General features: G+C 33.4%; 121 protein-coding genes, 2 tRNA genes and 3 pseudogenes (2 of these 126 running past the window's edge). 92 read left to right on the top strand and 34 right to left on the bottom strand.

Annotated features, from left to right (window positions below; all coding sequences use genetic code 11):
• From CIGN_RS01155 to CIGN_RS01195, 9 genes are all read left to right on the top strand, one after another.
• Nucleotides 1-8, top strand: partial view of a DJ-1 family glyoxalase III gene (locus tag CIGN_RS01155; protein WP_086282722.1) — the final stretch only. It extends 538 nt beyond the left edge of the window; only the last 8 of its 546 coding nucleotides appear in the window; its start codon lies beyond the left edge, outside the window; it ends in the stop codon at nt 6-8.
• A gap of 120 nt (nt 9-128) precedes the next feature.
• Complete coding sequence (gene ppk2, locus CIGN_RS01160) at nt 129-974, top strand: polyphosphate kinase 2 (protein WP_181892510.1); 846 nt, start codon at nt 129-131, stop codon at nt 972-974.
• A 45-nt stretch (nt 975-1,019) separates the two neighbouring features.
• Nucleotides 1,020-1,496 (top strand): 3-isopropylmalate dehydratase small subunit, encoded by a 477-nt coding sequence (locus CIGN_RS01165; protein ID WP_086302012.1) that lies wholly within the window; start codon nt 1,020-1,022, stop codon nt 1,494-1,496.
• 8 nt (nt 1,497-1,504) lie between these two features.
• Nucleotides 1,505-2,575, top strand: a complete 1,071-nt coding sequence (gene leuB / locus CIGN_RS01170; RefSeq protein ID WP_086224920.1) for a 3-isopropylmalate dehydrogenase — start codon at nt 1,505-1,507, stop codon at nt 2,573-2,575.
• Nucleotides 2,572-2,823, top strand: a complete 252-nt coding sequence (locus CIGN_RS01175) for a hypothetical protein (RefSeq protein ID WP_086224919.1) — start codon at nt 2,572-2,574, stop codon at nt 2,821-2,823. Before leuB ends, CIGN_RS01175 begins: the two co-directional genes overlap by 4 nt.
• On the top strand, nt 2,820-3,356 hold the full coding sequence (locus CIGN_RS01180) for a CiaD-like domain-containing protein (protein ID WP_086228332.1): 537 nt from the start codon (nt 2,820-2,822) through the stop codon (nt 3,354-3,356). The genes CIGN_RS01175 and CIGN_RS01180 overlap by 4 nt, the downstream gene beginning before the upstream one ends.
• Nucleotides 3,316-4,410, top strand: a complete 1,095-nt coding sequence (locus CIGN_RS01185) for a tRNA nucleotidyltransferase/poly(A) polymerase family protein (protein WP_086302013.1) — start codon at nt 3,316-3,318, stop codon at nt 4,408-4,410. The genes CIGN_RS01180 and CIGN_RS01185 overlap by 41 nt, the downstream gene beginning before the upstream one ends.
• A complete protein-coding gene (locus tag CIGN_RS01190) occupies nt 4,397-5,242 on the top strand; it encodes a Ppx/GppA phosphatase family protein (protein ID WP_086302014.1) in 846 nt (281 codons plus the stop codon). The genes CIGN_RS01185 and CIGN_RS01190 overlap by 14 nt, the downstream gene beginning before the upstream one ends.
• On the top strand, nt 5,239-5,682 hold the full coding sequence (locus tag CIGN_RS01195; protein WP_086302015.1) for a GatB/YqeY domain-containing protein: 444 nt from the start codon (nt 5,239-5,241) through the stop codon (nt 5,680-5,682). The genes CIGN_RS01190 and CIGN_RS01195 overlap by 4 nt, the downstream gene beginning before the upstream one ends.
• 28 nt (nt 5,683-5,710) lie before the next feature.
• On the opposite strand, the gene CIGN_RS01200 is transcribed toward CIGN_RS01195, so the two are convergent.
• The 10 genes from CIGN_RS01200 to glmM form a co-directional block, all read right to left on the bottom strand.
• The gene (locus CIGN_RS01200) at nt 5,711-6,451 is read right to left on the bottom strand and encodes an SIMPL domain-containing protein (protein ID WP_086226029.1); all 741 of its coding nucleotides are present in this window, start codon (nt 6,449-6,451) and stop codon (nt 5,711-5,713) included.
• A gap of 100 nt (nt 6,452-6,551) precedes the next feature.
• The gene (locus CIGN_RS01205; RefSeq protein ID WP_086302016.1) at nt 6,552-7,979 is read right to left on the bottom strand and encodes a type I restriction-modification system subunit M; all 1,428 of its coding nucleotides are present in this window, start codon (nt 7,977-7,979) and stop codon (nt 6,552-6,554) included.
• Entirely contained in the window at nt 7,976-9,163 is a 1,188-nt protein-coding gene (locus CIGN_RS01210) for a restriction endonuclease subunit S (RefSeq protein ID WP_236844769.1), read from the bottom strand. The genes CIGN_RS01205 and CIGN_RS01210 overlap by 4 nt, the downstream gene beginning before the upstream one ends.
• Nucleotides 9,164-9,279: 116 nt before the next feature.
• Nucleotides 9,280-11,988: a type I restriction endonuclease subunit R gene (locus tag CIGN_RS01215; protein WP_086302018.1), complete on the bottom strand. Its 2,709-nt coding sequence runs from the start codon at nt 11,986-11,988 to the stop codon at nt 9,280-9,282.
• Between the two features lie 440 nt (nt 11,989-12,428).
• A tRNA-Met gene (locus CIGN_RS01220) sits at nt 12,429-12,505 on the bottom strand.
• A gap of 11 nt (nt 12,506-12,516) precedes the next feature.
• Nucleotides 12,517-12,592: transfer RNA gene (locus CIGN_RS01225), tRNA-Val, on the bottom strand.
• Nucleotides 12,593-12,668: 76 nt separating this feature from the next.
• The gene (locus CIGN_RS01230; protein ID WP_086229387.1) at nt 12,669-13,115 is read right to left on the bottom strand and encodes a CopD family protein; all 447 of its coding nucleotides are present in this window, start codon (nt 13,113-13,115) and stop codon (nt 12,669-12,671) included.
• A 50-nt stretch (nt 13,116-13,165) separates the two neighbouring features.
• On the bottom strand, nt 13,166-13,534 hold the full coding sequence (locus CIGN_RS01235) for an NINE protein (protein WP_086228326.1): 369 nt from the start codon (nt 13,532-13,534) through the stop codon (nt 13,166-13,168).
• Complete coding sequence (gene lspA / locus CIGN_RS01240) at nt 13,534-13,980, bottom strand: signal peptidase II (protein WP_086302019.1); 447 nt, start codon at nt 13,978-13,980, stop codon at nt 13,534-13,536. The genes CIGN_RS01235 and lspA overlap by 1 nt, the downstream gene beginning before the upstream one ends.
• Entirely contained in the window at nt 13,973-15,313 is a 1,341-nt protein-coding gene (glmM, locus tag CIGN_RS01245) for a phosphoglucosamine mutase (RefSeq protein WP_086228324.1), read from the bottom strand. The genes lspA and glmM overlap by 8 nt, the downstream gene beginning before the upstream one ends.
• Nucleotides 15,314-15,481: 168 nt before the next feature.
• Between glmM and rpsT the strand changes: the two genes are divergently transcribed.
• Genes rpsT through CIGN_RS01260 form a run of 3 tightly spaced genes read left to right on the top strand, consistent with a single transcriptional unit; the run spans nt 15,482 to nt 17,381 of the window.
• A complete protein-coding gene (rpsT, locus tag CIGN_RS01250; protein WP_086225312.1) occupies nt 15,482-15,748 on the top strand; it encodes a 30S ribosomal protein S20 in 267 nt (88 codons plus the stop codon).
• Nucleotides 15,749-15,756: 8 nt separating this feature from the next.
• Nucleotides 15,757-16,824, top strand: coding sequence for a peptide chain release factor 1 (prfA, locus tag CIGN_RS01255; protein WP_086225313.1), 1,068 nt, complete (start codon nt 15,757-15,759; stop codon nt 16,822-16,824).
• Nucleotides 16,824-17,381, top strand: coding sequence for a manganese efflux pump MntP (locus CIGN_RS01260; RefSeq protein ID WP_086302020.1), 558 nt, complete (start codon nt 16,824-16,826; stop codon nt 17,379-17,381). Before prfA ends, CIGN_RS01260 begins: the two co-directional genes overlap by 1 nt.
• Here CIGN_RS01260 and CIGN_RS01265 read toward each other — a convergent pair.
• Nucleotides 17,370-17,609, bottom strand: coding sequence for a replication/maintenance protein RepL (locus CIGN_RS01265; protein ID WP_167368949.1), 240 nt, complete (start codon nt 17,607-17,609; stop codon nt 17,370-17,372). The two genes, CIGN_RS01260 and CIGN_RS01265, sit on opposite strands and share 12 nt — an antisense overlap.
• Before the next feature lie 11 nt (nt 17,610-17,620).
• Nucleotides 17,621-19,141 (bottom strand): phosphoethanolamine transferase, encoded by a 1,521-nt coding sequence (locus CIGN_RS01270; RefSeq protein WP_181892511.1) that lies wholly within the window; start codon nt 19,139-19,141, stop codon nt 17,621-17,623.
• Nucleotides 19,142-19,282: 141 nt separating this feature from the next.
• Between CIGN_RS01270 and CIGN_RS01275 the strand changes: the two genes are divergently transcribed.
• Together CIGN_RS01275 and CIGN_RS01280 are read left to right on the top strand one after the other, a co-directional pair.
• Entirely contained in the window at nt 19,283-20,041 is a 759-nt protein-coding gene (locus tag CIGN_RS01275; protein ID WP_086302022.1) for an exodeoxyribonuclease III, read from the top strand.
• 9 nt (nt 20,042-20,050) lie between these two features.
• Nucleotides 20,051-20,551, top strand: coding sequence for an isochorismatase family protein (locus CIGN_RS01280; RefSeq protein ID WP_086302023.1), 501 nt, complete (start codon nt 20,051-20,053; stop codon nt 20,549-20,551).
• Between the two features lie 106 nt (nt 20,552-20,657).
• Here CIGN_RS01280 and CIGN_RS08160 read toward each other — a convergent pair whose 3' ends face one another.
• From CIGN_RS08160 to CIGN_RS01300, 5 genes are read right to left on the bottom strand one after another with little or no spacing between them, the layout of a single operon-like run.
• Nucleotides 20,658-20,819: a hypothetical protein gene (locus tag CIGN_RS08160; RefSeq protein WP_179187760.1), complete on the bottom strand. Its 162-nt coding sequence runs from the start codon at nt 20,817-20,819 to the stop codon at nt 20,658-20,660.
• Nucleotides 20,812-22,641, bottom strand: a complete 1,830-nt coding sequence (locus CIGN_RS01285) for a mechanosensitive ion channel family protein (RefSeq protein ID WP_086302024.1) — start codon at nt 22,639-22,641, stop codon at nt 20,812-20,814. The genes CIGN_RS08160 and CIGN_RS01285 overlap by 8 nt, the downstream gene beginning before the upstream one ends.
• Entirely contained in the window at nt 22,604-23,239 is a 636-nt protein-coding gene (locus CIGN_RS01290; RefSeq protein WP_086251228.1) for a carbonic anhydrase, read from the bottom strand. Before CIGN_RS01290 ends, CIGN_RS01285 begins: the two co-directional genes overlap by 38 nt.
• Nucleotides 23,240-23,286: 47 nt before the next feature.
• Complete coding sequence (locus tag CIGN_RS01295) at nt 23,287-25,716, bottom strand: sensor domain-containing phosphodiesterase (protein ID WP_187692244.1); 2,430 nt, start codon at nt 25,714-25,716, stop codon at nt 23,287-23,289.
• Entirely contained in the window at nt 25,713-26,429 is a 717-nt protein-coding gene (locus CIGN_RS01300; RefSeq protein WP_086302025.1) for a class I SAM-dependent methyltransferase, read from the bottom strand. Before CIGN_RS01300 ends, CIGN_RS01295 begins: the two co-directional genes overlap by 4 nt.
• A 113-nt stretch (nt 26,430-26,542) precedes the next feature.
• On the opposite strand from CIGN_RS01300, the gene CIGN_RS01305 reads away from it, so the two are divergent.
• From CIGN_RS01305 to CIGN_RS01315, 3 genes are read left to right on the top strand one after another with little or no spacing between them, the layout of a single operon-like run.
• Nucleotides 26,543-27,403, top strand: coding sequence for a metal ABC transporter solute-binding protein, Zn/Mn family (locus CIGN_RS01305; RefSeq protein WP_086302026.1), 861 nt, complete (start codon nt 26,543-26,545; stop codon nt 27,401-27,403).
• Nucleotides 27,400-28,161 (top strand): metal ABC transporter ATP-binding protein, encoded by a 762-nt coding sequence (locus CIGN_RS01310; protein WP_086228315.1) that lies wholly within the window; start codon nt 27,400-27,402, stop codon nt 28,159-28,161. Before CIGN_RS01305 ends, CIGN_RS01310 begins: the two co-directional genes overlap by 4 nt.
• A gap of 26 nt (nt 28,162-28,187) precedes the next feature.
• The gene (locus tag CIGN_RS01315) at nt 28,188-28,958 is read left to right on the top strand and encodes a metal ABC transporter permease (protein WP_086303192.1); all 771 of its coding nucleotides are present in this window, start codon (nt 28,188-28,190) and stop codon (nt 28,956-28,958) included.
• Here the strand turns inward: CIGN_RS01315 and pseB are convergent, their stop codons facing one another.
• Nucleotides 28,959-29,954, bottom strand: a complete 996-nt coding sequence (pseB, locus tag CIGN_RS01320; protein ID WP_086302027.1) for a UDP-N-acetylglucosamine 4,6-dehydratase (inverting) — start codon at nt 29,952-29,954, stop codon at nt 28,959-28,961.
• Nucleotides 29,955-29,969: 15 nt separating this feature from the next.
• Entirely contained in the window at nt 29,970-30,401 is a 432-nt protein-coding gene (locus CIGN_RS01325; RefSeq protein ID WP_086225323.1) for a copper chaperone PCu(A)C, read from the bottom strand.
• A 120-nt stretch (nt 30,402-30,521) separates the two neighbouring features.
• On the opposite strand from CIGN_RS01325, the gene CIGN_RS01330 reads away from it, so the two are divergent.
• Genes CIGN_RS01330 through CIGN_RS01340 form a run of 3 tightly spaced genes read left to right on the top strand, consistent with a single transcriptional unit; the run spans nt 30,522 to nt 32,729 of the window.
• A complete protein-coding gene (locus CIGN_RS01330) occupies nt 30,522-31,487 on the top strand; it encodes a L,D-transpeptidase family protein (RefSeq protein ID WP_086234899.1) in 966 nt (321 codons plus the stop codon).
• Between the two features lie 2 nt (nt 31,488-31,489).
• A complete protein-coding gene (gene cmeU, locus CIGN_RS01335) occupies nt 31,490-31,732 on the top strand; it encodes a CmeU family protein (RefSeq protein WP_086225325.1) in 243 nt (80 codons plus the stop codon).
• Nucleotides 31,725-32,729: an alanine racemase gene (locus CIGN_RS01340; RefSeq protein ID WP_086302028.1), complete on the top strand. Its 1,005-nt coding sequence runs from the start codon at nt 31,725-31,727 to the stop codon at nt 32,727-32,729. Before cmeU ends, CIGN_RS01340 begins: the two co-directional genes overlap by 8 nt.
• 242 nt (nt 32,730-32,971) lie before the next feature.
• Here CIGN_RS01340 and gdhA read toward each other — a convergent pair whose 3' ends face one another.
• Both gdhA and CIGN_RS01350 read right to left on the bottom strand, forming a co-directional pair.
• Nucleotides 32,972-34,336 (bottom strand): NADP-specific glutamate dehydrogenase, encoded by a 1,365-nt coding sequence (gene gdhA, locus CIGN_RS01345; protein ID WP_086302029.1) that lies wholly within the window; start codon nt 34,334-34,336, stop codon nt 32,972-32,974.
• A 118-nt stretch (nt 34,337-34,454) separates the two neighbouring features.
• A complete protein-coding gene (locus tag CIGN_RS01350; RefSeq protein WP_086302030.1) occupies nt 34,455-35,129 on the bottom strand; it encodes an MqnA/MqnD/SBP family protein in 675 nt (224 codons plus the stop codon).
• A 388-nt stretch (nt 35,130-35,517) separates the two neighbouring features.
• On the opposite strand from CIGN_RS01350, the gene CIGN_RS01355 reads away from it, so the two are divergent.
• From CIGN_RS01355 to CIGN_RS01365, 3 genes are all read left to right on the top strand, one after another.
• On the top strand, nt 35,518-37,296 hold the full coding sequence (locus CIGN_RS01355; RefSeq protein WP_086302031.1) for a hypothetical protein: 1,779 nt from the start codon (nt 35,518-35,520) through the stop codon (nt 37,294-37,296).
• 294 nt (nt 37,297-37,590) lie between these two features.
• Nucleotides 37,591-39,465 carry a hypothetical protein gene (locus CIGN_RS01360; RefSeq protein ID WP_086302032.1) on the top strand — a complete coding sequence of 625 codons (1,875 nt, stop codon included), beginning with the start codon at nt 37,591-37,593 and terminating at the stop codon, nt 39,463-39,465.
• 62 nt (nt 39,466-39,527) lie between these two features.
• Nucleotides 39,528-39,968 carry a DUF411 domain-containing protein gene (locus tag CIGN_RS01365; RefSeq protein ID WP_434780848.1) on the top strand — a complete coding sequence of 147 codons (441 nt, stop codon included), beginning with the start codon at nt 39,528-39,530 and terminating at the stop codon, nt 39,966-39,968.
• A gap of 111 nt (nt 39,969-40,079) precedes the next feature.
• On the opposite strand, the gene CIGN_RS01370 is transcribed toward CIGN_RS01365, so the two are convergent.
• Nucleotides 40,080-41,327, bottom strand: coding sequence for a malic enzyme-like NAD(P)-binding protein (locus CIGN_RS01370; protein ID WP_086252239.1), 1,248 nt, complete (start codon nt 41,325-41,327; stop codon nt 40,080-40,082).
• Nucleotides 41,328-41,517: 190 nt separating this feature from the next.
• Complete coding sequence (gltX, locus tag CIGN_RS01375) at nt 41,518-42,897, bottom strand: glutamate--tRNA ligase (RefSeq protein WP_086252238.1); 1,380 nt, start codon at nt 42,895-42,897, stop codon at nt 41,518-41,520.
• Nucleotides 42,898-42,968: 71 nt separating this feature from the next.
• Between gltX and CIGN_RS01380 the strand changes: the two genes are divergently transcribed.
• Nucleotides 42,969-43,796 (top strand): peptidylprolyl isomerase, encoded by an 828-nt coding sequence (locus CIGN_RS01380; RefSeq protein ID WP_181892513.1) that lies wholly within the window; start codon nt 42,969-42,971, stop codon nt 43,794-43,796.
• A gap of 1 nt (nt 43,797) precedes the next feature.
• Here CIGN_RS01380 and CIGN_RS01385 read toward each other — a convergent pair whose 3' ends face one another.
• The 4 genes from CIGN_RS01385 to CIGN_RS01400 all read right to left on the bottom strand — a co-directional run bounded on the left by CIGN_RS01385 (nt 43,798) and on the right by CIGN_RS01400 (nt 47,291).
• Nucleotides 43,798-45,108, bottom strand: a complete 1,311-nt coding sequence (locus tag CIGN_RS01385) for a coproporphyrinogen III oxidase family protein (RefSeq protein ID WP_086302033.1) — start codon at nt 45,106-45,108, stop codon at nt 43,798-43,800.
• A gap of 74 nt (nt 45,109-45,182) precedes the next feature.
• Nucleotides 45,183-45,848, bottom strand: a complete 666-nt coding sequence (locus tag CIGN_RS01390) for a thioredoxin domain-containing protein (RefSeq protein WP_086302034.1) — start codon at nt 45,846-45,848, stop codon at nt 45,183-45,185.
• 10 nt (nt 45,849-45,858) lie between these two features.
• Nucleotides 45,859-46,356: a YajQ family cyclic di-GMP-binding protein gene (locus CIGN_RS01395; protein ID WP_086241487.1), complete on the bottom strand. Its 498-nt coding sequence runs from the start codon at nt 46,354-46,356 to the stop codon at nt 45,859-45,861.
• A gap of 2 nt (nt 46,357-46,358) precedes the next feature.
• On the bottom strand, nt 46,359-47,291 hold the full coding sequence (locus tag CIGN_RS01400; protein ID WP_086243152.1) for a D-2-hydroxyacid dehydrogenase: 933 nt from the start codon (nt 47,289-47,291) through the stop codon (nt 46,359-46,361).
• A 128-nt stretch (nt 47,292-47,419) separates the two neighbouring features.
• Here CIGN_RS01400 and CIGN_RS01405 point away from each other — a divergent pair, with 128 nt between their 5' ends.
• The 7 genes from CIGN_RS01405 to CIGN_RS01435 are packed head-to-tail and all read left to right on the top strand — an operon-like array spanning nt 47,420 to nt 54,711.
• Nucleotides 47,420-47,773: a hypothetical protein gene (locus CIGN_RS01405; RefSeq protein WP_086229411.1), complete on the top strand. Its 354-nt coding sequence runs from the start codon at nt 47,420-47,422 to the stop codon at nt 47,771-47,773.
• Between the two features lies 1 nt (nt 47,774).
• On the top strand, nt 47,775-48,086 hold the full coding sequence (locus tag CIGN_RS01410) for a hypothetical protein (RefSeq protein WP_086233410.1): 312 nt from the start codon (nt 47,775-47,777) through the stop codon (nt 48,084-48,086).
• A gap of 55 nt (nt 48,087-48,141) precedes the next feature.
• On the top strand, nt 48,142-48,885 hold the full coding sequence (locus tag CIGN_RS01415; RefSeq protein ID WP_086234908.1) for a phosphatidate cytidylyltransferase: 744 nt from the start codon (nt 48,142-48,144) through the stop codon (nt 48,883-48,885).
• Nucleotides 48,882-49,973: a 1-deoxy-D-xylulose-5-phosphate reductoisomerase gene (gene dxr / locus CIGN_RS01420; protein ID WP_086302035.1), complete on the top strand. Its 1,092-nt coding sequence runs from the start codon at nt 48,882-48,884 to the stop codon at nt 49,971-49,973. Before CIGN_RS01415 ends, dxr begins: the two co-directional genes overlap by 4 nt.
• A gap of 56 nt (nt 49,974-50,029) precedes the next feature.
• Nucleotides 50,030-51,322 carry a M99 family carboxypeptidase catalytic domain-containing protein gene (locus CIGN_RS01425; RefSeq protein ID WP_236844770.1) on the top strand — a complete coding sequence of 431 codons (1,293 nt, stop codon included), beginning with the start codon at nt 50,030-50,032 and terminating at the stop codon, nt 51,320-51,322.
• Nucleotides 51,319-52,323 (top strand): tRNA (adenosine(37)-N6)-threonylcarbamoyltransferase complex transferase subunit TsaD, encoded by a 1,005-nt coding sequence (tsaD, locus tag CIGN_RS01430; RefSeq protein ID WP_086225340.1) that lies wholly within the window; start codon nt 51,319-51,321, stop codon nt 52,321-52,323. Before CIGN_RS01425 ends, tsaD begins: the two co-directional genes overlap by 4 nt.
• A 12-nt stretch (nt 52,324-52,335) precedes the next feature.
• Nucleotides 52,336-54,711: a tetratricopeptide repeat protein gene (locus tag CIGN_RS01435; protein ID WP_143297680.1), complete on the top strand. Its 2,376-nt coding sequence runs from the start codon at nt 52,336-52,338 to the stop codon at nt 54,709-54,711.
• On the opposite strand, the gene miaA is transcribed toward CIGN_RS01435, so the two are convergent.
• Nucleotides 54,694-55,581 (bottom strand): tRNA (adenosine(37)-N6)-dimethylallyltransferase MiaA, encoded by an 888-nt coding sequence (gene miaA, locus CIGN_RS01440; RefSeq protein WP_086302037.1) that lies wholly within the window; start codon nt 55,579-55,581, stop codon nt 54,694-54,696. The two genes, CIGN_RS01435 and miaA, sit on opposite strands and share 18 nt — an antisense overlap.
• Nucleotides 55,582-55,699: 118 nt before the next feature.
• Between miaA and mqnP the strand changes: the two genes are divergently transcribed.
• From mqnP to CIGN_RS01560, 24 genes are all read left to right on the top strand, one after another.
• Entirely contained in the window at nt 55,700-56,569 is an 870-nt protein-coding gene (gene mqnP, locus CIGN_RS01445; protein WP_086302038.1) for a menaquinone biosynthesis prenyltransferase MqnP, read from the top strand.
• Nucleotides 56,563-57,069 carry a hypothetical protein gene (locus CIGN_RS01450; RefSeq protein ID WP_086302039.1) on the top strand — a complete coding sequence of 169 codons (507 nt, stop codon included), beginning with the start codon at nt 56,563-56,565 and terminating at the stop codon, nt 57,067-57,069. Before mqnP ends, CIGN_RS01450 begins: the two co-directional genes overlap by 7 nt.
• On the top strand, nt 57,059-57,586 hold the full coding sequence (locus CIGN_RS01455; RefSeq protein WP_086227240.1) for a DUF6115 domain-containing protein: 528 nt from the start codon (nt 57,059-57,061) through the stop codon (nt 57,584-57,586). Before CIGN_RS01450 ends, CIGN_RS01455 begins: the two co-directional genes overlap by 11 nt.
• Nucleotides 57,586-58,557 (top strand): GTP 3',8-cyclase MoaA, encoded by a 972-nt coding sequence (gene moaA, locus CIGN_RS01460; RefSeq protein WP_086268550.1) that lies wholly within the window; start codon nt 57,586-57,588, stop codon nt 58,555-58,557. Before CIGN_RS01455 ends, moaA begins: the two co-directional genes overlap by 1 nt.
• A 1-nt stretch (nt 58,558) precedes the next feature.
• Nucleotides 58,559-59,284, top strand: coding sequence for a 7-carboxy-7-deazaguanine synthase QueE (locus CIGN_RS01465; RefSeq protein WP_086227294.1), 726 nt, complete (start codon nt 58,559-58,561; stop codon nt 59,282-59,284).
• Between the two features lie 3 nt (nt 59,285-59,287).
• Entirely contained in the window at nt 59,288-59,869 is a 582-nt protein-coding gene (locus tag CIGN_RS01470) for a 6-pyruvoyl trahydropterin synthase family protein (protein ID WP_086302040.1), read from the top strand.
• Nucleotides 59,869-60,048 carry a flagellar basal body L-ring protein FlgH gene (locus CIGN_RS01475; RefSeq protein ID WP_086225348.1) on the top strand — a complete coding sequence of 60 codons (180 nt, stop codon included), beginning with the start codon at nt 59,869-59,871 and terminating at the stop codon, nt 60,046-60,048. Before CIGN_RS01470 ends, CIGN_RS01475 begins: the two co-directional genes overlap by 1 nt.
• Complete coding sequence (locus CIGN_RS01480) at nt 60,045-60,452, top strand: hypothetical protein (protein WP_086302041.1); 408 nt, start codon at nt 60,045-60,047, stop codon at nt 60,450-60,452. The genes CIGN_RS01475 and CIGN_RS01480 overlap by 4 nt, the downstream gene beginning before the upstream one ends.
• Entirely contained in the window at nt 60,449-61,105 is a 657-nt protein-coding gene (locus CIGN_RS01485) for a 16S rRNA (uracil(1498)-N(3))-methyltransferase (RefSeq protein WP_086228292.1), read from the top strand. Before CIGN_RS01480 ends, CIGN_RS01485 begins: the two co-directional genes overlap by 4 nt.
• Nucleotides 61,106-61,129: 24 nt before the next feature.
• Nucleotides 61,130-61,438 carry a hypothetical protein gene (locus CIGN_RS01490; protein ID WP_086234914.1) on the top strand — a complete coding sequence of 103 codons (309 nt, stop codon included), beginning with the start codon at nt 61,130-61,132 and terminating at the stop codon, nt 61,436-61,438.
• Nucleotides 61,416-64,040, top strand: a complete 2,625-nt coding sequence (gene polA, locus CIGN_RS01495; RefSeq protein WP_086302042.1) for a DNA polymerase I — start codon at nt 61,416-61,418, stop codon at nt 64,038-64,040. Before CIGN_RS01490 ends, polA begins: the two co-directional genes overlap by 23 nt.
• A gap of 69 nt (nt 64,041-64,109) precedes the next feature.
• Nucleotides 64,110-64,880 (top strand): flagellar motor stator protein MotA, encoded by a 771-nt coding sequence (motA, locus tag CIGN_RS01500; protein ID WP_086302043.1) that lies wholly within the window; start codon nt 64,110-64,112, stop codon nt 64,878-64,880.
• Between the two features lie 8 nt (nt 64,881-64,888).
• Nucleotides 64,889-65,605, top strand: a complete 717-nt coding sequence (gene motB / locus CIGN_RS01505) for a flagellar motor protein MotB (RefSeq protein ID WP_086228289.1) — start codon at nt 64,889-64,891, stop codon at nt 65,603-65,605.
• A gap of 82 nt (nt 65,606-65,687) precedes the next feature.
• Complete coding sequence (locus CIGN_RS01510) at nt 65,688-65,972, top strand: 4Fe-4S dicluster domain-containing protein (protein WP_086225355.1); 285 nt, start codon at nt 65,688-65,690, stop codon at nt 65,970-65,972.
• Nucleotides 65,973-66,061: 89 nt separating this feature from the next.
• Complete coding sequence (ndk, locus tag CIGN_RS01515) at nt 66,062-66,475, top strand: nucleoside-diphosphate kinase (RefSeq protein ID WP_086302044.1); 414 nt, start codon at nt 66,062-66,064, stop codon at nt 66,473-66,475.
• A gap of 10 nt (nt 66,476-66,485) precedes the next feature.
• A complete protein-coding gene (locus CIGN_RS01520) occupies nt 66,486-66,851 on the top strand; it encodes a hypothetical protein (protein WP_086225357.1) in 366 nt (121 codons plus the stop codon).
• 1 nt (nt 66,852) lies between these two features.
• Nucleotides 66,853-66,999, top strand: coding sequence for a 50S ribosomal protein L32 (gene rpmF / locus CIGN_RS01525; RefSeq protein ID WP_086225358.1), 147 nt, complete (start codon nt 66,853-66,855; stop codon nt 66,997-66,999).
• A gap of 8 nt (nt 67,000-67,007) precedes the next feature.
• Complete coding sequence (gene plsX / locus CIGN_RS01530) at nt 67,008-68,000, top strand: phosphate acyltransferase PlsX (protein WP_086229422.1); 993 nt, start codon at nt 67,008-67,010, stop codon at nt 67,998-68,000.
• Nucleotides 67,997-68,983, top strand: a complete 987-nt coding sequence (locus tag CIGN_RS01535; protein WP_086229423.1) for a beta-ketoacyl-ACP synthase III — start codon at nt 67,997-67,999, stop codon at nt 68,981-68,983. Before plsX ends, CIGN_RS01535 begins: the two co-directional genes overlap by 4 nt.
• A gap of 5 nt (nt 68,984-68,988) precedes the next feature.
• Entirely contained in the window at nt 68,989-69,606 is a 618-nt protein-coding gene (plsY, locus tag CIGN_RS01540; RefSeq protein ID WP_086225361.1) for a glycerol-3-phosphate 1-O-acyltransferase PlsY, read from the top strand.
• Nucleotides 69,603-69,920, top strand: coding sequence for a dihydroneopterin aldolase (locus CIGN_RS01545; RefSeq protein WP_086227228.1), 318 nt, complete (start codon nt 69,603-69,605; stop codon nt 69,918-69,920). The genes plsY and CIGN_RS01545 overlap by 4 nt, the downstream gene beginning before the upstream one ends.
• An 81-nt stretch (nt 69,921-70,001) precedes the next feature.
• Nucleotides 70,002-70,673 carry a homeostatic response regulator transcription factor HsrA gene (hsrA, locus tag CIGN_RS01550; RefSeq protein WP_086225363.1) on the top strand — a complete coding sequence of 224 codons (672 nt, stop codon included), beginning with the start codon at nt 70,002-70,004 and terminating at the stop codon, nt 70,671-70,673.
• 38 nt (nt 70,674-70,711) lie between these two features.
• A complete protein-coding gene (locus CIGN_RS01555) occupies nt 70,712-71,923 on the top strand; it encodes a sensor histidine kinase (protein WP_180380104.1) in 1,212 nt (403 codons plus the stop codon).
• Between the two features lie 16 nt (nt 71,924-71,939).
• Nucleotides 71,940-73,418: a Ppx/GppA phosphatase family protein gene (locus CIGN_RS01560; protein ID WP_086302045.1), complete on the top strand. Its 1,479-nt coding sequence runs from the start codon at nt 71,940-71,942 to the stop codon at nt 73,416-73,418.
• A gap of 36 nt (nt 73,419-73,454) precedes the next feature.
• Here the strand turns inward: CIGN_RS01560 and bamA are convergent, their stop codons facing one another.
• Nucleotides 73,455-75,725 (bottom strand): outer membrane protein assembly factor BamA, encoded by a 2,271-nt coding sequence (gene bamA / locus CIGN_RS01565; protein ID WP_086302046.1) that lies wholly within the window; start codon nt 75,723-75,725, stop codon nt 73,455-73,457.
• Between the two features lie 119 nt (nt 75,726-75,844).
• Between bamA and CIGN_RS01570 the strand changes: the two genes are divergently transcribed.
• The 20 genes and pseudogenes from CIGN_RS01570 (at nt 75,845) to CIGN_RS01660 (ending at nt 94,989) form a co-directional block, all read left to right on the top strand.
• Nucleotides 75,845-76,675, top strand: a complete 831-nt coding sequence (locus CIGN_RS01570) for a prephenate dehydrogenase (protein ID WP_086227225.1) — start codon at nt 75,845-75,847, stop codon at nt 76,673-76,675.
• A gap of 60 nt (nt 76,676-76,735) precedes the next feature.
• Entirely contained in the window at nt 76,736-78,085 is a 1,350-nt protein-coding gene (gene pgp6 / locus CIGN_RS01575; RefSeq protein ID WP_236844771.1) for a peptidoglycan metallopeptidase Pgp6, read from the top strand.
• Nucleotides 78,086-78,143: 58 nt separating this feature from the next.
• The gene (gene lpxC, locus CIGN_RS01580; RefSeq protein ID WP_086225367.1) at nt 78,144-79,028 is read left to right on the top strand and encodes a UDP-3-O-acyl-N-acetylglucosamine deacetylase; all 885 of its coding nucleotides are present in this window, start codon (nt 78,144-78,146) and stop codon (nt 79,026-79,028) included.
• Nucleotides 79,029-79,072: 44 nt separating this feature from the next.
• Nucleotides 79,073-79,471: a glycoprotease gene (locus CIGN_RS01585; protein WP_236844772.1), complete on the top strand. Its 399-nt coding sequence runs from the start codon at nt 79,073-79,075 to the stop codon at nt 79,469-79,471.
• A 9-nt stretch (nt 79,472-79,480) separates the two neighbouring features.
• On the top strand, nt 79,481-80,362 hold the full coding sequence (gene thrB / locus CIGN_RS01590) for a homoserine kinase (RefSeq protein WP_086240926.1): 882 nt from the start codon (nt 79,481-79,483) through the stop codon (nt 80,360-80,362).
• A gap of 25 nt (nt 80,363-80,387) precedes the next feature.
• Nucleotides 80,388-80,630, top strand: a complete 243-nt coding sequence (locus CIGN_RS01595) for a YlxR family protein (protein ID WP_201789857.1) — start codon at nt 80,388-80,390, stop codon at nt 80,628-80,630.
• Nucleotides 80,617-83,166 carry a translation initiation factor IF-2 gene (infB, locus tag CIGN_RS01600; RefSeq protein ID WP_086302047.1) on the top strand — a complete coding sequence of 850 codons (2,550 nt, stop codon included), beginning with the start codon at nt 80,617-80,619 and terminating at the stop codon, nt 83,164-83,166. The genes CIGN_RS01595 and infB overlap by 14 nt, the downstream gene beginning before the upstream one ends.
• On the top strand, nt 83,163-83,531 hold the full coding sequence (gene rbfA / locus CIGN_RS01605) for a 30S ribosome-binding factor RbfA (protein WP_086227221.1): 369 nt from the start codon (nt 83,163-83,165) through the stop codon (nt 83,529-83,531). The genes infB and rbfA overlap by 4 nt, the downstream gene beginning before the upstream one ends.
• Nucleotides 83,528-83,953, top strand: coding sequence for a ribosome maturation factor RimP (gene rimP, locus CIGN_RS01610; protein ID WP_086302048.1), 426 nt, complete (start codon nt 83,528-83,530; stop codon nt 83,951-83,953). The genes rbfA and rimP overlap by 4 nt, the downstream gene beginning before the upstream one ends.
• Before the next feature lie 2 nt (nt 83,954-83,955).
• A complete protein-coding gene (gene ribD / locus CIGN_RS01615) occupies nt 83,956-84,978 on the top strand; it encodes a bifunctional diaminohydroxyphosphoribosylaminopyrimidine deaminase/5-amino-6-(5-phosphoribosylamino)uracil reductase RibD (RefSeq protein WP_086302049.1) in 1,023 nt (340 codons plus the stop codon).
• The gene (locus tag CIGN_RS01620) at nt 84,975-85,493 is read left to right on the top strand and encodes an LOG family protein (RefSeq protein WP_086225373.1); all 519 of its coding nucleotides are present in this window, start codon (nt 84,975-84,977) and stop codon (nt 85,491-85,493) included. Before ribD ends, CIGN_RS01620 begins: the two co-directional genes overlap by 4 nt.
• A gap of 277 nt (nt 85,494-85,770) precedes the next feature.
• Nucleotides 85,771-86,787 (top strand): tRNA 2-thiouridine(34) synthase MnmA, encoded by a 1,017-nt coding sequence (gene mnmA, locus CIGN_RS01625; protein WP_086240929.1) that lies wholly within the window; start codon nt 85,771-85,773, stop codon nt 86,785-86,787.
• A gap of 207 nt (nt 86,788-86,994) precedes the next feature.
• Nucleotides 86,995-87,918, top strand: a complete 924-nt coding sequence (locus tag CIGN_RS01630) for a branched-chain amino acid transaminase (protein ID WP_086302050.1) — start codon at nt 86,995-86,997, stop codon at nt 87,916-87,918.
• 10 nt (nt 87,919-87,928) lie between these two features.
• Nucleotides 87,929-89,014, top strand: coding sequence for an SPFH domain-containing protein (locus CIGN_RS01635; protein ID WP_086302051.1), 1,086 nt, complete (start codon nt 87,929-87,931; stop codon nt 89,012-89,014).
• A 10-nt stretch (nt 89,015-89,024) separates the two neighbouring features.
• Entirely contained in the window at nt 89,025-89,762 is a 738-nt protein-coding gene (hisIE, locus tag CIGN_RS01640; RefSeq protein WP_086233388.1) for a bifunctional phosphoribosyl-AMP cyclohydrolase/phosphoribosyl-ATP diphosphatase HisIE, read from the top strand.
• Entirely contained in the window at nt 89,752-90,276 is a 525-nt protein-coding gene (locus CIGN_RS01645; protein ID WP_086239091.1) for a DUF2393 family protein, read from the top strand. Before hisIE ends, CIGN_RS01645 begins: the two co-directional genes overlap by 11 nt.
• Nucleotides 90,276-90,809, top strand: coding sequence for a DUF2393 family protein (locus CIGN_RS01650; protein WP_086228270.1), 534 nt, complete (start codon nt 90,276-90,278; stop codon nt 90,807-90,809). Before CIGN_RS01645 ends, CIGN_RS01650 begins: the two co-directional genes overlap by 1 nt.
• A 406-nt stretch (nt 90,810-91,215) precedes the next feature.
• Nucleotides 91,216-91,545, top strand: a pseudogene (locus CIGN_RS08490) (PDC sensor domain-containing protein); the annotation flags it as partial.
• A gap of 441 nt (nt 91,546-91,986) precedes the next feature.
• Nucleotides 91,987-93,000: pseudogene (locus CIGN_RS08495) on the top strand (methyl-accepting chemotaxis protein); the annotation flags it as partial.
• A 402-nt stretch (nt 93,001-93,402) separates the two neighbouring features.
• Nucleotides 93,403-94,989, top strand: coding sequence for a flagellin B (locus tag CIGN_RS01660; RefSeq protein WP_086302053.1), 1,587 nt, complete (start codon nt 93,403-93,405; stop codon nt 94,987-94,989).
• 97 nt (nt 94,990-95,086) lie between these two features.
• On the opposite strand, the gene CIGN_RS01665 is transcribed toward CIGN_RS01660, so the two are convergent.
• Genes CIGN_RS01665 through mqnF form a run of 3 tightly spaced genes read right to left on the bottom strand, consistent with a single transcriptional unit; the run spans nt 95,087 to nt 97,799 of the window.
• Nucleotides 95,087-95,734, bottom strand: a complete 648-nt coding sequence (locus CIGN_RS01665; protein WP_236844773.1) for an MOSC domain-containing protein — start codon at nt 95,732-95,734, stop codon at nt 95,087-95,089.
• Complete coding sequence (sppA, locus tag CIGN_RS01670; RefSeq protein ID WP_086239089.1) at nt 95,722-96,591, bottom strand: signal peptide peptidase SppA; 870 nt, start codon at nt 96,589-96,591, stop codon at nt 95,722-95,724. The genes CIGN_RS01665 and sppA overlap by 13 nt, the downstream gene beginning before the upstream one ends.
• On the bottom strand, nt 96,579-97,799 hold the full coding sequence (gene mqnF, locus CIGN_RS01675; protein ID WP_086302054.1) for an aminofutalosine deaminase family hydrolase: 1,221 nt from the start codon (nt 97,797-97,799) through the stop codon (nt 96,579-96,581). Before mqnF ends, sppA begins: the two co-directional genes overlap by 13 nt.
• A gap of 89 nt (nt 97,800-97,888) precedes the next feature.
• Between mqnF and aroQ the strand changes: the two genes are divergently transcribed.
• The 9 genes from aroQ to fliY are packed head-to-tail and all read left to right on the top strand — an operon-like array spanning nt 97,889 to nt 104,996.
• On the top strand, nt 97,889-98,356 hold the full coding sequence (aroQ, locus tag CIGN_RS01680; RefSeq protein WP_086225630.1) for a type II 3-dehydroquinate dehydratase: 468 nt from the start codon (nt 97,889-97,891) through the stop codon (nt 98,354-98,356).
• Nucleotides 98,349-99,362, top strand: coding sequence for a M24 family metallopeptidase (locus tag CIGN_RS01685; protein WP_086230033.1), 1,014 nt, complete (start codon nt 98,349-98,351; stop codon nt 99,360-99,362). Before aroQ ends, CIGN_RS01685 begins: the two co-directional genes overlap by 8 nt.
• On the top strand, nt 99,362-99,847 hold the full coding sequence (gene folK / locus CIGN_RS01690; RefSeq protein WP_086240759.1) for a 2-amino-4-hydroxy-6-hydroxymethyldihydropteridine diphosphokinase: 486 nt from the start codon (nt 99,362-99,364) through the stop codon (nt 99,845-99,847). Before CIGN_RS01685 ends, folK begins: the two co-directional genes overlap by 1 nt.
• Nucleotides 99,847-101,202, top strand: coding sequence for a flagellar biosynthesis GTPase FlhF (gene flhF / locus CIGN_RS01695; RefSeq protein WP_086302055.1), 1,356 nt, complete (start codon nt 99,847-99,849; stop codon nt 101,200-101,202). Before folK ends, flhF begins: the two co-directional genes overlap by 1 nt.
• Nucleotides 101,186-102,049, top strand: a complete 864-nt coding sequence (locus CIGN_RS01700) for a MinD/ParA family protein (protein WP_309543863.1) — start codon at nt 101,186-101,188, stop codon at nt 102,047-102,049. Before flhF ends, CIGN_RS01700 begins: the two co-directional genes overlap by 17 nt.
• A 12-nt stretch (nt 102,050-102,061) precedes the next feature.
• Complete coding sequence (locus CIGN_RS01705) at nt 102,062-102,406, top strand: hypothetical protein (protein WP_086225636.1); 345 nt, start codon at nt 102,062-102,064, stop codon at nt 102,404-102,406.
• The gene (locus CIGN_RS01710; protein WP_086225638.1) at nt 102,378-103,082 is read left to right on the top strand and encodes an RNA polymerase sigma factor FliA; all 705 of its coding nucleotides are present in this window, start codon (nt 102,378-102,380) and stop codon (nt 103,080-103,082) included. Before CIGN_RS01705 ends, CIGN_RS01710 begins: the two co-directional genes overlap by 29 nt.
• Nucleotides 103,082-104,188: a flagellar motor switch protein FliM gene (gene fliM, locus CIGN_RS01715; protein WP_086225640.1), complete on the top strand. Its 1,107-nt coding sequence runs from the start codon at nt 103,082-103,084 to the stop codon at nt 104,186-104,188. Before CIGN_RS01710 ends, fliM begins: the two co-directional genes overlap by 1 nt.
• Nucleotides 104,178-104,996: a flagellar motor switch protein FliY gene (fliY, locus tag CIGN_RS01720; RefSeq protein WP_181892514.1), complete on the top strand. Its 819-nt coding sequence runs from the start codon at nt 104,178-104,180 to the stop codon at nt 104,994-104,996. The genes fliM and fliY overlap by 11 nt, the downstream gene beginning before the upstream one ends.
• 205 nt (nt 104,997-105,201) lie before the next feature.
• On the opposite strand, the pseudogene CIGN_RS08500 reads toward fliY, so the two are convergent.
• Nucleotides 105,202-105,582 (bottom strand): annotated as a pseudogene (locus CIGN_RS08500) (methyl-accepting chemotaxis protein); the annotation flags it as partial.
• 1,984 nt (nt 105,583-107,566) lie between these two features.
• Nucleotides 107,567-108,628 (bottom strand): LptF/LptG family permease, encoded by a 1,062-nt coding sequence (locus tag CIGN_RS01730; RefSeq protein WP_086302057.1) that lies wholly within the window; start codon nt 108,626-108,628, stop codon nt 107,567-107,569.
• An 89-nt stretch (nt 108,629-108,717) separates the two neighbouring features.
• Between CIGN_RS01730 and CIGN_RS01735 the strand changes: the two genes are divergently transcribed.
• The 8 genes from CIGN_RS01735 to rlmB all read left to right on the top strand — a co-directional run.
• Entirely contained in the window at nt 108,718-109,356 is a 639-nt protein-coding gene (locus tag CIGN_RS01735) for a TVP38/TMEM64 family protein (protein WP_152023674.1), read from the top strand.
• Nucleotides 109,353-109,964, top strand: a complete 612-nt coding sequence (locus tag CIGN_RS01740; protein WP_086302059.1) for a non-canonical purine NTP pyrophosphatase — start codon at nt 109,353-109,355, stop codon at nt 109,962-109,964. Before CIGN_RS01735 ends, CIGN_RS01740 begins: the two co-directional genes overlap by 4 nt.
• Nucleotides 109,965-110,054: 90 nt before the next feature.
• A complete protein-coding gene (locus tag CIGN_RS01745) occupies nt 110,055-112,001 on the top strand; it encodes a TonB-dependent receptor domain-containing protein (protein WP_086227365.1) in 1,947 nt (648 codons plus the stop codon).
• A gap of 1 nt (nt 112,002) precedes the next feature.
• Nucleotides 112,003-112,692 (top strand): energy transducer TonB, encoded by a 690-nt coding sequence (locus CIGN_RS01750; protein WP_086302060.1) that lies wholly within the window; start codon nt 112,003-112,005, stop codon nt 112,690-112,692.
• A gap of 109 nt (nt 112,693-112,801) precedes the next feature.
• A complete protein-coding gene (locus tag CIGN_RS01755) occupies nt 112,802-114,022 on the top strand; it encodes a saccharopine dehydrogenase family protein (protein WP_086289818.1) in 1,221 nt (406 codons plus the stop codon).
• 50 nt (nt 114,023-114,072) lie between these two features.
• Complete coding sequence (gene rpmE, locus CIGN_RS01760) at nt 114,073-114,273, top strand: 50S ribosomal protein L31 (protein WP_086225649.1); 201 nt, start codon at nt 114,073-114,075, stop codon at nt 114,271-114,273.
• 4 nt (nt 114,274-114,277) lie between these two features.
• Nucleotides 114,278-115,093 carry a 16S rRNA (cytidine(1402)-2'-O)-methyltransferase gene (rsmI, locus tag CIGN_RS01765; protein WP_086302061.1) on the top strand — a complete coding sequence of 272 codons (816 nt, stop codon included), beginning with the start codon at nt 114,278-114,280 and terminating at the stop codon, nt 115,091-115,093.
• Nucleotides 115,094-115,284: 191 nt separating this feature from the next.
• A protein-coding gene (gene rlmB / locus CIGN_RS01770; RefSeq protein WP_086268890.1) for a 23S rRNA (guanosine(2251)-2'-O)-methyltransferase RlmB crosses the window boundary here: on the top strand, nt 115,285-115,343 show its start. Its footprint extends 628 nt past the window's final position; the window shows 59 of its 687 coding nt (coding positions 1-59); it begins with the start codon at nt 115,285-115,287; its stop codon lies beyond the right edge, outside the window.

The raw sequence follows: 115,343 nt of genomic DNA on the forward strand, positions 1-115,343 counted from the left end.
TAGCCTAATTTTTAGCTTAAAAAATATAGTTGCATTTTTGTCTTTTTATATTAAATTTGCTAAATTTTTGCTAAATTTAATATAAAAAATTATAGAATATTAAAATTTTTATCTACGGAGGTAATACATTGAGTAGCCAAGAAGATTTTGTAACCATTAAAGTCAAAAAATCAAAACTAAAATATGAAGAAGAGCTTAAAAAACTTCAGGTTGAATTTTTAAAATTTCAAACATATGTTAAAAAAGAGGGCTTAAAAGTCTTAATAATTTTTGAGGGTCGTGATGCTTCTGGTAAGGGCGGTACGATAAAAAGATTAATCGAACACGTAAACCCAAGGGGATGTCGTGTGGTTGCGCTTGAAAAACCAAGTGATGTTGAAAGAACTCAGTGGTATTTCCAACGCTATATCGATCATTTGCCAAGCGCTGGAGAGATTGTAATCTTTGATAGAAGCTGGTATAACAGAGCTGGAGTTGAGCCTGTTATGGGATTTTGTACGCAAGAGGAGCATAGGGAGTTTTTACGCCAAGTTCCTAAATTTGAAGAGATGATAGTAAGCTCAGGGATTATTTTATTTAAGTTTTATTTCTCAGTATCAAAAGATGAGCAAAAAAGACGCTTTAAAGAGCGTAACACTGACCCATTAAAACAGTATAAACTCTCACCAGTTGATGAAAAGAGTCAAGAATTATGGGATCAATATACAATTGCTAAATACTCAATGCTATTAGCTTCAAATACTCCATATGCGCCTTGGTCAATCATTGTAAGCAATGATAAGAAAAAGGCTAGAATAAATGTATTTAAGCATATTTTAAGTAATGTAAATTATGATAACAAAATTAGCCAAAAAGAGCTAAAAGTAGATAATGAAATTTATAGAAGCGGAAGCGCTGAAATCCAAAAAATGGAAGAAAATTTCAACAAAATGGAAGAAAATTTCAACCAAGAACACATTAAAGCTAGGGATTAAGGTTAATTTGTTATAATACAACCTAAAATTTTATCAAGGAAAAATATGTCAAAAGTATGGAAATTCGGTGATAATATTGACACAGATGTCATAATAGCAGCTAGATACCTAAATACTAGCGATCCAGAAATTTTAGCTAAGTATGTAATGGAAGATGCAGATAAAGATTTTAGCTCTAAGGTTAAAGCCGGCGATTGCATTGTAGCTGGTGAAAACTTTGGTTGTGGAAGTAGTCGTGAACACGCTCCAATAGCGATTAAAGCAGCTGGAATAAGTGTCGTAATCGCTAAATCATTTGCTAGGATTTTTTATAGAAATAGCTTTAATACAGGCCTATTGATACTTGAGTGCGCTCAAACTGATAGCATTAATGAAGGCGATGAATTAGAAATTGATTATAGTGGTGGAATTATTAAAAATTTAAGCCAAAATTGCGAGTATAAATTTGAACCAATTCCTGAATTTATGCAAGAACTAGTAAAGTCTGGCGGACTAATTAACTACGCTAAAAGCACTCTTTAAGGATATTTATGAAAAGTTATAATATTTGTGTAATAAAAGGCGATGGAATCGGCCCAGAGATCGCCGATGAGGCTATAAAAGTTCTTGATAGTGTGAGTGCTAAATTTAATTTTGAATTAAATTATGAGTACTATTTGATGGGAGGGGCAGCAATAGATGTCTTTGGTGAGCCTCTTCCTGATGAGACGTTAAATGGCGCTAGAAAGAGTGATGCGGTACTTTTTGGTGCGATTGGTGGCGAAAAATGGGATAATCTACCTAGACATCTTCGCCCAGAGAGTGGGCTATTAAAGCTTAGAAAATCACTAAACGCATATGCAAATTTGCGTCCAGCAATGATATATGATGAGCTTATTAACGCCTCAACATTAAAAGCTGAGGTTATAAAGGGTGTAGATATCTTAGTTGTTAGAGAGCTAACTGGTGGATTATACTTTGGTCAGCCTAGAGAAAAGCTCGAAGATAGAGCCTATAACACAATGACTTATACAGTTAGCGAGATTGAAAGAATTGCTAAAATTGCCTTTGAAGCAGCGATGAAAAGACGTAAAAAAGTTTGTATGGTAGATAAGGCAAATGTACTTGAAACTAGTCAATTATGGCGTGAAGTAACAGCAAAAGTAGCACAAAATTACCCAGATGTAACGCTTGAGTATATGTATGTAGATAATGCAGCTATGCAGCTTGTACGATATCCAACTGGATTTGATGTTATTTTGACTGAAAATTTATTTGGAGATATTTTAAGCGATGAGGCTAGTATGGTTTGTGGCTCTATTGGTCTTCTTCCAAGTGCTTCAATGGGTGGTGATGTAGGAATCTATGAGCCAATTCATGGAAGTGCTCCAGACATAGCTGGACAAGGTATTGCTAATCCTATAGCTATGATTCTTTCAGCTGCAATGATGTTAAGATATGCCTTAGGCGAAAATGAAGCAGCAAACTGCATAGAAAACGCTATAAAAGCTGTATTAAAAGATGGCTATAGAACCAAAGATATCGCTAAATTTGACGCAGTTGAGATCTGTACAACTAGTGAAATCGGCTCAATTATTAGTGACTATATCAAAAAACAATGAGAGGCACAATTACAGAGGCTCTGATTTACGAAAATCAAGGGCTAAGAGATGAGGCTCTAGAGGTTTATAAAAATATTTTAATGCGTGATCCAAACAATCAAGAAGCACGCTCAGCTATTAGACGGCTAAGTGGTCTAAAGCGCAAAAATGGCGAGACAAATGAACAGATGCTAGAGTTTTATCTAAATTTAAAAGAAAACGATGATGCTGGTATAAGAGAATTTAAAAGGTGGTTGATAAAGATATGAGATTAGAAGATATTGCCAAGCTTACTATTGATGAGGTAAATGCTCAACTACAAGGCACAAGCAGTGCTGTGGCTAAAAATGGCTTTATCGTTGAAGAAGCAAGCGATAATGATGAATCTAATGAGTTAAGGCGTGAGTTTGATTTTAATCAAGAACCTCGTCAAACTATGCAGCCCCAGTTTAAAGCTCAAACTATAGCGCAAAAAGAGGCTGCTAAGAAAAATGCTATGGAGATAAAGGAGATGCTAGCTTCTAGAGTCGCATCTATGGATACTTCAGAACCATTAAGATCAAGACCGCAGCCAAAGCCGCAACTCCAACCACAAGCCCAGACAAGGCCACAAGCACAAAAAAATCTTGGATCAAGCGAGATGTTATATCTACAAGGGCTAAAAGAGAGAATTGGCGTGCTATTTGAGGGGCTAAATAGCGCTGATAGTAGTAATAGGGAATTTAGGATGGATATGACGATTAAATTTTTGGAATTTATGCTTGCTAGTATCGACAATAGGCTATCAAATCTCTCAAAATAGCGATTTTGACGAACTTAAAAAATTACTTTTAAACCATACAAAACGAGCCTACTTAGTTGGCGGATCGGTGCGTGATGCTATACTAGGAATTGGCTCAAAAGATTATGATATTGAGATTTACGATATTACGCCAGATAAATTTGATGCCCTGATGCAAGAGTGCGGTGCTGTAGGTGTGGGTAAGAGCTATTTTGTCTATAAGTTAAAAAACTATGATCTAAGTCTGCCACGAACTGAATCTAAAAGCGGATATGGTCATAAGGGTTTTAGTGTAGAGTATTGCAATGATGAACGCATAGCTAGCGCACGCAGAGATTTTACAATAAATTCAATTATGGTAAATATATTTAGCGGTGAGGTATTGGATTTTTGGGGTGGCGTGAGTGATTTAATGGCTAAAAGATTAAGAGTTACTAACCCTAAAACTTTTAGCGATGATAGTTTACGAGTACTTCGTGGAGTTCAGTTTGCTGCTAGATTTGATTTGGTTTGTAATAGCGATAGTCTTAAGATTATGCAAAAAATAGATATAAGCGATTTAAGTGCTAACCGCATATATTTAGAGCTTGAAAAGTTTTTTATAGCTAAATTTAAAAGACGTGCAATGGAGTTACTTAGTGAGCTTGGGCTAGATTTAAAGCTTTTTGGCGTGGAGTTTGATGAGCGATTTATACAACAAATTTCAAATAAAATTCACACTCACAAGGCTTCATTTTTATACCATTTAATTAACTATTATGCTATTGATGGCAAATCTCTTATATCTAGACTTGCTTTGCCAAATTGCTATTCTATATCTTATAAACAGCCATTTTTAAGGCGAGTAAGTAAATTTGAACTACTTAAAATCGCCCTTGATATGCCGCTTTATCAGTGGCTTGGGCTTGATAGCAAGGCTAGAATTAAGATGGCAAAGGATTTGGGAATTTATGATTTTAAATTTTCACCGCATATTGATACTACTATTATCAAGACAACTGGCAAGGCGTATGGTGATGAGCTAAAAAGGCTTAAAATAGAGGCTATAAAGGATTATTTAAATGATTGCAATTGATCTTGGAAGCAACACGATTAGAGCCTGTAAAATGCGTAGATTGGGTAGTGGGAATTTTGAGTGTGAGTATAGCTTTGAGCGGATAGTTGGTTCAGCTCGTGGGCTAAGCCATACTGGATTAGCCATAGATGCTATGGAGCGCATTAGAACAGCAGTGGCTCAGCTTTGTACTGAGGCGTCATTTAGCTCTAGTATAGCAGTAGCGACTGAGGCTTTTAGACAAGCGTCAAATTCTAGCGAATTTTTTAGGGATATTAGAGCTGAATTTGGTATTGAATTTAATATTATTAGTGGTGAAGTTGAAGCATATTTAACTCGTTTAGGTGTAGAAAATCGTGCTAAAATTTTAAATCTTGATCTAAAAGATTCTCTTTTAATCGATCTTGGTGGAGCTAGTACAGAGATTAGTTTTGGCGAGATAAGTCGTAGTTTTAGCTTTGGGATTATCACAGCTCTTGAGAGTAATAAGAGGGCTGAGATATCAATGGCTATAGAGTTTATTAAGCAGTTTAAATTTAACAATATTATTTTAACTTCTGGCGTACCTACAACAGTTGCAGCGCTTAAGCAAGGGTTAAATTATACTAATTATAGAGCAGATTTGATAAATGGAGTGCAGATTAAAAATACAGATTTAAACTGGGCGGCAAATTTGCTAAAAACTACACCAAATAAAGATGAGCTAGTAGGTAAAAATCGTGCCGATTTGATTGTTAAAGGGTGTGAGATTTTATCAAATTTAGTAGGGTTTAACCCGTGTATAGTGATTGATGATGGTTTGCGAGAGGGTCTTTTTATAACAAAAAAATTAAATTTAAAGGAGATAAAATGAGCGTAAAAGCACAAATTTTAAATGATATAAAAGCAGCGATGAAAGCTGGAAATAGTTTTGAGAGAGATACCTTGCGTATGATAAACTCGGCATTTAAGCAGATTGAAGTTGATGAGAGAGTGGAGCTAGATGATGCTAGAATCTTTACAATTTTACAAAGCGAGATTAAGCGTCGCAATGACTCAGCCACGCAGTATAAAAACGGCGGTAGAGATGATTTAGCACAAAAGGAGCTTGGCGAGATAGAGATAATCTCTAGATATCTACCAAAACAGCTTAGCGATGATGAATTGAAGGCGAAAATATCAGAGCTGATAGCGCAAAATAGCTTAAATGGGATTAAGGATTTAGGTGCATTGATGAAGTTAGCCAAAGAGACTATCGGCTCTGCTTGCGATGGTAAGCGTATGAGCGAAGCGGCTAAAAAGGCACTTTCATAATTTAAATTTGCCCCATTTAGGGGCTTTATTATTTGCAGTTATATGTGGCTGTTGCCGATAGGGTTTGGGTATGTTTAGACTCTATTGGCGTTTGGGTTGATTTTAGGTTCGCATATACTGCTGGGTGGCTAGTTCCGGTAAAATCAACGCTATTTAATACACAATTTTTACCAAGCTCATTTGAGTAAAGCTGTGCTTTTTGCATAGCGTTATTTAATACTTTAATGTGTAGTAGCTCGTTATTTTGTGTTGATATGGCATCTGATACTGATGGAGTTATGGCTGGTAGATTAATGCTTATAAACTCATTGTTTTTTAATAGCGTATTTAATTGAGTAATTAAGTTATCATATTTATCAATGCTATTTTTATCAAATTTACATCCAATATCAAAGTTTATAAGCTGTCCGGTGATGATTCTAGCACCATCGTTGTAGCTATAGCTTGGATTTATTGAGTAGGTAGAAGCTTTACAAATTTGACTATCTTTGGCTAATTTTAACGCCTTATCAAGTGTAGCAGTGATAATTTCTAGCTCATTTGGAGCTATTTGGTCTTTGGTACGTAAAGCATTTGTAGATTCTAAGCTAATATTTGCACTAAATTGATCTGGAATAAACTCCACGCTCTGTGTAATTGTGCGATTAAATTTAAGCTCTTTATCGCTAAACTGATTTTGAGATAAAAACTTAGCATCAAATACCACACCAGCGATGAATACTATAAGCACAGCCAAAGCAAAAAGCGACTTAAAAAGAAGATTTAACATATTTATCCTTATTTTTAAAATGATTTAGTATTTTACAACAGATAATATAATGCTAAGTAAAGAGCTAAAAAGTTAAAATTTGCTCTTTACTCTATTATTTTTAAACCTTAATCTGCTCAAGCTCACCCAGCGCCGCAGCGATATCTGCTTTTATCTCTTCTAATATCTCATCTGGAGTTGCTATATTTTCGCTATTTATTACGCTTTGTTCTTTTATCCACGATATATCGAGATTTGTTTTATCTCGCTTTAATATCTCATCTATGTTAAAGCATTTAAATCTCTCACTTTGTTTTCTTTGAGCTAGATTATCGCCATAGCATTGGATAAAATCAGCCAAACTCTCATCATTTAGTGGATTTTCTACAAGAGTAAAATTTTGATTTGTCCTTAGATCATATACCCATACTTGAGTAGTTTTAGGCTCATTACTTGGAGTTAATTTATCAAAAAATAGCACATTTGCCTTTACTCCCTGCGCATAAAAAATCCCAGTAGGCAGACGCAAAATCGTATGTAGATTAAAATCCTTTAAAAGTCGTTGCCTCACTTTCTCGCCAGCTCCGCCCTCAAATAGCACATTATCAGGCAGAACAACAGCTGCTTTACCACCAATTTTTAACACGCTCATTATATGTTGCAAAAAGTTTATCTGTTTATTAGAAGTGCTTACTATGAAATCATCTCTTTCATAGCTTTCGCTTTGAGTATTTACGCTGCCATCATCACCCATAATTTTGGTAGATGATTTTTTGCCAAAAGGTGGATTTGTCAGTACCATATCGTATCTTTGATCGCCTAGACTTAAAAGACTATCGCTTGTTTTTACTGGACTCTCATCACCGCCTATATCATGTAGATATAAATTCATCGCACATAGACTAGTAACTAGTGGCGAAATATCGGTGCCACTTAGTGCTTTTGTTTTTAGATTTTCTAGCTTGGTTTTATCTTTACTACTAGCCCTCATATACTCATACGCTTCTAGCAAAAATCCGCCAGTTCCACACGCTGGGTCATTTATACTCATACCAATTTGTGGCTTCATCACGCTTACTATGGCTTTGATTATTGCTCTTGGGGTAAAATATTGTCCCGCTCCGCCTTTGGTTTCGGTGGCGTTTTTTTGTAATAACCCTTCATAAATCGCCCCTTTGACATCTACATCTAAGCCTAGCCAAGTTTCATTATCTATTAAGCTTACTAGCCGTTTTAGTTTGGCTGGTTCGTTGATTTTATTTTGAGCTTTTTGGTATATAGTGCCTACTATACCACTTTGCTTTGATAGAGTGTTTAAGGCATTGGTGTAAGCAGTTTCTAGCTCACTTCCATCTAAATTTGACAAATTTTGCCATTTACAATGAGAGGGCAAAAGCGACGCAACGCCCAAAAATTTCTCTCTCTCATCATCCATTTTTAAAAATAACAAATAGGTAATTTGGCTTACATAATCTGTATAGCTAACTCCACTATCTCTTAATATACTAGCGTAATTCCATACCTTGCCTATTAACGCACTTTCGCTCATATTTCACTCCTTAACTCTCCGCTAAATGCTTTTTTTAATATACTTTGTTTTAAGTTTTTAGCATTTTGAATGCTTTTATCTATCAAATTTAGAGTTTTATCCACTATTGCAAATCTCCTATCTATCTCAGCCACTATTAAATTTTGCTCTGATAATGGTGGGAGTGGGATTTTAATTTCTTTTATTCTGTAAAGCGCTAATTTTGCCTGTGTTGTAGCTTTTGTAAAAAAAATAATTTGCATTTGTGCTTCATTTGAATTTAAATAATAAACTAAAAATTTCTTATTAGCACCGTTAAAAGTAATTTTAGCTGCATTTTCTGTTAAATTTGCACCATTTAATTCAATAGGTATTGTGCCTACTTTTCCTATTGTGCCTGCTATTGAAATATAAATATCATCACTAGAAATAGTATAATTTTTTATTTTATCTTGTACTTCTTGTGTAATATATTTGATATCTTTTAAATTTACGCTCATATTTTCAAAATCAGCGACCCTAATATATGCAAATTTTGTAGTATCTTTTGAAAATTTTGAATTTGCTGGCAATCTCTTTCCGCCTTTTATTTCAGAAAAATCTCCCAGTTTTTTAACTTCCCAGTGGGTAGGTGAAGTGTTAGGTATCAAATCACCATTAAACGCAGATTTAAGCACGCTTTGTTTATAAAGTTTTAGATTTTCTTTTGCATTTATTAGATTGGTTATAGCATTTTCAATTTTTACAAAACTATCATCTAACTTATCCGCAATAGCCTTTTGCTCTGATAATGGTGGGAGTGGGATTTCAAGTTGTTTAAAATTTGGCACGGTTAATTGTGGTATGCTTGAACCTTCACCACTTGGAATTTTAAATTTTAAAGCATAAGCTAAAAATTTTAAGTCTAAAATATTATCTTTTGGTATTGCGCTTATTAGCCTAACTATTGGACAAAAAGGCTCATTTCTAACACAAACAAAACCTATTGTTCCACGAGCCGAAACTGTAACGGCTTGTTTATTAATAGTAGCATATTTTGTATATCCATAAAGTCCATTGTCTTTTATGCCATTTGAATAAATAGGAATTTTAAAATCATTTGTTTTAATTGGTGAAAATTCTGCTGGTTTATCACCACCTGCTGATATTTTTTCACAAATTTCCCCCAGTTTTTTGACTTCCCAGCCTTTTGGTATTTTATTCATCATTTTGCACTACTTTTAAATTTATCAATTATAAAATCTTTTAATTCCCAATTAAAATTTTTATAGGTTGCACAATTTATATGATTAAATTTTTTTAGCATAGTTACCCCTTTATTTTACGCCACTAAAGCTTGATTTAATTCTATTAGTAAATTCTCAAAGTTATCAAAAAGCGTTTTAGCTTTAAAAATTCCACCCTTATTACCCAAAAAGCTCTGTATGTCTGCTAAATCAAGATAAGAATTGCTTATTATATACTCTTTTATAAGCTCTAAAAATTCGTTTTGTTTTTCATCAAATATTATGCCCTTGTTCTTTTGCCTACCTTTCCATAGTTCAAATCTAGAATTTGCTATGCTGCTAAACTCCCTAAGCTCATCATCAAAACCTAGAGCAAATTTGACTAATTGTATGATATTTGTAAGACACCCCACAATACTTTTGGCGTTATTTTTAACTTTGTCTGGTTTGACTAAAGCGTAAGAATTCCATATTTGAAAACTATCTAGATTGTTAGATTTTAGCTTGTCGTTTAGTTCGTTTATTAACTCATAAGTAAGTTTTCTATTTTTATAATCTTTATTATAGATTATGCTTAGAGCCGTGATCTCATCTTTATTTTCATTGATAAAATCATTAAAATTTGCGATTATTTCATTTGCTTTGTTTTTATTGAATTCCGCATTTATCACACTATCTGGTGAAATATCATCTATATAGAGTTTTGATTTTTGCGATAGATCTAGTAACATTTTACGAAATATAGGCTTATTAAATGGTTTTAAAACTTCATCTTTTTTGGCTATGATTTCATCATTGTTTAAGTTTTGTGTAAGATCTACATCTAAGGTATCTAAAATATCGCTAGCGAGTTGCCCTAGTGTTTTTGAATCTAGTATTTTTGAAATTTGAGTTTTGTCATCATCGCTGATATTGGCTTCTATTCGCACTAGGCGTCCAGCAAGGCTAGAGAGTGTATCATCGCTAGTATCGCCATTAGCCACATTTTCTAAGATTTTAGCTAGACTTATACCTTTTTTGCGTTCAAGTGGTGCTGAAATTGTTTTTTTGCTTTCGCTTACACCTACTGCATCTATGAGATAGAATTTATCTTTGCTTTTAGCATTTGGTGTGATAGTTTGTAAATCATTAGGATTTATGGTGCGAACGCCTCTACCCTTCATCTGTTCGTAATACAAAGATGACTTTACATCACGCATAAAAATCACCACTTCAAGTGGCTTAATATCTGTACCTGTAGCTATCATATCTACAGTAACTGCTATGCGAAAAGTCGGGTCTGTTTTAAAGGCTTTTATTAGTTCTTCTGGTTTTGCGTTGCCGATATTATATGTAATTTTTTTGCAAAAATCATTACCTTGCCCAAAAACTTCTCTAGTTATGCGAGTGATATTTTCAGCGTGATTATCATCTTTAGCAAATATAAGAGTTTTTGGTACAAAGCTAGGCTCACGCTCTGGATAAAGCTCGGTAAAAATAGCATTCTTGTAACATTCTAAAATAGTTTGAATTTGATTTATAGATACTACGGAGCGATCTAGGTCTGTTTTTTGATATTCTAAATTTTCATCTAGGCTTTCATAGTATTTCAATCTAGTTTTTTTGTCCATTACAGGCACCAAAAAGCCTTTTTTGATAGTGTTTCCGTATTCGCTGATTTGAGTTTTGATGCGAAAAATTTCACAATCAACATTTATACCATCTATTATAGAGCGCTCTAGCGGGTATTGACTAACTAAATTCGCACTAAAATATCCTAAAGTCTGCTTAGATGGAGTAGCAGTAAGTCCGATGATAAAGGCGTCAAAATACTCTAAAACCTGTCTCCACTCGCCATAAATACTTCTATGGCATTCATCAACTACGATAAAATCAAAACTCTCAATAGGGATATTTGGATTATAGCTTACTATTCGTTCGCTCTTATTTTCGCTTTTATAGTTTTCATAGGCTGAAATTTCTTCATCTTTTTCATCATAGTATTCATCGCCACTAAGCATAGAATACATACGCTGAATAGTGGTGATAACGACTTTTGCATCTTTATCTATGGTATTTGTATTAAGATGTTGAGTTATATAAACTTCACTAAATTTGCGATTTTCATCATTTAGGTGAAAATTTTCAAATTCATTTTTGGTTTGTTTGCCAAGATTGTTTCTATCTACCAAAAATAACACCCTTTTTGCACCAGCAAATTTAATAAGGCGATAGATAAAATTACATGCTGTAAAAGTTTTGCCAGAGCCGGTTGCCATTTGGATTAAGGCTCTTGGTTTATAATTTTTAAGGGAGTTTTCTAGTGAATTTATGGCATCAAATTGACACTTTCTAAGGTTTGCCATTTGTAGGCTCGGCATAGATAAAATTCTATTTCTTAAAGTATCTTCTCTTAGAATTTTTGCTAAAAAATCAGGGCGATAGAATGCAAAAATTCGTCTAGAACGGCTTTTTTTATCACGCAAATCAGTAAAATAAATCTCAACACCATTGCTTTCAAATAAAAATGGCAACTCATTATCCATATGAGTGCGGACATTTGTAGGTAAATTTTTAGCATAATGACGCGATTGATTTTCTACACCGCTTAGACTAAGACCAGTTTTTTTAGCTTCTATAACGCCGCAAGCTTTGCCATCTATAAAGATAAGATAATCGGCAAAACTACCATCACTCATAGCAAACTCACGAACTACAACGCCACGATCTGCGGTGCGATCAAACTCATCTCTATTTTGCACGATAAACCCAGCTTTAATAAGTAAGGTATCGATATTTTGTCTAGATTTTTGCTCTGGTGTCATTTAAATTTCCTATAAATTTAACTTAACTCAATAGAGTTTTTAGTTTTTATTTTGCAATAGCTCTTATTAATTTTAATAAACTTTGATAGATATTTTTTATTTTATTGAATCTAAATTCACGCTTTACTTTGCAATGCTAAGTGCGATAAATTATCTCTTTTTATGCCTTTAAACTTGCTTAATTTATATTTAATACAATTTTAAAAAGTTTTAAGTTTTATTGTAGCTATAATTTATTAAAAATTCATTTGCACCTTTTTTATATACAGTTATATTGCTCACAGCAAATTTGTGATAAAGCCAATAAATATAAGATTGCTTCACTTCGTTAGCATTAAATTAAAATAATTGAAATAAGGCGATAGCAAAAAACTTAAAAGCTAGTTAAATATGGTTTAAAGTGTGTTTAAAATATTTAAAAAAGTGTTAAAGAGTGATATTGGTGCCTAGGGGGAGACTTGAACTCCCGACCTCCGGCTTATGAGACCAGCGCTCTAACCAGCTGAGCTACCGAGGCACAAAGGATTATGGTGGCTCTAACAGGACTTGAACCTGTGACCCCCACCATGTCAAGGTGATGCTCTACCAACTGAGCTATAGAACCTTTTTGGCTAAAAAGACTAGAATTATACAAATTCAAGCCTTAAATTTGAATAAATTTTTGGGCTTGAATTTAAAATTTATACCAAATTTGCCTTTACAAGCATAGCATAAAGAATCACAAACATAATGATTGTTGGAATTTCGTTATAAATTCTAAAGAATTTACCGCTTTTTGTGCAGCGATTTTCTTTAAATTGTTTCATAAAATATCCTAAACTAAAATGATAAATCACTAAAATCACTACACAAAGTAGCTTCATATGAAAATATCCTTGCTTCATTAGTTCAGGTTTAGCGCCAATTAAAATAAATAATCCTGAAGCTATCGTAATAATCATCGCAATCCATCCAATTCCATGAAATAGTTTGGATTCTTGAATCTTTACAACATCACAAAAGCCGTTATTTGCTATATGTTCAGCATGATAGACAAATAGCCTAGGCAGATAAAAAAGCATCGCCATCCACGATATAAAAGCAGCATAGTGCAACCATTTTAACCATAAATAGGTTTGAAATTCCATATTTTCTCCTTAAATTTTGTGCAAGTTTAGCATATGATTTATAAATGAATTTAAATATTTTTTAAAATTATATCTTTTTGCCTTAGATACTCTTCGTAATTTATAGCACCACTTTTGTAAAGCTCGTAAAGTTTTTCTATATTTTCTAAATTTTTAATATCACTAATACTATGCTGCAATGCGTTTATCTCGTTTATTTTTACCACCCAGCTATGAAGCAAAAAAGCATCAATTAGCCACCATATTAGCCAAAATCCTAAAAATATATAGCCAATTAAAAATATTGTCGTAGCACTTCCAATCCAAAATAGTGTTAACTGCATAACTCCGCTTAAAAACTTTCCGCAGTAAATTCTATGAGCGCTAAAAGCTGATAGAAAAAACCATAACAGATAGGCTATGTAGATATTTCGTCCCATTATTTTGCCTTTTTTTGGATTAAGGTTTGTAGCAAGATTATAGCTACGCCTAAATTTATCATTATATCAGCAAAGTTAAACACAGCAAACTCAAACCACTTATGCCAAAATATATAATCGACTACGCCTGGATGTATGAATCTATCAAAAATATTAGAACATCCACTGCCTAAAATCAAACCAAAAGCCGCTGTGTGCGACTTTAAAAGCTCTTTTTGTTTAATTAAATAAATAGCTAAAAGTGTGATTAATGCAATCTGAAGATATTTTAAATTTCCTTCTAAAAATGCTAACATTGAAAATGCAACGCCTTTATTGTAAACTAGCACCAGATCAATAAAATCGCTTTGCCATCTAAAGCCTTGTAAAAATAGCCATTTGATTAGCTGGTCAGCTGCAAAAATGATAGCAAAATAGCCTAAAAATTGTAAAAATACCTTATTCATTTAATGCTTTTAAAAAGAATTTTTCTACCTCTTCCATCTTTTGAGCGACTAGATTTTCATCCTTGCCCTCTAAGAGTAGTCTAATTAAGTTCTCTGTACCAGAGTAGCGAAATAGTGATCTAATATGGAGTTTTTCTAGTTCGGATTCAAGCTCTTTTATTCCGCTGATCTGATCAAGTGGGCGTTTTTGTACTATTTTTAAATTTGTTAATTTTTGTGGATATGGTTTGATTTTTCCAAATATTTCACTAGCTTTTTTACCACTTTTTAATAAGCATGCACTAACTTGAAGTGCTGAGACTAATCCATCTCCGGTTTTAGAAAAGTCGCTAAATATGATATGGCCGCTTTGTTCGCCTCCAAAGTTTATCCCATGTTCTTTCATCATCTCTAAGACATATTTATCGCCAACATTTGAGCGTTTTAGGGCAATTTTGTGTTTGCTTAAGTAATCATCTAAAGCAGCATTGCTCATCACAGTTGTTACTATTGCTTTTTTGCTTAGCATATTGTTATCATCTAAATAGCTAGCCAATACCCCAAGAAGCGCATCACCATCGACTACTGTACCTTTTTCATCTACTACAACTAGCCTATCAGCATCTCCATCAAATGCAAATCCTATATCAGCTCTAAGTCTTTTAACCTCAGTAGCAAGACTCTCAGGATGCAAAGCGCCGCAATTTTCATTAATATTTGAACCATTTGGTTCATCATTTAAAACGATTATTTCAGCGCCTAATTCGCTAAATACTGTCGGAGCAACTTTATAGGCTGCACCATTTGCTACATCTAGGACAACTCTTAACCCTTTTAAGGTTAGCTCTTTTGGGAAGGAGTTTTTAATATGTACGATATAGCGACCTATTACATCGTCTATTCTTTTGGCGCTTCCGATATCTAGGCCAGTTTTTTGATTGTGTTGGATTAAATCTAGATTAAAGTAAATTTCTTCAATCTCTCTTTCATCGGCTTCAGCTAGTTTATTGCCACTCCCATCAAAAAATTTAATTCCATTATCAAAAAATGGATTGTGACTCGCACTTATCATAATTCCAGCATCACAACGCATATCTTCAGTTAAAAATGCAATAGCAGGAGTTGGCATTGGGCCAATTTGCACTACATCATAGCCAACTGCTGTAAGTCCTGCTACTATAGCAGTTTCTATCATATAGCCACTTTTTCTTGTATCTTTTCCTACTAGAATTTTATTAGTTTTAGAGTGCGCTCTAAAGTAAATTCCAGCAGCCATCGCTAGGCGCATAGCAGTCATTGCATCAAGCTTTTTACCTGCTAATCCTCTTACTCCATCAGTTCCAAATAGCTTCATATCATCCTCATAAATTTGTAAATTTAATCGTATTTTAGCTAAAAATGTTAAACTAACAAAAATAGTGCTAGAGTTGGCTATTTTACTATATTAAAAGATACTTAAATTCAGTTTTAATTAATAATATTTTGGTATAATTCCGAGCTAAAATTATGAAAAAGGTAAGTTATGGCAAATCATAAATCTGCTGAAAAAAGAGCAAGACAAACCATTAAAAGAACAGAGAGAAATAGATTCTACCGTACAAGACTTAAAAATTTAACAAAAGCGGTAAGAGTTGCAGTAGCTAACAACGATAAAGAAGCAGCATTATCAGCATTAAAAGATGTAAATAAAAGCTTCCATAGCTTTGTAAACAAAGGTTTCTTGAAAAAAGAGACAGCTTCTAGAAGAGTTAGCCGCTTAGCAAAATTAGTAAATACATTAGCTGCGTAAGCTAGTTTATGCTCGCACAAAAATTACAACCATTCATAGATCGTTTTAGCGAGATTGAGAGCTTGCTAAGCGATCCATCAGTCATTAGTGATATATCCCGTATGACTGAACTTTCCAAAGAACAGCGAAATTTAGAACCGATTAAAGAAGCTAGTGATAGGTATCTTAGTATCTTATCAAGTATCGAAGAGAATCGTGAATTATTAGGTGATCCTGAGTTGGGTGAGTTGGCTAAAGATGAGCTTAAAACGCTTGAGCCAGCGCTTGAGAGATTAGAAAATGAGATTAGAATTTTACTTATCCCAAAAGATCCAAATGATGATAAAAATATATTTTTAGAGCTTAGAGCAGGTACTGGCGGAGATGAAGCAGCATTATTTGTTGGTGATTTAGCAAATGCATATATGCGCTATACAGAGCAAAGAGGATATAAATTCGAAATTGTTAGTTCTAGCGAGGGAAGTGCTGGCGGATTTAAAGAGATTATTTTGCTAATAAAAGGTGATGGTGCATATTCAAGACTTAAATTTGAAGGCGGTACCCATAGGGTTCAGCGTGTACCTGAAACTGAGTCACAAGGTAGGGTACATACATCTGCTATCACAGTAGCAGTAATGCCAGAAGTGCAAGATAGCGAGATTATTATCAATGAAAATGATCTTAAAATCGATGTAATGCGCAGTAGCGGTCATGGTGGTCAAAGCGTAAATACTACTGACTCGGCTGTAAGAATCACGCATAAACCAACTGGTTTGGTAGTTGTCAACCAAGATGGCAAAAGTCAGCATAAAAACAAAGAAGCCGCAATGAAGGTTTTAAAAGCTAGATTGTATGAGATGCAAGAAAAAGAGCGTCTAGCAGCCCAAAGTCAAGAGAGAAAAGATCAAGTCGGAACAGGCGATAGAAGTGGTAGAATTCGTACATACAACTATCCACAAAATAGAATTAGCGACCATAGGATAAACTTAACTCTATATAGACTTGATGCGATTATGGCCGGAGGGCTATTTGATGAGATTATCGATCCATTAATTGCTGATTATCAAGCAAATGCAATAGCGAGTGCTGGCTTGTGATGGAGTTGCTGCTTTTGGCTGTGGCACTATCGATGGATAGTGCAGCATTAAGCATAGCCAATGGCGCAAGATGTGGAAAATTAAATTTATTTAAAATTAGCAAAATTGCCTTTATTTATGGATTTTTTCAAGCTCTTATGTTGCTTATTGGTTACTTTTTAGGGCTTGAATTTATTAAATATGTCGAAGCTATTGATCATTATATAGCATTTTTTATATTATTTGTTTTAGGCGCTAAGATGATAAAAGATTCTAGAGAAGAAGAGGATCTAGAGTGTAGTATTGATTTGAGTTTAAAACTTTTAATAATTGGGGCGATCGCTACTAGTATAGACGCATTGGCTATTGGTGTAGCGCTTAGCTTTGAGGGTGGTAGTATCGCAGTTAGCTCAATAGTTGTAGGGCTAGTATGTTTTGCTATTTGTATTGTTGCAGTTTATATTGGCAAGTATCTAGGTGAAGCGCTAGAGAAAAAAGCGCTTATTTTGGGTGGGGTTATCCTTATAATTATCGGATTTAAGATTTTATTAACTCATATTTTTTATTTAGATGCTTAGTTGATATAGGCCATTTTTGATCTTTTTTATAACCCTTTTTTGGGTTAGTAAATTTATGGTATCAATGGCCGTTGGTTTGCTGATATTTAGCGTAGCGCATAGCTCTTTTATAGTGTATTTAAATCTCTTATCATCATCTAAATTATCTATGATAAACTCTATAATTTCTGATTTTTTATCCCCTAAAATCATACAAATAACACTTTTATATAGAGCTATATTATCCAAATTTATCTCCATTAATCTTTTTTATACATTATATCTAAGTTTGGATTATAGACGCTTGTTTGGATAGCAAAAAATCCTAGCATAGTGTGAAAAATATTATCATGTGAAAAGCTATTATCTTTTAATATTTTTAAATTTTCTAGCTGATTTTGATCTTTTAGCCATAGCAGTGCTGGGACTTTGGTTTGAAAATCTGGTGCTAAGAAATATGGGGCGCCATGAAGGTAAATGCCATTTTCTCCAAGGCTCTCGCCATGGTCGCTAACATAGAATAATCCGGTTTGCATATCGCTTTGTTCTAGCATATCTACTATTTGATTGACTATATAATCTGTGTATAAAATTGTGTTATCATAGGTATTTACTATCTCTTCATAGGTGCAGTTTTTAAGCGTAGCGGTATCGCAAGTCGGGCTGAATTTAGCAAATTCTTTTGGATATCTTTTGAAATATGTAGGTCCGTGGCTACCTTGGAGATGGATTACTATAAAGCTACTCTCTTTGGCATTTTGAATTCTATTTTGTATCTCTTCAAGCATAACGCCATCATAGCTATCGCCGCCAAAATTTTTGGTATCTTTTAAGCGAGCGCAGACACCTTTGCAATATCCAGAGTTATTTCCTATCCAGCTTACTTTTATCCCAGCAGTCTCTAAGACATCTAGTAAATTTCCGCTATTTTGGGCTATATCAACGGAGAAATTATCTCTATTTAAATTTGAAAACATACAAGGCAAGCTTATAGCAGTTGAGGTCCCGCATGAGCTAAATTTAGAAAAGCTTAAAAGGCCATTTTCTTTTGAGTATGGATTTGTATCATATTTATCATATCCATTTAGTGAGTAGTTGGCTGCCCTAGCAGTTTCACCAGCTACAAAGACAAATAGCTTTTTTGTCTCTTTTGTCTGTTTGGCATCAAGGCCAATAGGATTAAATTCGGCCTTTGGCGATAGGGATTTTATATATTTGTAGCTTGAGTATAGTGGATAAAATGGGGTTGTGTAAAATCTTATTTGATTGTAATTTCTAAAAAATGGGATATAATCTTTGCTTAAAATACCAAAAAGAGAGCCAAAAATCACTAATGAAGAGATTATGAGTATGGTGCGATTTTTTAAGGCTGTTGAGATATTGGTTTTGGTTATTTTGACTTTTATTATCAAAAATACAGCCACAATGGCTAAAAATATCCAAAATATCATATTTAAATTTAATAGATCTTGAACCTCTTTGGCGTCTGTTTGAAGGGCGTTTCTTATCATTTCGTTATCTATGATTACCGAGTAGGCATTCATAAAATAGGCCCCAACAACGCCAACGATGGTTACAAATATTGCTAAAGCCTTTGTGATATAGGGCAAAAATATTAAGCCAAATACAAATACTATTAACGAGTAAAATAGTATCGGTAAGGTTAATAAAGTAGAGATATTTTCAGAGAAATTTAAATTTTCAAACCCAAAGGCAAAAAATTTATAATTTAATGCTGTGATAAATAGGGCAAAATATAGAATAAATTTGTTTGAGCTCAATATAATTTCCTTTGAATTAAATTAAAAAAGATAGATTATATAGTTAATTAGTAATTTAATGATAAAAATATGGTTAATGATTGTAAATTTTAAAAAATATTTTAAAATTTGAATTATAATGAGATTAAAAAAGGATTAAATTTGAGATTGATTTCGTGGAATGTCAATGGGCTTAGGGCTGTTGTAAATAAAGATGGATTTTCGTGGCTTGGTGAGTATAGGCCAGATTTTTTGGCTTTACAGGAGATAAAGGCAAGCGAGGATAAGATACCAGCCGAAATTTATAATCTAGGATTTGAGAATATATCTGTAAATTCAGCTAAAAGAGCGGGGTATTCGGGTGTGATGAGCTTATCAAATTTAAAAACACAAAATCTAAAATCGCAGTTTTTTGATGATGATGAGGGTAGAGTTTTGGAGCATAGATTTGATAATATCCATCTTTTTAATATATATTTCCCAAATGGTCAGCAAGGTGATGAGAGACTAGGGTATAAGATGGATTTTTATGATAAATTTCTAGCTTATATCAATAGTTTGGTTAGTGATGGTAAAGGGGTGATATTTTGCGGTGATGTAAATACCGCTCATAAAGAAATTGATCTAAAAAATCCAAAGGCAAATGCTAAAACTAGTGGATTTTTACCAGTTGAGAGAGCGTGGATAGATAGGGTTATAAAAGCTGGATTTATAGATAGTTTTAGGTTTATAAATGGCGATGTAAAAGATGCGTATTCGTGGTGGAGTTATAAATTTAATGCACGTGCTAAAAATGTCGGCTGGAGGATTGATTATTTTTTTGTCTCGCAAGGGTTAAAAGATAGATTAAAAGATGCTTTTATATTAAGTGATATCGAGGGTAGTGATCACGCTCCAGTTGGGATTGATATTGATTTGTAGGAGAATTTTATGAGTTTAGTTTTGGTTATAGATATTCAAGAGAGATTAACTTCAGCGATGAGTGACGCAGAAGAGTTAGTAGCAAATTCGTTAAAGTTTTTACAAATTGCTAAAGAGCTTGGAATAAAAATCATTGCAACTGAGCAATATCCAAAAGGACTTGGAAATACTATAGATAGTTTAGATTGTTTTATAGATGAAAAATTTCAAAAGATGGAATTTAGCGCTTATAATGCTATAAAAGATCAATTAACAATGGTAAATAATATCTATATAATTGGCATTGAAGCACATATTTGTGTATATCAAACAGCTTTGGATTTAATAAAAAATGGCCATAATGTTACGCTAATTGATGAGTGTATTAGTTCTAGAGATCCAAAAAATAAATCCCTTGCATATGCAAATTTAAAAAATATAAGTGTAAAACCACTTGAAATGGTAGCATTTGAATTACTTAAAAGTGCTGAACACTCAAGCTTTAAGGCTATTTCAAAATTGATAAAATAGTTTTATTATTTTCTTTAGTGATAACAAATTGCCACTAAAGAAAATAAGTTTTACTAATATTGCAAGAGATAAAAGCAGCAGTTAGAACTAACAAATTTAACTATATTTACTCCATATCATAGCTATCTTCTTCGTCTTCATTATCATATGAATAGTCGTTTTCATCATAGTTGTAGCTACGATGGCTATCTTTGTAGCCATCATCGTAGTCATCATACTCATCATAATCTAGATCTTCATTTAGGTCATCATCATATATTTTAGACACTTTTTTCTCCTTTATAAATTTGAATTTTTGGGATGGATTCTATATATAGACTTCTGCTAGGGAAAGCAAAACTCGCATCATCATATCGCTCTACTATCTCCATTATTTTTAGCATTACATCCTCTTTGGTAGCTAGATACTCGCCCCAAATCACGCTTTTGCTAAAGCAATATATCAAAATATTTATAGAGTTATCGCCAAACTCATCAAGTACTACAAAAAGATTGCTCTTATATCCATCTAGGTCATCGACTGAAACCATACTTTGGCGATATTTTATCCGTGCGTCATTGCTATTTAGAGCACTATCTATACCGCTTTTAGCGATGCCGGGGTGATTTAAAAGCATCTGTTTTATATCATTTATGCAGTTTTGGATACTCTCTTTGCTTGTAGTGTAGCTTAGGCCGACTTGCATTTTGATTTGACGACCGACTTTGCGGCGATTCCAGTTTTTGATACTTTCGCTCATAATTTTTGAATTTGGTACAAATACCAAGGCATTATCAAAAGTCCTAATAGTGGTTTTTCTAAGTCCGACTTCTACTACGGTGCCTTCTATCCCAGCACAAACTATCCAATCCCCTTGACTAAATGAGCTATCAAAAAGCAGTAAAATCGAGGCAAAAAAGTTGGCTATAATATCCTTTGTTGCTAATGCTACGGCTAATCCACCAATACCAAGGGAGGCGATAATGGTGCTGATATCAAAGCCAATTTTGCTTAAAATTACCAAAATTGTAATGAGAATAACGATGAAATATAGCACTTTGATTATGAGATTTATCACCTCTTTTCGGCCTGATTTTTGAGCGATTTTAGATAATAGCATTATGCCATATCCATCAAGGGCACCTATCACAAACCACGCTATAACCACGCTATAAGCGATATCGAAGTAGTTTTTCATCTCTATATTTATGGTGGAGGGATAATAGGCAATTATCAAAGACAAATTCAAAGCATAAATAATAAAAAATGTAAATACCGGTAGCCTTATAGCAGCTACAAACTGCTCTTTAAATTGATTTTGCGTGTTTTGATAACGTGATAAGATGGTGATAAATATCCTATAAAGCAAAAGTGAAGTTAGTCTTGGTATTAAGATAAAAAATATACAAACTAAGATTATAATCGCTATTTTGCCGATATTTATAGAATTTGAGTTGAGGTTTAGAGATGAGTTTATCTTGTCAATTACGCTTTGTAAATTTAGGCTAGTTAGTACAAAATTGCTATCAAATAGTTCAGAATTATCCTTTAAATAGTTGAGAATTTCGCTATAAGTTTGCCTTTTTAGCTCTAAGGCGTCTATATCATCTTTATAAATTTGAGTTTGGTCTTGGCTTAGGGCTTTTATCTCTTGGTAGTTTGAGATTTGAATTTGAGTTATAGCATCTATCAAGGCTTCATCTGGAGTTTGGTCGTAGTCTTTGAAGGCTATTGAAATTTGAGACAGAGTTAGGTAGTAAATTTTGTCTAAATTTATAGATGCTAAATTTATTTGAGTTTTGATATAGTGATTAGAGCTAGGCTTATATTTTGCAAGCTCTTTATTTAGTACTTTTATGTATGAGTTTATCTGTGTTTGATTGAAGTCACTACTGCTAGTTATGAGTGCTGGTAGGCTCTTGATAAGGCTATCTTTTTCTTTTTGTAGAATGGATATCTCATCATTAATGCTAGCATTTTGCTCTTTTATTATGGTTAATTGAGAATTTAGCGATATGATTTTATCACTTACGCTAATTAGCTCATTTGATAATAAGATATTACAAAATAGATTAAAAATCAGTAAAAATTTGAGAGTAAATTTCTTCATAGTTGATGCTCTTTTCTAATAATTTAAAGCTTTTTGTAGTGTCATCATAGTTGTATAATTCTCCTGTTTCTATAATGTAGTGCCAACCATATAGTCTTAGCTCTTTGGCTTTGAGCTTGTCTATCACGCCTGGGAAGGTCATGATATTTTGAAGTGAGTTAATGATATTTAGCCTTTCAGTTACCCAAGCTCTTTTGGCTGGTGTTATATTCTTGTCTTTTAAAACTTCAGTTTTGATATCTTCAATTATCATAAGCCACTTTTTGACAATTGGTGTATTAGCTAGCTTATCATCGCTTTGATATAGCGCTTCGCAGCCACCGCAGTTGCTATGTCCGCAAACTATGATATTTTTAATCCCTAGAGTATGTATCGCATACTCAATAGCAGCCGTTGTAGCTAGAAATTCATCTACTAATCTATAATGCGGGACTATATTTGCGATATTTCGCACGACAAATAGCTCACCTGGCAGGGTATTGGTAATCAAATTTGGGACAACTCTAGAATCAGAACAACCGATAAATAGCGTGTGTGGCGCTTGTTTTTTGCTTAGATGTTCAAATAGCTCTTTGTGCTCTATGAAGTTTTCTTCCATGAATTTAACTGCGCCGTTTATTATATTGTGATGCAAATTTGCTCCTATTATTCTATATTATTTGGCAATACCGGCCTAGCTAATAGATAGCCTTGTGCATAGTCTATGCCTAGATTTTTGATAATCTCTAAAATTTGTGGAGTAGAGACAAACTCAGCCACGGTTTCATATCCTTGACGCTTAGCAAAATCTACAATCGTCATTACCACGCTTTGAGCATTTTTGTCAAATGGTAATTTAGATATGATGGAGCCATCTATTTTGATATAATCTATATTTAATTCAAGCATTCTATAGTAGTTAGAATACCCACTACCAAAGTCATCAAGACTAAGTTTACAGCCATAATTTTTAATCTCTTGAATAATTGGGTTTATAGCATCATAATCATCAACCCCTTCACTCTCTAAAATCTCAATGGTAAGATTTTGTGGATTAGAACAGCTATCTAGCTTTTGAATAAATAAATTTTTGACTGGTTCATTCATCATATCTACACTTGAGAGATTGATAGAAAATCTCTTTTTATCCCCAAATCTCTCTAAAAGTTCAAAAGCACGATTGATAACTTGCTTGGTAAGTGCTAGATATAGCGATGTTAGCTTGGCCACACTTAAAAACTCATTTGGATAGTGAATTTGATTTTGTTGATCTAAAATACGAATTAAAATCTCATATGAGCTAATTTTTGGTTTATTTTCTCTAATATCAAATATTCCTTGACACTCGACAATTACTCTATTTTCATTTAAGGCGTATTGAATTAGTCGTGTAATGGTGGCGTTTTTTTGATAGTTTTTCTCTATTGGGTTATCGTGATTATAAAAGCTAAAACTTAAATCTTTATCCTTAGCATCTTGAGCAGCTAAAATAGCTTGAGTTAGTCTATTTAAATTTGGCTTATCTTCATTTGAGCTAATACCAATGGTAATAGAAATATTTGGTAAAATCTCAAATCCGCCCTCAGTCTGAATGGTGATATTTTTGGATTTGAAATATTCTAAAAGATATTTTATATCTTTTTTGATATTATCGCCTTTATACCAGATACAAAACTCATCAAGTTGCATTCTATATGCCATAGCGTCGATTTTATAAGTGCTAATAGCTAGTTTGATAGAGTTGGCAATTGCTACAAATATTAAATCAATTAAATCTGAGCGGTAAAAAAATCTTAAATTTACAAAATCTGTAATCATTAGATAAATTAGTGTGCCATTTTGGTTGGCTTTGATAGCATCATTGAGTGAGGTTAAATTTCTTAATCCTGTGAGATTATCAATATTTGAACTCTCTTGTAGTTGAGCGTTTTTAAAGTTTAATTCCTTACTAGTTAATCTCTCTTTTGTGATATCACGTTTTAGGATTATAGCTCCACTAATATCATTAAATTCATCTAACATTGGTATCGCAACTATATTTTCGTAGATAAGAATTCCATCTTTTGATTTGCTCACAAATTCGTTATATGTTTTAACATCTTTGCTTTGGCAAATTTCATCAAATATATCAGTTCCTTGCATATTCATATTTAATGCACTTAGCTCTTGATTTATAATATCTTCTTGGCTAAAACTGCTTGAATTTATAAATGAATTATTTACACTTGATATTCTTCCAAATTTGTCTAAGATTATTATTTGATTTGGGTTGCTATCAATAAGATAGGCAAGCTGCTTTAGCTTAGCTTTATTACTGCGATTTTGATTGCTTAAAATCCCATTTTTAGTCAAAGCTAAAAATGCTACAACTAGTAAAAATGCTGAACATGTAATAAGCGCATATAAAGCAGAGTTAAAATGCTCTATTGAGTGATTTAGGAGTTGGTCAATTTTGCTTTCAATTTTTAGTGCTTTGTTTTGGATTTTAAGGTTTGGAATAGTGATTAAGTTATCATTTACATGCTGAATTTTGATTAAAAATTCATAATCAAACTGCTCCCTTGGCTCGTTAATTAGCTTGGTTAGATACCTATCAAACTCATCTCTATTAAAATCAGATATAAATCTTGAGTTGATTAACAAAGCATAAGCTTGTGCCATTTGTTTAAAATCTATAGTATTTGGTAGTTCTTTGTTTAGCTCAAATAGACTTTTAGAGATATCTTGACGGATTATATAATAATTTCTAATGATATCATTTCTGGTTTTTAATCTGCTTTTTAATGTGTCTAAAAGTTCAACATGTTCAACATTATAAAATAGTTTTGTAATAACAAAATTTGAGCTGATTTTATCCATTAAAGTGTTGATTTCATTAATACTATTTTCGGTATTTTCAATTGTCGTATGGATATTTTGGAGGTCAATTTGCAGATACAATTCCTCATTTAAGCGCTTTAATTCAGCAAAATCATATAATCGCTCATTTGTTTTTAATAAAATTTGCCCAGTTGATATGATAAAATAAAGGCATACCAAGACAAAAAATATCAATACAATTCTTATAATATTAGTTTTTAAAATATTTGCTTTCAAAATATCATAACTTTCACGCAAGTGGCGATACTCTCACTGATCTCATCACCTTTTGCTAGGTTTATTATCTTGTTTTTTATCTCATCTTTTGTGTAGTTTTGTCCGCTGATTTCTAAATGCCAAGCCAAATTTTCTACCATTTCATCTATATTTTTTGTAACGCTTCTATTTTCGTTTATCTCTTTTGATTGAAATTTAATATTTTTAGAGTTTAAAAAGGCCTCTAATCGTGCTACAGGTGCGGCCATATCGGCTCTTGTATCGGTATCCATAAAAAGCTCTAAAAGGTCGGATTTTCTTGGTTTTAGCCAATTCATATATATATGCGTATTAGCAAGGTTATAAAATATCTCAAAATCCTCATTGCTCCTAAGTGCGGGCGACATAGTCAAAAATGCTATATCAAATTTGCGATCTTTGATATCGTTTATTTGGTTATTTGCGGTTTGTATGTTGGTTATATTGTGTTCTTTGGCGCTTAAGCTTAAAATCTCAAGCATAGAATCACTGATATCTAAGGCCAAAACGCTTTTGCTCATTTTGGCTAAATGTAAGCTATATACGCCAGTTCCAGCGCCTATATCAATTACGCTTTTATCAGCAAAGCTAACCCCGCACTCATCCAAAAAAGCGAAAAATTCCGCCTCAAATGGGCGCATAATGGGGCTAAATTTAGGATATGTTTTGGACTTTTTATTCCAAATTTCACGCATATAACTACCTTAGGATTGTTTGCTAAATTTTATCAATTTTTGCTTTAAATAAATTTAAGTCAAATCAGATATAATTTTACACTTAATTTTACACTTAATTTTATGGAGAAAATATGGTTAGATTTAGCTTGATTTTGGCATTTTTGGTTGGAGTGATTTGGGCTAAGCCGGTAGTTAGTGCAAGTATTTTGCCAACGGCGTTTTTTGTTGAACAAATTGGTGCTAGTAGTGTTGAGGTTAATACGATTGTTCAAGAATTTGCCGATCCGCACTCATTTGAGCCTCGAGCTAGCGATATGAAAAAGCTTGAAAATAGTAATCTTTTCTTTGCAGTTGGAATAGAATATGAGGATGTTTGGTTGCCTAAATTTAGCAAGGCATTTCCAAATTTAAAAGTTATAAAAACTCAAGGCAAAACACCAAAATATGATAAAATCACTCATGATGATCACCACGAACATGGCGATCATAAACATGAAGAACATAAGCATGAATTTGATACCCATATTTGGCTTGACCCTATAATGGTAAAGGAACAATCTAAAATAATTGCTAATGCTTTAAGTCAAAAATATCCACAAAATAGCGAACTCTATAGCCAAAATTTGGATAAATTTAATCAAGAAATTGATAAATTAGATAGTTATATAAAAGATAGTTTAAAAGATTTAAAAAATAGAAAATTTATGGTTTTTCACCCTTCGTGGGGATATTTTGCTAAGCGTTATAATCTAACTCAAATCGCTATAGAATCAGGTGGCAAAGAGCCAAAGCCTGCTGCCCTTGCAAAGCTTATTAAAATGGCAAAGAGTGAAAATATCAAGGTGATTTTCATCTCGCCTGAGTTTAGTCAAAAATCAGCTAAATTAATCGCAGAACAAACTGGCGCAAAGTTAATAGAAATCAATCATTTATCAAAAAATTGGCTTGAAAATATGTATACAATTGCTGATATTTTTAAAAGTTCGCTATGAATATTGAGATTACAAATTTAAGCTTTGGCTATGATGATGGTAATATTTTTAAAAATTTAAATTTTAGCTACCATAGTAGAGATTTTTTAGCAATTATTGGACCAAATGGCGGAGGCAAAAGTACACTTTTAAAGCTAATGCTTGGAATATTAGAGCCACAATCTGGTAAAATTAGTATAGATTCTAAGCCGCCAAAATTAGCAAAAGAACTAATTGGCTATGTTCCGCAGTATATTCCAGTTAATAAAACCTTTCCAATGAGTGTTTTAGAAGTTGTACTGATGGGAAGACTGCGTAGCGGGCTATTTAAGTTCTATTCAAAAGCAGATAAAAATATGGCTATGCAAGCTCTTAAGATGGTAGGTATGCAAGATTTTAGCACCAGGGGAATTGGCGCACTTAGTGGCGGTCAAAGACAAAGGGTTTATATTGCTAGGGCATTAGTAAGCGGGGCTAGGATCTTAATGCTAGATGAGCCAACGGCTAGTATCGATACGCAAGGCCAAGCTCAAATTTATTCTGTATTAAAAGAGATAAACCAATCAAATGTAGGAGTAATTGCCATAAGTCATGATATAAATATGGCTATGAATTTTGCTACTAAAGTCGCCTATGTAAATAGTGGTAGTGTGGTGCTTCATGATATTTCAAATTTGGATAATAGAGAGTTTATAAATCATCTTAGTAAGAGTCATACACATTTTTGCGATGTTGAACTAGCGCTTAATAGTTGTGGTTGTGCTTCACATAAGGAGTAGTAGTGGAGATTTTAAGCTTTAGCTTTATGCAAAATGCTTTAATTGCTGGGATTTTAGTTAGTATAGCGTGTGGTGTGATTGGTTCACTTATTGTGATAAATAAGATGACTTTTATCGCTGGTGGTGTGGCACATGGGGCGTATGGCGGGATTGGAATAGCCTTTTTTTTAGGCGCATCTCCACTTCTTGGAGCGGCTGGGTTTGCAGTAGCAATTGGACTACTTATCGCATTTATTAGTGGACAAAATCGTGATCGAATAGATAGCGTAATTGGTGCTATCTGGGCGTTTGGAATGGCTGTTGGGATTATTTTTGTTGATCTTAGCCCTGGGTATAATGCTGATTTGATGAGCTATCTATTTGGTTCGATTTTAGCTGTAAGCACAGAAGATCTGATATTTATGGGTATTTTGGATGCTATTTTTATAGCTTTTGCTTTGCTTTTTTACACTCAAATTTGTGCTTTTTGCTTTGATAGTGAGTTTGCTAAGCTTCGTGGAGTAAATGTTAACTTTTTATACTATTTAATGAGTGCATTAATCGCACTTTGTGTAGTTAGCACTATTAGGGTTGTAGGGCTTATTTTAGTAATTGCTTTGCTTAGTATTCCACCATATATTGCTGAGAAATTTAGTCCAAATTTGGCCATAATGATGGTTTTATCTGCGATTTTATCAGCTATATTTATATTTTGTGGGTTGATACTTAGCTACTATTTGGATCTAACAAGCGGAGCAGCAATTATCGCAGTAGCTACTGTGGTATTTTTTGTAGTGGAGTTTTGTAAAAGAGGGTGATTAAATCCTCTTCATCATTGTCTCTAACCAAGCTTTATCGAGCCACTGAGTATTATTATCTGAACGGTATTCAAAATTGCTACTTACGGCACGACCTTTTTCTCCAAGCCTATTAATAGCAAAATTAGCCTCTTTATCATAAAATTTAATAGATGGCCCAATTACATAATGATCATCAAATTCCAAGCTGTGCATAGTATCATCAGCACTTATCATTATTTCATGAAGTTTCTCGCCTGGACGAATTCCAATGATTTTAATAGGTAAATTTGGCGCTAGAGTCGCAGCTAAATCAATAATTTTCATAGATGGAATCTTAGGGATAAATAGCTCACCACCTTGCATTCTAGCAAAGTTTTTAAGAACAAATTTGACCCCATCTTCAAGTGTAATCCAAAATCTAGTCATTCTCTCATCTGTGATTGGTAGCTCTTTAGCACCATTTTCTATGAGTTTTTTAAATAGCGGTACCACCGAACCTCTTGAGCCTACAACATTACCATATCTGACGACACTAAACCTAGTTGGGCTTGTGCCTGCGATATTATTGGCTGCTATAAAGAGTTTATCACTTGCAAGTTTAGTAGCACCGTATAAATTTACAGGATTGCACGCTTTATCAGTACTTAGAGCAATTACCTTTTCTACTCTATTTTTTAAACTAGCATTAATTACATTTTGAGCGCCATGAATATTGGTTTTAATACACTCCATTGGATTATATTCTGCGATTGGTACGTGCTTCATAGCAGCAGCATGGATAACAAAATCTACACCATTCATAGCAGTGTTTAGTCTATTTTCATCACGCACGTCACCGATAAAATATCGCATTGATGAGCTTGAAAACTCCTGTGCCATTTCATATTGTTTTAATTCATCTCGTGAGTAGATTATTATTTTGTTTGGTGTATAATTTTCTAGCAATATTTTGGTATATTTTTTACCAAAACTACCAGTTCCACCAGTTATCAAAATATTTTTATTGTTAAACACTGCTATCTCCTAATATTAATGCATCTTAGCTGGAATTACTTTTTTAACCGGAATTTGGTTTAGTTCATAAGTTTTGCCATTGCTAAAGGTTAAATTTAAATCTATATTGCTATTTTCATTGATTTGATTTTGAATACCTAAAAACATTATATGAAGTCCACCTGGTTTTAGTTCAACTGATGAATTAGCTGGGATTTTGATACTTGGAATTTGTATCATTTTTTTCATACCATTTTCTTCTATGTGAGTGTGAAGTTCAGTTACTTTACTTATATTACTATTAGCTGAAATTAATTCAACATCGCTATTGCTTGTATTTTGAATTTTCATAAATGCAGCGCTGTTTTTAGCATTTGGTGGAGTTGCTTTGGCATATGGGTCAACTAATAAAACTTCAGCTTGTAAAGTAAGCATAGTTATAGCTGCTAAAGAGAAATATTTGAACATTACAATATCCTTATATAAAAATTTAAATAGGCCAAATTATACAGGAATTTAAATTAATTTTCAACCGATTTTGATATAATTTTGGAATTTAAAAATTTATAAAATTCAAGGAAAAACAGAGTGAAAAAGCTTATTTTGCTACTAATTTCAGCTTGTATGATTGCTGGTGAATTAGAAGACTTATACCTTCAAGGTGGTATCACAGCAGTGCAAAAAAAGATAGAAAAAAATCTTCAAAATCCAGAATACTGGAATAATAATTTAAAAGATATGAACTTGACATACGGCTACTATAGTAATAGCGATAGACTTATTATTGCAGTGGATAAAACTGCAAAGCAAATTTCAATAAATAGATATGAAAATGGTAATATTAAGGTGCTAAAAAGCAATGAGATAATCACTGGATTAATGGGCGAAAAACTAGCCGAGGGTGATCTAAAAACACCTGTAGGCGCATATGAGATTACTCGCAGATTTACCCCACCAACAACATATTATGGGCCAGTTGCCTTTAGTCTTTCATATCCAAATTTATACGATAAGATGCGTAGCAGAACCGGTAGCGGGATTTGGATTCACGGTTATCCGATGGAGGGCGATGTAAGAGAAAACGAAGTAGAAACTAGAGGTTGTGTGGCGATGAAAAATGATCTGTTAATAGCCTTTGAAGATGTCGTAAAAAATAATAAATCCATTGTAATAATTAGTGAAAAAGGCTATCCGCAAGCTTTAACTTCAGATATTGCAGTGATTTTTGCTGGACTTTTTGCGTGGAAAAATGCTTGGACGATAAGCGATTTGGATAGATATTTAAGCTTTTATAGTAGTGATTTTCGCCGTTTTGATGGAATGAAATTAAGCGAATTCTCGGCGATGAAAAAAAGAGTATTTAGTAAGAATGAAAGCAAGATAATTGAATTTAAAAACTTTACAATCGTACCATATCCTAGTACTGATAGTAAAAATATTTATCGTGTGAGCTTTGATGAGAGATATAGAGCTGATACATATAATTTTGATGGGCAAAAGGTGCTATATGTGGCTGTAGAAAATAATAAGATGAAAATATTAATAGAGGAGTAAAAATGAGCGATGATAAAGAGTTAGTTAAAAAGCAAATAGAAGAGTTTTTAGCTGCAAGGGGTAGATTTTTTGAAGTTTTGGATGCGAGTGTGCCTAAAAAGGGTAATAGCACGGCTTTTGACTTTGATGCTTGTAATGAGCCAAGTTTAAAAGCACTATATAAAGAGTTTTACGCATATGATTATGCAGTAAGAAAGATGTTGCCACATATTTATAAAAAATTTGATTTGAGCTTTAATGTCTGAGATCTTACTTTCTAAGAGTGCTTATGAGCATAATCTTACTCAAATTGCTAAAAAAGTAGGCTCTAAAAAACGAATAATTTCTGTATTAAAAGATAATGCTTATGGGCATGGGGCGCTTTTAATGGGGAAAATTGCAAAAGAGTTTGGTATAGAGATAACCTGCGTAAAAAGCGAGATAGAAGCTAGAGAACTAGCTGGATTATTTAAGAGTATTATAGTGCTTTCTCATCTGCCAAATGGCAATGAGAGCGGTGAGTTTATTTATGCTATTAATGATATTAGGGCTTTAGAGATTATTAGGCCTGGTACTCAAATTCATCTTGCTATTGATACTTTAATGCATAGAAACGGTATAGATGTAAGTCAGATTAAAAGTGCTATAGAGATTATTAAAAGACGAAATTTAGATCTAAAGGGTGCTTTTACTCACTTTAGAGCTAGCGATGAGCATGGGGCAGATTACTTCGTGCAAAAAGATAATTTTGAGCTAGCTAAAATTATGATAAGAGAGCTATTTAATAAAGAGCTTATATTTCATTCTCATAACTCTGCAGCAATAGAAAGAGCTAGCGATGTAGGCGATGAGTATGTTCGTGCTGGGATGGCGCAATTTGGATATTCTGGATTTGATGAGAGCTTAGGATTAAAAAAAGTTTTAAAGCTATATGCAAATCGTGTAAGCTCTAGAGTATTAAAAGCTGGTCAAAGCGTGGGCTATGGTGGCGTATTTACGGCTAAAGAAGATATGAATATTGCTACATATGACCTTGGCTATGGAGATGGGTTGCTTCGTTATAATGGCAAAGGCGAGTTATATTTAGCTAATGGCGAGCCAATTTTAGGCAAGATGTCTATGGATAGCTTTAGCTCTATAGATATGGGTGAGAGAATTTGCGTATTTGATAATGCTGATATTTGGGCGGAGTTTTTTGATACTATTAATTATGATATTTTAGTTAAGCTTAGCCCTACGATTGCTAGAAGAGTAGTGGAGTGATTGTTTAAATTTTTAGATTTAGATTATTTAATTTTTTGGACTAAGCAAATTTAGATTAACCAAAATTTGGTTGATAAATTTCAGATTATTAAATTCAAATCAATTTTTTAGATTAAGTGATTTTAGGTTAATAAAATTCTGTTATTTAAATTCAGATTTTAGATGATTGAATTTCTTCGGTTATTTGATTTTTAATTTTGAATCCCATAATGGCTCAGCCGACGCATTGTCGGCTAGAGTTGTTATACATATCCTTGATCGATCATCGCATCAGCGACTTTTCTAAATCCTGCGATATTTGCTCCTAGAACAAGGTTGCCCGGTACGCCAAATTCAACAGAAGTTTCATAACTAGCTTCAAAGATATTTGTCATAATGCGGTGAAGTTTGCTATCTACTTCATCGAAAGTCCATTTTTGCATACTTGCGTTTTGTGCCATTTCTAATCCGCTAGTTGCCACGCCACCAGCATTTGCAGCCTTAGCAGGACCAAATAAGAAATCTTTTTTGCTAAGCATAAAGTCAATAGCCTCAAGTGTGCTAGGCATATTTGCACCTTCACAAACTAATCTACAACCATTATTATAAAGAGTTTTGATATCTTCTAAATTTAGCTCATTTTGTGTAGCACTTGGGAATGCAGCATCACATGGAACGCTCCAAATTCCATTTGTACCAGCTTTATACTCGCTAACAGGAGTGAATTTCGCACTAGGTTTAGCCGCTGCGTATTCGCTAAGGCCTTTTCTCTCAACTTCTTTAATGCGTTTTAATAGCTCTACATCGATACCTTCACTATCATAGATAAATCCTGTTGAATCACTAACTGTTATAGGAAGTGCGCCAAGTTGATATAGTTTTTGAGCTGTATATATAGCCACATTGCCAGCACCGCTTATTGAGCATTTTTTGCCTTCTAGGCTGCTATTTTGTTTTTTAAGCATCTCTTGAGCGAAATATACTGAGCCATAACCAGTAGCTTCTACCCTTACTAAGCTACCACCCCAGTCTAGTCCTTTACCAGTCAAAGCACCATCAAAGCGATTTGTTAGTTTTTTATATTGACCAAACATATAGCCAATTTCACGACCACCAACACCGATATCGCCAGCTGGGACATCTTTTACATCGCCGATTAATTTGTATAATTCATTCATAAAAGCTTGACAAAATCTCATAATCTCGCCATCGCTTTTGCCTTTTGGATCGAAATTTGCGCCGCCTTTACCGCCGCCCATATTAAGGCCTGTGAGTGAGTTTTTAAAGATTTGCTCAAAGCCTAAAAATTTGATGATATCAAGGCATACTGATGGGTGAAATCTCAAACCACCTTTATATGGTCCAAGAGCAGAGTTAAATTCTACACGATATCCGAAGTGTGAACAAGGTTCGTTTTTGTCATTCATATAAGTCACTCTAAACATCGTAGTTCTTTCAGGCATTACAATACGATCTATGATTTTGTGATCTAGATACTTTTTCTCTTTTTCTAAAAGTGGTTCTAAAGTATGTAAAACCTCTGTAGTGGCTTGTAAAAATGTTGTTTGACCTGGACTTGACTTTTTGATATTTTCAAGTGTTTGGTTGATATACTCATGTACTGACATTGTAACTCCTATTGTGAAAATGTTTGTAGTTGGATTATATTTAATTTTTCTTAAATTTAATCTTAATATAGAAAAATTTAGGATAATTTTTGGTTATATTGTTACAAATTTACTCACTTTATGGGTGAAAATTATGCTTTTTTGATAGTGAAATAAATTTTTTTAGGGCTAATTTTTCCCTGTTTTTGATACCATAGCTAATATGCTCTAGATACCATAAAATCATATTTGGATGGATATTTCTACTTTTTGAATATTCATTGAGTATGTATTTTGGTATCTTTATTTTTTGCTTTAAGAATTGATTAATAATTTTTTTATACAAATTTTGATTTTTATTACAGCAAAATAGTCCAAAAACAAAAGGTAGCCCCGTTTTTTGATACCAAATTTCACCCATATCATAAAATTTATCCCCACCATCTTTTATATATTGTCTTAATGCTTCATCTCCTATTATTATCTCTCCATTAAGCGACAAAATTTTACCAAGCATATTTGAACTCTTAGATGCGGGGTCTAGTTTTTTGGGGCTATTTTTACGCACTAAGACTGATTTTACCGCACCTTTGGCGCATATTCCTAAATTTAGTTTTGTGTATTTTGGATTTCTACTCTCTATGCTTGAGATGATGGCGGCATCGATTCGCCTTTTGCTTAGATCTTCGCATAATTTTGCTGGGGTGCCTTTTTTGAATTCAATAGATTTTTTAGTTTGATTGCTTAGTGGGTAGCGCTTTAAAAATACATGAAATGGAAGCAAATTTAGATAATCAATCTTGCCAAATAGCATATTTAAACCCTTTATTAGTGTGTTATCTTCAGCGTCTTTAAGGGCTGAGATTTATAGCCTTTATGGCTTAAAATTTGGATTAAATATATGGATTATACCCCAAATTTGCTTAATTTTTGAGCCTTAGCGCAAGGGATTATATCTAAAATAATCAAAATATATTAAGCTATTTTTCTTATCGCCGATTTATGGATTATATTTCAAATAAAAAGAGATTTTATGAAAAAGTTTGCTTTAGCAACTATTTTTTTAGTTTCTGCTCTTTTTTTCAGCAGATAATTTTATCTTTTATTTTAATAATGACAAACTTATAGTTGCTGATATTAGGGCATATTAATTAACTTTGGGCGATTAATTCGCCTAAAGCTCAACGCAAGAAAGGTTTAAAATGAATATTAGCTTGCTATCATCAAATACATTTCAAATTCAAATTAATCAAAAATTGCCAAAAATAGAGCTAAATTTCGCTCAAACAGAGCAAATAAAACAAGATGAAAACACTGATAGATTTGGTAGAAAAATAGAGTATTATGATTATTATGCAGGATCTTACGGAGACATAAATATAGTCCAAAAATATGGAACAACAACACAAACCAAAGAAGAAGCATTAGATGAATTTATCGCTAGACAAACAAAGAGTATTTTAGGTGGTGCTTTTTATAATTCAACATTTGGTGCGTCAGATATAAGAGGTATATCAGAAGTAAGAGAACATACTATTACCATAGAGGATTTTGAGTATCCAACATTTGATAGTGGATATTTTTTTCATAATAATTATTATCAATATGGCAAAATCCCGCAAGAGTACTACCTAAATTCCTACGCAAACTCAAATTTAATTAATACTAAATTTGGTAAAGCGGAGCTATTTTTAGATTTAGCTGGAGATAATGATAGATTAGGAGTTGGAAGCTTTAGCTCAAATTCGCAGCTTTTTAGATTTGATAGTGATGGAAATGGATTTGTAGATAAAAATGACACCTACTTTGATAAATTAAAAATAAGAGCTTATGATAAAGATGGAAATGAGATTATCAAAAAACTTAGCGAAGTAGTTGATAGTATAAATTTAAAAGATTTCATAGATAGCAAGAGCAATGCCTTGAAAAAACTTGAAGCTCAAAAAGATAATTATGGAACAATAGAAGCTTATGAAAACTCATTACAATCGCTAAAAGATTATAATCCATACTCTATTTTTAAGCCTGAAGTAAGATATGAAAGTATGAATGAGAATGATATAAAAGAGCTCTCAAAACTAGCCGATGAAGATGGCTGGATAGATATAAATTTAAAATTAGGAACTTTTGATTTAGGATTACTTGGGATTGCTTATGCTAAGCAAGGAGTTGATGGGAGTTATAGATTAGAAGAGTTATCTAGCTGGATTGAAGGCTATACGACAAATTTCGGTGCTAAAAATGAATATGACCCAATTACTAAAAAAGTTTCTTGGCGAGATAGCGATAAAAACTCTTATCAAAATCAACAATACACGAGATTTATGAATTTATATAATGATTATATGAGCGAGCTTAAAAATAGAGATGATTATATAAATAAATTTGATGATGAAACAAAGGCAAAGTATCAAAATGTAAAATCTAGCGTTATGCTATCTATAGAGCGTGAATTTAGCTCTGCGACCGGACTTAACTTCACCTTAGAAAATCTACAAAAAGTCAAAGATAGCTTTGAAAAAGATAGAGCAAATACCGCAAATATGCTTAAAGATACAGACGCATTAACAGCTATAAGAATTAATAAAAATGGCACATTTACCCTTAAATTTAACAGCGGAAGGGAGATAATCGTAAATGAGCTTTATAAAGATAGCGGTAAGGCTTTTGATATAGAGCTAAATTTAAATGCTAAATTCGCCACTCAAATAGAGCTAAATCAAGATATAGATTTGGTGGTGAGCGCAGCTAAAATCCAAGATAAAATCACAGGGCAAATCGAGATAAAATCCCTAAAAGATCTAGGCGTGGAGATAATCAAAAAGCTATCAAATAACAAATTCGCACTCCAAACAAAAGATGGTAAAACCATAATCATAGATCAAATTTACACTAGATTTATGCCAAATAATCAAAATGATATAAATTTAATAGATGATAAGGATAAATTTTACCCAAAACCGCTTAGAATTTGGGTTTAAACGAGTGTATAGTTTGAAACTATAACATTATTTAAAGAGTGTAAAATAAATCAAAATATATTAAGTTATTTTTCTTATCGCCGATTTATGGATTATATTTCAAATAAAAAGAGATTTTATGAAAAAGTTTGCTTTAGCAACTATTTTTTTAGTTTCTGCTCTTTTTTCAGCAGATAATTTTATCTTTTATTTTAATAATGGCAAACTTATAGTTGCTGATATTAGGGCATATTAATCTTGTAAGCCTTATGTAATTTATATAAGGCTTTATAATCTTAAAGTTAAGGAAATATAATGAAAATAAATTCATCTATAAATTTAAATATAACTTCTAACCAATCAAATTTTTCATTTATGCAAAATGTTAGCAATGTATTTGAATATAATCCAAATCAAGCAATAAAAATGCAAAGAGACCCTAATCAAGCTTCATATTTTTATGGTGATATGCCAACTTTTCTTGTACCACACGATGCCCAAAAATCATTAATTAAATTAGATAATAAAGATTATATTTCTTACTTTAAAACCACACTTCATTATGTTGTAGATGAAGAAACTTATAAAAATTTAACGTCTAAGTTAAACTCAAGTACCTTAAATTATCTTTTATTTAAAGAAGGAAATTTAGACTTAAACACACAGGTTATAGATGAAAAGCAGATATTTAAAATAATGATTGATGATATGATAATAGAGCAAACACAAAATATTTTAGGCGTAACAAGCAGACATGAATATTCTATGTATTCTTTTGGAAATGATGTGCGTTTAAACTACAGCTACGCAAATAAATTTAGTCCAAATGCTGGGAATTATAAGGCTGATAACTACTCAAACCAAAACCCCTTAATTCCAAACTCCTACTACCTAAACTCCTACGCAAACTCAAATTTAATTAATACTAAATTTGGTAAAGCGGAGCTATTTTTAGATTTAGCTGGAGATAATGATAGATTAGGAGTTGGAAGCTTTAGCTCAAATTCGCAGCTTTTTAGATTTGATAGTGATGGAAATGGATTTGTAGATAAAAATGACACCTACTTTGATAAATTAAAAATAAGAGCTTATGATAAAGATGGAAATGAGATTATCAAAAAACTTAGCGAAGTAGTTGATAGTATAAATTTAAAAGATTTCATAGATAGCAAGAGCAATGCCTTGAAAAAACTTGAAGCTCAAAAAGATAATTATGGAACAATAGAAGCTTATGAAAACTCATTACAATCGCTAAAAGATTATAATCCATACTCTATTTTTAAGCCTGAAGTAAGATATGAAAGTATGAATGAGAATGATATAAAAGAGCTCTCAAAACTAGCCGATGAAGATGGCTGGATAGATGCTTCAAAACTGCAAGAACTAGCAAATTTAGCTTATGCTAAGCAAGGAGTTGATGGGAGTTATAGATTAGAAGAGCTAAGTTATTTGGGGGCAAATAGCCAAACAAATTCATACGCAAACGAACAATACTCTAAATTTAACTCTTTATATGAAGATTATATGGCAGAATTTGAAGCATTGAATGGCTTTTTTGATAGTTATAAGCAAACGGCAAGTGATGAGATTATGGCTGAATTTGGAGAGATGATAGAAAATCCAGAGTTTAAATCAACTAGAATGCTAAAGATAGAAAGCGAATTTACAGCCATAACCGGACTTAACTTCACCTTAGAAAATCTACAAAAAGTCAAAGATAGCTTTGAAAAAGATAGAGCAAATACCGCAAATATGCTTAAAGATACAGACGCATTAACAGCTATAAGAATTAATAAAAATGGCACATTTACCCTTAAATTTAACAGCGGAAGGGAGATAATCGTAAATGAGCTTTATAAAGATAGCGGTAAGGCTTTTGATATAGAGCTAAATTTAAATGCTAAATTCGCCACTCAAATAGAGCTAAATCAAGATATAGATTTGGTGGTGAGCGCAGCTAAAATCCAAGATAAAATCACAGGGCAAATCGAGATAAAATCCCTAAAAGATCTAGGCGTGGAGATAATCAAAAAGTTATCAAATAACAAATTCGCACTCCAAACAAACGATGGTAAAACCATAATCATAGATCAAATTTACACTAGATTTATGCCAAATAATCAAAATGATATAAATTTAATAGACGATAAGGATAAATTTTACCCAAAACCGCTTAGAATTTGGGTTTAAAATAGCTTTAGTATCTGTTTATTATAAAAAAGTATTATTATAAAGATATAAAAGGAAAAATAGTGAAAAAGTATATTTTTGCTCTTGCTTTGGCTCTACCTTTGTTTGCTCAAGAGAGATTAATCCATGTTTATAAGTCGCCATCATGTGGTTGTTGTGGGCTTTGGGAAAGTTATATGGAGAAAAATGGCTATAAAATCAGCTCTCATGCTAGTGATGATTTTATAAAAATTAAAGAAAAATTAAATATCAAAGATGAGTATCAAAGCTGTCACACAGGGCTTATCGATGGTTACGCTATTGAAGGGCATGTGCCTAGTAGCGCTGTGGATTGGTTATTAGCAAATAAGCCTAATGGCGTGATAGGAATTTCAGCCCCTGGTATGCCTATGGGAAGCCCTGGGATGGAGCAAGGAATAGAGGAGAAATATCCTGTAATTTTGATGAAAAAGGATGGCTCAAGCGAGATTTTTGGATATTATAAAGGCGATAAAAAGATTTAATTAGTATTAAATAAATTTGAGTTAAGAAAAAATTTATATAAAATATTAATGAAATTTAATTTTGATAGTGATAACCGCATGAGTATAAGCAGTTATCACTAAATTTATAAGTTAAAATAAATTTTTTAGCCTTTGCACATAAGCACTCTCATCAAACTCTTTTACCAGTGCCACTCCATCTTCTACAGCTGCTTTTGCTACAGCTGGAGCTACTACTAAAAGAACTCTTGGGTCAAATGGTTTTGGGATTATATAATCTTTACCAAATTTAATCTCATCTACGCCATAAGCTTTGCAAACCTCGCTAGGGACGCTCTCTTTGGCTAATTTTGCTAGAGCTTGTGCGGCGGCTATTTTCATATTTTCGGTGATTTTTGTCGCTCTTACATCGAGCGCACCACGAAATATAAATGGAAATCCTAAGACATTATTTACCTGATTTGGATAGTCGCTTCTGCCTGTACCTATGATGATATCATCTCTAATCTCATGAGCGATCTCTGGTCTGATCTCTGGCTCTGGATTGGCTAGAGCGAAGATTATAGGATTATTTGCCATGCTTTTTACCATATCAGGCGTTAGAAGTTTGGCTTTAGAAAGGCCTAAAAACATATCAGCACCCCTTAAAGCATCGCCCAAAGTTCTATCATCTGTATCTATGGCAAATTCCATTTTTTGCTCGGTTAAATCATCCCTTTTTGAGTGGATAACTCCCTTGCTATCGCACATAATTATATTTTTAACCCCGACACTTTGATACATTTTCGCACATGCTATTCCGGCTGCTCCGCTACCGCTTACTACGACTTTAATTTTGCTAATATCTTTACCATTAATCTCTAAAGCGTTTAATAATCCCGCCGTTGTGATAATAGCTGTGCCGTGCTGATCATCGTGCATTACAGGGATATTTACACTTTCTTGAAGTTTTTTCTCTATGTAAAAGCATTTTGGTGCGGCGATATCTTCTAAGTTTATACCACCAAAAGTTGGGGCTAGAGCTTTACAAATTTCAACTATCTTATCTGGGTCTTTCTCATCAAGTTCGATATCAAAGGCATCTACATTGGCAAATTTTTTAAATAAAACAGATTTGCCCTCCATAACAGGTTTTCCAGCGATAGCACCGATATCACCAAGGCCTAAAACCGCCGTGCTATCTGTGATTACGGCTACTAGATTGCCTTTGTTTGTGTATTTGTAGGCTAATTCGTTGTTTGCACTTATCTCCATACAAGGTTCAGCAACTCCTGGGCTATATGCTAGACTTAAATCTTCAGCACTCACACAAGGTTTTTTGACATTGATTTCTATCTTGCCATCTATGTGATAATCAAGAGCTTTTTGTTTTAAACTCATATTCTTTCCTTAAATTTAACTTTAAATTTTAAAATAATATAGAATTATAACTTAAATTTATTTCATTATAGGTAAATATTTAAATAATAGATAAAATTTATTATTTATGTGTTACTTTTTGTAAATTAAATGGTAAATTTAAGCTATACTTAATAAAACAAAAGCCAGAGCCTTAAGCTCTAGCTAAGTTTTATAAAGATTTTAGGAAGTTTTGGATTCTTGATTTTAACTCATCAAGACCGATAAATTCTATAACTTCAAAGATACTTGGGCTTACCGCACTACCTGTGATTGCTATTCTAATTGGTTGGGCTAGATCTTTTAGCTTTTTGCCTTTTTGAGTTAGAAATTCATTTGTCATCTCCTCAACTGCCTTAGCATCCATATTGGCATTACCAAGAGAGTTGGCAAATTCGCTTAAAAGTAGCTTATTATCATCATTTATAAATTTTTTCACAGCATTTTGGTCATAATTTGTTGGTTGATTGATGATAGCAAGAGCCGAAGCTTTTAGTTCTAAGAGAGTTTTTGAACGCTCTCTTAATAGATCTAGTAGCATTTGGCCTTTATTTATTGCCCTAAAATCTAATCCAAAATATAGCATATCATCAGCTAATCTTTCAAATGGTAAAGTTTTTATGTAGTGAGCATTTAGCCATTCTAGTTTTGATGGATTATATGTAGAGGCTGATTTGCTTAAATTATATGGATCAAATAGCTCTAACATTTGATGCATACTAAATATCTCATCATCTCCATGGCTCCAGCCAAGACGCACTAAGAAATTTAGCAATGCCTCAGGTAGATAGCCCATATTTTTATACTCCATTACATCTGTTGCGCCGTGTCTTTTACTAAGTTTTGCTCCATCGCTTCCATTTATCATAGCTACATGAAAAAATTCTGGAATTTTAAATCCAAGTGCTTCATATAGTATAATCTGTTTTGGCGTGTTGCTTAGGTGATCATCGCCTCTAATGATATGTGTAACTCCCATCAATGCATCATCTATCACAACACAAAAATTATATGTAGGCGACCCATCACTTCTAGCGATAATAAAATCATCTAAGATATCCTCGCAGTTAAATTTAATATACCCTTTTACTCCATCGGTAAATTCAATTACTCCATCAAGTGGAGCTTTTATACGAATTACAGGCTCAATGCCTTGTGGTGGTGTGCCTGTAAAATCTCTATATCTGCCATCATATTTTGGTCTTTGCTTATTGGCTTCAGCCTCGGCTCTCATTTGAGCTAGCTCTTCTTGAGTAGTGTAGCATTTATAGGCTTTGCCATCTTTTAGTAGTTGATCAATATATTTTTTATAAATATCAAATCTTTTTGATTGATACTCTACTTCACCATCATAATCTAACCCACACCAATTAAAGGCTTCTCTAATAGCAATTGTAGCCTCTTGTGAGTTTCTTTTAAGATCGGTATCTTCTATGCGAAGTAGAAATTTACCGCCATTTTTGCGAGCATAAAGATAGCTATATAGTGCAGTTCTAAGCCCACCAATGTGTAAAAATCCAGTTGGAGATGGAGCAAATCTTGTAGTTAGCATTATAATTATCCTATTATTTATTTAAATTTGGATATAATTTTAGCTCAAATTTGCTTTAATAAAGGTTTTATATGATAAAAAATTTAATTTTTACAGCACTATTTTTGGCTATTTGTGCCAATGCTAGATTTGTAGGTGGTTTAGTTGCGACTGTAGATAATGAACCTATTACGACTTATGAGCTAAACACTACGATGACTAAGATGAATCTAAACAAAGAGGCTGCACTAAATCTACTAATAAAAGATAAACTTGAGCTTGCTCAAATAAAAAAGCTAAATATAACTGCAAGTCAATTAGAAATAGAACAAAAGATCGCCCAGTTAGCCAGTGCAAATAAAATGAGCGTTGAAACATTTAAATCAGTTATAAAATCTCGTGGTACAAGTGAAACACAAATGCGTGAAAATATGGAAATATCGATTAAAAAAGAGAAGCTTTATGCTGGAATTTTAAATACTCCAAACCAAAATATCACTCCACAAAATGCTAAAAGATTTTATGAAAATAATTCTGGAATGTTTTTGCAATTTGATAAGGTTAGCCTAATTCGTTATACTTCAAATGATCCACAGGCTTTAAATTTGCAAACTAAAGATTATAAAGCAAAAATAAACGGAGTGCAAAAAGAGAATTTAAGTCTAAGTTCATCTGAGATTGCTCCTGGGTTAGTTTATATCTTTAATACTACCCCAAATGGTGAATTTACACCGATTTTAGAAGGACCAATGGGGTTAGAAAGATTTTATATAGTAGCTAAAAGTGGCTCAGTTTTACCGCCATTTGAAGTAGTAGAACAAGCTGTAGTAAATGCAATGGTAGAACAAGAAAGAGAGATTGCTATAATGGATTATTTTAATAAATTAAAGGTAAAAGCAAATATAAAATATATAAAATAATCTAAATTTGACTCTTTATTACATTTATTTTAGAGCTATTTTTAAGCTTTGCATCATCTTTGAAAATAGCTCTAACCTTATCCATACCGATATAAAACTCCTTCATCAAGCTAAGCCATAAATATCTACCAAATTGAGTTGATTCTATATGGTTGTTTTGAATTTTTATCGCACCAACAAGCCTTAAGAGATTGAGTTCTAAATTTAGAGTTTTATATAGATTTATATTGTTTGTTTGATTAAATTTATCAATATCTATAAATCCACTAAAAATTTCGGTCAAAAATAGATATTTTACCCGCTCTTTTGAGCTAAATTTGCAATTTGCAATTACTGAACTTTGTTGGTTTTGAATTTTTTCATTATATTTATTTAGATTAAACGCATTGATAAAAAGCTCCCCACCAAGAAAACTAAATCCACCACTTCCAATTCCTAAATACTCATGTTTTGAGCTTACATATTCATCATTTAGGCTAGATTTTTCTTTAGCGTATGACCAGGCGTTATTTTTATGATAATCTTTGAAATTCTCCTCTATAATAGAGTAAAACTCATACTCGTTATCTTTGTAACTATTGCCTAAAGTAGAAGCAATTTTGTCTTTGGTTAAATTTGATTTCATCAACGGATAAAATGTAATTTGCTGCGCTTCAATACTTTTGGCTAGATTTATATCATTTAGTAGCATATCTTTGGTTTGATTTGGAAAGTTAAAGATTAGGTCTATACTTGTAACCGGTAAGATATTAATTGCATTTTTTAGTTTATTTACTAAATCAACACTTGAGCCAAATTTCTCATATCTGCCAACACGCTTTAAAATATCATCATTAAAGCTTTGCACACCAATACTTAGCCGACTAATTAATCCTTTAAAGCGTTTAAGATTTGCAGGTTTTATATGGCTTGGGTCGCTCTCGCATGATATCTCATCTATATTAAAAAGCTTTTTGGCTAGCTCTAAGGTTTTTATCAGCTCATCTTCATTTATAAGAGTTGTGCCACCGCCAACATACATTGAGTTAAATTTATATCCTAATGTATGGATTTGTTTCATTTCTTGGCGAAGATTTTTAAAATACTCTTTAGCAAGGTTTTCATCATAGGCATATTTATGAAATGAACAATATGGACAAAATGTATGACAAAATGGTATATGCGCATATAGCATATAATTTATATTTGGATCTGGAAGTTTGGTTTTACTATTTTGTAATATATCTAAATTTAGTTGAGTTTTTAAAGATCTATTTAACGAATATTTTGCATATTTGAGTGCTAAATTTTGGACTATGGAGAGAGGTTTCATCTGCTATAACTCTTTAAAATTGATTTAAATCGCAAATTATAGCAGATATTTTAAATTAAATATTAAATTTAACTTTATTTTAATTTTATAAGCTCAGATATTACCTCTACTAGTTCTTCTTGGCTATTTATGTGTTCAATATTGATAAGGTATTTACCATTTACTATAAATCCAGGAGTACCGCTAATTTTAGCTACCTCTAAAGCTTGGTTAGTTAATTTAGCATACTCTTTACCCTCATTTGAATCTGCGTAATCTAAGATAGATTGTATGCTAGCATTTTGCACTCCATTTGCTTTTAAAATGCTTACAGCTCTTTGGTAGAATTCTTCGCCATTTTTATATGTTTTTTTATTTACAAAAGCATCTTCAAAAAAGCCTTTTAATACTTGATGAAAATTCGATTTTGCACTTAGGCTATTTATTCTATTTTTCTCATCTATGCTCTTAGCATAGCCTAAAACCTCGCTCATCACAAAACCAAATTCGCCCATTTGACGCACTTGCCACTCATCATATTTAAGATCTGGCAGGATTTCAGATACAAACTTTAGTGTTCCAGCCCTAAAGTGATTATAGCAGTGAATACATCCATAGCTAAAGATCTCTATAACGCTATTTTGAGCATCTTTAAACTGCGCATTAGATGGTAGTTTGATATACTCTTTACCTTCAGTGATAGCATTTGCCCCTACTGCTAGTAAAAGCAAAAATGCTGTGATAAATTTTTTAAATTTCATTTTAACCTCTTTATTTTAGATTTTTAAAGCTTAGTGGTAGTTCTAAATTTAAACCTTTTACTAGCTTTATTGTATTTTGAAGCTCATCAATTGACTTGCTTACTACTCTTACTTCATCGCCTCTAATTGATGCATTTACCTTGATTTTAGCCTCTTTTATCGCTTTTGTAATTTTTTTAGCATTATCGCTATCAAGGGTATCATTTAGTTTTAGTATGCATTTTGTATTACCGCCACTTGCATTTTCTCTGCTTTTTTCACTAAGTGCAACTGGTGGTATTTCTCGTTTGATTAATTTGCTTATTACTATATCTTTTAGCGCATCTATTTTAGAGTCGCTAGAGCTTAAAAGAGTAATGGTTTTATCTTTTTCATTTAGTTCAATTTCAGCCTTTAACCCTTTAAAATCAAACCTATTTGTAACTTCTTTTTTAGCTACTTCTAGAGCGTTTTTGACCTCCATCATATCGACACTTGCACTTATATCAAAGCTATGTTCATCAGCCATTTTTACCCCTTTATGAAATCTTCTATATTTTTAGCACTTAGCTCAATTAGTTTTTTTCTAGCCTCTACGCTTGCCCACGCAATATGCGGAGTAATCATTAATCTATCTTTATTTTTTACTTTTAATAAAGGATGATCGGCTCTAATTGGCTCTTTTTCAAGCACATCAGTAACAAAATAAATTTCACGCTCATCTATAATTTGGGCGATTTTTTCTTCATCTATTATACCGCCACGACCGCTATTTACAAGCATTGCGCCATCTTTTAGCTGGTTTAGGGCATTAGCATCAAATAGATTTTTTGTATTTTCATTTAATGGGGCGTGAATGCTTATTATATCGCACTGTAAAGCCTCTTTAAAGCTTACTCTTTTAAATTTGCTATTTGAGTTGTTTCCACTTGTTGAGTAGTAGCAAACATCGCAACCAAAAGCTTGAGCGATTTTAGCTATTTCAAGACCGATTGTGCCAAGACCAACTACGCAAAATCTTTTACCGCTAAGTTCGAAAATTGGTCTATCTAAATTTACAAATATTGGACTTTTTGCCCAACCATCGCTATTTTTGCCATAGTTTTCATAGTAGCTTGTACTATTTCTAAGAGCTAAAATATTGGCAAAAGTTTGTTGAGCTACGCTATTAGTGGAGTAGCCAGCTACATTTTTAACTGGAATATTAGCCTCTTTTGCAGCTTCTAAATCGATATTATTAACGCCAGTTGCAGTTACGCAGATTAATTTTAAATTTGTTTGAGCAATAACATCTTTTGTAATTAATACTTTATTTGTTAATACTATATCTGCATTTTGAAGTCTTTGAACTGTTTGATTAGCCTCAGTCATATTATAGCTAACAAACTCACCAAATTTGCCAAATACAGCATCTAAATCTACATCATTACCTAATGTATCAGCATCTAGACATACTATTTTCATATTTTTCCTTTTATAAGTAATGGCTTTAATATTAACATTTTTTTATTAATTTTGAGCGCTAAATTTGCAAATATTTACAAATTTTGCCGATCTATTTGGTAGAATATATAAAAATAAAAGGTAAAATCATGGCAATAGGTCCAGTAGCAAGTATGGTATATGTAAATCAAAATGCTCCAGTTGCAGCATCAGTGCAAAGCGATTTTCAATCTAAGTTAGATATGCAAATGGCAATGAATGCTGCAGCGTCAGCTGAAAAGAAAAAAGAGATCGAAGAAACTCGCCCAACTGAGGAGAGCTACAGAATTGATCCAGAAAATGAGCATGAAAAACAGACGCAAAAAGAGGATTTAAATGGGCAAAATCACAAGCCAAAGCACAATGATAAAGAAAGCGATGAATTTGAGCTTGATGAGAGTAATGATGGCGAATTTGATGAAATGGATGGGATTGAGTTTAAAAGATTAGATATAGTGGTGTAATATGAGATATATATTTTTAGCGCTTTTTTGTATAGCATTACAAGCTGGAGATATTAACAAAATAGACATTGTAGTAGCTAAGCGAGGAATGCTTGGGGCATATATTTATGGAGCTGGCACAAGTAATGTTATAGTAAGTTTTGATGGAGAGAGGATAGAGAGCTGTCGCATTGATGGAGTTAGCAGTTTGCTAGATAGAGTAGTAAGGCAGTGGGCTTTGCAATGTAAGCTACCAAATAGGGCTGGAAAGGTTGAGATAAAATATTTTGATACATATAATAAGCGTCAAACAGTAGCCAAATTCATCAACTAAATTTGGTTAAATTTTAGCTAAATTTGGGTAAAATCACAGCTTTTAAGGATTGTTGATGAAAAAGAGAATTTTTGTTGGGGTCGCTTTGTTTGCGGCGTTTTTGGCAGTTGTGGTGCTAGATATTTTTTGGCTAAATTTTGCTATTTTTGGCGTACTTTTGGCTATTGCTGTGCTAGAGAGTCTAAAGCTTTATGGACTTAAGGAAAAGTCGCTTGCAGTGATTGCAGTGGCATTTTTTACACTACTACCTTTTATTGGTGGAATTCAAGATATTTTTAAGATAATACTTCTAAATTTGATTGTAGTAGCTAGTGTTTTAGCATATACTAAAAATGAGAATTTAAAGATAATTTTGCCATTCATATATCCAACTGCACCAATGTTTATGCTCTTTGCAATTTATCAAAGTTATGGAATTGCGGCACTATTTTGGCTTATTTTTAGCGTGGTGGCTAGTGATAGTGGAGCCTATTTTATAGGAAAATTTTTTGGCAAAAGAAATTTTAGTGCTTCAAGCCCAAATAAGACTCTTGAAGGTGTTGTAGGCGGATTTGTGATTGGGTCTGTATTTGGTGTGGCTGCTGGGTTATTTTTGATGGATATAGACTTTTTAATTGTTATTTTATGTTCAGTTAGTGTGGTAATTTTTGGGATATTTGGAGATCTATTTGAGAGTTATTTAAAGCGTTTAGCAGGCGTTAAAGATAGTGGTGTAATACTAGGTGAACAGGGTGGATTATTAGATAGAATGGATGGATATCTATTTGGCGTCTTGGCGATGTATATGGTGCTTGTATGATAATTCTTGGTAGCAGTGGAAGTATCGGTCTAAATGCATTAAATTTAGCCAAAGAGTATAACTTAAAAGTCGATGCTTTAGCATGTAAAAGTAGCCTTAAAGTATTAAATGCACAAATAGAGGAATTTTCTCCAAAATTAGTATATATAGATGATGATAGCTTAAAACCTTTGGTAAATCACAAATTTGTTTTTAGCAAAAAAGATGGAATAGAGAAATTTTTAATAGCATGTGATGAGCAAAGTCATGGCTCAAAACTTATAAATGCTTTTGTAGGATTTGATGGATTAGTGCCTAGTGTGATGGCTTTAAAGTTGGGATTTGATCTGGCTTTGGCAAATAAAGAGAGTCTTGTAGCTGGTGGGCAATTCTTAGATTGTTCAAAGATTACGCCAATTGATAGTGAGCATTTTGGACTGAAATTTTTGCTAAAAGATCGCCCAAAGCTACATAGATTGATTATTACAGCAAGTGGTGGTGCCTTTTATGGGCGTGATATTTCTAGTTTAAAAGATGCTAGTGTAGAAGATGCATTAAAACATCCTAATTGGAATATGGGGGCAAAGATTACTATTGATAGCGCTACAATGGTAAATAAGCTATTTGAGATTATTGAAGCGTTTTGGCTATATGGATGCCAAAATATAGAAGCATATATAGAAAGAAAGTCTTTAATTCACGCACTTATCGAATTTAAAGATGGCTCTACAACTGCGCATATATCAAAGCCAGATATGAGATTAGCTATTGCTCATGCCATAGGTCTTAATAATCAAAGAATTATTGAAAATTTAGATATTGCAAAATTACAAAACATAACTCTTGAGCCAATTGATTTAGAGCGATATAGGGCTTTTAGTTTAAAAGATAATCTCTTGCAAAATCCACAAATTGGTGCAATTATAAATGCTGCAAATGATGAAATAGTAGCAGGATTTTTAAGTAAGAAGGTTAAATTTAACTCCATTAGTAGTGCAATTTTTGATGCTTTGGATAGATTTTTTTGTTTTAAACTAGATAGCTTAGAGTCTGTAATCGAGATAAATCAAAAAGTAAGAGAGTATATAAAACATAGATATATTAGTTAAATTTTATCAATTTTTAACAAAAAATTATTAAAATATGAGAAATTAAAGGAATTATATTGCGTAAAATTATTGCATTTTTAACTATTTTTATATTTGCTAGTTATGCTTATGGCGAGTTTTCTTTAATAAAACTTGGCATTGATAATAACAATACTGTACTTGTAACTGGCGGAATTCAAGGCGATGAACCAGGTGGATTTATGTCTGCTAATTTATTAGCTCGTGGATATGAGATTATATCAGGATCGCTATATGTAGTGCCAAATTTAAATATGCCAAGCATTATTAAAAAATCTCGTGGCATAAATGGAGATATGAATCGCAAATTTGATACACTTTCAGATAAAGACCCTGAAAAAGATATAGTAGAACAGATTAAATCTTTGGTTTTACAACCTAATATTACTATGCTTATAAATTTGCACGATGGAAGTGGTTTTTATCGTCCAAAATATATAAATAAAATGATGAATCCAAATCGTTGGGGAAATATTGCTATTATTGACCAAGCAACTCTGCCAAATGTTATATATGGCGATTTAGAAGTTACTGCAAATAAGGTAGTAAAAGAGTTAAATAAGCACCTTTTAGATCCAAAGCATAAGTACCATTTACGCAACACGCATACAGCCAAAGGTGATAAAGAGATGTTAAAGAGCCTTTCATATTTTGCGATAAAAAATGGTAAGGCAGCATATGCAAATGAAGCGAGTAAAACCTTGCCGGTGCATGAGAGAGTTTATTATCACTTAATTGCAGTAGAAGAATATTTAAAGCTAGCTGGGATCGAATTTAAGCGTAAATTTGAGCTAACACCGCAAGGCGTTAAAAAGGCGCTTGATGAGGATTTATCTGTTTTAGTGTGCGGAAAGTTTATGTTTTATTCGCCAAAATCTCGCTTAGGTTATATTCCGCTTTCAAATGATGGCGAGCTAGAGTTTGATTGTGATAATGCTTTAGTTGCTCTTACTAAAAATAAAGATGAATATAATATCCATTATGGCAATAAGATTGTAACAAGATTTACGCCGCAGTTTTTTGAGTATTCAAATTTGATTAATGAAATTGAAATTCGCATAGATGAAGGAGAGCCTAAATTTGTAATTTTAGGACAAAAAATCAGTGCTAAAAATAGCTTTGAGATAATCAAAAGAGATGGGGTGAGAACCAATATAATAGGCTATGGCACAACCCCAGTAGATGAAAGCGGTATAAAAATTAGTAAAGATATGATAAAATCACGCTTTTCTATGGATAAAGATGAGTCAATTTATAGGGTTGAATTTTATGAAGAGACAGACTCAAAAGATAAATTTATTGGTATGATTTTGGTGGAGTTTGTAAAGTGATTTTAGGGATTGAGAGTAGTTGTGATGATAGTTCAGTAGCACTTTTGGGTTTAGATTTAGAGCTAAAATATCATAAAAAAATTAGCCAAGAATTAGAACATAGTAAATATGGCGGTGTTGTGCCTGAGCTAGCTGCAAGACTTCATACTGCAGCATTACCAAATTTGATTAAAGAGATTCAGCCATATTTTAAGGATATTAAAGCAATTGCAGTAACAAATCAACCCGGTCTTAGTGTAAGTCTTGTTGGTGGAGTAAGTGTAGCAAAAGCACTTGCTATTGGATTAAATTTACCATTAATTGAGGTAAACCACCTAGTAGGACATATTTTTTCGCTATTTTTAGAAGAATCTGAACAGCTGCCTCTTGGTGTTTTATTAGTTAGTGGCGGTCATACTATGATTTTATATGTTGATGAAAATGGAGATATTACCACACTAGCTTCGACTAGCGATGATAGCTTTGGCGAGAGTTTTGATAAGGTTGCTAAAATGATGGGACTAGGTTATCCTGGCGGAGTGGCAATTGAGAATTTAGCCAAACAATCAAATAGTCATAGATATAAATTTACTATTCCATTAAAGGGTGATAAAAGATTAGAATATAGCTTTTCAGGGCTTAAAAATCAAGTTAGATTAGAAATAGAAAAGAGTGTAGCAAATAACAGCCAAGATATTGATTTTGCCGATATCGCAGCTGGATTTGAAAGGGCTGCATGTGAACATATTATAGATAAGCTTAATAGGATTTGTATAGAATATAAATTTAAAAATCTAGGCGTAGTAGGCGGAGCAAGCGCAAATATATATCTACGCAGTATGCTTCTTAAGTTGTGTGATAAATTTGATATAAATTTACTAGTAGCACCAATGGAATTTTGTAGTGATAATGCTGCTATGATAGCAAGAGCTGGATTGGCAAAATTTAAAAAAAATAAATTTACTCAATCAAAAGAGCTAAAAATTAGCCCTCGTTCAAGCTTAAGCTCAATTTACTTGTGATATAATAAGCATATGAGATGTGTAATTTTTTTCCTGTTTTTTTGTGTTAGTTTGCATGCTTTTACATTAAGTATAAATGCTGGTAAGTATCATAGTGATTCATACTATATAATCCATCTTCAAGATGATAAGGATATAATTTGCGAAGAACGCAATAATGAAGAGAATAAAGTATATAGTTGTAAGGTTTTTGCTAAATTTGAAAAGAATTTAAAAAATCAAGATTTACCATTTGCTAGAATTAGTTTCCATCCTGTAAGCGATGGATTTACAGTGGTTATTCAGCCCAAAATGTCCTCTAGAATCTTTAATGCAAATAATAAACTATTTGATTCGCATAATGCTAAAGCTGATAAAGATAGCCATTCAAAACATTTTACTATTAATATAAATAAACACCTTAATGAATTAGATACTAGCTATATTAATGGGATAAATTTTCCTATAAAATATCCAAATTTAATACATCCAAGCGTAGGTGCTTTAGATTTAAATAAAGAACCAATTACATATAACGAAAATGGCGATATGGGTATATATCTCTCGATTAAAAAGAGCTATGAGCGTAAAGGTTATAGAGAGGTTATTCATGAAAGTCAAAAAGCGATGAATATGCACCCAGATAGTATATTCTTAGGAGAGTTTTTGCTATATCAAATTCGTGCTATGGATAAGCTAGTAATCCAAGAAGCAGAGTACCAATCTACTCAAAAAATTAATCAAACTATTATAGATTCAGCCAAATTATGGATGAGATTTAATGGTTCTGATAGAAATTATCCTGAGGTTTTATACATCAATATGATGGCACATTTAAATAGCGATTTGCGTGAAGATGCAGAGTATATACTAGATATGTTAATGACTGAATATAGTGAAGATCAATGGACCAAGCGAGCAATTATGGGTTATGCTGACTATTTAGTAGCCCAAGGCAAACTAGGCGATGGAATGAGATTTTATGAAGATGTTTTATATAGCTCAAATGATCCAGATATTGCTAGTGAAGCCTCGCTAAAGCTAGTTAAAATTTATCTTTCGCAGCAAAGATTTACTGAAGCAGCGCATTATATCGATAGAGTTGTTACGGCAAATTCAAAATATATTTTAGATAATAAAGATTATAGTATAGAGGTTGCTGATGAATTACGTGCTAATGGTCTATTTGATACAGCCTCCAAGCTTTATAGAGTGATATTTGAAGATTCAACCTTACATGATGGACATTATGAAATTAGCCTTCGTCGCTTAGGTACTACACTAGTTCGTGGAAGCGACCCTGTGAGCGCTCATGAATATTTAAAAAGATATAAAAAAGAGTATCCTGATAATGAATTTACTAGCGAAATAGATAAGGCTATAGATACGCTATTTTTTGATTTGCCAAATACAAGCAGCGAAGAAAAACACGCTCACTATGCTGATTTGCTAGAGCGTTATCCTGGACAAGAGTTAGCTAAAATGGCTCTTAAGGCTGAAGTTGATTTAAGCTTTAAAGAGAAAAAATATGGCGATATTTTAAAATTGCGTGGTCTTATAGCTGATTTAAATGAGAGTAAGGTTGCTGATGTAATGAATGCTGCAGCATTAAATTTAGCCAATAACCGCAATCAAAACTCAGATTGTATAGATCTTATAGCTTTAATAGATGAATATGGATTAGAAGATAAAATTTCTGATAAACTAAAATTATTTAACTGCTATGATAGAATGAGGCGCTATACTCAAGCATATAATTTAGCCGAACAACATCTTAATGAGCCAAATTTAAATAATCGTGTTGTTTGGTTAAATAATTTTACTAAAATAAATTATAAAATTACTCGTTATACTAATGCTATCGATACTAGCTTTAAGGCTGTTGAGCTAGCTAGCAAAGTGCCATATAGTGATCCAAGTGAGGCGATTATATATAGATTTTATTCACTTTTAAAGCTTAATAGATTTGATGAGGCTATATCTGCGCTTAAAACCTTAGATGGGAAAAGAGGTATTGATTTGATGTTGATTGAGGCTTATGATACTGCTATGCATTATGCTAATCAACAAGGAAATCAAATCGCAGTAGATTATGCTATAAAAGTGTTAAATTTACAAAAAAAGCTAAATATCAATACATTTAGCCCAGAAGCAAATTTTATATATATAGATAGTTTAGTTGCAAGGTCAAAACTTCAAGAGGCAAAAAATGAGCTTGAGGAGCTTTTTGCGCTAAATTTAAAACCGTATAACCGTGCTAGAGCCTTGCACGAAATAGCTCAAATTGAAATCTCGCAAAATAATTTAAAAGAAGCAGCTAAATATATAAATGAATGCTTAGAGATTGCAGGTGATAGCCAGTGGCGTGGGCTTTGCGCTGAGCAAAAGTTATTAGTTGATGGAATTTAGCGATTTGATTTGAGTTAAAATCACACTTAAATCTAGATTTTTTCCATCAAGTTTTATACTATCAAAGCCTTTATTAAATGTTCTTTGACGTTTAGCTAGCTGAGTGGTATGAATAATTATTAGATTTTCTAGTTCATTTAGATTAATCTTGCCATTTAAATACTCTTTACACTCTTTTAGGCCAATGGAATTAAGTGGTTTTAAAGAGTTATTATAGTGTTTAAATAGATACTCAGCCTCATCTATTAGGCCATTTTGTAGCATATTTTTGGTGCGGATTTTTATGCGTTCTATTAGTTCTATTTTATCCCAAACTAATTCAAAAATTGGTAAGTTTTTAATCACCGGTTGGCTTGTGTTATCTCGTAGCCATTGCGATGGAATGGCACTGGTTTGGGTGTAAATTTGATACCATTTGTGTAGGCGAAATTTATCATTTTTGCTAAATTTAGAGCAAAATTCGCTATCAATTTTTACTGCTAAATTCCAAATTTCATCATCACTTATATCTATTTTGATTGGCTTTGTTTTAGGCGCTAGGCCACTTAGCATAGCTTTTAGATAAAACCCACTTCCACCAGTAATTATTAATGGAATATCTAGATTTTTTGCATATGCTAAAGCTTGCTTATATTCAGCGATAAAATCCCCTACGCAAAACTCATCATTAGGACTAGCTATATCAATTCCAAAATGCTTAACAAGAGCTAATTCATTGCTACTTGGCTTAGCACTAGCGATATTAATTTCTTTATATAAGCATAATGAATCAAGACTTAAAATCACTCCATTAAGCTCTCTTGCAACCTTAATAGCTAAGTCGCTTTTTCCACTTGCAGTAGTGCCAATAATTGCAAATTCATAAAACATTTTAGACTCTTTATTTTTGTATATTTTATCTAAACCATCACCTTAAATTGCTTAAAATAGCTATTTATCAATCAAAATTTAGATAAATTTTGCTAAAATAATAACTTAAAGGAAAAATATGGCGAAATTTATACAAATTTTAAAAGATATTAATGAATTAATTGTATTTAAACATTCTGTTTTTGCCTTGCCATTTATCTTTGTAGCGATGATTGTAGCTTCAAAAAGTGCAAATGGTTCGGTTTGGTTTGGTTTTGAATTGTTGATTTTGGGGTTATTTTGTGCAGTTAGTGCTAGAAATTTTGCTATGGGAGCAAATCGTTATCTAGATAGAGATATTGACAAAGATAATCCACGTTGCGCTTCTCGTCCAAGTGTAGATGGTAGAATTGGCAGTAAAAATTTATTAATCTTTATTTGGTTAAACGCATTAATTTTTGTAGTTGTAGCATATTTTATAAATTCACTTGCATTTTGGTTAAGCTTTCCGATTTTAGCAATTCTAGGAGCATATTCGTACTTTAAAAGATTTTCTAGCCTTGCACATGTAGTTCTTGGGATATGTCTTGGGCTCTCACCAATTGCTGGGGCTATTGCAGTGCTTGCTGATATACCTTTGTGGGTAATTTTGTTATCTTGTGGGGTTGTTTTTTGGGTGGCCGGATTTGATATTTTATACTCTTTGCAAGATATGGATTATGATAAAAAAAAGGGATTATTTAGTATTCCTAGTATTTATGGGGCGCAGGCTTCGATGTTTATTTGCGCTCTTTTTCATTTTCTTACAATACTTTTTTGGCTACTTTTTGCTATTAGTGCAAAGCTTGGAATAATAGGATTTATAGGTGTAGCAGTTAGTGGAATTATTTTATATCTTGAACATAGAATTGTTAGACGAGATTTTAGTAAGATTGATAGAGCATTTTTTACTTTAAATGGCTATTTAGGGATTATATTTTTTATCTTTGTATTGGTGAGTTTATGGTAGATTTTAGATTGATTAGTAGTAGGGTTGAGATTGAGTTTGAACCTGATATGGATGGGGCACACGAGAGTGAGTTTAATCAAAGTAGGAGCAATATCGATGAGTGGCTAAGCATCGAGATGGCTAGGGGTGAAGGTGAGAATAGCGATCCGCTAACTATAAAGCTTTTAGTTGAACTATATAAAAAAGTAGAAGAGTTATCAAATATCATTAAAAATCAGCACACTCCACCAAAGTCACTTAAATTTTGCCTTGATACTAGTAAAATCGGATATGAGGGATTTGAATTTGATAAAGATTGTTTAGAAATTGGGACTAGTTATTTTGCTAGGGTAAATTTGCCATTATTTATCAAGCGTGAAGTTATGGTATATTTTAAAGCAATTACACCAAATTGTGCTAAGATTTTAAAAATTTCAAGAGGTAATGAGCGTGAGTGGAACGCTTTTGTAGCTGAGAGCGAGAGATTAGAGATAAGGAAGGTTAAAAATAGTGAGCAATGAGTTATTACTTTATGTAGCCTTTGTGCTATTATTAGGTGTGTTTGGAGCGATATTTTGGCTAAGAGATAAGCAAGTAAATCTAAAATTTGCTAAATTTGAATTAGCAATAGAGGGTCTAATAAAAGAGAATTATCAGCTCAAAAAACAACTAACAGAATTAGCACAAACTCCGCCACCAGTGCTACAAAATCCAGTTGATATGAGTCAGATAGAGCATCAAATTGATATTAAAATTAGCGAAGGATTAAGTCATAAAATCGCTCCAATAATAGAAAATGTTCGCATAATAGAACAATCTGTAAATGAGATAAAAGATGATCAATTAGATAGGCTATACAACCTTGAAGAACGAACTAAAAGTATAAGCAAAATTACACCGCCAAGTTTTGAAGTAAGCAATGAGAGCAAGGTAGTTGAGATGTATAGGGCTGGAAAAAGTCCTGAGATGATTGCTAAAGATCTTCAACTAGGCGTAGGACAAGTTACGATGATTTTGAAATTTAAAAAAGAGATGTAATGCTAGTTGATAAATTTGGCAGAGTGATTGATTATTTAAGAATTTCTGTAACTGAGCTATGTAATTTTAAATGTAGATATTGTATGCCAGAAGATAATCAATTCAATAACATTGGTAGGGATAATATCTTAAGCTACGAAGAGATGTTTGAATTTGTTAAAATTTGCCTTGATAATGGAGTAAAAAAGGTTAGACTCACAGGTGGTGAGCCGCTAGTAAGAAAAGATATTCAAAAATTTGTTAAAATGATAAATGATTATAAGCCAGGTCTTGATTTGGCGATGACGACAAATGGATATTATTTAAAGCAAAAAGCTAAAGAGTTAAGAGAGGCTGGATTAAAAAGATTAAATATATCGCTTGATACTTTAGATGCTAAAAAGGCCAATTTTCTAGCTAGAAAGGAAGTTTTAAGTTATGTTTTAGCTGGAATTGATGAGGCAGTAAATGAAGGATTTGTAATAAAGCTAAATACTGTTGCTTTGCGTGGAGTAAATGATGGAGAGTTAATAGAACTTTTAGAGTTTGCAAAAAGCAAAAATGCTCAAATTCGTTATATCGAATTTATGGAAAATACCCACGCTGCTAGTGATTTAAAGGGACTTAAAAAGGATGATATTTTAGAAATATTATCTAAAAAGTATAGCATAAAAGAGATTACAAAAAGCCCAAACAGCCCTTCAAGCCTATTTGTAACCAGCGATGGGTATAAATTTGGAATAATTGATCCACATAAGCATGATTTTTGTGCTAGTTGTAACCGCTTACGCCTAAGTGCTGATGGGCTTTTAATTCCATGTTTATACTATGAAGATGGTCAAAGCATAAAAGAAGCTATGAGAGCTAGAGATTATACAAAAGCTAGAGAGATTTTAAAAGCTGTCTTAGATGCAAAACCTGAGAAGAACAAATGGGAAAATGACGGTAAAGGCGAGATCTCAAGTAGAGCATTTTATCAAACTGGTGGATAATATGGTTGAGATTGTTGAGTATTTTAGTTCGATTCAGGGCGAGGGAAAATTTCAAGGTAAAAATGCATTTTTTATCCGTCTTGGTGGATGTAATCTTAAATGTGTTGGGTTTGGTTGCTCTCTTCGCTCACCAAAAACTGGAGAGATGTTATTAGGGTGTGATACTATTAGAGCCGCACAATCATCGCATTTTGAGTATGAAAAATTTGACTCTCAGCGTTTAATTAGCTTACTTCTTGGGTTAAAACATAAACCTTTAATCATTATCACTGGTGGCGAGCCGCTTATCTATTATAGCGACCGTGATTTGCTTAAGTTTCTTGAATATGCTATTAGTGTGGGATTTAGCGTACAGTTTGAGACAAATGGAACAATTGATGTTGATTTTGCTAAATTTCCAATATATAAAAAATGCACTTTTGCTGTAAGTGTAAAATTAGCCCTAAGTGGTGAACCAGCCCATAAAAGAATTAATAAAAAAGCGTTAAAATCACTATTTAGCAATGCTAGTTGTTTTTATAAATTTGTAACTACTGGTGAGCAGATTGATGAAATTAAAGAAATTTTAGCTTTACAAAATGGCGAGGTTTGGTGTATGCCTTTAGCAAGAGACCAAAATGAGCTAGAATACAACGCTAAAAATGTAGTAAATTTATGTATGGAAAATGGATTTAATTATAGCGATAGATTGCATATTCGAATTTGGAATGATTTAAATGGAGTTTAATGTATGATAATTAGAAAAATTTATGATTTTGAAAATGCACATATCGTAAGATTTTGTAGTTCTAAGCGTTGCAAGGAGAGTATTCATGGTCATAGCTATAGATGTGAGGTGTTATTAAAGTCTGATTATCTTGATGCTGCTGGAATGGTGTATGATTTTGGGCTTATGAAACAGCACATTAGAATGATTATTGATAGTTTTGATCACACGACCACATTATATGCAAAAGATAGCGATGAGTATAAAAATGATATGAAAAAGCATTCTAAACGCTGGATAGAGCTTCCATACAACCCAAGTGCTGAACATTTTAGCCGTATATTTTTTGTATTAATTGATAAGCTACTTAGTCAGTGTGTTATGCAAAATGGTGAAAAAGGTGTAGAGCTTTATAGTATTATTGTGCATGAAACAGCTACTGGTTATGCGCAGTGTTTTAAAGAGGATGCATATAGCACAAAAATGGGGCTTATAAATTTAGATGAGATAATCTTTAGCGATGAGATTAAAAATGAGTGGAATGATTTTGATTTTTACGAACAGCTTAAAAATGGCAATAAATTTATAAATCCAAAGGAGTGTTAATGAGAAAATTATCCTTGATAATTTTATTAATTGTTAGCTTTTGTGGTTGTGAGGATAAAGCATCACAAACTAATAAAAATGACGCTATAGAAATTCCGCCACCGGATGTGCCAATTGCCAAAAGCGATGGTAATGCAACAATTGATAGTGACTTTCCACCAATGCCGGTAGCAGAATGATTGAGACATATGCGCTTAGTGCTAGCTTGCACCTTGGGTTTATAAAGATACTTTTAGCTTTGCTTGTAGTTCATCTAGGGCTTGTGTTTATCGGTGATACAGCTAAATTTGGTTATATTAAAAGACTTATGCTTTTCTTACCGACTTATTATGTTTTTATGGCATTTATATTTTTTACTGGAATGCTAAATTTGGCTATTTTACACTTTAGTATGAGTTTATCGATTTGGGTAATGATTGTATGCTGGATAGGATTAATTCCGCTTGGTGCGATTGGGTTTAAGCGGTTAAAAGCAGTAAGGGCTAATAAGGAATTTGGTAAATTTAAGAAATTTATGGCTATAAAAATATTTTGTGAAATAGCTATTGTTGGATTTGGGACATTTATAGGGATTGCTTTATGAAATTTATCTATCATGCTGGTGCTGGAAGCGAGAATATAGATATTGATGGCGATAGCTTTAGCCATTTAAAAGCTCTTAGATTGACTCAAGGTAAAAGAGTAGATATAAGAAATTTAAAAGATGGATATAGCTATATTTATGAGATTATTAGTATGGATAGAAGGCGAGCTAGCTTGGAATTAGTGTTTAAATCATTAATCCCTTTTGTAGAGCATAAATTTGAGCTAGCGTGGGCAGTAGTTGATCCTAGCGTAATAGAAAAGAGCTTGCCAAGTCTAAACGAGCTTGGTGTAGGGCGTTTAAATTTAGTATATTGTGAGTTTTCCCAGCGAAATATTAAGATAAATTTAGAGCGATTAGAGCGGATTTTAATTAGTAGCTCTCAGCAGTGTGGTAGAAATTCTATCATGGAGATTGTGGTTTTTAATAGTATTGATGAGCTTTTAGCTTATAAAAGCGATGTAGCGCTTATTGATTTTGGTGGGGCGAGTTTATCTGGATATGAGGGCAAAGAGATGCTTTTTATCGGGCCAGAAGGTGGATTTAGTCAAAATGAAAGAGATAAAATAGGGATTAAATTTGCTCTAAATTCTCCATATATACTTCGTTCAAATAGTGCCATTATCGGCGTTGCTAGTAAGATTTTGATATAGATTATGGAAGTTATAGTAATTTTAATGATATGTTTAGCGCGTGCAATTATATGTGCGTTACCTGGATTTATTCTTGGATTTTTTTATGATTTACAAGAGCGTAAAAAGTATATATTTTTAGCTTGTGCTTTTATGTTTAGTTTATATTTAGCATTTACAAGGCCTGAAGGGATAGGTTTTTGGGGAATTTTAATTGGATTTATAGAGGATTTTGGCGGAATTTATATAGGGGCTTTTATCTTTATAGGACTTAGAAATATGGCTAAAAAATTCGGCCTTTGTAAGATTTGTGATAAATTTAGGAGAAAGCGTGAAAACTCTAACGATAATTGATACTTTTGGATTTTTTTTCCGCCTTTACTATGCGATGAGTGGACTTAAAAATAAAGATGGCAAACCAAGCGGAATGATACATGGATTTGCTAATTTTATAGCAAATTTAAAGCAAGAATTTCATAGTGATTATATTGTTTTTGCCCTTGATAGCGGAGGTAAAACTTTTAGAAATGATATAGATCCAAATTATAAAGCTAACCGCTCAGAAGCTCCAAAGGAGCTAAAAGAGCAGCTTCCAATATGTATTGATATGATTGAGAGAATGGGCTTATGTAGCCTAAGAGTTGAAGGATATGAGGCTGATGATATTATTGCAAGTTTTATCAAAAATAATCCACAAGATGATTTATTAATTAAAGTAGTTACTCATGATAAGGATCTATATCAGTTAATCAATGATAGAGTAAGCATTTATAGTCCAGCTAAAAAGGAGTTATATGATAGGGATGGTTGTTATGAAAAATATGGCATATATCCTGAGCAGGTTAGAGATTTTTTAGCATTAACTGGTGATAGTGCCGATAATATCCCAGGTGTTAAGGGTATTGGTGATAAAGGAGCTAAAAAGCTCTTAGATGAGTTTGGAACTATTGAGAATTTGTATGAGAATTTAAATCAAGTCAGAAATGAGCGAACTAAAAATTTGCTTTTTGAGGGCAAAGAGAGTGCTTTTATATCTAAGAGACTCGCAAGTTTATATGATGGGCTTAAAACACCTGATTTACAAAATGCCAAATTTCCTCAACACAATCCACTTATAAATATACAAGATATTCTAAAAGAGTACTCATTAAATCGCCTTTTAGCTAATCTTAGAAGTGATGAGCCAGTAAAGGAGCTAAGTTTTGAGCCGGTTTTGATTACTGATGAGTATGAGCTAGAAAGGATTTTAGGGGGTATTAGTAGTGATACGCTAATTGCTTTTGATACTGAAACAACTAGCATAGAGGCTAGAGAAGCTAAAATTGTAGGATTTAGCTTTTGTTTTAATGAACAAAAGAGTTACTATGTTCCTATAAATCATAGCTATCTTGGTGTACCTAATATGGTTAGCTATAAAGTGGCAGCTTGGGCAATTGAGCAGATTTTTTCAGCTTTTGTAATTGGGCAGAATTTAAAATATGATTTTAAAATTATACTAAATAATTTTGGCATAAAACCACCGAAAAATTATGCTGATACGATGATAATGGCATGGCTAGATAATCCAAGCACAAGTGTAGGAATGGATGCACTAGCTAAAAAACTTTATGATTATGATACGATTAAATTTGAAAGCGTTGTAAAAAAGGGTGAAACCTTTGCTAGTGTAGAACTAGAGAGCGCAGCAAAATATGCAGCTGAAGATGCGTGGATAACGCTTAGATTTTATAACAGTTTTTGTAAGAAACTTGAGCCTAATATGCTAAAAATTGCAAAAGAGATTGAATTTGATTTTATATTAACTTTACTTGATATGGAAGATAATGGAATTAAAGTAAATCAATCTAAGCTTAGGGAGTTAATTGATAAAAATAATATCCAGTTAGAAAGCTTAAAGGTTCAAATTTATGAGCTATGTGGAATAAAATTTAATATAAACTCTACTAAACAGTTAGGTGAAGTGCTGTTTGATGAGCTAAAGCTTCCTAGCAAAAAAAAGACAAAAACTGGTTATAGCACCGATGAGAGTGTGCTTAGTGAGTTAGTAGAGCTTCATCCATGTGTCGCTAAAATCTTAGAGTATAGAGAGCTTTATAAGCTACAAAGTACATATTGTGAGCCGATTTTAAATTTAGCCCAAAAGGATGCTGATAGCAGGGTTTATACCAGTTTTATTCATACTGGTACAGCAACTGGTAGGTTAGCTAGCAAAAATCCAAATTTGCAAAATATCCCAGCTCGTGGAAGTTATGCTAAGCCGTTTAGAGCAGTATTTGAAGCAAAAGATGGTTATAGTCTTTTAAGTCTTGATTACTCCCAAATTGAGCTTAGATTGCTAGCGCATTTTAGTAAGGATGTAGCACTTGTAGAGGCATTTAAAAGCGGTAAAGATATTCATGCTCAATCAGCTATAAATATCTTTGGTGAGTCAAATAAGCAAAATAGAGCAATTGCAAAATCTATAAATTTTGGATTAATATATGGTATGGGAGTGAATAAACTTAGTGCCAATTTAGATATTGACAAAAAGGCAGCTAAAGAGTATATTACTAGATATTTTAATGCATTTAGTAGCGTTCAAGATTATCTTCAAAGTATAAAAGATAGTGCCAAAAGAGATGGATTTGTAGAGACTTTACTTAGTAGGCGTAGGTATTTTGATTTTTCTAATGCCTCAGCTATGCAGATTGCAATGTATGAAAGAGAAGCAGTAAATAGCAAATTTCAAGGCAGTGCTGCAGATATTATTAAGCTTGCAATGCTTAAAATTCGCCCAATGTTAGGCGATGCAAAGATGTTGCTTCAAATTCATGATGAGTTGATTTTTGAAGTTAGTGATGATATGGCACAGGAGTTTGGAGCACAAGTGGCTAATGTTATGAGCAGTGTTGTAAATTTAAATGTTCCATTGGTCGTGAACTATAATATAGCAAAAAATTGGGCTAATCTAAAGTAATTTGGTAAAATTCAGTTAAATTTTTGTTAAATTATGTAATAATTAAATAATTTTTAAAATGGGGTCTTTATGGATATTTCTACTATTTTAGGGATGGTTTTTTCCATCGCAAGTATCTCGGTTGGAGATATTTTAGAAGGTGGTAATCCTTTGCATGTTTTGCATCTTAGTTCTGTACTCATTGTTGTACCTACAGCGATGTTCTCATCTATGACTGCTACAAACAAAAAATATATCAAGGCTACTTTTCAAGAGCTAAAGATTGTATTTAAAGGCTCTGGTGTAGATATGAGTGCTAGGATTGCAGAGCTAGTAGAGTATAGTACGCTAGCTAGAAAAAATGGAATTTTGTCTTTAGAACAAAAGGCTATGGCGGTTGAAGATGAATTTTTGCAAACCGGGCTTAATATGTTAGTTGATGGTCAACCTATAAATGAAGTCAAAGAGCATCTAGAGTTATCTATTCAGACAACTGAAGAATATTATCACGAGTGTGCGCATTATTGGATTAGAACTGGTGAGAGCTGTCCGACATTTGGACTAGTTGGGGCGGTTATGGGTCTTATGCTTGCATTACAACTACTTGATAATCCTGCTGCGATGGCTGCTGGTATTGCTTCGGCATTTACAGCGACTGTTACTGGTATTATGGGTTCGTATGCTATTTTTGCTCCGTGGGGTAATAAAATGCTAAACAATGCAAAAGACATCATAAAAGAAAAAGAGATGATCCTAGAAGCATTAATCGGTATTGCTGAAGGAGCAAATCCAAGAAGCTTGGAAGCAAAATTATTTAACTTCCTAGATAAAAATGAACCAAGAAATTCACAATTTAACTAAGGTAGAATATGGCAAAAAAGAAAAAAGCACAAGAGTGTCCAGCAGGTGAGAAATGGGCTGTTCCATATGCGGATTTTCTCTCTTTGCTTTTGGCACTTTTTATTGCACTTTATGCGATTTCAGCAATTAATAAAGCCAAAATAGAGGCATTAAAGACTGAATTTATAAAGATTTTTGATTTTCCTGATACTCACTCATTAAAAGATACTAAAAAACCATCAAGAAGTGATAAGGAATTTGATAGTCCTAGTATTACAATGCAAGTACAAAATGATGCGCCAACAAATGTAAATGTAAATAATGAAAGATATAAAGTTACACTAGATCAAGCAGAAAATCAAGTGGCGATCGATTTACCAGCAAACATTAAATTTGATCATCAAAGTTCAAAAATTTATAATCCAGATGTAATAAACTTTATCAATATTCTATCTATGATTATAAATAAAATTCCAGCTTCTGTAGCTGTGGATATTAGAGGTTATGCTGATGATTTTGGCGATTATGCTGCTGATTATAGGCTAGGAATCGAGCGTGCTTATAGTGTGTTTGCAATGCTGGCAAACAACGGTGTAGATACTAAAAGAATGCGTATAACATCATTTGGTGATAGTGTAAATATTATAAATAGTGATTTAAAAATTGCTAAAATATATTTTAAGATTGATGTTAAAGATAAAGCGCTTCAAAAATCAGTTTTAGATATACTTAGTGAGCTTAAATAAAAATCATTATCATTTTATATTAAGTTATATATAAGTTTAAATTTGATAACCTACGGGTTAAATTTAATTTAAGGAGTATAAAATGGCAGTAAAAATTACTGATATATGCATTAGTTGCGGTTCTTGTATTGATGAGTGTCCAGTTGGCGCAATTGTGGATGACGTAGATAATCCAACTGGTGAAGATACTTATTATGTTTATGCTGATAAATGTGTTGAATGCGTAGGTCATAATGATGAACCAGCCTGTGCTAACGCCTGTCCAACTGATGGATGTATTGTATGGAGTGATATAGTAGAAGGTCAGCCAAGCAGAGATGACATTGGTGCCAATTTAAGAGATGGTACAAACCCTGTAGTAGCTTAATCTAACTATAATTAAAAAAGATTACTATTTTTTTAAGCTTAGTTTTGATATAATCACGATTTTTAAAACCTGATTAATAGGAGATCGATATGGAACAAACTCTATCAATAATTAAACCAGATGCGACAAAAAAGGGCGTAATCGGTAAAATTATCGATAGATTCGAAAGCAATGGGCTTAGAATCGCAGCAGCTAAAAAAGTACAATTAAGCGTTGAAGATGCTAAAAAATTTTATGAGGTACATGCTAGTAGGCCATTTTACAATGATTTAGTCGAATTTATGATTAGTGGCCCAGTGGTAGTAATGGTGCTTGAAGGTCAAAATGCAGTGCTTAAAAATAGAGAATTAATGGGCGCTACAAATCCTAAAGAAGCTGCGCCAGGAACTATTAGAGCTGATTTCGCTGAGAGCATTGATGCAAACGCAGTCCATGGTAGCGATAGTTTAGAAAATGCTAAAATTGAGATTGCATTTTTCTTTGCTAGTAGAGAGATCTGCTAAGGTTATTTAATTGAAAATTCGCTTCGATAAGCTAACTACTACACCAGTTAATTTTGAAAGTAGTATTGATGGAGTTAAATTTAGCGGTAGTATTAAAAAAACTACTCTAAATTTAGCCAAGTGCAGCGGTAGATTAATCGGTGAATTAGAGCATATTTGTGATAGTTGTGGCACTGATATAGTTTTAAGCCTAGATGAAGAACTAAATCTAATTTTAAGCGATGGTATCTATAAAGATAGCGATAATGAGCTAAGCAATACCATAGAATTTTTTGGTGGTATAATAGATACAGATGAGATCTTAATTGGTGAGTTAGAGGCCTTTAAAAGCGATTATTTTTATTGTGATAAGTGTAAAATTTTAGAAGGAGAGTAAAATGGCAGTACCTAAGCGTAGAGTGAGTCATACAAGAGCTGCAAAGCGTAGAACCCACTATAAAGTTACATTACCAATGCCGGTAAAAGATAAAGACGGCAGCTGGAAAATGCCTCACCGTGTAAATAGAACAACTGGCGAGTACTAATATAAACGATGATTAAAATAGCAATTGACGCTATGGGCGGGGATTTTGGTGCTGAGCCAATTATAGCTGGAGTTATTGAAGCTTTAAAACAAAGAGAGTTTCAAGCTTATTTAGTAGGTGATGAGAGTAAGCTAAAATCCCTTATTCCACATAAATACTCTAAATTTATTACTTTTGTTCAATCTAGCGAAGTGTTTGCTATGGATGAGAGTGCTACTGATGCGCTAAAACGTAAAGAAAGTACGATATTTAAAGCTGTCGAGCTAGTTCGTAGTGGAGATTGTAAAGCAGTAGTATCAGCCGGTCATAGTGGTGCTAGTATGAGTTTAGCAACTTTACGTCTTGGACGAGTAAAGGGTATTAGTAGGCCAGCAATTGCTACTTTAATGCCTACAACACAGGCTAATCAAAAAACATTGGTCTTAGATGTTGGTGCAAATGTTGATTGTAAGGCAGAAAATTTATTTGAATTTGCTATTATGGGCTATGCTTATGCTAAAGAGATTATGAGGATTGATAATCCTAGAATTGGTCTACTTAGCAACGGTGAAGAGGATTGCAAAGGTAATGAAATTACAAAAGATGCATTTGAAATGCTTAAAAAACTCGATAGTTTCATCGGAAATGTAGAGGGTAATCAAATTTTTGATGGAAGTGTTGATGTTATCATCTGCGATGGATTCGTTGGTAATATTTTATTAAAAACCAGCGAAGGTGTTGCTAGTGCAATTACTAAAATTATCAAACAAAGTGTTAAAAAATCACCACTTGCAATTTTAGGTGCGATTTTGATGAAGAGTGTATTTAGAGGACTTAAGAACCAGATTGATTATGATGAATATGGTGGTGCACCACTTCTTGGTGTAAAAGATTGTGTAATCATCAGCCATGGTAAATCAAGTCCAAAAGCTATCAAAAATGCAATATTCCAAGCTCTTAAATTCTCAGAATCTAGCATAAATGAGGTTATTTCAAATGAGCTTACAAAGTTTGCAAAATGACTAAAGCTTCGTTAATTTCAATTGGTGCTTATGCTCCTAAAGATATTCTTACAAATTATGATTTAGAAAAGATAGTTGATACTAGCGATGAATGGATAACTAAGCGTACTGGAATTAAAGAGCGTCGTATCGCTAAGGATGAATTTACAAGCGACTTAGGTTATAGGGCGGCTTTGCAAGCTTTGGAGCGCTCAGGATTAGATAAGAGTGATATCGATGCTGTAATATGTGCTACTATTACACCAGACTATTTTTGCATGCCTTCAACTGCTTGCGTGATCGCAAATAAACTAGGCCTAAAAGATGTAACAGCCTTTGATATTAGTGCGGCTTGTACAGGATTTATCTATCTTTTAGAGTTAGCTAAATCTATGATTGAAAGCGGCGCTAAGAGAAATATTTTAATTATTGGAGCTGAGAAAACTAGTGCGATTATGGACTGGAGTGATCGTAGTATTTGTGTGCTTTTTGGTGATGGAGCAGGTGCAGCCGTAGTTAGCGCAAGAGATAACAATCCAATTTTAGATGTACATACTTCAAGCGATGGAAGCAAAGGTGAGCTATTAATAACTCCGGGTTGTGCTATTGTAAATCCTGCAAATAAGGATACTATAGAAAATCGACTAAATTTTATGAAAATGTCTGGTAACGATGTTTTTAAAATCGCCGTAAATACTCTAACAAAAGATGTGGTTAATATTTTAGAGAAAAACCAAATTCCATCAGATAATATAGATCTTTTTATCCCGCATCAAGCAAATTTAAGAATTATAGAGGCCGTAAAACAAAGATTAAATTTTAGTGATTCTCAATGTGTTGTAACTGTGCAAAAGTATGGTAATACTAGCTCAGCATCTATTCCTATGGCGATGAATGATGCCTATGAAAGTAGCAGGCTTAAAAATGGCTCATTGGTATTGCTTGATGCTTTTGGCGGTGGATTTACTTGGGGTTCAGCGCTTCTTTATTTTGGTGGAAAGTAGTTGATATGAATGAGAATTTAATAGCCTATTTAATTGCTTATTTAATTGGTGCAGTGCCTTTTGGCTTACTTTTTGGCTTACTTTTTGGTGGAATAAATATTAAAAAAAGTGGCAGTAAAAGTATTGGTGCTACAAATGTGTTAAGAGTAATTAAACAAAGCAATCCTGCGCTTGCTAAAAAACTTGCTATTTTAACTGTTGTGTTTGATGCGCTTAAGGGTGTAATACCTATTTTGGTTGGTAAATTTATATTTGAACTTGACATAGCTACTCTTTGGGCGATGGGAGTTTTGGCTGTTGTAGGGCATTGTTTTTCACCATATTTGATGTTTGAAGGTGGCAAGGGAATTGCTACTGGAGCTGGCGTTTTGGCGTGTTTTTTACCATTTGAGTTGATTATTGCTGTTATTGTATGGTTTATTGCTGGTAAAGTGCTTAAGATTTCTAGTTTAGCTTCACTTATAGCGCTTCTTGCAATGGTTGTATCATCATTTATATTCCACTATGATATACCTGAAATTAATACGCATGCGCCAATTTTAATTATTGCATTCATTGTAGTTTATAAGCATATGCCAAATATTAAACGCCTATTAAGTGGTTCTGAGGGCAAGGTTATTTGATTAGTGTTTTTGTTGATAGCCTTGAGTTTGATACAATAATTGGTCTTTTAGATTTTGAACGAGTCGAAGCTCAAAGAGTTTGTATTGATATGGAATTTAGCGCTGATGAATTTATAGATTATGCTAAGGTCTGTGAAGTTACACAAAGTGAATTTAAAGAGCAAAAATTTTATAAAATAGAGGATGCACTAGAGTATTTTTCCATTAAATTCAAAGAAAACTACCCAAGTCTAAATAGTTTTTATATGAAAATTTCCAAAACTCAAATTATTAAAAATGCTACTGTAGGTGCAAAAATAATAAAGAATTATTAAAAATTGTTTAAATTTTCTTGAATTTTGGCTTAAATTTTGCTATAATCTCGCATTAAATTTTTTACTTTTAAGGAAAAGCTAATGAGAATTTTGATAGTAGAGGATGAGACTACGCTAGGCAAAACTATAGCCGAAGGTTTGCAAGAGTTTGGCTACCAAACAGATAATTCAGAAAACTTTAATGATGCAGAATATTTTATTGGTATTCGTAATTATGATCTTGTGCTTAGTGATCTTATGCTTCCAGATGGTGATGGAATTGATTTAATTAATGTTATCAAACAAAAATCTCCACGCACATCTGTAGTGATTATTTCAGCAAAAGATGATAAAGAAAGTGAAATAAAAGCTTTTAGAGCTGGTGCTGATGATTATATTAAAAAGCCATTTGATTTTGATATTTTAGTTGCTAGACTTGAGGCTAGACTTCGCTTTGGCGGTACAAATGTGATTAAAATTGATGATTTAACAATTGATCCAGATGAAGAAAAGATTACATATCAAGGCACAGAAATTGAATTAAAAGGTAAGCCATTTGAGGTTTTAACTCATCTAGCACGCCATAGCGACCAGATTGTAAGCAAAGAACAACTTTTAGATGCTATCTGGGAGGAGCCTGAGCTAGTTACGCCAAATGTAATTGAAGTTGCTATTAATCAAATTCGCCAAAAAATGGATAAACCACTTAATATTTCCACAATTGAAACAGTAAGACGCCGTGGATATAGATTTTGCTTCCCCAAAAAAGCTTAAGGGCTAAATTTGCCCTACAATTAGCATCGGCTTCTACGATGCTAATTATTATATTTTCGGTGATGTTATACCACTATATTAAGATTACAATCTTTGAAAATATAGTCCAAAGTCTAACTTTGGAGGCTAAGAATATCTCTGCAATGAATGAGAATGAGAGTCTTGAGTATAAAAATAGTAATTTTGATCTAATTAAAATAGTCTTAAATGACGATAATCTCACTCGGCCTGAATTTGTCTCAACTAAAGATATTAATGCTACATATTTAACGCTATATTATCCATATCAAAACCGTCTTTTAGTATTAACTAAAAATACTAGCGAATATAGTTTAATAGTAGATCAAATTTTAGTTGATATTTTAATCATTAATTCCACAGCAATATTTTTAATTTTATTTTATGCGCTATTTCTATCTAGAATGTTGCTAGCGCCTCTTCGTTCGTTTTGTCTAAAGCTTGGGCAGTTAAATGAGAGATTTCTTCAAGAAGTTGAGACAGATGAATTGCCGGTAGAATTTAAGCCTTTGGGTGATGGAGTAAATAGATTAATTGGTAGGATTTTGACATTTGTACAGTATCAAAAGGAGCTTTTTATTGGAGCTGCGCATGAGCTAAAAACACCACTGGCAGTAATGAAAACTAAAAACGAAGTTACCCTTATTAAAGAGCGTGATACTCAAAAATATATTGATACATTAAAAAACAATAATGAAGCTATAAATCAGATGAATAAAATGATTAGCTCAATTTTAGAGATTGGCAGACAAGAAGGCGCACAGTTTGAACAGCCAGTAATGACTGATATGATTGCTTATATAAATGAGATTGGTAATAATTTCTTAATTCTTGCAAAAGGCGATGATAAAAATATTAGAATGAATTTGCGTCCCCATAGTCTTAAGATTATGATCCAGCCAACTCTATTTTTACATGTATTGCAAAATTTTGTCCAAAATGCAATTAAATTCTCTCCAAAAGGTGCCACGATTGAGATAAATTCTACACTCGCAAACGGTGAATTTATCGTTCGTGTGATTGATGAAGGGATTGGAATTGATGAGAGCAAGGATCTTTTTGCTCCATTTAAGCGCTATGGAAATAGCAGCGGGGCTGGACTTGGATTGTTTTTAGCTAAGGGAGCAGCACAAGCACTTGGCGGAAGGATTGAACTGCGTAATCGCATAGATAGAAGTGGAACGATAGCAACGCTAACGCTACCTATACGAAATAGTAAATATAAAAAATAAATTTAAAAGAGATTTAATGTCAAAAAGAGTTGCAGTTATTGACCTTGGATCAAATTCGGCTAGAATGGCGATATTTGAACGAACTAGTAGGCTTGGGTTTTTTATTCTTCGTGAGTATAAGGTAAAGGTACGTCTTGGAGAGGGCGCTTATGAGCGTGGTGGAGTATTGCAGCCTCAAGCAATGGATAATGTTTTACATGCATTTAGTGAATTTAAGCATTTTTTGAGAATTTATAAGGTTAGTAAGGTTTTATGTACCGGTACTTCAGCTTTGCGTGATGCACCAAATTCGAATATCTTTATTAATATGGTAAAAAGAGAGCTAGGATTAAATTTGCGAGTGATAAGTGGAGATATGGAGGCTTTTTATGGAGGGCTTGCAGCACTAAATCTACTTAGCCCTCTAAATGAGGCTACTACGATTGACATTGGAGGCGGCTCGACTGAGCTGGCTAAAATCAAAGATGGCAAAATCGTAGATATCATTTCGCTTGATATTGGTACAGTTAGATTAAAAGAGCTATTTTTTGATAAGGGAGATATAGATGGAGCAATTAAATTTACTCAAGAGATAATTGCTCAAATTCCATCACACTTTATAAATGAAAATATAATAGCAATAGGTGGGAGTTTAAGGGCGATATCGGGTGCGATTATGCAGTTGCAAAATCATCCAATTAGATTAGTGCATAATTTTACTTATGAGTATAAAAATTATCTGAATTTAATTAGTAAAATTGCTACAGATAAGGAATTTGATTTAAAAAATATAGCCATTAAAAAAGATCGATTTGATACTATTAGGCAAGGTGCGATGATATTTAGTGCTGCGGCTAAAAATTTAAAAGCTAGGATGATTTATACTAGCGGTGTTGGGATTAGAGAGGGAGTATTTTTGGCTAATCTTCTAAGGCCAAATTTAAAATCCAAAGAGTTAATCCAAATGCCACAAAAGTATAAAATAGCCTTTCCAAAAGGCTTTAATCCAAGTCTTAGGAGCCTTCAAGATAGATTTGCTAAGCGTGATAATAGTATTACTACAAAGCATGTAAAGACTCTATTTGAGATTTTAGCACCACTTCATAAGCTTAACCCAAGCTATATAAATGAGCTTATAATCGCTTCTAAACTCTATAATATCGGTAGAAGTGTTGGTTTTTATTTGGAGAATTCTCATAGTGGATATCTTGTGAAAAATGCTCTAAATTACGGCTACACGCATCAGCAAAAAGCGTTAATCGCTGCTATGATTGAGTATCAGGGTAAGGCTATAAATAGTCTTGGTGAATTTGAAAAATTGCTTCCTAGTATTGATGTAGTTAGATGGCTTAGCTTTATTCTTGGACTTGCTGGAGCATTGAGTCTTAGTCCAAATATTAGTTTTGAATTTAGTTCAAATACTTTATATATTAAAGGTGCAAAGAATTTTTTTATGTTAAAAAATGAGATAAGAAAACTAATAAAGCCTGAGATTTTTGTGATTTCGTTTGAGTAGGTTGAATTTGATAGGTGTCAAATTCAACCAAATACCTTAAAATCTTCTACCAATTGTAAATTCAAAGCTGCTTGTGTCATCGCCTTTTTTATCATCTAGAGCTTGAGCGTAGAATAGTTGAAGTGGGCCAATTGGTGTAATCCACTCAATACCAGCTCCAGCACTAGAACGCTTAATCTCATTAATATCACTATGACCAATCATACCATAATCATAGAAAATCACTCCACGCATTTTAAGGCGATTAATAATTGGAAAGCTTAGTTCAAATGAGTTATTGAAGCTGATTTTACCGCCAGTTTCAATAATTTCACAGCCATTTATTACAGTGCCATTGCTATTTTTAGGATTGCAGATTTTTTTCTTTGGTGTAACTGATCTGCTATCATAACCTCTAATTGAGTTAATTCCACCTAAAAATAGCTTTTCATTAATAGGCAATTTTGAGCTATCATCATTATAAATATATCCAAATCCAGATTTATATCGTAAAATTAAATCCATATCTATATAGTCTTGTAAACCTTGATAAATATTAAATGTAGTTCGGTTTTTGATAAACTCCATATCGCCTCCAAGGCCAGCATACTCTAGGCTAGTTGATGCAATGATACCACTTCGTGGAACATAGTAATCATCGGTATTGTTAAATGATATACTAGGAGTTAATGCGCTTTTGATATTTACGCCATTTTGATATCCAGCATCTCTATAAAATGCATCTAGCCCATCTATCTCGCTACGCTCAATTTGGTAGCTTAAATATGCGTTTATATATCTGCCTAACTGTCTTCCGCCTATAATATTAGCTCCATAGTTTTGCTCATCATACTCATCCCAGCTATAATCATTAGCAAATAGCCCCCCGCCAAGACTATAAGCTGAGTCATTTACACGTGGATTGGTTAAATTTATATTCCCACTTAATGTATCATCGCTTTTATCAACCATAATGCTGCCTTTATATCCAGAGCCAAATACATTTGAGTCGCTTACTCCGGCATTTAATAGCAATCCATCGCTACTTCCATAGCCTATACCGCCTACAATACTACCAGTTGAGGTTTCTTTTACGGCTATTTCTAAGTCGATTTGGTCTTTATCTACACGTTTTTCGATTATCTGGACATCTTCAAAATATCCGCTTCTTTTTAATGCATTTTTAGAGTCTATAAGATCGGTTTTATTATATAAATTCCCTTCTGTTAAATATAGCTCACGCCTAATAATCCGGTCAGCCGTACGATCATTTCCGCTTATTATCACATCTCTTATATATACCTTTTCTTTAGGAATTACCTCATAGACTATATCAGCAGTATAATCGCTATTTTTTGTAATATTTGGATTAACTTTTACATAAGCAAAGCCCTTATTTGCTACTATATTTTCTAGAGTGCTAATGTCTAATTTCATCCATGATGAGTTTAATATATCACCTTTTTGCAGCTTAAAATCATCAATTATTTCAGCTGTATCAAGTTCTAAAAACTCAGGCGCTTTAATACTAATTTGATTAGCTTTATAAATTTCACCCTCACTGATATAATAGGTCAAATCAGCTTTGTAATTATCAAAATGAGCGTTTAAATTTGGTGCTGAGACGCTAGCGTCTAAGTAGCCTTTTTTTAGATATTCATCTTGAATTTTGGCACTATCACCTGGGAGTTCATAAATTTTAGCTTTGCCATCATTTAATCCCCACATCCATCCCATAAATTCTCTACTTTTATTTGCTACGGCTGGTTCGATATCTGAATAATCTAATGCTTTAGCTCCTACCAAATTTACATTTTCGATTATGATATTTTCACCTCTATTTACTGTTAGAGTTATATGAAGTGAGTTTTTATTCTCATTTATTGGTACAATATCGGTAGTTACAACAGTATCAAAATAACCTCTAGCTTCATAGAATTGACGAATTCTAATTTTGGTATTATTTAGTGCAAACTCATCATACATTTGACCTTTTTTGATATCTATTATTTGTTCAATGGATTTTTGATCATTTGTAACAACACCATTAATATCAATTTTAGCAATTACTGGCTTTTCGACCAAATTTACTATTATATTGCCTGCATTTTCTTCGATAGTAATATTTTCAAAATACCCTTGTTTGTATAAATTTATAATAGCACGATTAGCGATCTCATCGCTAAAATTACTACCAACTTTTAGCCCGCTAATATCAGTTGCACTCTCATTAGAGAGATGTAAAAGACCGTTAAATGTAATACTCTGAATCTGAGTAGCCTCCAAAGCGGCTGCTACAATAAAGCTTGAAAGTACTGCTTTTTTCATAAAATTACCTAAAAATAAAATGGGTAAAATGGTATCATAAATATTTTTAACTTTTGATTAAGTAGCCTTTTGGACTAAATTTGATATAATCGCACGCTAAAAATTTCTAAGGAAACACTATGCATGTAGGGATTATTGGACTTGGGCTTATTGGCGGGTCTTTAGGTTTGGCACTAAAAGATATGAAGCTTATTGACAAGGTTAGTGGATACGATTTAGATAAAAATAATGAAAATGATGCACTAAATTTAGGGCTTGTTGATGATATTATAAGCTTTGAAGAGATGAAAAAAAGCTGTGATATGATATTTTTAGCAATTCCAGTTGAAGCCATTATTAAGGTTATGCAAAACTTAAAAGATATCCCAAGCAATACTACAATTGTTGATCTTGGTTCAACAAAGGAGCAGATTTTACGCTCATGCCCAACTGAAATTAGGAGCAATTTTGTTGCAGCTCATCCTATGGCTGGAACAGAAAATTCAGGACCAAAGGCTGCTTTTAAAACTTTGTTAAATGGCGCTGTAGTAGTAATTTGTGATGATAAAAGCGCTGGAGAATTTCATATTAAAAGAGTTGTTGAGATTTTAAGTCATGCTGGGATGAAGATTGTATTTATGGATTCAAAAAGTCACGACCATCATGTAGGAATTATCTCACATTTGCCACATGTAATTAGCTATAGTTTGGTAAATTCGACCTTAAAAGAGGAAGATAAACGAAATATTTTACTTTTAGCAGCTGGTAGCTTTAGTGGAATGGCAAGAATAGCAAAGTCTAATCCGCAAATGTGGAGTGATATTTTTAAACAAAATAAAGATAATCTTTTAGAAGCAATTACATCATTTAAAAATGAACTTGAAATTTGCGAAAATATGATAAAAAACGAGAAGTGGGATGAGTTAAAAGAGTGGATGGAGACTGCACGCGCTTTAAGAGAGATACTTTAATACTATTTATTGAATTTATTTAGATAGAATTTTGCGATTTAAATTTAGTAAAGGATAGTTGTGAGAGGTTCAAAGGTTAAAACTTTTATATTTGCATTGATTTTTATCGGACTTATTTTTGGTGTTGTTGGAGTATTAAACTCAAATTCAATGGATTCAGAACCACCAAAAATATCTATAAATAGTGAAATTTACTGGAATCAAAAGACTCCAATTGATCTAAATATTAGTGATAATGGTACACTACAATCATTTAAAGTTACATTAGTAGATGGACAAAGCGCTCATGTTATAATGGATGAAAAATTTAATGAACCACAAAATCAAGCACAGATAAATTTAAAATTTCCAAAAAGTCTAATTTTAGATAAAAATCGTGCATATGAGCTATTAATAGAAGCAAAGGATTCTAGTTTTTTAGGTGGAAATGTAGCTAGTAAAAAGGTAAATTTGATAATTGATAGTAAAAATCCTCAAATTCAACTTATAAACCAATCATATAAAATTACTAAAGGTGGCTCAGCTGTTGTAGTTTTTAAAGCAGTTGATGAGAATTTACAAAGTGTTTATATCCAAAACGGAGATCGAATTTTTAAACCAACTAAATTTGTAAAAGATGGTTACTGGGCTTCTTTGCTCGCATGGGATTTACAAAGCCCAAATTTTAAAGCTAGAATTGTGGCTGTAGATAAAGCCGGTAATAAGAGTTTCTCAAGTATTGGCTATTATTTGCAAGATCGTAAATATAAAGAGTCTAGAATTGCTTTGAGTGATAGATTTTTAGATGGTAAAATTGATGAGCTAGCCAACCAATATGCTCAAAATTATCCAGAGCTTGATAGACTTGCAAAGTTTAAATTTGTAAATGAAACTCTAAGGGATTCAAACGAAGATATGATTCATAAGATAACTTCAGCAGTGCCAGAGGAGATTATAGATAGCTTTTATATTGAACCATTCTATCCGCTTAGAAATGGTGCAGCAGTAGCAAGTTTTGGAGATCATAGATTTTATACCTATAATGGAGAAGATGTAAGTCAAAGCTGGCATATGGGGCTAGATCTTGCTAGTACAGCTATGGCATCAATTGATACGCAAAATGCAGCTTTTGTAGCATATAATGATTTAAATGGAATTTATGGTGAGAATATTATTTTATATCATGGATTTGGACTTTATACACTTTATGGGCATTGTAATGGTACTTTGGTTAAACCTGGTGAGCATATTGGAGCTAAGCATATAATTGGTAAAACTGGCACTAGCGGATTAGCGCTTGGCGATCATTTGCACTTTGGGGTGTTAATTCAAGGCGTTGAGGTTAGGCCTGAGGAGTGGATGGATAGAAAATGGATGAAAGATAATATCTATGATATTTTAAATTCAGCCAAAAAAGCTATAAAAGGCTGAAATTTTAAGATTTTTTAATCCTTTTATGATTATAATTTGCAAAATTTTAAGGAATATTGTGAAACAAAGAACTATAGGAAAACGAGTAGAAGGAGTCGGAATTGGTCTTCACAAAGGTGAGCCAATTAAGCTGATTTTAGAGCCTTTAGAAGCTGATAGCGGAGTAGTATTTTATAGAAGTGATATGGCTACAAGTTTTAAAGCTGAGCCAAGTAGTGTATTAAATACTCAGATGGCTACAGTAATTGGCAATGAAAAGGCTACAGTATCAACTATCGAACACCTAATGAGTGCGATAAATAGCTATGGAATTGATAATATCAGAGTTATTTTAGATGCAAATGAAGTACCAGTGATGGATGGAAGTGCTATTAGTTTTTGTATGATGCTCGATGAGGCTGGTATAGTCGAGCTAGAAGCCGATAAAAAGGTGATAGTAGTTAAGCGAGAAGTAGAGGTAAGAGAGGGCGATAAATATGTCAAATTAACTCCATCAACTAATCCAAAATTTAACTATACAATTAAATTTGAAAATCCAGTAATTGGCTTACAAAGTTATACTTTTGAATTTAGTAAAGAAAATTTTATAAACCAAATAGCAAGGGCTAGGACTTTTGGATTTTTAAAAGATGTACAAAAACTAAATTCAATGGGGCTAGCACTGGGCGGAAGCTTAGATAATGCTGTAGTAATAGATGGTGGTAAAATATTAAATCCTGAGGGGTTAAGATTTGAAAATGAATTTGTTCGTCATAAAATTTTAGACGCAATTGGCGATATAAGCTTACTTGGAGCACCTATGATTGGAGATTATGAAGCTTTTGCTGGAAGTCATGATTTAAATCATAAATTAACTGTAGCACTATTAAGCGATGAGAAAAATTATGAGATTATAACTCTAAGTGAAGCAACACAAAAAGAGTATGAAAAGGCATTTGCATAAAAAAGGTTGATATATTAGTAATTTGCCTTAGTTCACCTTTGCTTGTGGGTGTATATTTAGGTGGAAATTTAATTGAGCAGATTAAGAGCGATGAAAAAGCAAGCGAATCTTTAGGAGAGATTTTGGGTTTGCTAAGTGCTAAATTTGAGATTAGTAAAATTATTTATGCTAATGGGCCAGGAAGCTTTATGGGGCTAAAGGTTGCTTATTTGACACTTTGTACTTTTTGCGTGGCTCGTGGGTTGGAGTTTTATGGAGTTGATGGATTTGCTTTAAATGGGGCTAAGCCAATTAGAGCTAATAAAAATATGAGTTTTGTGCTAAAAAATGGGGCTATTAGTCTACAAAGAGTTGAACCGTATGAATTTGAGTTGCCAATAAGTTTAGATGGTTTGGAGTTGATAGCTGATGCATTGCCAAATTATGTTATAGATGCAGTTTAGGAGATTACAATGACAATATTTACACCAGCAACAAGTGCGAATTTGGGACCTGGATTTGACTCTTTGGGTCTAGCTTTAAAGCTTTATAATGAGGTTAGCATCACTGAACAAAAGATTAGCTCTATTAATATTATAGGTGAGGGAAGCGATAAAATTGCTTTGAAAAAAAATAATACATTTGTGAATATTTTTAATGAAACTATTGCTAGCTTAAATGGTAAGAGTTTAAATTATAAATTTAACTTTGTAAACAATATTCCCTTTTCAAGAGGATTAGGAAGCTCTAGTTCGGTTATAGTTGGCGCTATTGCCGCTGCTTATTATATTGCAGGATTTAAGGTTGAGCGTAGCGTAATTTTGAATAAAGCTTTACAGTATGAAAATCATCCTGATAATATTTCGCCAGCCGTTTGGGGTGGATTTACAGTGAATATTGTTAGTGGCGATTCAGTTTTTACTCAAAGAACAGATATTGATTCAAATTTAAAAGCTGTGGTTGTTATTCCAGATGAGCCGATGAATACCAAGCAAAGCCGTGGCAAACTCCCTGCAAACTATACAATGAGCGAGTGCGTAAGCAATCTTAGTCATGCTGCTTACTTAAGTAGCTGTTTTATTAAAAAAGATTATGATAATTTACGTCTTGCAAGTATTGATAAAATGCATGAAGAGTGCAGAATGAGTGCTTTACCAGAGCTTTTTAGGGTTAAAGAAGTAGCATATGCTAATGGTTCTTTAATGAGTACACTCTCAGGAAGCGGATCAAGCTTTTTGAATTTAACCTATGATGATAGAGCACAAGCTTTAGCGCAGGCTTTGCAGAGTGAGTTTAGTAAATTTAGAGTTGTAATTTTAGATATTGACAACGATGGATTTAATATAAAAAGCTAAAAATAAAGAAAACTAAGATATAATAGTGCGAAAATTTCATAAACCTATTAGAATGTGCGTGGTTTGCAAGAGTAGATTTTACCAAGATGAGCTTTATAAATTCCGATCAGTAAATGGTGAAATAGTATTAAATTTATGCAATGCTAGATCGTTTTATGTTTGTAAAATTTGCATAGAAAAAGATGCAAAAGAGCTAAGAAAACCACTTGCAAAATTTGGAAAAAATAGTATAAATTTAAAGGAGATAATAGTCAATGGCAAAGATTAGAATTCACGAAATAGCAAAGGAGCTAGGCTCATCGTCTAAAAAAATTTTAGAGAAAGCAAAAGAGCTAGGCTTTGCGGTGACTACTGTCTCAAGCGCTGTAAGTCCAGAAGATGCTGCAAAGCTTTATGATTATGTCCAATCTGGTATAACCCCAGAGGCTAAATCGGCTAAAAAGCCAGCAGTTAAACAGTCGCTAAAAGAGGAGTCAAAACCAACTATAAAAGATGAGTCACTCAAAACTCAGCTAGTACCTGAGTCAGTAAAAGTAATAGCTGTAGAGTCAAAACAGCAGCCAGAATCCAACCAAAAAGATGAATCAAAACCTGAGAGTCTAGCAAATTCAAGTATAAATAAAAGGCGTGGCTTAGTAATTGTTAAAAAGAAAAAAGACGAACAGCCAAAAGTAGAAAAATCTAGTAGTCCAACAATGATAAATAATAAAGCACTTGAATCTATGTTTGGTAGTGGTGAGGAGAGTTTTAAAAAGAAGAAAAAAGATAAAAAACAATTTCAAGCCACTAAAAAAGAGAGTTCATCAAAGCTTGATTTAATGGGTCTTAGTGAATTTGGTGACGATATTGTAATCGATGATGAAGATGTTGTAGTGCTACCAGACCTCACAGTAAAACCGATTGAAACTGAAAGGGTTCAAACTACTAAAAAACCTCTAAATATCTATAAACCTGCGCAAAATAATGGATTTAACTTTGAAGGCGGAATTCAAAGAAGTAGCCGCAAAAAGCATAAAAAAGTGGTCAAAGATAATCAAAATGAGAGCGTTGTAAGTGTAGATATACCAAAAGAGATTAGAGTATATGAATTTGCCGATAAGATCAAAAAATCCCCAAGTGAGATTATTGGTAAGCTTTTTATGCTTGGCAAGATGACTACCAAAAATGACTTCTTAGAAGAAGATGAGATTGAAATTTTAGGTGCTGAGTTTGGTATTGAGATTAATATTGTAGATACTCAAGAGGAATTTGACTATGTCAAAGCTTATGAGGGCGAAGATGACCAACACTCCGAGCCTAGAGCGCCTGTAGTTACGATAATGGGGCATGTCGATCATGGTAAGACAAGCTTATTAGATTATATCCAAAACTCTAGAGTAGCAAGTGGCGAAGCCGGTGGCATCACTCAACATGTTGGCGCATATATGGTAGAAAAAAATGGAAAAAATATCACATTTATCGATACACCAGGGCATGAGGCCTTCACTGCTATGAGAGCTAGGGGAGCTAGTGTTACTGATATTGTTATTATCGTAGTGGCTGCTGATGATGGTGTTAAACCTCAAACCAAGGAGGCGATAGCTCACGCTAAGGCAGCGGGCGTGCCAATTATTATAGCGATAAACAAAATGGATAAAGAGAGTGCTAATCCTGATTTGGTCAAAAGTGGTTTGGCAGAACTTGATATCATGCCTACAGAGTGGGGTGGGTCTTATGAGTTTGTTCCAGTATCAGCAAAAACGGGGATGGGGATAGAAGATTTATTAGAAATAGTGCTTTTACAAGCTGAAATTTTAGAGCTAAAAGCCAATCCAAATAGAGAGGCCAAAGCTACAATTATAGAGAGTTCATTGCAAAAAGGCCGTGGCCCAGTAGCTACTATAATAGTAGAAAACGGTACATTAAAAGTAGGTGATACCATAGTTGCAGGTGTGGCGTATGGTAAAGTAAGGGCTTTAAGCGATGATAAGGGTCGAAGTTTAAGGGCTATTAAGCCAGGAGAGTGTGGGGTATTAATAGGTCTAAGCGAAGTGCCTGAAGCTGGCGAGACTTTAATTAGCGTAAAAAGTGATAAAGAAGCCCGTGAATACGCACAGAAAAAATATGAGTATCTACGCCAAAAAGAGTTAAGCAAATCTACAAAAGTTACAATAGATGAGTTAAGTGCCAAAATCGCAGAAGGCGAGTTGAAAAACCTACCTGTAATAATCAAAGCTGATGTCCAAGGCTCATTAGAGGCTATTAAAGCTAGTCTTGAGAAGCTTAGAAATGATGAGATTAAAGTTAGCATTATCCACTCTGGTGTAGGCGGTATCACTCAAAGCGATATTTCACTAGCTAGTGCTAGTCAAAATTGCGTGATATTAGGATTTAATATCAGACCAACTGGTGATATCAAAGAAAAAGCCAAAGAAAAAGCTGTCGAGATCAAAACCTATAATGTAATTTACAATCTTTTAGATGATGTTAAGGCTTTATTAAGTGGCCTTATGAGTCCAGTTATCACTGAAGAGGATCTTGGTCAAGCAGTGATTAGACAAGTTATAAATGTACCAAAAGTCGGTCAAATCGCTGGCTGTATGGTGACTGAAGGTATCATTAGCAGGGGTGCGAAAATTCGTGTTATTCGTGATGGCGTGGTGGTATTTGAAGGCAATATCAGCTCACTTAAACGCTTTAAAGATGATGCTAAAGAGGTAGCAAAGGGCTATGAGTGTGGCGTAGGGATTGAAGGCTATAATGATATGAGAGAGGGCGATTATATTGAGAGTTATAAAGAAGTAGAGAATAAGGCTGAGATATGAACCCCGCTGAGTTAAAAAGACTTCGCACCCAAAGCATATTAAAAGAGCTAATTCCAGAAGCCCTAAGCACTCTTGAAGATGAATATTTAAAGGGACTTTGTGTTACTGATGTTGAGTGTAAAAAGGGTAGATATGATGCCTTTGTATATTTAGATAAGATGAATTTTGATGAGAAGGAACAAGCCTATATATTATCTCATCTTAAAAAGATTAGTCGCCATATCCAAAATCATTGTATGGCAGCCGAGGGGTGGTATAGGGCTCCAAATTTTCATTTTATCTTTGATGATAGATTAAAGTATCAAAATCATATAGACGCTCTATTTGCTAAGGTTGCTGATGAGTTACAAAAGGGTAAAAAGTGAATTTAGAAGAGTTAGAAAAGTTATTAAATGATTGCGGTGTGGCTCTGTATGATACAGAGATAGCCAACGAAAATGACCGCCAAATTTATAGAGTTTATATAACCAAAAGTGGCGGTGTGAGCTTGGATGATTGCGAGATTGTTAGTAAGCTTTTATCGCCTATTTATGATGTTATGCCGCCAGTTAGTGGGGATTGGGTTTTAGAAGTTTCTAGTCCAGGGCTTGAGCGAAAACTTAGCAAACCAGAACATTTTGCTAAGAGTATATCTGAGATGGCAAAGATTATATTAAGCGATAAAAGTGAGATAATTGGCACAATAGTAAGTGTAAATGGTGATGATATCGTAATCAATGATGGCACACAAAATATAAATTTAAATTTTAATAATATAAAAAAAGCTAAAACCTTTATCCAGTGGTAAATATGAGTGATGAGTTTTATCTATCTTTAGCTATTAATAAAGCGTGGGATTATCAGCTTTTGACCTATCCTAATCCTGCAGTTGGGGCTGTGATTTTAGATGAAAATGGCAAGATTTTATCTATTTGTGCTCATCAAAAAGCTGGAGAGGCTCACGCTGAATTAAATGCGACAAAAGAGGCCTTAGAGAGCAAAGATAGCAGTTTAAAAAGTATATTTGCTGCCGCTAAAAATCCAAATGAGCTATATAATCTCATAATCCAAAATCACCGAAATTTGCTTAAAAACTCCACCTATTATGTGACGCTAGAGCCATGCGCTCATCAAGGGAAGACGCCACCTTGTGCGAGTTTGATTCTTGCTATGGGTGCAAAGCGTGTAGTAATTGGCTCAAGAGATTATGGAGAACACGCCAAAGGCGGGGCTGAGTTTTTAACTCAAAATGGTGTTGAGGTAAAGCTTGATGTGTGTAAGACTAGATGTGATGAACTACTAGAGCCATTTTTAAGGTGGCAAAGCGGGAATTTTACATTTTTTAAAATTGCCTTAACGCAAAATGGGGTTGCAACTGGTGGAGTAATATCAAATTTAGCCAGTCGTACTCATACTCATCGTCTTAGAGCGCTTGCTGAACTGATGGTAGTTGGCGGAGCTACAGTTTGCACAGATAGACCAACGCTAGATGCTAGGCTAATTAGTGGGCGTGCACCAGATATTTTAATCTACTCATCTAAAACTGAATTTGATTTACAAATACCGCTTTTTAATATACCAAATCGTAAAATTGAAATCTCAAATTCGATAGAACCGGCTTTTAAAAAGAGATTTGTTATGATTGAAGGTGGTGAAAATTTCTTAAGAAATTTAGATTCTAGAGTAGATTGGATTCTAATTTATCGCTCAAATGAATTCAAAAGTGCTAATAATATAAATTTAGATATGAAGGTTAAAATCTTACATAGAAGTATTTTTGGCGATGGAGAGCTTTTGTGGTGCAAGAGACTAGATTTAGGAATTAATGCATGAAATATGTAACTATTTTTGGCTCAGCCAGATTAGATGCTAGCAGTGAACATTACCAAAAAGCATATAAAATCGCAAAAGCTTTGGCAGCTACTGGATATGGGGTTATCACTGGCGGAGGTGGCGGCATTATGGAAGCAGCAAACCGTGGAGCATTTGAAGCTAGAGGGGATAGTATAGGGATAAATGTTATATTGCCAAATGAGCAACAGCTCAATTCTTATTGCACCAAATCGCAGACATTAAATAGTTTAAGCGAGCGAAAAAACGCTTTAATAAAAGATAGTTTTGCTTTTATTATTTTTCCTGGTGGTTTTGGAACGCTTGATGAGGCTTTTGAGGTTATTACATTGGCGCAGGCAAGGCTTAGAGATCATAAGGTGATTTTTGTTCAAAGAGATTTTTGGGCGCCACTTTTTAACTTTTTAGATAATCTTGTGAATTTGGGTTTGGTTAATAAAAATAGCTATTATAGTGCTGATAATATAGATGAGATTATGGATATTTTACTTTTATAGCATAAATATAAAGCAGTGTTAGCTTATTGCTATATTATGTATGCTAAATGTCAATTTACTTAGATTATACAAGACAAATTTGGCTAAATGAGTTTTAAAAACTTGTATTTTTAAGATAAAATTATTAAGGTTTTGTATAAGATTAGATTTACTCAAACTAATTCTAAATTTATATAATATACTATTTAAATATATTATATAAATTTTTACTATCTCGTTTTATTATATTTAGAAATATTTTGTATAATCATCAAAAAATAGCGATAAAAGGATTATTTTGAAAGTATTAATAGCATTAAGCGGTGGTGTAGATAGCTCAATGAGTGCCAAATATTTACAAGATCAGGGTTATAGTGTAGTAGGTTGCTATATGAAGCTACACGGCAGAGAGGATTACCATAGACATAATATTGATAATGTCAAAAAAGTATGTGAGTTTTTAGGGATAGAGACTCATGTTTTAGATCTGCAAGAGACTTTTAAAAAAGAGGTTTATGATCTATTTGTTAATTCATACAAGGATGGAATTACGCCAAATCCATGCGCTCACTGTAATCGCTTGATTAAATTTGGTGCACTTTGGGAATTTGCTAAGAGTCTAGGCTGTGATAAAATCGCAACTGGTCATTATGCTAGAATAGAAAATGGTTTAATAAAATCTGCTATTGATGAGACTAAAGATCAAAGTTATTTCTTAGCCAATCTTGACCCGCAAATTTTACCTTACATCATCTTTCCGCTCGGAGATAAGCTCAAAGTCGATATAAAAGCCCAGGCTTCGCAAATACCACAGATTGCATCGTTGGCCTCACAAAAGGAAAGTAGTGAGATTTGTTTTGTTGAGACTACATATATTGATGTTTTAAAGCAGCACTATAATACCAATCTTCCAGGTATTGTTCGTAATTCAAATGGCGATGCTATCGGTACTCATGATGGCTATATGCATTATACAATTGGCAAGCGCAAAGGCTTTAAAATCAATGGTGCGCATGATCCTCATTATGTAACTAATATCAATGCTAGAGCTAATGAGATTACTGTAGGTAAAAAAGATGAATTAGAGTGCTATGAATTTAAAACACGTAATTTTAATAATTTTACTCAGTTGAGCGAATTTGAATCTTATGTAAAAATTAGGTATCGTTCAAAGCCTATTTTATGTGTTGTTCGTGTAAGCAATGGAGTAGCAACTGTAGAACTAAAGAGCAATGCTGGAGCTGTTGCTAGTGGTCAGTTAGCTGTATTTTATGATGAAAATCAAAGGGTTTTAGCTAGCGGATTTATAGAATAAATTTGCTAGTCAATTTATTCTTTTGAGTTTAGATATTATTATTGTCTTGTGCCTGCCGTGTATAGTAATTGTTTAAATTTATACTATGCTAAATTTGCAAAAGCAAGGCTAAATTTATCATTTTTATCACTTTTATATTAATTTTTATCGGTTTATTAATTAAATTTAGATAAAATATTGCCTAAAATTTTTTATAAAGAGGTTACAATGGCACTACCAGAAGCAGAACATATATGGTATGATGGCAAATTAGTCAAATGGCACGAGGCTACAACTCATGTTTTAACTCACTCATTACACTACGGCAATGCTGTATTTGAAGGCGTTAGAGCTTATATGACACCAAAGGGTTTAGCTATTCTTTGCCTTGAAGCACATACAAAAAGGCTATTTGAATCTGCTAAGGCTTGTGGGATTAAAATTCCATTTACCGCTGAACAGATCAATCAAGCACACATTGACCTATTAAAAAGCAACACCTACACAGATAATGTCTATATTCGTCCACTTGTATTTTTAGGCTATGGTAAAATGGGCGTTAGTCATATTGGATGCCCAGTAAATGTCGCTATTGCAGCGTGGCAGTGGGGTGCATATATGGGCGAAGAAGCTCTTCAAAATGGTATAAAAGTCAAAATCGCCTCTTGGATGAAGCCAGCACCATTTTCTATGATGTCAAAGGCAAAAGCAAGCGCTAATTACTTTAACTCTCAAATGGCAAATTTCGAAGCACACGAAGCAGGCTGCGATGAGGCTTTGCTGCTTGATCCGCAAGGATTTATCGCTGAAGGTAGCGGCGAGTGTTTCTTTATCGTAAAAGATGGAGTAATAATAACTCCACCAAATGACACTAGCTTAGAGAGTATTACTCAAAAAAATGTGATTCAAATAGCAAAAGATTTAGGCTATACAGTACTTCGCCAAAGAATTACTAGAGATGAAGCTTATAACGCTGATGAAGCATTTTTTACTGGAACAGCAGCAGAGGTTACGCCAATTAGTAGTATAGATAGTAGAGTAATTGGTAGCGGCAAAAGAGGTTCAGTATCGCATGAGCTTCAAGGTGCGTATTTTGATATAGTAATGGGTAAAAATCCAAAATACGAACATTTACTTACTTATATTAATTAAAGGACAAGAATTGCCTGCAGATTTAAATGACTATTTTAATAAAAAAAATGGCAACTCAAATAACAATGAGAGGAAGCCAAATTTTAATTTTAAAAAGCCAAATGTACCAAATTTGAGCGGAGGTTTAGGTAAATTTAGTGGTATTATATATGCTTTAATTGCTATAATTGTTATCTTGGTGGTAGCTAAGCCATTTGTGGTTATTAACTCAGGTGAGGTAGGTATCAAATCTACTGCTGGTAAATTTGACCCAAATCCACTTCAACCAGGATTTCATTTTTTTATACCTTTTATTCAAGAGGTACGCATAGTTGATACTAAAGTTCGTCAGATTAATTACACCTCTACAGAGGGTAGAAATGAAGCAAATTTCCGTGGTAGCGGAATTGAAACTAAAGATACTATATCGGTTTTAGACTCTCGTGGACTTCCTGTTAGTATGGATATTACTGTTCAGTATCGCCTAAATCCACAAAATGCACCACAAACTATTGCTGCGTGGGGTTTTAGCTGGGAAAATAAAATAATAGACCCAGTTGTAAGAAATGTTGTAAGAAATGTAACTGGTAAATACACAGCAGAAGAGTTACCAGAGCGCAGAAACGATATCGCCGCAGCTATCGATATGGGAATTCGCTCTGATATTGATAAGCAACCAAATCAGCCAGTAGAATTAGCTAGTGTTCAGCTAAGAGAGATAATCCTACCGCCAAAAGTCAAAGAGCAGATTGAAAGAGTCCAAATAGCAAAACAAGAGGCTGAAAGAACTAAATATGAAGTTGAGCGTGCAAATCAAGAAGCTCTTAAAAAAGCTGCTCTTGCTAAAGGTACCGCCGAAGCTGTAAAAATCGAAGCCCAAGGTAGAGCCGATGCTGTAAAAATAGAAGCTGATGCGCAAGCTTATTCAAATTCACAAATAGCAAAAAGTCTTACAAATAATCTTTTAGAGCTAAAACAGATCCAAACTCAAAAAGAGTTTAACGAGGCCTTAAAAACAAATACAGATGCTAAGATATTCTTAACTCCTGGTGGAGCTGTTCCAAATATTTGGGTAGATACCAAAGATAAACAAAGACAAACTTCAACACAAAATTAAGGATTTTTAGATGAGCGTGAGTGTAAATTGGGATAAGATTAATGGCATGCTCCCAGTAGTAGTCCAAGAGGCTACTACTAGTGAGGTCTTAATGCTTGCATATATGAATCAAGAAGCCTTTGAGCTTACTAAAAGTACTGGTCTAGCTCACTACTACTCACGCACTAAATCTAGAATTTGGAAAAAGGGCGAAGAGAGCGGTAACTTTCAAATTGTTAAATCCATTAGCCTTGATTGCGATAGTGATGCTTTGCTTTTAAAAATAGAACAAATAGGTGGTGTAGCGTGTCATACTGGAGAGAAATCTTGCTTTTTTAATCATTTAAATTTAGAACAAAACAGCAGGCCAAATTTAAATAAAGAGATAAAATATGATATCTTAGATCATCTTTATCATATTGCACTTAATAGAAAGCTAAATTCAAGTTCAAATTCATATATCGCTAAACTTTATACAAAATCTCCAGATAGTTATCTTAAAAAAATATCTGAAGAAGCGTGTGAATTTGCTCTTGCGATTAAAGATTTAGAGCGCTTTAAGTTATATGCAAATATGAACAAAGAGAGTTTTGGTGAGCATAAACCAGGCCAGCCAAAATATGACGCTATTTACGAGGCAGCTGATGTGTTATTTCATATGATTGTTGCGTTAGCTGATTATGATATTCATCCAAATGCAGTACTAGAAGAGCTAAAACGCCGTGAAGGTATAAGCGGAATAGAAGAGAAGAAAGCCCGTGACAAATAGTATATTTTCTACCATTAAATTTTATGTAAGCAACTTTGGATTTTATGATTATGTCGCAGTTTCGTGGGTAATTTTGCTATTTTTGGCGCTATTTATTTTAGCCATTTATATGATGTTTAAGCGTCCATTTTTTGCTATATTTTTATTTTTGCTTAGCTTTGTAGGGCTAGGTGCTGGTATAAATTATTCACTTAAATTTATTGATGATGTAACACGCCCAAAAGATGTAAATATTGCCCCACTTCGTCAGTTATTTTACTCTGATGTTATGATAGCTGATGTAAATATAACCAATAAATCCAAACAACCATTTAAAAAGTGCCGAATAAAGCTAAGTTTTCACAATATCGGAAAAAGCAAATTTGAAAATTTAAAATTTAAATTTAACCCATTTCATACAGAGGTAATTATAACTGAGCAGATTGAACCTGGCAAAACTGGGGAAATCAAATTCGTTATGAAAGAATTTCGCCCACAAAACTATACCACCACACTAAGAACGGAGTGTTTTTAATGAGCTATTTTAATATATTTCATATAATAGTATTGATACTGATTTTATCGATGTTTGGCTTATTTACCTATTTAATAATCCTAAAAGAACACCGCACTAAACAAGCTATTAGTCTACTTATTGTTAATGTTGCTATTATGAGTTGTTTGGCTATGATTTCAATGATGCTAATTGATAAATATACCAAAGTTGCAGAGATTATCAATTTAGAGGGTAGGCGCACCTTAATCAATGAGACTATTAGTTATAGTGGTATTATTAAAAATGTTGGTTATGGTTATATTAATTCATGTACAATCAATATTGAATTAATCAATACTCCAGAAAAAGGATTAGAGGCTAGCAATTTTGAAAATCGTGGATTTTTTGATACTTATATTGGTAGTAATCATAGCCAAAAAGGTTCGCAAAAAGGTGAATTTTTAATACTCAAAGACCTTCCAAGCGGTGATCAAAGAGGCTTTAGCTTTACAATGCCATATCCTGCTCACTTTAAAAACCATACTACAAATTATACGCTAGATTGTAAATAATTTAAGTCAAATTTAAATTTGGCTTAAATATTTATATATAATTTTCTTATAATAATTAATCTGTCTATTTTAAGTTATTATAAATCTAATATGAGCTAAAATATATAATAAAAAATTTCAAAGGATAAATATGTTCAAAAATATGAAACTATCAGTTAAACTTGCTCTTGCGGGTTTTGTATTTACTGCCTTGATAGTAGCTACCGTTGCTGGTATCGCCACATATCAAGCTACAAATAGGGCTGAGTCGAATTCTGCTGCTTTCATGGAAGCTGGTTCTTTATCACAAGCAAATTACATCGCTGCTGAATTTAACAAAATTTCCGATGCTTTAAATGCTTATAAAACAGCTATGGAATCATCATTAAATTCCGGTATAGCTATGCCTGTTGATATCATAACAAATATGCTAAGCGAAGCTATAAAAGATCAAAAAATAGCCGCTGGTATATTCTTCTACACTACAGATGATAGCATATACGCCAAAAACCCAAATTCAAACGACCCACGATATACCCAAGCTGGCGATCTAGCCATATATGTCAATTATCACAACAGACTTGAGCGTATCGAAGATAACTTCAAAAGCAAAGATTACTACGCAAATGGCCTAAATAAACCAAGATTAACCGAACCTTTTAGCGACCATATAGAGGGTAAAAACATAACAATGGCTTCTATGACTTTTCCTGTGAAATACAAAGGCAAAACAATAGGCATAATCGGTGCTGATTTGGATTTAGACACATATTTTATAGATAGATTAAAAGAGATTAAATTATACAAAAGCGATACAAGCTTCTTAGTCTCAAACAAAGGTATAATGGTAGCCAGTCCTAACCCACAAAATAGGGGATTAGCTATCCAACAAGTAAATCCAAATTTAACTCAACTACTCCCAGTCCTAAATAATGAAGAAGTTGATTACGCTACAGTAGCAGCTATGAGCAAAAATTTACAAGAGCACGCTCACTTCAACCTATCTAAAATAGATATGCATAATATAGATGAGAATTGGGGTCTTGCTACACTAGTCCCTACTAGAGAGATTTTCGCTGAAGTCTCATCAGCTAGAAATAGCCTAGTAGTTGTAGGTATCATCGTCGCCATAATCGGTGGATTTTTCCTATTCTTCGCTACAAAAATGCTAATTTCTAGAATAGAAAATATCAGAGCCTTACTATCAGATTTCTTTGATTTCTTAAACCACAAAAGAGCCGATGCTCGCCTAGCAGTCATCACCAATAACGATGAAATCAGCCAAATGGCTAAGGCCATCAACGATAATATCGTAATCGTAAAATCAAATTTAGACAAAGACTCAAAAGCTGTTGAAGAGTCTCTAAAAAGAGCTAGCGAAGTAGAAAACGGAAATCTAACCGCTAGAATCACTCTAAACCCAGCTTCACCAGAGCTATTAAAACTTAAAAATGTCCTAAACAAAATGCTAGATGTCTTAGAGCAAAAAGTAGGTAACGATATCAACGCTATCCAAAGTGTATTTGATAAATTCAAACAACTAGATTTCACTGTAAGAATAGAAAACCCAAAAGGCGAAGTCGAGATAGTTACCAATCTACTAGGCGATGAAGTTACTAAAATGCTAAGAGCAAATCTAGAACAAGCAAACAACCTACAAAATAAAGCCGATGAGCTAAAAGGCTTTGTCGCATCACTAAATGAAGGTGCTAAATCCCAAAGCGAATCCCTACAAGAGAGCGCCGCAGCAGTTGAAGAGATGAGTAGCTCAATGAACTCTATAAATGATAGAGCTAGTGAAGTTATCAAACAGAGCGAAGATATCAAAAACATAATCACAATAATTAGAGATATCGCAGACCAAACAAATTTATTAGCCCTAAACGCAGCCATCGAAGCTGCTAGAGCAGGAGAGCATGGTAGGGGATTTGCCGTGGTGGCTGATGAGGTCAGAAAACTAGCTGAAAGAACTCAAAAATCATTAGGTGAAATCGAAGCAAATGTTAATATCCTAAGCCAAAGCATAAATGAGATGAGCCAAAGTATCAGCGAGCAAACAACAGCTATAAACCAAATTAACGAAGCTATCGTAAATGTCGATGGTCTAACTAGACAAAATACACAAATCGCACAAGATAGCAATGTAGTAGCAAATGAAGTTGATATGATTGCAAATGCAATTGTGCAAGAGGTTAAGAAAAAGAAATTTTAAATTTAGCTTTTTATATTGTAACAACTCTTACTATTAAAAGTTGCACTATTAAAGCCCCCACTCTATTGTGGGGCGCTCTCATTAAATCAATCACAATATATATTTTTACTCTAACCACCTCAAAACCCACAAATTTAATTACACCCCCATAATATTTAATATCTCACCCAATCCAATCTAAATTCCACTCTAAAAATTATAAAATCACTTAGCCTAAATCTACAATATATAATCTAAATTTAATAAATTTCTCAAATTTATTAAAAATTTGCAATATTTTCTTCAAATTTATCAAAATCCCCCCCCCATATATAAACTTTTTAATATTTGGTTCGATATAATAAAAACAACCCCTAAATGGATTTAAGTTTTATAGGGAAATCTTAACACAAAGGAAAAGTTGTGAGCTTTAGAATAAATACTAACATCGCAGCGATGAATGCTCACGCAAACTCACAAATCACAGATAGAGAACTTACTAGCTCACTTGGTCGCCTAAGCTCAGGTCTTAGAATTCAAACAGCAGCTGATGATGCATCAGGTCTTGTTATTGCTGATTCACTAAAAAGCCAAGCTAGCTCTTTAGGTCAAGCCATATCTAATGGTAATGATGCAATTGGTATTGTTCAAACTGCAGATAAAGCTATGGATGAACAGATTAAAATACTTGATACTATTAAAACTAAAGCTATCCAAGCAGCACAAGATGGTCAAAATGCTGATTCTAGAAGAGCTCTTCAAAATGATATTAGCAGACTTCTTGAAGAACTAGATATGATAGCTACTACTACAAGCTTTAATGGCCAACAACTACTAAATGGAAATTTTTCAAACAAAAACTTCCAAATTGGTGCTTATAGCAATGAAACAGCTAAAGTAAGCATAGGTGCTACAAACTCAAATACAATTGGGCATACTAGGTTTGAGACTACAAATAATGCGATATTTTCAGTTATATCTGGAGCTTTTTCAGCAGGTTTAACTGTAAAACTTAGTGGTGTTGATGGATATCCTAGTGGTTATGTGTTCCAAAAAATAGAAGCTAGCGATCTATGGAAAGATGGTTACAAAGCCGTAGCTGATATGATGAATGGTGTATCAGATAAAACTGGTGTAAAAGTAAATGTAAATAATACTCAAATTTTTAGCGAAGCGGTAAAAGCTGGAAATGTTAAAGGCTTAGCAATTAACGGTGTAATGATAGGAAATATTAAAACCCAAGCAAACGATGCCGACAATGCTTTAACTGCAGCAATTAACGCTAAAAAAGATGAAACCGGAGTAGAAGCAAGTCTAGATAACGGTAGATTAGTTTTAGCTGCTAAAGATGGTAGAGCTATAAGAATTGGTACTTTTTCAAACAGCTATACAGCTTTAGGCGGTAGATTGTCAGGTGCTTCTGCAGGTGGTGGTAGTGCAAATGCTTCTCTTGGCACTGTGTTAATGGGTCAAATCACATTTGTTCGCCAAGATGCTAGAGATATTAAAGTGGGTTTAAATGGTATGTCAGCTATTAGTGGTATGACGGCTGCAGCTATTACCGAAGCTTCAATCGCATCGGCTACTTATAATCAAGCTTCAGTGAATTTAAAATATATGAACTCTGGTACAATTAGTGCTACAATTGCTAAAGCAATGGGATTTTTTAATGGCGGAGCCTCTAATGCAGGTCAAATGACAGACCAAGCCGGTGGCGTAAATACTTATGGTGGCGCTCAAGCTATGGTTGATGTAGCTGAAGCAGCTAGAAAAAGTCTAGACAAGCTAAGAGCTGACCTAGGTTCAGTACAAAATCAATTAGTAGCTACTATAAATAATATTACAGTTACTCAAGTAAATGTAAAATCAGCTGAATCTCAAATAAGAGATGTAGACTTTGCTAGTGAGAGTGCAAACTTCTCTAAATTTAACATACTAGCCCAAAGTGGAAGCTATGCTATGAGTCAGGCAAATGCTGTACAACAAAATATATTAAGACTACTACAGTAGCTTAAATTTAAATCTTTAATAGCTTAAATTTACTCGCAATGCTTAGTCATTGCGAGGGTTTATTATCTAGGTATAATAATCTTTTAAATAGTATTTCTTAGAGTTTATCCATATAAGAATTATCATAAATCCCTTTTAGTCTAGCTGTAATACTATCACGCCACTCATCTCGTATATGTACTCGTTCTAGCTTTTGTAGTAGATTTATATTATCTTTTGGGGCAAAAAATAGCATATTTAACTCCATGACACTTAGTTGATTTGTATCTTTATGAACTACATTTACACTATCGCCTGGACATACCGTTCCTGGTTCTAAAACTTGATAATACCATCCACTTAGCCCATTTTCAAATATAAATTTAGTCATTCCACTAGCTATAATTTTACTTAGTTTTACGCAAGGTTTTCTAGGTTCGCTCACCTGTAAAAGTGCATTACCGATTTGGTGAATATCGCCTATACACACACTTTTTTCATCTAATATAGTGATGCTTAGATTCTCTCCCATCTGTCCAAATTTAAGCTCTCTACTAGCAAACTTATTAAAAGTTGCATAATTACTTACTGCATTAGCAAAGACAGCTTTAAATTCACCGCCATGATGGATTATATCGCTTAGCATATCGCCTACTATACCTGTAAAATCAATCTCAATGCTACTTACTGAGTGCTTATCCATAGCACTACGAAAATCACCATAATCTCTGATAATACCAATATTTACGGATTCTACCACTGCCACAATATGCTCCTTTGACTTAAAGTTGTGATTATTAAATTTGCGCTTTGTTTGGCGATGTTATTTATAAATTTTTGTACCATTGGAGCTTCATACCATATAGGAGTAGCTACACCGCTTAGTATCTCTAGCTCTTTTTTAGCGCTATTTATACTCATAATACCATCTATTAGTCCTAAATTTAGTGCTTGCTGAGCCAAAAAAACTCTAGCATTTGCCCATTGTTTGCTTGAGTTTAAATCTAGCCCACGGGCATTTGCTACATCACTGGTAAATAATTCGTAGCTCTTATCTACTAAGCCTTGTAAGGCTGCTCTCTCATCGCTATTCCAGCTGCGTGTGAATGTGCCAGCCTCTTTAAATTCTCCAGCCTTTACTACTTGAGTTGAGATTCCAATTTTTTTGGCTAGTTCTTCGGTATTTGGAGTCTGCATTATCACGCCTATTGAGCCAATAAAACTAGCACGATTAGCATAAATTTTATCTGCTCCAATACCAGCATAGTAGCTTCCACTAGCCATCGTTCCACTAGCATAGGCAATAACTGGTTTTAGTGTGGATAGCTCTTTTATAGCATCACTTATAGCTACGCTTGCACTCATCTCTCCACCTGGGCTATCAATATTTATTAACACACCTTTTATATTTGGATCTTTGGCTAAGTCTATTTGAGTTAAAAGCTCTCTTTCATCCATAATAGCCCCTTCAAGGCTAATTTCTATTAAATTTGCACTACTTTTTTCGCCGCTACTAGCTATAATAAATAGAACAATTAGTACAAAAATCATACTTTTAAAATACTCATTAATAAATTTAAAGATACCTTTAATAAAGGCAAATATACTTTTTAATAGTTGCATTTTTCTCCTTTTATGTATAGCGCTTTAGCGCTTTTAGTATGTAGTATAAGCTCGATACAAAGCTGACTTATATCGCTTAATTCAAACCCATTAAAAACTGCGATATCAGCGATATTTCCAGCTTTTAACTCACCTAGGTTTAAGCCCAAAGCTTTAGCTGGATTGCTAGTAACTGATTTTAGTGCAAATGTGGCAAATTTGCTAAGCTCTATATCACTATGAGCCATTAGGCCAGCACGCAGCTCATCCCAGATATTTAAGCTTATATTTGAGCTTAAACCATCTGTGGCAAAGGCTATGTTTATGTTATTGTTTAAGGCATTTTGTAGATTAAATTTAGAACTTAATAGACGGTTTGAGACTGGGCAGCTTATGATTGAATGGAGATTTTTATCCATTAAATTTATATAATTATCGGCAAAAATAGAGTGAATAAATAGAGTTTGAATATCAGCAAAAAGCTCTATAAAAGATTTTGGCGTATAAAATGGCGTAGCATTTTTATTAAAACCTTTAAAAAATTCACCAAATTCACCGCTGCTATTCTCAAGCCAAATTTTTTCATGTATGCTCTCCATAAAATGCGTAGCAACTATCATGCCATTATCTTTAGCCAATTTTAAGGCTTTTTTGCTTAATTCTATATGGGTAGAATAAGGTGAATGTACGCTAATAGCTGGTATAAATAGATCGCTTTTTAGCTCATTTGCAACATTAAAACGTTTTAAAAATCCATTCCATTGTTGTTCTATTAAGGCAGGATTTGATCCTAAAATTTCACTAAAATATACTGTCCTAATAGGTGAATTAGCGCAGTGTAGCGCATCAATACCATAGCTAGAAATCTCTCCAATTGTACTAACACCTGCATCTAGCTGTGTTGCAATAGCGCTTTTTATAGCACTATTTTTATCATTATTTGCTAGGGTGTCACCATTAGCGATAATGCTCTTTAACCAGCGTAAAAAATCACCATATTCAAGTGTAGTTTTATTAGCACTAAACTCAAGATGAATATGTGAGTTTATAAGAGCAGGCATAGCAATATCATCGTTAAAATCTAAAATCTCAGCATCACTAAATCTAGCTATTAACTCATCAAATTTGCCAATTTTATGTATGGTTTTATCAAAGGCAATTGCCCCATTTTGAACCACATCAAAGCTCTCATTACATAAAATTATAAATTTAGCTTTTAATATTTTCATATTTTTTCCTTAAAAAGCGTACATTATAGCCAAAATTTAGCCAATATTTTGTAAAATAATTGCCATGCAATTTTTTATCGGAGAAAAATATGAAAATTATGGTAATCCAAGGGCCAAATATTAATATGCTTGGAAAGCGTGAGCGCAAAATTTATGGTGTTATGACAATGGAAAATATTCATGAGCAGATGAAAGCTGTAGCTGATCAAGCTGGAGTTGGGATTGAGTTTTTTCAAAGTAATTTTGAGGGTGAAATCGTAGATAAAATTCAAGAATGCTTAGGCGAATTTGATGGAATTATAATAAATCCAGCGGCCTACACTCACACTTCAATTGCTATTAGGGATGCTATTGCTTCAGTTGGTTTGCCTGTACTTGAGGTGCATATTAGCAATATTTATCAAAGAGAAGAGTTCCGCCATAAAAGCTTAATAGCGCCAGTATGTTCAGGACATATCGCTGGATTTGGGCCAATTGGTTATCATCTAGCTATGATTGGAATGCTTCAAATTTTTGAACAAATTAAGCGAATGGATGCAGCATCAAATGATGCATAATTATATCTTAAAAAACGAAAACGCAGTATATTTTGAGTGCGGCTATAGTTGCGATAATGAAATTTTTATCAAATTTGGTCAGAGGGGGTTTTTTATTACCGATTCTCGCTATGCTATCGAGGCTAGGGCTGTAGCGCAAAATTGCGAAGTGATCGAATCAAAAGATATAATAAAAGATGCAAGGCTGCTTTTGCGCCGCTTTGGCATTAAGGAGTTAATGTTTAATCCAAGTGATTTTAGCTATTTTGAATTTAGCCAGTTAAGTCGTGATTTGCATATAAATTTCAAGGCAAAGAATGAATTCTCAAAGTTAAAACGACAGATAAAGCGTAGTGATGAGATTGAGATTTTACGCTATGCAGCGCAGCTTGGAGCTAGTAAATTTGATGAGCTTGCTAGAGCGATAATGGCTGGAATGAGCGAGAAGTTAATTAACTTTAATGCTGGAAATATCTTAAGAGATGGTGGGAATTTAGGTCTTAGCTTTGATCCAATTACTGCAATAAATGCAAATGCAGCCAAAGCACATGCTCTTCCACTAGATGAGTGTATAAAAGATAGCGATCTGCTTTTAGTAGATGCTGGGGTAAAATATCATCGGTATTGCTCAGATCGTACTAGAACGGTTGAATTTAGAGATGGTTTTAGCTTTAGTAAGGAGCAAAAATTTACAAATTCAAAGCAAAATGAGATATATCAGATAGTCAAAGAGGCGCAAAATTTAGCTATAAAAGCGGTAAAGCCAGGTGTTAGAGCGTGTGATATTGATGCAGCAGCTAGGGAATTTATTGCAAAAAGCGGTTATGGTGATAAGTTTTTTCACTCAACAGGGCATGGTGTGGGTCTTGATATTCATGAATTTCCAATAATTAGCCCACGAAATAGCTCTCCAGTAGAGGTTGGAATGGTCTTTAGTATAGAGCCTGGGATCTACTTAGAAAATGAGTTTGGTATACGAATTGAAGATGTCGTAGTTGTTACAAATGATGGGTGCGAAGTTCTTTAATGAAAACAATTAAAATCGATGGAGCTAGAATGTTGTTAAAAAGCGCTTATTTCCCACGCAAATTTAACAATTATACCCCACATAAATATACCGCAATTATTGGTCTAGGTGGAAATATCGGTAATACCTCTATGATTTTTGATAGATTTTTAAATTTAATTTTAAAAGATAGGAGATTTGCCATTGTGCAAAGCTCACCAATGCTGGTAAATAAAGCCTTTGGTTATGCTAGCAGAGATTATATAAATGCTGTTATAATCCTTAAAACTTCCTTATATGCTAGGGAAGTTTTAAGGATTATGCAGAGATTTGAGAGGCGATTTAAACGCAAACGGGAGTTTAAAAACTCACCTAGAACACTAGATTTGGATATACTATACTTTAGTGCTAAAAGCTATAATAATGAAGAATTAATCCTACCTCACCCAGGAGCTAATAGTCGCCCAAGTGTATTTATCCCATTAGGTCTTATGAAAGGAATATGATGGCAACAGTTTTAAAGACTTTTACAGGAGAGAGTGCGATTGAAGCACTTAAGAAAGCTAAAGAGGAGTGTGGTGAGAGTGCTATGCTTGTAACAACTAAGCAAATTCAGCCAAAAACGCTAAATAAAAAGCCTCTTTATGAGATTTTAGTTAGCGTTGAAGAGGATACTCCTAAGCCAAGCCAAGCACAGAAAAAACAGGCTCAAATCAATCAAATTCAAAAACAAATTGAGGCTTATACTCTTGGTTCAACCCAAAGCCCACGCCCAGCATCAAGATTTGAACAAGGCGGACTAGATACTATAGAAGAAAAACCAAGAGATAATAATGATATATTATTAAATATATCTCAAGTTGCTAAAGAGATTGGAAAAGTAGCAGGGGTAAGCAACGAATTAAGCGAGTATAAAAGCCCAGAATATGACAAAAAGATTGATGAAGTAGCCAAAGAGGTAAGTAAGCTAAATCAAAAAATCTCTATGATTGCTGATATGATATGGGATGATAAGGCTGAAAATCGTGACGATATAATTATTCCGCCTGAATTTTCTACAATATACAAGCTAGCCAAACAAAGTGGAATGAAGTACGAGCATCTAAAGGGTATAATGCAAGCTACAATCGAAAATATGCCATCATCGATGAAAAGCAATCCAGTAACTGTAAAGAGATATTTCTACTCACTTTTGCGTAATATGTTGCCATGTAGAAGTGAAAGCTTTGACCCTAAAAAGAAAAGAATTATGATGCTAGTAGGTCCAACTGGCGTAGGTAAGACAACAACTCTCTCAAAACTTGCGTATAAATTTGCTCATGGCGGTAGTATTAGATATAAGACAGGAATTATCACGCTTGATACTTATAGGCTTGGTGCGGTTGAACAGCTATTTCAATATGCTAAGATTATGAATATCCCAATTCTTGATGCGATTGAGCCTGAGGATTTTCGCTCAGCGCTTAAGAGTTTATCAAACTGCGATGTAATTTTAATTGATACTATGGGAAGTAGTCAGTATGATAGGGAAAAATTAACTCGTCTTAATACATTTTTAAAAGAGTGCGGTAATCAAGTTGATGTAAATTTAGTCGTTTCAGCCGGTTCAAAAATTGATGATTTGCTAGAGATTTATAATAATTTTTCAACTTTAGAAATCGATACTCTTATAATTACAAAATTTGATGAAACAAAGATATTTGGTAATATATTTTCACTTATATATGAAACTGGTACACCGGTGAGCTTCTTCTCAACAGGTCAAAATGTCCCAGATGATATTATGGAAGCTAAGAGCGACTTTTTGGTTAGTTGCGTTTTAGATGGATTTAAAGGAGAGGATGATGGATCAAGCAGATAAATTAAGAGAGTTAATGATAGCTCAAAAGATCAAAAAATCAACCCATTTCATCGCAGTTACTAGTGGAAAAGGTGGCGTAGGTAAATCCACAGTTAGTGCAAATTTAGCTAATCTTTTAGCAACAAATGGTTATAAAGTAGTATTATTTGATGCTGATATTGGTCTTGCGAATTTAGATGTTTTACTAAATGTGAAAATTACCAAAAATATGCTAGATGTTTTAAAAGGCGAGTGTCCGCTTGAAGATATTTTAATTAAAGTTAAACCAAATTTGACATTAATTCCTGGTGAGAGCGGTGATGAGATTTTTAAATTTAATGATCAGTTTTTATACGAAAAGTTCTTAAATCAAGCCTCAATTTTAAAAGATGTGGATTTTGTTATCATTGATACTGGTGCTGGGATTGGATCTAGTACGCAAGTATTTTTAGAAGCGTGTGATGAGATTATCGTTGTAACCGTGCCCGATCCTGCAGCTATCACTGATGCATATGCGACTATCAAGGTGATTTCAAAGATGAAAAGCGATGTCTTTATGCTAATTAACCAGACTAAAAACGCAGATGAAGCTCAAAAGATTTTTCAAACTATAAAAACTGTTGCTGATAAAAATATTTCGCATAGGCTAAATTTAAATCTTTTAGGCTGGATTCCAAGTGATAAGGTTGTATCTAGAAGCATTAAGATACGGACACTTTTTAGCAGCGAAGCTCCGCATTCATTAGCTACTTATCAGCTTAAGCAAGCAGCAAATAATCTCCTTGAGAAATTGGAACGGAAAGTGCTTGATACCAGTGAAGATAGAAGCTTTGCTGGCTTTTTTAAGCGTTTAGTGGAGCAGTTTTAAAAAAGGATTACCGTGAGACCAGATAATTATATAGCATTTTTTACAGTGTGTGGATTTTTTGTTGGATTGATGTTTGTCGTCGTAAAAGTCGAGGAGCCTGTAGAGTTTGTTATATATACTTTGTTGATCACATTTTTCTTTTATATTGTTATTCATATTGTAGTGATGAATTATATAGATACTAAAAGGATTGGTTTAAAAATATTTAATAAAGAGCATCATGAAGAGGTTAACGACTATTTGCTTACAGAGCTTGCTGTTAGGGAGCGTAGGTTAGAGACACTCATTCGTCATCTAGACCAAAAGCTCAAAAGATCAGGTAAAAAGCATGAATCCAATAAAGAAAAAGCAGCTTGAAGCCTATAAAACACAGATAAAAAAAGAGCAAGATGAGCTAGTAATCGCATATATGCCAGCTCTTAGAGCTATGGCGTGTAGACTCAAATCTCGTTTGCCAAGCTCGATTGAAGTAAGTGATTTAATAAGTATTGGTACAGAGGCTATGGTACGTCTTAGCCATAGTTATGATAAAAATCAAAATGATAATTTTTGGGGTTATGCAAAGCATAGAGTTCAAGGCTCAATGCTTGATTACCTAAGAAGTTTAGATACGCTAAGCAGACAGAATCGTAAACTGGTTAAAGATATAGATCGATTAGTAGATGAGTACTATAGCAAACATCAATATGAGCCAAGTAATGAGTATTTAGCTAGTGCGTTAAATGAAGATGTAAGCAAGATTAAAGAGGTTAGAAGCTTAAGCGATCTAACATCTGTTCTTAGGTTAGAAGATCAGTTTAATATATTAAGCGATTATGATACCGAGGCACAGATAGAAAAAGAGGAGCTAATCGAGCATATAAAGCTGGTTTTGAGTGAATTTAGTCAAAGGGATCAGTTGGTGATTCAGCTTTATTATTATGAAGAGTTAAATTTAAGTGAAATAAGCGAAATTTTAAATATCACAGAATCAAGAATTAGTCAAATTCATAAAAGATTGATAATAAAAATTCGAGAAAGGCTAGGCTTTTAATGGCAGATATTCTAAGTCAAGAAGAGATAGATGCACTCTTGCAAGTTGTAGATGATGATGGCGATAGTCAAAGCAGCAATTCATCTGAGCGTAATTTGGAAGAGCCAAAACAGGTTGTAATCTACGACTTTAAACGCCCAAATAGGGTTAGTAAGGAGCAGCTAAGGGCTGTCAAAGGTATTCACGATAAGCTTGCAAGAAACCTTGCGTCTCAAATTTCAAGCATTATGCGTAGTATTGTTGAGATTAGGCTACACTCAGTTGATCAGATGACTTATGGCGAGTTTTTAATGAGTTTGCCAAGCCCAACAAGCTTTAATGTATTTTCTATTAAACCGCTAGATGGTAACTGCGTTTTAGAGGTTAATCCTAGTATCGCATTTCCTATGATTGATAGGTTGCTTGGTGGTAATGGTGATGGATTTGAGAGTAACAATAGGGAGCTAACTGATATTGAGGTTAATCTTTTGGATGCTATTTTGCGTATTATTATGCAGCGTTTAAAAGAGTCTTGGGCAATGATTACAGATATGTATCCAAATGTAGAAGCTAAAGAGTCTAGTCCAAATGTTGTCCAAATCGTTAGCCAAAATGAGATTGTTATTATGGTTGTTATGGAGATTATTATTGGAAACTCTAGCGGTATGATAAGCTTATGTTATCCAGTTATATATCTAGAGCCAATACTTAGCCGTTTGGCTAATCGTGATATTATGCTAGGTGAAACTAGTGCTAAAAAGAGCCGAAATAAAGAGTTAAAAACACTTATTGGCCGTGCTGAGGTATTATATGAGGCGATTTTAGGAAAGACCGTAATTAGCGTAAATGAATTTTTAAATTTAGAAGTTGGTGATATCTTGCGACTTGATCGTAATGCCGATGATAAAGCAATTGTCTGTATAGATAAAAAAGAGGTATTCTTAGCTCAAATTGGTATTCACCGCTTTAGCAAATCTATCAAGCTAGAACAGTTAATCAAAACTGATCGTGATGAGATAAAGGCTATCCTAGAACAATATGAAGAGGAGAGAAAAGCCAAACTAATGTCATATAAAGAGCCAGAACCAGAAGAAGAAACTAAAGAAGAGGATGAATATGATGACTAGATTTTTTGAAATATTTAAAAATGAGTTAAGTGCAACTATAGAAGGGTTAACCGGAGTTACACCGGTAATATCTGAAGGAGCAGAGTATGATGCTCCAACTCAAAATGGTATCAAAACTCCAGCCGTAATCGCTAGTGTAACACTAAATGGCGATATAATGGGTAAGATAAATTTAGTAGCTACACCAGTTTTATTAACTGCAATAAATGATCTAATGCTAGGCGATGAAAAACCAAGTGGTAGTACGATAATTGGCGATGATGAGCTAGATGCTAGCAAGGAGATATTTTCTAATTTATTAAGCGCTATGACTACAAGTCTTGGAGCAGCCAAAGATATGCCAAAGATTACATTTACAATCAATGCTGTAAAGTATATCGATGAAAATCAAATTTTAGATTTTAGCTCATTTGAGAAGTTATTTTTATACCCTGTTGAGCTAATGGATTTAAATGAAATGATAGGTATTTGTATTGATTATTCGTTTTATAAATACTTTAATAAAACTATAGGCTCTAAAAGTGAAAAACATGATATTGGTGATGAGATTAAAAATATCGGATTAATTTTAGATGTGCGTTTGCCAATCCGTGTAAGAATCGGCTCAAAAAAGATGCTACTAAAAGATGTATTATCAATGGATATTGGTTCAGTCATAGAGCTAAATCAGCTAGCTAATGACCCGCTAGAAGTATTAATAGGAGATAAGCCAATTGCGCTTGGTGAGGTTGTTATCGTTGATGGAAACTTTGGCGTACAAATTACTGAAATTGGCACTAAAAAAGAGCGTCTAGAACGGCTAAAATAGATTAAATTTGATTGCTGCGTATATTTAGCGTGGCAATCTTTTGGGATTTAAAATAATTCACCTACTATTTAAAATAATTTTAATCTAAAGATTTTTAATCAAAATATCTAAAATTTATAATTTAAATTTAGTAAATCAAAGCAAATTAATAAGACTATGTTAAAGATTTTATAATCAAGGAGAGGATGACCTCCCCTAAGAGATTTTAGAATTTCTTTTTATTTACATCATCAAGGATGTTAGCTGAAATTTGATTTACTCTAGCGGTGATAGTATTTGTATCATTTGCTACAGTAACATTGTCTTGAGTAACGCTTTCTAATTGAGCGATAGCTTCATTGATTTGAGCGATACCTTGAGTTTGTTCTTTTATAGATTCACTCATTTCAGTTACACCTTGAACTAATACATTTACATTTACTTCGATTTCGCTTAGAGATTTACCAGTTCTTTCAGCTAGTTTTCTTACTTCATCAGCAACAACAGCAAAGCCTCTACCATGCTCACCAGCACGAGCTGCTTCTATGGCTGCATTTAGTGCTAGTAGATTTGTTTGGTCTGCTATATCTTTTATTACGCCTACTATGTTTTTGATATCTTCTGCTTGTCTGGCTACTTCAGTTGTTCTATCATTTACGCTACTCATAGAGCTTGATATCTCCTCTATAGCCGCAGCTGATTGTTCTAGTGAATTTGCTTGAGCGTTTGAGCCATCAAATAGCTTTTGCATTGACTCTTTTAGATTATCAGTTTGTTTGGCTAGATCTTGAGCATAGCTAGCAGATGAGTTTAGCATTTTTCTAATCTCTTCACCTAAAATATTTGTAGTAGTCTCTACATCACCTTTAGCACCCATGATTTGAGTAGTAAAATTTAGATTTTTATATGATTCAAATACTCTATGAATCTCATTCATATTACTACCGATTTTAGCCTCTAGTACATTTAGCATATTATTTAGTACATTTTTAAGTTCGATTAGCTGAGGGTTATTTGGATTTTGTTTGATTCTTGCTGTTAGGTCGCCATTTTCTACAGATTTAGCTGTATTAGCTGCCTCACTAATAGCCTCAGCATCTTTTTGTAAACCTTGTTGAGTTTTTAAGATATTAGAGTTTATTGCTGATGCCATTGCGCCAATCTCATCATTTGATGTAGGTGGTATAGTATTTGGCGCACGCTTTTCTTCGTGGTTGATATATTTAAAGAATGCTAAAAGCAGTCCAGATAGACGGCTAAGTCTAGCAGTAACTAATCTATTAGTAATCATATAAACACAAACAAGAAGTATAATAAGCACTACAACTGACACCCCAATAATCTCATATACTAAGATACGCATCGGTTTTTGAATCTCATCAAGCGGAGCATTGATAAGCATATACCAAGTTCCAAGCTCGCCAATAGAAAATGGAGTGATAATTGCCTTGGTTGCTTCACCACGGATAGTGTAGTATTCATCGATAATAGTTACGCGTTTATTTTGAATCGCCTCTAGAGCTAATTTGGTTGTAGGGTTGGTATTAAACTCGCCTAGTTTTTTACCCCAATACTGCGGATTGTGATGAGTAGCTAGTCTAGATTCTGCACTTAAAATGTAGCGTACATCGCCTTCAAATAGACTAAATTCTTTATTATCTAGATATGTAGTCATATATTTTAGATTATACATATATCCTACTATACCGATTAATTTACCATTATTTATTAGTGGATAGGCTATATCAGTTGCAAATACATCATTTCCATTTATATTGTAGTGTTTAGGCTCGCCAATTACAGGCTTTTTAGTTGTTATAACATCTTTAATAGATGTATCAGCTAGGAATGCTTCAGTAGTTTTATATACCTCTATTCCGTTTTTAAGATTGCGATTTGTATCTGCTAAAAATAGTGCAAAGTGATTATCTTTAGTTATATAATCGCTATTTTTAAAGCTATCATTTGGATCTAATAGATAGATGTATGCATACTCAGCATAGTTAGATGAGTCAAATGAAGTGCTTAAATCATCTATAGTATCTTGCATGTTAGCATGATGAGAGCCAAGGTCAAGGCCGATAATATTAGCAGTAGATTTAGTGAGTGAATCCATCTCTCTAAAAATAGTTAGAACATGTTCAGCATATCGGTGACTAGCTTGAGTTAGAGTGATGTCAGACTCGTGCTTCATCACCTTTGATGCATTATTGCCAATTAGTATAGTAAGGGCAGTTAAGCCAACAAAAACTACAGCGCCAACAATTAGTGATATTTTGGCACCAACTTTAAGATTTGAGAACATGATAAACCCCCATTATGTTATATGTATTCCAATCGATATTATAACTTAAATTTGTGATTTTGTAGGGGGGGGGTAGAGTAAAAATTTACAAATTTACTAGTTTTTATTTTAGTTTGATTAAGTTTAATGATATTAAATTTATTAGTATCATTTTTAATTGTAATAAAGCAATAATAGAGCAAATATATAAACTTTCTTTATTATATAATTTTTTTAAGTATCTTTTATTTTTTAGGAAAAATTTATAAATTTCAACTCTAAATTGCTATGATATAAAATAGATATGTTACCTATGTTTATAAAACTGATATCCAGCAAATAGCATCAAAATAATAACAGGCAAAATAATACCAATCTCAGCAGCAATAGCACCATTAATACTAAGACGAATAAGTAAAAATAAAATACCCCAAATACAAAGCGAGATAAAAATCGCCCCAAAACTAGCAATAGCTAAGCTAGCAAAACGCCCAGTAACAGGCATATAATAGTATAAAATTAACACCATAAATGGAGCAAAAAGTGGGAAAAATATCATTGAATATAGTACAGATTTTATCTTAGCAATGTTTATATTTTCATTTTTAAGTGTATTTATGGAGTCAATAGCATCTATGATGGAGTAGAGATTGTCTTTATTTTCGATATTTTCTATTATGCGTGGGCGGAAGCTATTTGTGATTACTATCTCATCAGCATAGCTACGCTCTAACCCTGTAGCACCTAGGCTTAAATTTTGCGGTATTTGAGTTATGTTGTTATCTTTAAGTATCCAGGTGTCGCCATTGTAGCTAGCCTCTTTAGCAGTTATTTGAGATATAATTTGTGAACCATTCATATCAAAAATTCTGACATTTTGAGCAAGCTGCTTATTGCCAAGGAGTTTTTCGATATATGTAAATTTATTTTCAAAGCGCAAAAATATCCATTTGGTTGAGCGATCAAAGCTTTGAAAATCTTCTAAGGATTCTTGTCTTTCTTTGGCGTAGGCAAACTGTGTGCAGCAAAGTCCGATATATCCAAAGCTAATAAGTAAAGTGATGGTAAAAATAGGCGTTATAAGGCGGTTTTTACTAATTCCTAAAGCGTAGAAGCTGACTAATTCATTGGAGCGAGTTAGGTTAATCATAGTTGCTATTAGGGCTAAGACTATTGAGATTGGCAATACATAATTGATTGAAATTAATGCAGTTAGACTAACATAAATTAGTTGTAAATTTGCACTACTTGGGAGATTTTTAAGATTTGTAAGGGTATCAATAACTACATAAAATCCAATCAATGAGATAAATATAATAAAAAAATATTTTACATAAATAAATGCACTATACCTAGCAAAAAGCTTCATCAACAATCCAAATTTAGTATTATAATGATTTAACAATGGGTTGAATTCTATCTAAATATACCTAAATATTTTCAAAATTTAGCAAAAATTTGGATAAAATTACGCTTTTAAAAGAGAAATTTATGATTAGATTGATTTTATTTGGCGTTTTTATGCTTTGTTGCGTGGTAATTTTATGTAGTATAAATCAGCGTGATTTGATAAATTTAATGGGCGAATTTAGCAAATTTGATTGGGTGATTTATATTGGGTGCTGGGCGATTTTGCCAGTATTTTTATTTCCGGCTGGGATTTTGGCTATTGGCGGTGGGGCGATTTTAGGCTTTTGGGAGGCTTTAATCTGTGCGATGATAGGGGTCGGGATAAACTCAGCTATAATGTATTTTATCGCAAGATATTTTAGTGGGGCTTTTGATACTGCTAAATTTGAGAGAATTAAAAATAAATTTTGTAAGGATGAATTTAGTCTAATAATTTTGCTTAGATTAATACCAATTGTGCCTTATAATGTCGTGAATTACATGGCTGGGGCGTTGAGGTTTGATTTTGTTAAATTTATCATTGCTGGGGTGCTTGGGAAGTTTATTAGTGCGGTGCTATTTATAAATTTAGGTAGCAATATAGCAAATTATAAAAGTTATGAATTTTGGCTAGCCTTAGCCCTTGTAGTTGCGATGGGTTTGGTGGCGTTTTGGGTTAGAAAAATTCTAAATAGGAGAGTTGGATGAAGATTGTTTTAGCTACAAATAATATGGATAAAGTAAGGGAGATTAAGGCTTATTATAATCAATTTGAAGTTTTGGCTTTGGGTGATATATGTAAGCCCTTTGAGATCCAAGAGTATGGCAAGAGCTTTTATGAAAATGCGATGATAAAAGCAGATGCTGTGTATGAGAAGATTAAAGAGCTTGGAATTGAAAATGAGTGTATAGCTCTAAGTGATGATAGCGGGATAAGCGTAGAAGCGCTTGGTTTTGCTCCTGGGATCTACTCAGCTAGGTATAGTGGCGAAGGGGCGAGTGATGCGAGCAATAGAGCAAAATTGATTAGTGAGTTAAAAAGATTAGGCTTAAGCCACGCTAAGGCATTTTACACCGCCTGTATCGGCATCGGCTCTAAATATGGCAGATATGGCGTCCATGGATTTATGCATGGCAAGGTTATAGATAAAGAGCTTGGGGATAATGGCTTTGGGTATGATTTTATGTTTATTCCTGATGGATTTGATAAGACTATAGGGCAGATTGATGAGAGTATCAAGCTTCAAATTTCACACCGATCTAAGGGGCTAGAACTAGCTAAGCCTATACTTAAAATGTTGAGTAGATATTATTAAATTTATATAATTGAAATAAATATTAAGCACAAAGTAATAATTATTTCGGTATTATTTTAGCTTAATCTATAATATTTTAAGGAGTATTTTATGAGATTGCTTTGTGCTTTGTGTGCCGCTGCGAGTTTATACGCTCAAGATTTAAATTTAGGTAGAGTAAATGTAACTCAAAGTTATGAAAAAAGCATTTTAGACAATCCCATAACTACACAAATCACCAAAGACACTATACTAAATTCACCCGATCTAGCCAAATCTTTGCTTGATATAAGTGGATTTAATATGGTTAGAAAAGGCGGTGGCGGTAGCGAAGTATCATATCGCTCAGGGCTTTCGGCTAGACTGCCTATATATACAGATGGATCTGAAATTCACGGCGGTTGCGGTGGTCGGATGGATACAGCTATAACCTATATCGCACCGCAAAATTACCGCTCAATTAAGATAATAAAAGGCCCTCAAGATGTGAGATATGGAGCACTAGTTAATGGTGGATTGCTCTTTGATAGGGGGATTATTAGATTAAATGAGCTTAGCTATGGTGCTGATATATCTATGCTTGCTGGTAGCTTTAACCAAAGAGAGTTAAGTGGCGAGGCGATCGGCGGAAATGAGCTTGGTAGTATCCAAGTAAATGGCGGAATTTACCAAAGCGATAATTACAAAGATGGCGATGGAAACATAGTCCATTCAGAGTATTTTCGCAAACAAGGCGCTATAATCGCCACATTAACACCAAATGAAGAGAGTGCTATTAGCCTTAGTGCTGACTTTGGCGATGGCGAGGCGGCTTATGCTGATAGGGCGATGGATGGGACAAAGTTTCAAAGAGAATCTTATAATCTAGCTTTAGAGCAGGCCTTAGGTAGCCACACTTTGAATTTACAAGGTTATTATCACTATATAGATCATGTGATGGATAATTTTAGCCTAAGACCAGCAATGCCAAATAGATATAATATCAGCAATCCAAAAAGAGAGATTATCGGCACTAAAGCCGAGATAAAACTAAATTTCGATACTATAACTACATATATAGGTGGCTCTTATAGAGAAGATAAGCACTCTAGTAGAATGACTCAAAATGCCATTAATGCCACCGAGGCACGAAATACGCTTTTTTCTAAGGATTATAACAAAAATGCTCTAATTAGCACATCTTCTGTATTTACTCAAAGCGAGTATCTTAGTGAGGATTATGGGGTATTTGGCGGTATTAGATTAGATAGGGTTGAGATAGATAAATATCTTGCTGGTAGATTTGATAGATCTAAAATTCAAACCCCAATATCTGGATTTATGCGTTATGAGAGATATTTTGATACATTAAGCTTATATGCTGGGGTTGGTAGAGCTGAGAGAGCATCGGATTTTTGGGAACTTCAAAAAGTTGATGGAATGAGCTTAAAAACCGAAAAAAATCACCAAATCGACCTAGGTACTATCTATGATAATGGGAATTTGAGTTTAAGCACAAATTTATTTGTGTCTAAAATAGATGATTATATCATTTTAAATTACAATGGCGCTACATCTTCATTTAATACAGATGCCCTTTTGATGGGTGGAGAGATAGATGCTAATATATTGATTAATAATTTTTATAAGCTTGGTGCGGGGTTATCGTATGTTTATGGCGAGAATTTGAAAGATACAAATGGATTAAAAGATGGCGATCCACTGCCTCAAATTTCGCCTTTGGTTTTTAAAGCTGTTGCCGGTTTGGTGCGTAATGAGTGGTTTGTCGATTTGGATTTTTATGCTAATGCTAGCCAACATAGATATAAAGAGAATTACGGCAATGTCGCCGGTAAGGACTTAGGCTATAGCGATAGCTTTTGGACTATTGGGCTAAATGCTGGATATAAATACAAAAATTATCAAATTATGCTAGCAGCACTAAATTTAAACGACGCACTATATAGCTATCACACTAGCAAAAATGGCGCCGAAATAGCCACGCTTGATATCCCAGCTACTACTAGAGTTTATGAGCCGGGGCGAAGCTTTTGGGTGAAATTAAGAGCAAATTTCTAAAATGGAGCAAAAAGCACTCAATATAACTTCATTCATATTTTCACTATTGATATATTTTGTGCTTGTGGTTCTTATAACCTTTGGTGCTAAAATAAATTTAGGCAAGGATAAAATAGTTAGTGAATTTGAAATTTATATAGTAGAATCTGATATAAAACCAAATTCGCTAAATCCCATAAAACCGCCAAATTCATCTATAAATCCATCAAATTCATCCATAAATTCACCGAGCACGCCAGATCCCCAAACCCGTAAAATCCCAGCTCAAAAATCCCAAAAACCAACCCAAAAAATCCAAACCACAACCCAAAATTTAACCAGAGCAGCCTATCAATCATCACAACAAAATACCCCTATAAATAGCCCATCAAAATCAAATGAGCCAACCCCTAGCCAAAACCAAATCACCAAACTAAGTAGCGATAGCGAAATATTTAAAAGATTAAAAGATGAAATCGCCCAAAATACCATCTATCCAAGAGCCGCTAGAAGAGCTAGATTGAGTGGTGTAGTAGGCGTGGAGTTTCAAATAGATAAAAGCGGTATAAGTAATGAGAAAATCTCACGCCCCAGCCAGCATAAATTGCTCAATGAAGCGGCGCTAAATGCGATTAAAAAAACAAAGCCAAATTTAGAAAATATAGATAAAAAATATAGCATTTTTATGGAGATTGCTTTTGAGCTTAGATAAGTATTTTGAAAATATTAATTTTTTGTTAAAGTGATTTTTGCTTAAAGTATGGAGTGAATTTTAGCTAAATTTGGCTATAATTACTAAAAATTCAGACAAAGGATAGAAAATGAGTCATATCTTAATTATCGGAGCAGGCGGAGTAAGTCAAGCAGCAACGGTAAAATGTGCGATGAATTCGCAAGTTTTTACCAAAATCACTCTAGCAAGTCGCACCAAAAGTAAATGTGATAAAATAGCTAAATTTATAAAAGACAAGGTCGGAGTGGATATCGATACGGCGGCGATAGACGCCGATGATACAGCTGCTGTTGTAGAGCTTATTAAAAATATTAAGGCTGATTTATTACTAAATGTTGCACTTCCATATCAAGACCTTACGCTTATGGACGCATGCTCGCAAACTAAAATTCCATATATAGATACAGCAAACTATGAACACCCAGATACGGCTAAATTTGAGTATAAACTTCAATGGGCTAAAGATGGTGATTTTAAATCTGCTAATACTATGGCGCTTCTTGGTAGTGGATTTGATCCGGGCGTTACTAATGTATATTGTGCTTATGCGAAGCAATATCTATTTGATGAGATTGAGTATATTGATATTTTGGATTGTAATGCTGGAGACCATGGGTATGCGTTTGCTACTAATTTTAATCCTGAGATAAATTTGCGTGAAGTTAGCGCAAAGGGTAGATACTACAAAGATGGAAAATGGATAGAAACCGAGCCGATGGAGATAGGATTTAGCTGGGATTATCCAAAAATTGGCCCAAAAGATAGCTATTTGCTCTATCATGAAGAGCTTGAGAGCTTAGTTAAAAATATCCCTACTTTAAAGCAAATTCGCTTTTTTATGACCTTTGGGCAGAGTTATCTAACTCATATGAAATGTCTAGAAAATGTAGGTATGCTAAGGATTGATGAGGTTGAGCATAATGGAGTTAAAATCGTCCCAATTCAGTTTTTAAAGACTTTGCTACCTGACCCAGCAAGCCTAGGTGCTAGAACCAAAGGCAAGACAAATATAGGTTGTGTGATAACAGGTATAAAAGATAATAAGCCAAGAAAAGTTTATATCTATAATGTATGCGATCACCAAGAGTGCTATCAAGAAACTGGCGTTGGCGCTGTTAGCTACACTACAGGAGTGCCAGCAATGATAGGCTCAATGATGGTAGCAAAGGGTATTTGGAGTGGAAATGGGGTATTTAATATGGAAGAATTCGATGCCAAACCATTTATGGATGAGCTAAATAAACAAGGCTTACCATGGGAGATCATAGAGATGGCACCAAATGAGACTAGATTAATCAAGGAAATTTAAGCCAAATTTAGATAAAATCCCAACTTTTAAACCCAAAAAAAGGAAAAGCAATGAAAAAAGATATACATCCAGAGTATGTTGAATGCACAGTTAGCTGCGCTTGCGGTAATACATTTATTAGCAAGTCAAACAAGCCAGAAATCAAAGTAGATATTTGCAGTGCTTGTCATCCATTTTTCACAGGTAGTGAAAAGATCGTAGATAGCGCAGGTCGTGTAGATAAATTTAAGAAAAAATACGGAATGAAATAATCTTTTGCTCTACTTTCTTCCTACGCCAATTGGCAATTTAGATGATATCTCAAAGAGATGCCTGGACATCTTGAACCTTTGTGATATCATAATCTGTGAAGATAGTAGAGTAACTAAATCCCTTATAAATCTTCTAAACACAAAATATAATCTAAATATAAATCCATCTGAATTTTACTCTCTTCATACTCATAACGAGAGTGAATTTTTTACTAAATTTGAAGCTAAAAAATTAATAGAAAATACTGTAGTATATGTAAGCGATGCTGGAATGCCATGCATTAGCGACCCAGGAGTTGCATTAGTAGAATTTGCTCAGCAAAATGGTATAAATTACGAGGTATTAAGTGGAGCAAATGCAGCACTTTTAGCCGTGGCAGCAAGTGGAATTGTGCAAAAAGAGTTTACATTTTTAGGGTTTTTGCCAAATACTGGAAGAGGTAGAGAACTAGCTATACAAAATGCACTAAATTTGACTTATCCAGTAGTGATATATGAATCGCCAAAGAGAGTCTTGCAGCTAGTTGAAGCTATTGCAAAGCTAGAGCCTAAACGGGAGATTTTTGCTATTAAAGAGGCTACTAAGAAATTTGAAGCTAAATTTAAAAATAGTGCTAAAAATCTAGTTGCTATGCTTAAGAGTGCAAATTTAAAAGGTGAATGGTGTATAGTAATTGATGGTTCAAAAAATAACACCCAAAATACTATAAGCGTAGCTGATATAAATGAATTAGACATTCCTCCAAAGCAAAAAGCTAAACTCCTAGCCAAGCTTACTGGTAAAAGCGTAAAAGAGATATATGCCCAGTTAAATGGGTAATTTTAGGATAAATTTATATAGATTATTAAAGCTTTATTAGAAGCGATCTTTTGTAAAATAGTATTTATTGTATGATTATTTTATTAATCATAAGAAGTTTCTTAACAATGATAATATAGAATTTTACAAAAATTCATTTTTTTTGCTAAAAATAAGCTAAAATTTAAGGGCTTTTAGATACCATAATCGCTATGATTATCTATGGAAAACAGCTATTTTTACATTTGTTAAAACATCATAAAGACAAGCT

This window comes from Campylobacter devanensis (assembly GCF_002139915.1).
Lineage (GTDB): Bacteria > Campylobacterota > Campylobacteria > Campylobacterales > Campylobacteraceae > Campylobacter > Campylobacter devanensis.

Excerpts from the sequence above, each read along its gene's own strand:
- CIGN_RS01165 (WP_086302012.1), top strand. The coding sequence starts at position 1,020 with ATGTCAAAAGTATGGAAATTCGGTGATAATATTGACACAGATGTCATA.
- leuB (WP_086224920.1), top strand. The coding sequence starts at position 1,505 with ATGAAAAGTTATAATATTTGTGTAATAAAAGGCGATGGAATCGGCCCA.
- CIGN_RS01175 (WP_086224919.1), top strand. The coding sequence starts at position 2,572 with ATGAGAGGCACAATTACAGAGGCTCTGATTTACGAAAATCAAGGGCTA.
- CIGN_RS01180 (WP_086228332.1), top strand. The coding sequence starts at position 2,820 with ATGAGATTAGAAGATATTGCCAAGCTTACTATTGATGAGGTAAATGCT.
- CIGN_RS01190 (WP_086302014.1), top strand. The coding sequence starts at position 4,397 with ATGATTGCAATTGATCTTGGAAGCAACACGATTAGAGCCTGTAAAATG.
- CIGN_RS01195 (WP_086302015.1), top strand. The coding sequence starts at position 5,239 with ATGAGCGTAAAAGCACAAATTTTAAATGATATAAAAGCAGCGATGAAA.
- CIGN_RS01200 (WP_086226029.1), bottom strand. The coding sequence starts at position 6,451 with ATGTTAAATCTTCTTTTTAAGTCGCTTTTTGCTTTGGCTGTGCTTATA.
- CIGN_RS01205 (WP_086302016.1), bottom strand. The coding sequence starts at position 7,979 with ATGAGCGAAAGTGCGTTAATAGGCAAGGTATGGAATTACGCTAGTATA.
- CIGN_RS01210 (WP_236844769.1), bottom strand. The coding sequence starts at position 9,163 with ATGAATAAAATACCAAAAGGCTGGGAAGTCAAAAAACTGGGGGAAATT.
- CIGN_RS01215 (WP_086302018.1), bottom strand. The coding sequence starts at position 11,988 with ATGACACCAGAGCAAAAATCTAGACAAAATATCGATACCTTACTTATT.
- CIGN_RS01230 (WP_086229387.1), bottom strand. The coding sequence starts at position 13,115 with ATGGAATTTCAAACCTATTTATGGTTAAAATGGTTGCACTATGCTGCT.
- CIGN_RS01235 (WP_086228326.1), bottom strand. The coding sequence starts at position 13,534 with ATGGGACGAAATATCTACATAGCCTATCTGTTATGGTTTTTTCTATCA.
- lspA (WP_086302019.1), bottom strand. The coding sequence starts at position 13,980 with ATGAATAAGGTATTTTTACAATTTTTAGGCTATTTTGCTATCATTTTT.
- glmM (WP_086228324.1), bottom strand. The coding sequence starts at position 15,313 with ATGAAGCTATTTGGAACTGATGGAGTAAGAGGATTAGCAGGTAAAAAG.
- rpsT (WP_086225312.1), top strand. The coding sequence starts at position 15,482 with ATGGCAAATCATAAATCTGCTGAAAAAAGAGCAAGACAAACCATTAAA.
- prfA (WP_086225313.1), top strand. The coding sequence starts at position 15,757 with ATGCTCGCACAAAAATTACAACCATTCATAGATCGTTTTAGCGAGATT.
- CIGN_RS01260 (WP_086302020.1), top strand. The coding sequence starts at position 16,824 with ATGGAGTTGCTGCTTTTGGCTGTGGCACTATCGATGGATAGTGCAGCA.
- CIGN_RS01280 (WP_086302023.1), top strand. The coding sequence starts at position 20,051 with ATGAGTTTAGTTTTGGTTATAGATATTCAAGAGAGATTAACTTCAGCG.
- CIGN_RS01285 (WP_086302024.1), bottom strand. The coding sequence starts at position 22,641 with ATGAAGAAATTTACTCTCAAATTTTTACTGATTTTTAATCTATTTTGT.
- CIGN_RS01290 (WP_086251228.1), bottom strand. The coding sequence starts at position 23,239 with ATGGAAGAAAACTTCATAGAGCACAAAGAGCTATTTGAACATCTAAGC.
- CIGN_RS01300 (WP_086302025.1), bottom strand. The coding sequence starts at position 26,429 with ATGCGTGAAATTTGGAATAAAAAGTCCAAAACATATCCTAAATTTAGC.
- CIGN_RS01305 (WP_086302026.1), top strand. The coding sequence starts at position 26,543 with ATGGTTAGATTTAGCTTGATTTTGGCATTTTTGGTTGGAGTGATTTGG.
- CIGN_RS01310 (WP_086228315.1), top strand. The coding sequence starts at position 27,400 with ATGAATATTGAGATTACAAATTTAAGCTTTGGCTATGATGATGGTAAT.
- CIGN_RS01315 (WP_086303192.1), top strand. The coding sequence starts at position 28,188 with ATGCAAAATGCTTTAATTGCTGGGATTTTAGTTAGTATAGCGTGTGGT.
- CIGN_RS01325 (WP_086225323.1), bottom strand. The coding sequence starts at position 30,401 with ATGTTCAAATATTTCTCTTTAGCAGCTATAACTATGCTTACTTTACAA.
- cmeU (WP_086225325.1), top strand. The coding sequence starts at position 31,490 with ATGAGCGATGATAAAGAGTTAGTTAAAAAGCAAATAGAAGAGTTTTTA.
- CIGN_RS01340 (WP_086302028.1), top strand. The coding sequence starts at position 31,725 with ATGTCTGAGATCTTACTTTCTAAGAGTGCTTATGAGCATAATCTTACT.
- gdhA (WP_086302029.1), bottom strand. The coding sequence starts at position 34,336 with ATGTCAGTACATGAGTATATCAACCAAACACTTGAAAATATCAAAAAG.
- CIGN_RS01350 (WP_086302030.1), bottom strand. The coding sequence starts at position 35,129 with ATGCTATTTGGCAAGATTGATTATCTAAATTTGCTTCCATTTCATGTA.
- CIGN_RS01355 (WP_086302031.1), top strand. The coding sequence starts at position 35,518 with ATGAATATTAGCTTGCTATCATCAAATACATTTCAAATTCAAATTAAT.
- CIGN_RS01360 (WP_086302032.1), top strand. The coding sequence starts at position 37,591 with ATGAAAATAAATTCATCTATAAATTTAAATATAACTTCTAACCAATCA.
- CIGN_RS01370 (WP_086252239.1), bottom strand. The coding sequence starts at position 41,327 with ATGAGTTTAAAACAAAAAGCTCTTGATTATCACATAGATGGCAAGATA.
- gltX (WP_086252238.1), bottom strand. The coding sequence starts at position 42,897 with ATGCTAACTACAAGATTTGCTCCATCTCCAACTGGATTTTTACACATT.
- CIGN_RS01380 (WP_181892513.1), top strand. The coding sequence starts at position 42,969 with ATGATAAAAAATTTAATTTTTACAGCACTATTTTTGGCTATTTGTGCC.
- CIGN_RS01385 (WP_086302033.1), bottom strand. The coding sequence starts at position 45,108 with ATGAAACCTCTCTCCATAGTCCAAAATTTAGCACTCAAATATGCAAAA.
- CIGN_RS01390 (WP_086302034.1), bottom strand. The coding sequence starts at position 45,848 with ATGAAATTTAAAAAATTTATCACAGCATTTTTGCTTTTACTAGCAGTA.
- CIGN_RS01395 (WP_086241487.1), bottom strand. The coding sequence starts at position 46,356 with ATGGCTGATGAACATAGCTTTGATATAAGTGCAAGTGTCGATATGATG.
- CIGN_RS01400 (WP_086243152.1), bottom strand. The coding sequence starts at position 47,291 with ATGAAAATAGTATGTCTAGATGCTGATACATTAGGTAATGATGTAGAT.
- CIGN_RS01405 (WP_086229411.1), top strand. The coding sequence starts at position 47,420 with ATGGCAATAGGTCCAGTAGCAAGTATGGTATATGTAAATCAAAATGCT.
- CIGN_RS01410 (WP_086233410.1), top strand. The coding sequence starts at position 47,775 with ATGAGATATATATTTTTAGCGCTTTTTTGTATAGCATTACAAGCTGGA.
- CIGN_RS01415 (WP_086234908.1), top strand. The coding sequence starts at position 48,142 with ATGAAAAAGAGAATTTTTGTTGGGGTCGCTTTGTTTGCGGCGTTTTTG.
- dxr (WP_086302035.1), top strand. The coding sequence starts at position 48,882 with ATGATAATTCTTGGTAGCAGTGGAAGTATCGGTCTAAATGCATTAAAT.
- CIGN_RS01435 (WP_143297680.1), top strand. The coding sequence starts at position 52,336 with ATGAGATGTGTAATTTTTTTCCTGTTTTTTTGTGTTAGTTTGCATGCT.
- miaA (WP_086302037.1), bottom strand. The coding sequence starts at position 55,581 with ATGTTTTATGAATTTGCAATTATTGGCACTACTGCAAGTGGAAAAAGC.
- mqnP (WP_086302038.1), top strand. The coding sequence starts at position 55,700 with ATGGCGAAATTTATACAAATTTTAAAAGATATTAATGAATTAATTGTA.
- CIGN_RS01450 (WP_086302039.1), top strand. The coding sequence starts at position 56,563 with ATGGTAGATTTTAGATTGATTAGTAGTAGGGTTGAGATTGAGTTTGAA.
- moaA (WP_086268550.1), top strand. The coding sequence starts at position 57,586 with ATGCTAGTTGATAAATTTGGCAGAGTGATTGATTATTTAAGAATTTCT.
- CIGN_RS01465 (WP_086227294.1), top strand. The coding sequence starts at position 58,559 with ATGGTTGAGATTGTTGAGTATTTTAGTTCGATTCAGGGCGAGGGAAAA.
- CIGN_RS01470 (WP_086302040.1), top strand. The coding sequence starts at position 59,288 with ATGATAATTAGAAAAATTTATGATTTTGAAAATGCACATATCGTAAGA.
- CIGN_RS01475 (WP_086225348.1), top strand. The coding sequence starts at position 59,869 with ATGAGAAAATTATCCTTGATAATTTTATTAATTGTTAGCTTTTGTGGT.
- CIGN_RS01480 (WP_086302041.1), top strand. The coding sequence starts at position 60,045 with ATGATTGAGACATATGCGCTTAGTGCTAGCTTGCACCTTGGGTTTATA.
- CIGN_RS01485 (WP_086228292.1), top strand. The coding sequence starts at position 60,449 with ATGAAATTTATCTATCATGCTGGTGCTGGAAGCGAGAATATAGATATT.
- CIGN_RS01490 (WP_086234914.1), top strand. The coding sequence starts at position 61,130 with ATGATATGTTTAGCGCGTGCAATTATATGTGCGTTACCTGGATTTATT.
- motA (WP_086302043.1), top strand. The coding sequence starts at position 64,110 with ATGGATATTTCTACTATTTTAGGGATGGTTTTTTCCATCGCAAGTATC.
- motB (WP_086228289.1), top strand. The coding sequence starts at position 64,889 with ATGGCAAAAAAGAAAAAAGCACAAGAGTGTCCAGCAGGTGAGAAATGG.
- CIGN_RS01510 (WP_086225355.1), top strand. The coding sequence starts at position 65,688 with ATGGCAGTAAAAATTACTGATATATGCATTAGTTGCGGTTCTTGTATT.
- ndk (WP_086302044.1), top strand. The coding sequence starts at position 66,062 with ATGGAACAAACTCTATCAATAATTAAACCAGATGCGACAAAAAAGGGC.
- rpmF (WP_086225358.1), top strand. The coding sequence starts at position 66,853 with ATGGCAGTACCTAAGCGTAGAGTGAGTCATACAAGAGCTGCAAAGCGT.
- plsX (WP_086229422.1), top strand. The coding sequence starts at position 67,008 with ATGATTAAAATAGCAATTGACGCTATGGGCGGGGATTTTGGTGCTGAG.
- CIGN_RS01535 (WP_086229423.1), top strand. The coding sequence starts at position 67,997 with ATGACTAAAGCTTCGTTAATTTCAATTGGTGCTTATGCTCCTAAAGAT.
- plsY (WP_086225361.1), top strand. The coding sequence starts at position 68,989 with ATGAATGAGAATTTAATAGCCTATTTAATTGCTTATTTAATTGGTGCA.
- hsrA (WP_086225363.1), top strand. The coding sequence starts at position 70,002 with ATGAGAATTTTGATAGTAGAGGATGAGACTACGCTAGGCAAAACTATA.
- CIGN_RS01555 (WP_180380104.1), top strand. The coding sequence starts at position 70,712 with ATGCTAATTATTATATTTTCGGTGATGTTATACCACTATATTAAGATT.
- CIGN_RS01560 (WP_086302045.1), top strand. The coding sequence starts at position 71,940 with ATGTCAAAAAGAGTTGCAGTTATTGACCTTGGATCAAATTCGGCTAGA.
- bamA (WP_086302046.1), bottom strand. The coding sequence starts at position 75,725 with ATGAAAAAAGCAGTACTTTCAAGCTTTATTGTAGCAGCCGCTTTGGAG.
- CIGN_RS01570 (WP_086227225.1), top strand. The coding sequence starts at position 75,845 with ATGCATGTAGGGATTATTGGACTTGGGCTTATTGGCGGGTCTTTAGGT.
- thrB (WP_086240926.1), top strand. The coding sequence starts at position 79,481 with ATGACAATATTTACACCAGCAACAAGTGCGAATTTGGGACCTGGATTT.
- infB (WP_086302047.1), top strand. The coding sequence starts at position 80,617 with ATGGCAAAGATTAGAATTCACGAAATAGCAAAGGAGCTAGGCTCATCG.
- rbfA (WP_086227221.1), top strand. The coding sequence starts at position 83,163 with ATGAACCCCGCTGAGTTAAAAAGACTTCGCACCCAAAGCATATTAAAA.
- ribD (WP_086302049.1), top strand. The coding sequence starts at position 83,956 with ATGAGTGATGAGTTTTATCTATCTTTAGCTATTAATAAAGCGTGGGAT.
- CIGN_RS01620 (WP_086225373.1), top strand. The coding sequence starts at position 84,975 with ATGAAATATGTAACTATTTTTGGCTCAGCCAGATTAGATGCTAGCAGT.
- CIGN_RS01630 (WP_086302050.1), top strand. The coding sequence starts at position 86,995 with ATGGCACTACCAGAAGCAGAACATATATGGTATGATGGCAAATTAGTC.
- hisIE (WP_086233388.1), top strand. The coding sequence starts at position 89,025 with ATGAGCGTGAGTGTAAATTGGGATAAGATTAATGGCATGCTCCCAGTA.
- CIGN_RS01650 (WP_086228270.1), top strand. The coding sequence starts at position 90,276 with ATGAGCTATTTTAATATATTTCATATAATAGTATTGATACTGATTTTA.
- sppA (WP_086239089.1), bottom strand. The coding sequence starts at position 96,591 with ATGCAACTATTAAAAAGTATATTTGCCTTTATTAAAGGTATCTTTAAA.
- mqnF (WP_086302054.1), bottom strand. The coding sequence starts at position 97,799 with ATGAAAATATTAAAAGCTAAATTTATAATTTTATGTAATGAGAGCTTT.
- aroQ (WP_086225630.1), top strand. The coding sequence starts at position 97,889 with ATGAAAATTATGGTAATCCAAGGGCCAAATATTAATATGCTTGGAAAG.
- CIGN_RS01685 (WP_086230033.1), top strand. The coding sequence starts at position 98,349 with ATGCATAATTATATCTTAAAAAACGAAAACGCAGTATATTTTGAGTGC.
- folK (WP_086240759.1), top strand. The coding sequence starts at position 99,362 with ATGAAAACAATTAAAATCGATGGAGCTAGAATGTTGTTAAAAAGCGCT.
- flhF (WP_086302055.1), top strand. The coding sequence starts at position 99,847 with ATGGCAACAGTTTTAAAGACTTTTACAGGAGAGAGTGCGATTGAAGCA.
- CIGN_RS01700 (WP_309543863.1), top strand. The coding sequence starts at position 101,186 with ATGGATCAAGCAGATAAATTAAGAGAGTTAATGATAGCTCAAAAGATC.
- CIGN_RS01710 (WP_086225638.1), top strand. The coding sequence starts at position 102,378 with ATGAATCCAATAAAGAAAAAGCAGCTTGAAGCCTATAAAACACAGATA.
- fliM (WP_086225640.1), top strand. The coding sequence starts at position 103,082 with ATGGCAGATATTCTAAGTCAAGAAGAGATAGATGCACTCTTGCAAGTT.
- fliY (WP_181892514.1), top strand. The coding sequence starts at position 104,178 with ATGATGACTAGATTTTTTGAAATATTTAAAAATGAGTTAAGTGCAACT.
- CIGN_RS01730 (WP_086302057.1), bottom strand. The coding sequence starts at position 108,628 with ATGAAGCTTTTTGCTAGGTATAGTGCATTTATTTATGTAAAATATTTT.
- CIGN_RS01740 (WP_086302059.1), top strand. The coding sequence starts at position 109,353 with ATGAAGATTGTTTTAGCTACAAATAATATGGATAAAGTAAGGGAGATT.
- CIGN_RS01745 (WP_086227365.1), top strand. The coding sequence starts at position 110,055 with ATGAGATTGCTTTGTGCTTTGTGTGCCGCTGCGAGTTTATACGCTCAA.
- CIGN_RS01750 (WP_086302060.1), top strand. The coding sequence starts at position 112,003 with ATGGAGCAAAAAGCACTCAATATAACTTCATTCATATTTTCACTATTG.
- CIGN_RS01755 (WP_086289818.1), top strand. The coding sequence starts at position 112,802 with ATGAGTCATATCTTAATTATCGGAGCAGGCGGAGTAAGTCAAGCAGCA.
- rpmE (WP_086225649.1), top strand. The coding sequence starts at position 114,073 with ATGAAAAAAGATATACATCCAGAGTATGTTGAATGCACAGTTAGCTGC.